The sequence below is a fragment of the Pseudomonas syringae genome (genome assembly GCF_002157375.1).
In the GTDB taxonomy this organism is placed as follows: domain Bacteria; phylum Pseudomonadota; class Gammaproteobacteria; order Pseudomonadales; family Pseudomonadaceae; genus Aquipseudomonas; species Aquipseudomonas syringae_T.
Window position 1 is genome coordinate 57,672 of sequence record NZ_MTSA01000010.1, and the last position, 115,343, is coordinate 173,014.

The window sequence follows — 115,343 nt, forward strand, 5'->3', positions numbered from 1 at the left end:
GGCGAGGCCGTTGGGCTGGATCCGGATCAATTGCGCTCTCAGGAACTGGTGTTGCCGGGTGTGCGTTTTGCCGTTGACGCCTACGTGAACTTCGCCCGCCGCGCCAACTGGCAGGAGGCCGCCAGCAGCTCGCTGACCGAGCTGTTCGCGCCGCAGATCCACCAGTCGCGACTGGACAGCTGGCCGCAGCATTACCCGTGGATTGACCCTACCGGTTACGCGTATTTCCGTACCCGCCTGGGTCAGGCCCGGCGCGATGTGGAACATGGCCTCGCGATCACGTTACAGCACTACACGACCTACGAAGGCCAGCAGCGTATGCTGGAAATCCTGCAGTTCAAACTCGACATTCTCTGGAGCATGCTCGACGCAATGTCGATGGCCTACGAGTTGAATCGCCCGCCGTACCACAGTGTGACCGACCAGAAGGTCTGGCATAAGGGGATTACGCTATGAAGCACACGTTGAAGCACGACCTGACGTTCAGGTCCAAGGTTCCCAAATGGAGTACGGGTTATCGCTTTCAGTACGAACCTGCGCAAAAAGCCCATGTGGTTCTTTATCCCGAAGGCATGATCAAACTCAATGACAGCGCGGCCCTGATTGGCGGGCTGATCGATGCAAAGCGCACCATCGCTGACATCATCGACACGCTTCATCAGCAATTCCCCAATGTTCCCGAGCTGGGCATGGACGTCGACGAGTTCATGGAAGGCGCCAGTAAGAAAAACTGGATCAATTTTGAAAAAAAACCGGATCAACGTTGACTGACACTGCACGCGCCACCAGCAGCCCCTACATACCGCCCACGCCCGAAGTCGGCCTGCCGCTGTGGCTGCTCGCCGAGCTGACCTATCGCTGCCCACTGCAATGCCCTTATTGCTCCAACCCGCTGGATTTCGCCCAACAGGGCCAGGAGTTGACCACTGAGCAATGGTTCAAGGTCATGCAGGAAGCACGCGAGATGGGGGCGGCGCAGATCGGGTTTTCCGGCGGCGAGCCATTGGTGCGTCAGGACCTTGCCGAACTGATCGCCGAGGCGCGACGACTCGGCTTTTACACCAACCTGATCACCTCGGGCATTGGTCTGACAGAAGAAAAGATCATCGCCTTCAAGGAAGCGGGCCTGGACCATATCCAGATCAGCTTCCAGGCCAGCGACGAGCAGGTAAACAACATGCTCGCCGGCTCGAAGAAAGCGTTTGCGCAAAAGCTGGAAATGGCCAAGGCGGTAAAAAAGCACGGCTACCCGATGGTGCTGAACTTCGTGACCCACCGGCACAATATCGACCGGATCGACAAGATCATCGAGCTGTGTCTGGCACTGGAAGCAGACTTTGTCGAACTGGCAACCTGTCAGTTCTACGGCTGGGCGCACCTGAACCGCATCGGTCTGCTGCCGACCAGGGATCAGCTGGTGCGTGCTGAAGCAGTCACCAACGAATACCGTGACCGGCTCGCCGCGCAAGACCATCCGTGCAAACTGATCTTCGTCACCCCCGATTATTACGAAGAGCGTCCCAAGGCCTGCATGAACGGCTGGGGCAATATCTTCCTGACCGTGACGCCGGATGGCACCGCCCTGCCGTGTCATGGCGCTCGGCAGATGCCGATACAGTTCCCGAACGTGCGCGACCACAGCATGCAGCACATCTGGTACGACTCGTTCGGTTTCAACCGTTTTCGCGGTTACGAGTGGATGCCCGAACCATGCCGCTCGTGCGACGAGAAGGAAAAGGATTTCGGCGGCTGTCGCTGCCAAGCGTTCATGCTGACCGGCGACGCCGCCAATGCCGATCCGGTGTGCAGCAAATCCTATCATCACGGGATCATCACTCAGGCTCGCGACGAGTCCGAAACCGCGACTCAAACCATTGAAGAGCTGGCCTTTCGCAATGACCGAAACTCACGACTCATCGCAAAATCCTCCTGAGCCCCTGACCGCTGCACAAGCGGTCGCGGCAGGCACCGACTTCGCCGAGCTGGACGTCAGCTCCGCCGGCCTGTTCTGGAACGAATATCGCCCTGAAGACGGCGCCAGTCGCATATGGCACTGGTACGCGAACAGCAAACGCTGCCTGACGCCGCAAGGCTTCAGCGTGCGCAGCCGGGTGTATGAATACGGTGGTGGCTCGTTCTGTCTGGCCGACGATGCCGTGGTGTTCGTCAACGAGCGCGATCAGCAGTTGTATCGACAGGCGCTGGACGCCAGCGAACCGGTTGCGCTGACCCAGGGCGACAGGCGCTACGGCGGCCTGTTCTTCAGCAATGGGCAGGTTCTGGCGGTCGAAGAAGCCCACAATACCCACCGTTTGGTTGCCATTGATCTGGCGGACGGGCAGCGTCGGCTACTGGCCGAGGGGGCTGACTTTTACGCGTCACCGCTTATCAGCGCCGATGGCCAGCGTCTGGCCTGGGTCGAGTGGCAGCGCCCTCATCAACCGTGGACGCGCACCCGGTTGATGTGTGCCGCGAAACAGGACGACGGCCAGTGGGGCACGGCCCTGTGCGTGGCGGGTGACGGTGCCGAGGAATCCTTGCAGCAGCCACGCTTTGATGCTCAGGGTCGACTGCACTGCCTGACTGACCGCGCCGGCTTCTGGCAGCCGTGGAGTGAGTCTGCTTCGGGGTTTGCGCCACTGCCTGCCGCCCCCGCCGATCACGCGTCCGCGCCTTGGCAACTGGGCAGTTGCACCTGGCTGCCCATCAACGATGGCTACCTGGCGAGTTGGGCGCAGGACGGTTCGTGGGTGCTGGGGCTGTGCCAGGCTGACGGCGCCACCGAAGACTTCAGCGTCGGTTACAGCCGCTTCCGCGGCCTGGCCGTGGACGAAGACTTTATCTACTGCATCGCGGCCTCGGCGGTCAGCACGTCTGCCGTACTGGCCATTTCGCGTGTCGATCAGAGTGTGCAGGTATTGGCTGGAGGCGGTTCTCCGCTGCCGGCCGAACAGATCAGCCTCCCGCAGCCGTTGCGCTACCCCAGCGGCGACGCTGAAGCCTACGGCTACTTCTATCCCGCCATGACCGGCGCCGAAAAGCCACCACTGGTGGTGTTCATACACGGCGGCCCGACCTCGGCCTGCTATCCGGTGCTGGACCCGCGCATTCAATACTGGACGCACCGCGGCTTCGCCGTCGCCGACCTGAATTATCGCGGCAGCAGTGGCTATGGCCGTGAGTTTCGGCAGAGCCTGTACCTGAACTGGGGCGTGGCCGATGTCGAAGACGCCTGCGCCGTCGTCACCCACCTGGCCGAACGCGGCTTGATTGATGAGCAACAGGCTTTCATACGGGGCGGCAGCGCGGGCGGCTACACCACCTTGTGTGCGCTGGCGTTCAAGGATGTGTTTCGTGCGGGGGCGAGTCTGTACGGCGTCAGCGATCCGGTTGCCCTGGCCAAGGCCACGCACAAGTTCGAGGGCGATTACCTGGACTGGCTGATCGGCGATCCGGTCAAGGACATTGAGCGCTACGAAGCCAGAACCCCGCTGCTGCACGCTGACAGCATCAATGTGCCGGTGATCTTTTTTCAGGGTGAACGGGATGCCGTCGTGGTCCCGGAGCAGACGCGCTCCATGCTCAAGGCCTTGCAGGACAGAGGCATCAAGACCGAAGCACATTTCTATCCGGACGAGCATCATGGGTTCCGCAAGGCGGCTAACCTGGCAGATGCACTGGAGAAGGAATGGAAGTTTTACCGGGATGTACTTGATGCTGCTGAGTGATGGCCACGATTGATCGTCCCGACGGTTGGAACGATCAACCCATGCGCCGGGGCGTTACTTACGCGAAACGATGATGTAGATCGCGTGGATGATGCCCGGGATGTAACCCAGCAGGGTCAGCAGGATATTCAGCCAGAAAGCGCCAGCAAAGCCGACTTGCATGAACACGCCCACAGGCGGCAGCAGAATGGCAAAAATGATACGAATGATGTCCATGGGATGCTCCTGAGTGATTGGCTCTAAATGGCCATACAGCTAATCGACCCTTGCCATCGGTGAGGGTTCAACCGGCTCTGGCAAGACGCCATTATTTTCAGGAGAGGTTTGCTGCATGCCGCTGACGACCCAGCCTGCAATTAGCGCCTGCACATGACGCAGACGTACCTGACACTTAAAACGCAGACAAAGAAAACCCCGCCGAAGCGAGGTTTTCCAGACTGTTTCCCTGATTTCCCTTTCACCCCACCGTCCTGGCAGGCTTCCCTACGTGTCCCTGTTATGTCTTGTTGCGCTTCCTGCGCTACGTCCATGAACAAAGATTAACTTTGGATCCCTTTTTTGGGAAGAGGCCAATTGGCGTCACGTTGTGTAAGCAAATGCTTACGTTACGTTTTCGGTCAGAACTGTGACGCTTCCAGCAGAAACAGGGACTCGCTGCCCGCGCGCACCGACGCATCAAGCGAATGAATACGCGGCAGCAGGCGGGCGAAGTAGAAGCGCGCGGTGCCCAGCTTGCTCGCGTAAAACGCTTCCTGCTGTTCTTTACCCAAGGCTGCCTTGGCCATCATTGCCCACATGTAGGCGTAGGCGGTGTAACCGAACAGATGCAGGTATTCAACCGAGGCTGCACCAATCTCGTTGGGGTTGTTGCGCGAGCGGTCCAGCACCCAGGCGGTCAGCTCGTCCAGCATGTTCAGCGCAGCCGTCAACGGCCGTGTGAACTCACCCAGCGAGCCATCGGCGCCCTCGATGAACTGACGCACTTCGTCCGAAAACACCTGGTAGAACGCGCCATTGGAACCGACGATCTTGCGACCGACCAGGTCCAGCGCCTGAATACCGTTGGTGCCTTCGTAGATCTGGGTAATGCGCACATCACGCACCAGTTGCTCCTGGCCCCACTCACGAATGTAACCGTGACCGCCGAACACCTGCTGGCCGTGGACCGTGGTTTCCAGCCCGATATCACTGAGGAAAGCTTTGGCGACCGGAGTCAGCAGCGCCACCAGGTCGTCGGCCCGTTTGCGCGCCACTTCGTCCGGGCTGAACTTGGCAATGTCCAGTTGCAGGGCAACGTAGCTGGAGAACGCCCGACCGCCTTCGTTGAACGCCTTCATGGTCAGCAGCATGCGACGCACGTCAGGGTGGACGATGATCGGGTCCGCGGCCTTTTCCTTGTTCTGCGCACCGGTCGGAGCACGGCTCTGCAGGCGGTCGAGGGCGTATTCGACGGCGTTCTGATAGGACTGCACGCCGGACGCCAAGCCCTGAATGCCCACACCGAGACGCTCGTAGTTCATCATGGTGAACATGGCCGCCAGCCCCTTGTTGGGCTCGCCGATCAGGTAACCGATGGCGCCATCGAAGTTCATGACACAGGTCGCGGAAGCCTGAATGCCCATCTTGTGCTCGATGGAGCCACAACTGACGGTATTGCGCGCACCGACGCTGCCATCGTCGCCGACCATGAACTTGGGCACCAGAAACAACGAGATACCTTTCGGGCCGGGCGGCGCATCAGGCAGCTTGGCAAGCACGAGATGGATGATGTTCTCGGTCAGGTCGTGTTCGCCGCCCGTAATGAAAATCTTGCTACCGGTGATCGTGTAAGTGTCATCGGCCTGCGGCTCGGCCCTGGTGCGGATCATGCCGAGGTCCGTACCGGCATGCGCCTCGGTCAGGCACATCGACCCGGCCCAGACGCCCGAATACATGTTGGGCAGGAATTTGGCCTTGAGGGCTTCGGTGGCGTGGGTATTGATGGACACGCACGCCCCGGAGGTCAGCATCGCATACAGACCAAAGGCAAGACTGGCGGAGTTGATCATCTCTTCGACCTGAGCCGAGACCACCTTGGGCATGCCCATGCCGCCGAACTCGGGATTGCCGCCAACGCCGACCCAGCCGCCTTCGGCGTAGGTCCGGTAAGCTTCCGGAAAACCCGCCGGCGTGGTCACGACGGTGTCTTTCCAGTGGCAGCCTTCCTCATCGCCATTACGGCTCAGGGGGGCAATGGTCTTGCTGGTGACTTTGCCGGCCTCTTCGAGAATGGCGTCGACCGTTTCCGCGTCGACTGTTTCAGCCAGCTCGGGCAGTTGCGCCCAGAGCCTGGAGACCTCGAACACTTCATTAAGGACGAAGCGCATATCGCGCAGTGGCGCTTTGTAGTCAGCCATGGCAAACCTCGTGTACACGGGACGAGAGACGTTGGGAACGCTGATCGATGCGAGAGAGGACGCTGATCAGCCGTCGAGTTTCACGAGTTTACCCGAACAACATTTCAGACACATAGGGTCGTGTCATGACTGGATAGTCATAGCAGGTCACGACGTTATACGGCAGGAATCAGCTCGCTGTTTCGGCCGTGCGCACGGCACCGCGCCGGTTCAGTTGCTCATAAGAAACGACACAGTTGCGCCCGGCGCCCTTGGCCGCATACAGGGCCTGATCAGCGGATTTGAGCACCTCTTCCGGTGTGCGATGTTCAGGCTGGCGTTCGGCGACGCCGATACTGACCGTTACCGAGACACTGCCTGCGTGAGCACCGCCGCGTCGCTGACGGCCTTGCTGATCGTCCTGAGGACGGCTGTCCTTGTTACGCAACTGAATCTCGTAACTGGCGATGGCTTCGCGAATCGCTTCCAGATGCGGCAGGCATTCTTCAATAGTCTTGGCCGCAAAGACAATGGCGAACTCTTCCCCGCCATAGCGATACGCCTTGCCGCCCCCATTGGTGATTTTCGACAGCTTGCTGGCCACCAGGCGCAGCACCTGATCACCAACATCATGACCGTGTGTATCGTTGAATTTCTTGAAGTGATCGACGTCACTCATCGCCAGCACATAGTTGCGACCCAGACGCTGCATGCGCTCGTTGAGTGCCCGGCGACCTGGCAGCCCGGTGAGTTCGTCGCGGAAGGCCATCTGGTAGGCCTCGTGAGCGACGGCGGCGGCGATCATCAACATGACCTGGCTGCAAAGGATATTCAGCGTGAACGGCAGAATGAACGTCTTCGGCAACGCCCAGAACAACCCCAGCAGACCGACGATCTGGGCGGCATGCAGCGGTCGGGGCTTTTCCAGGTATTGCCAGATAAGCACCGCGAACGACACCATGAACATCGCGTAGGACAACTGGATCAGGCTCATCCACGCCCCGTGCAAGGCCGGCCAGCGAATGTCGGCCAGCCAGACTTGCAATTCGACCGGGTAACTCTGCTCAAGCCCCAGCGCCACGCCGCCCACGGCCACCAACACCGCCAGCCGCGCGACCATGTCCTGAAACAGGTGAGTCCGCTCCTCCCACGCTGCATATAGACCAAACAGCACCGGTAGCAGCAGACAGACCAGATGGAAGATGACCGCAGCGTCTTCGCGGACCTTGCCGTTGTCGCGGTAGTAGTCAGTCTGGGTATCGAGCAGGTAGTAGGCGATGTACACCGTGAGCATCAGAAACAGCTCACGCTGGCGTCGGTAAACACAGCAGTAAGCGCCGCCCAACAACAGGACGAGCGTGGGCAGCACATTGAACAGGGACGTGAAGAAGACGTTCAGGTCTTTCACATACGCAGCCGCAAGCCCCGCCACCAGCAATGCCAGTGACGGCAGAAAATGACTCAAGCGTGCAGCGGACGAGCGCAACAAAAGGGGTTTCTCCTACCCTGGAACGAACCGATATCATTGTGCCTTCATCCAGCGAGCAATGCATACAGCAGGATCAATAACCGAGCTACTTTCTGTAACGGCAGGAGGCTGGAAATGTTTATTGCGCAGGTGATGATCGGATCAAGCCCGGACGCAGAGCGTGCGGAACGGGAATCCTGCAAAACGCAGGCATAAAAAAAACCGCCTGATCAGCGATCAGGCGGTTTTGACTAACGCAGGACTCAGTAAGCCAGGCCGAAGTCTTCTTCTTTCATGTCCATCAAATTGCTGGCGCCCGACAGGATGGCGGCAACGTGAGTGCGGGTACGTGGCAGGATACGCTGGAAGTAGAAACGCGCGGTCTGGATCTTGGCGCGATAGAACGCCTCGTCCGATGTACCGGCTGCGAGCTTCTCGGCAGCCAGACGCGCCATGTCGGCCCAGAAGTAAGCCAGGCAGGCATAACCGGAATACATGATGTAGTCCACCGAAGCGGCACCCACTTCTTCGCGGTCCTTCATCGCGGCCATGCCCACTTTCAGGGTCAGATCGCCCCACTCCTTGTTCAGCGCGGCCAGCGGGGTCACGAATTCCTGAACGGCTTCGTTGCCTTCATTGCCCTGGCAGAACTTGTGTACGATCTTGGTGAAACCCTTCAGCGCTTCGCCTTGGGTCATCAACACCTTGCGGCCCAGCAGGTCGAGTGCCTGGATACCGGTGGTGCCTTCGTACAGCATCGAAATGCGGCTGTCGCGAACGTTCTGCTCCATGCCCCACTCGGCGATAAAACCATGACCGCCGTAGATCTGAACACCGTGGTTGGCAGCTTCGAAACCCACTTCAGTCATGAAAGCCTTGGCAATCGGCGTCATGAACGCCAACAGTGCGTCGGCCGCTTTCTTCTGCTCCGGGTCTTCGCTGTACTTGACGATGTCGACCTGTTTGGCCGTGAAATACACCATCGCGCGGGTGCCTTCAGCGAAGGCTTTCATGGTCAGCAGCATGCGACGCACGTCGGGGTGGACGATGATCGGATCAGCGGACTTTTCCGGTGCTTTAGGGCCAGTCAGCGAACGCATCTGCAGACGGTCGCGGGCATATTTCAGGCCGCCCTGAAAGGCAACTTCAGCGTGCGCCAGACCTTGCAATGCAGTGCCCAGACGCGCGGTGTTCATGAACGTGAACATGCAGTTCAGGCCCTTGTTCGGCGGGCCGATCAGGTAGCCGGTCGCGCCGTCGAAGTTCATCACGCAGGTGGCGTTGCCGTGGATGCCCATCTTGTGCTCGATCGAGCCGCAGTTCACTGCGTTGCGCTCGCCCACGCCGCCATCGGCAGCCGATAGGAACTTGGGCACGATGAACAGCGAGATGCCTTTGGTGCCAGCCGGCGCGTCGGGCAGGCGAGCCAGCACGATGTGGACGATGTTATCGGCCATATCATGCTCGCCAGCAGAAATGAAGATCTTGGTGCCGGTCACCTTGTAGGTGCCATCCGCCTGAGGCTCGGCCTTGGTGCGCAACATGCCCAGGTCGGTGCCGCAATGCGACTCGGTCAGGCACATGGTGCCGGTCCATTCCCCGGAAACCAGCTTGGTCAGGTACGCGTCCTGCTGCTCGGGGGTACCGTGCTCGGAAATCGTGTTCATCGCGCCGTGAGACAGCCCAGGGTACATGCCCCACGACCAGTTCGCTTCGCCAACCATCTCGCTGACCGCAAGCCCCAAGGACTCAGGCAGACCCTGACCACCGTGCGCCAGGTCATGGGCCAGGCTCGGCCAGCCGCCTTCGACAAACTGCTTATACGCCTGCTTGAAACCGGACGGCGTCTTCACGCCCGACTCGCTCCAGGTGCAGCCTTCGGTGTCGCCGACACGGTTCAGCGGGGCCAGAACCTGCTCACAGAACTTGGCGCCCTCTTCGAGAATGGCGTCGACCATATCCGGAGTGGCGTCATGACAGGCGGGCAGACTCTGATAGTGCGCTTCATAACCGAGCAGCTCGTCGCGGACGAAACGAATATCACGCAAGGGGGCCTTGTAGTCAGGCATAGCGATAAACCTCTGCTGATGAATCCTGGAACGAATGACCGGGCGGTCGCCGAGAACAGAGCCTCAAGCACCAGACAATCTCGTATGCCTTGCGGTCAAACAGGTGTTTGAAACATACGTTTACGCCCAAACCTTGTCAATAGCGAACCACGCACCATTCGTCCACGGTCATGACAGGCGCACGCCAGAGGGCAGAAAACGTAAGGGGGAGTTTAGTCGGGGCGAAGAGAATGACAGGGGCTATACAGGCGGGTGATGCAGGGGAATTCAGCAGGCAACGCCGTGCGTATCGGGCACGGCGCGGATCACGGGCAGGGTGTCAGGCGTAAGTGTCGATCAACGTACCGAGCGCTTCATTGCTCGCCCTCTGGGCCGCAAGCCCGGCTTCGAACTGGCTTTTGCCAGCTTCAAGCTCGACGATATTGGCGGGCAGATCGGAGCGTTGGCTGCGATCAACCGAGCGAAGGTTTTCAAGCTGAAAGTCTGAAGACTGGCTTCGACCCGACACTTCGACATTGGAGCTGGCAATCTGGGTGGCCGCCTGATCCACACGGCTCTGCCCGACCTGCATGGCGCTGAGGCCCGGGTAGAGGGTGTTATTCATGGTGATTTGCATAAGCCGATCCTCAGTTCAAAAAACGAACACCTGCATTGAACCAGCATTTGCCCGGAAATACTCGACAAACAGACTAATGGCACTAGGCCTCACGATAGCCTGAGTCTTGGCAACCCGAAAAGTACGTTGCCTGTCAGGAACATAGCGCGCCTGTCAGCAGAGCTTGGCGACATTGAGGTATAGCGCCACATTTTCGGCGCTGGCAGTATGCAGCCGGGGCACCAGCCCGAGGCACGGGGCCGGCAAGCGCTCAACCAGCGTGACCAGGTTTTCCTCAAGCCGCGACGTCTCCGGGTCAATGAGATTGGCCACCCAGCCCGCGAGGTGCAAACCGTCCCGCGCGATGGCCTCTGCGGTCAGCAGCGCATGATTGATACAGCCCAGGCGGATCCCCACCACCAGAATCACCGGCAAACCCAGAGCGATGGCCAGATCGGAAAGGTTACTTCGCCCGGCCAGCGGTACACGCCAGCCTCCAGCACCTTCGATCAGGGTGAAGTCAGCCTGTTGATCCAGAATGTGGCGCATCGGTTTCAGCAACGAATCAACGGTCAGCTCCACCCCCGCCTCGCGTGCGGCCAGATGCGGTGCAATGGCGGGCGCCAGTGCCAGCGGATTGACCTCATCGTAACTCAGCGCAAGCGAGCACTCTGCCTGCAACGCCAGCGCGTCAGCGTTGCGCAGCCCTTGCGGGGTCATGACACAGCCGGACGCGACAGGCTTGCCCGCGGCCGTACTCAGGCCATGCAATCGAGCCGCATGCAGCAAACCGGCCGCCACTGTGGTTTTGCCAGCATCGGTGTCTGTTCCGGTAATGAAATAGGCAACACTCATCTCGGCAACCTTCTCTTCGTCACGTGAAAACATCAGTTTTTTTCAAGAACGGCATAGACCACCTGATACGTGGCAGGCAGCCCCGCTTCCAGGCGAAAGCGCTCATACGCGTTGACCATGCCCAGCATTCGCGCCCGACCGGTGAGGCCGCCGGGTCTTCCCGGATTGAGGTTGTGCGCACCGAGGGCCTTCAATTCGTGGGTCAGGCTGCGCACGTCCGGGTAGTGCAGCACGTGCGGACGAACGTCGAGGCTATGGACCCGCAGACCACTGGCGGCGCACAGCTGACGATAGTCATCCTCGCGGCGGAAGCGGTTCACATGCACCTGGCCATCTACGGCCTGCCAACTGTCGCGCAGCTCATACAGCGTACCCACGCACAGGCTGGCGAAGGCAAATACGCCGCCAGGCTGCAATACGCGACGCGCCTCACTCAGCACCGCAGCAAAATCCGCACACCACTGGACGGCGAGGCTGGAGAACATCAGCTCGCAACTCTGGTCACGCAATGGCAAGCGCTCGGCGTCACCGGCCACAAAATGCTGCGCACCGCCCAGCGGCTGCGCGTGGTGCAACATGCCTTCGGCGATGTCCAGCGCGATGCCTTCGCTTTCACTGAAGGTGCGGGCCAGCGCTCGGCTGAAATAGCCGGTGCCGCACCCAAGATCGAGCCAGCGTGAAGGAGCGAACCCTGCCGGCAACCGCGACAGTAACTCGTTGCCGACGCTGCGTTGCAGGGCCGCCACACTGTCATAGCTGCCCGCCGCCCGGGAAAACGACGCTGCAACCTGGCGCTTGTCGGGCAGCACAGAGGGCAGCTTGGGATTTGAAAGATCAGTCATCACCTGACTCATGTAAAAAGGCTTGAATCGCCGCCGCCACGCCGTGTGGGTTTTCCAGAAGAAACGCATGGCTGGCCTGTTCGATCACGCCGACCTCGACATCCGGCAACAAGGCCAGCAAATCACTCGCGGCCTCGGCCGGCACGAACGCATCAAGCCCGGCGAAGAGGTGCAATTGCGGCCCACGGTAGGTTTGCAGCGCGCTGCGGGTGTCGAGTTGCTGAAGTATTTTCAGCCCGTCGACCAGCGCGGTTTTCGAGGTGTGCGGCGCACCGGCCTTGAGCAGGCGTGCCAGACCGCGCGGGTCTTCTGCGCCCTGCGTGCATAACAGGCTGAAGCGCTTGAGCGTTGCGTCCGGATCGACAGAACAGCCTGCCAGAAACGCATCGAAATCCTGCGCGGGCATTGCATTCGGCCATGCGCCCTGGGTGACGAAGCAGGCATTACTGGCCAGGGTCAGCAAGCCGCAGCAACCGTCGCCGCGCCGCGCCGCCAGTTCGGCAGCCAGCATGCCGCCCAGCGACCACCCGCCCAGCCAGGCATCTTCCGGCAGGTTGGTGTCCAGTTCTTCGAGCCAGTCTGCAAGGTCGCAACTGTCGATGTCCGGCAACAACTCGATCTCGACTCGCAGATGCTCGTCCAGCCCCTGCAACGCGGCAGCAAGCGGTTCCAGCGGCGAAACGCCCAGGCCCCAGCCCGGCAGCAGAATCAGACGGTTACGCATAGAGGCACTCCGTGGGCTCACGTGCATCCAGCAGCGGGTAGCACTGCTCAAGCGCCTCTAATAATAGCTGCACGTCGGCTTCGCTGTGGGCGGCAGACAACGTCACACGCAGACGCGCGCTGCCCGCAGGCACGGTCGGAGGCCGAATGGCCGTGACCAGCACACCATGTTCACGAAGCCGTTGCGACAGACGCAAAGCCTGCCCGGCGTCGCCGATCAGGATTGGCTGGATGGGTGTGAAACTGTCCATCAGTTGCAGACCGAGCTGCTCGGCGCCGCGCCTGAATTGCTGGATCAGGCGCGTCAGATGCTCACGACGCCAGTGCTCGGTGCGCAGCAGTTGCAGGCTTTTCAGCGTGGCGCAGGCCAGCGCAGGCGGCTGGCTGGTGGTGTAGATGTAGGGCCGGGCGAACTGGATCAGGGTTTCGATCAGCTCTTCACTGCCGGCGACAAATGCCCCGGAGGTGCCAAACGACTTGCCCAGCGTACCGACCAGCACCGGCACATCGTCCAGCCCCAGGCCGAAATGCTCGACAATACCTGCACCGTTTGCGCCCAGCGGTCCGAAACCGTGGGCGTCATCGACCATCAACCAGGCACCTTTGGCTTTGGCAGCCTGAGCCAGCGCAGGCAAGTCAGCGATGTCGCCATCCATGCTGAACACGCCGTCAGTCACCACCAGCGTATCGCCCACGGCCTTTTCCAGACGCGCGTTCAGACTGTCGACGTCGTTATGCAGATAGCGGGAAAAACGTGCGCCGCTGAGCAAACCGGCATCCAGCAGCGAAGCATGATTGAGGCGGTCTTCCAGCACCGTGTCGCCCTGCCCGACCAACGCTGTCACCGCACCGAGGTTGGCCATATACCCGTTGGAGAACAACAACGCTCGCGGGCGTCCGGTCAGGTCGGCGAGGGCTTCTTCCAGCGCGTGATGCGGCGCGCTGTGGCCGATCACCAGATGCGATGCCCCGCCGCCCACGCCCCAACGTTCGGCACCTGCCTGCCAGGCAGCAATCACCTCGGGGTGATTGGCCAGGCCCATGTAGTCATTGTTGCAGAACGCCAGCAGCGGCTGCCCGTCGACAATGACCTTCGGACCCTGCGGGCTTTGCAGCAAGGGGCGCTGGCGGTAAAGCTGTTGGGCGCGACGGCCGTCAAGGCGCGCTCGAAGATCGAAAGACATGCAGGCCCCGCTCTGGAATGTGGCGATTCAAAACGGGCCGATGAAACCGGCCCGCTCATGGCATCAGGCAGAGGCCGCGTCGTAGAACATCGAACTGCTTTGCTGTTCGACCAGCGCCTGCTCAATGGCGGCTTGATGCACCTCGTCGGCGTGGCCTTCACCCGCTTCGGGTTTGATGCCCAGACGCGAGAACAGCAGCATGTCCTTGTCAGCTTGCGGGTTGGCGGTGGTCAGCAGCTTGTCGCCGTAGAAAATCGAGTTGGCACCGGCGAAGAACGCCAGTGCCTGCATTTGCTCGTTCATGGCTTCACGACCGGCAGACAGACGCACGTGGGATTGGGGCATCAGAATCCGCGCAACGGCCAGCATGCGGATGAAGTCGAAAGGGTCGACGTCTTCGGCGTTTTCCAGCGGCGTGCCGGCCACCTTGACCAGCATGTTGATCGGCACCGACTCGGGGTGCTCAGGCAGGTTTGCCAACTGGATCAGCAGCCCGGCGCGGTCATCGAGGGACTCGCCCATGCCCAGAATGCCGCCCGAGCAGATCTTCATCCCGGCATCGCGCACGTAGGCCAGGGTTTGCAGGCGCTCGCCGTAAGTTCGGGTGGTGATGATGCTGCCGTAAAACTCAGGCGAAGTGTCCAGGTTGTGGTTGTAGTAATCCAGGCCTGCGGTGGCCAGCGCCTCGGTCTGCTCCTGATCAAGACGGCCCAGGGTCATGCAGGTTTCCATGCCCATCGCTTTCACGCCTTTGACCATCTCCAGGACGTAAGGCATGTCTTTGGCAGAAGGGTGTTTCCAGGCCGCGCCCATGCAGAAACGGGTCGACCCAATGGCCTTTGCGCGCGCCGCCTCTTCGAGGACCTTCTGCACTTCCAGCAGCTTTTCTTTTTCGAGACCGGTGTTGTAATGCCCGGATTGCGGGCAGTACTTGCAGTCTTCAGGGCACGCGCCGGTCTTGATCGACAACAGGGTCGAGACCTGAACGCGGTTGGCGTCGAAGTGAGCGCGATGCACCGTTTGCGCCTGAAACAGCAGGTCATTGAATGGCTGTACAAACAGTGCCCTGACCTCGGCTAAAGTCCAGTCGTGACGCAAAGTGGCGGTGGTGCTGGCGCTCATGAGCGGCTCCTTGGTGTTTCTGGGCAAGGCGCGAGGGCGAAAAAGACCACAGGCGCGACACGGATGTCGGGCATATTTAAGGAAGAGCCATGCACTGTCAACCCAGACACAAGCATGAGGTTTACATCTGGTTAAAAAACAAACAACCCTGTTTGTTATGCGATGAGCGCAGTGAGGTGCCGGTCCCCATCTGCGTGCCTTGTGAAGCCGAATTACCGTGGCTGGGCGCCCAGTGCGACTGTTGCGCGCTGCCATTGCCCGGTGCCGGTCTGATTTGCGGGCCGTGCAGCAAGCGCCCTCCCGCCTTCAACCAGGTCATCGCGCCTTGGCGGTATGACTTTCCGGTGGACAGCCTGATTACGCGCTTCAAACACAACGGAAAATGGCCGATGGGGCGACTGTTGGCGGAACTGTGCGGGCACTTTCTTCAGCACCGCTTCGATGAAGGCTTGCCGCGCCCCGATTACCTGCTGCCTGTGCCTCTGGCCAACAAACGCCTGCGTGAGCGCGGTTACAATCAGGCCGCGATGCTCACTGGGTGGCTGGGCAAACAACTGAACGTGCCTGTCGATGAGCACCACCTGCTGCGCACTCGGGAAACAGCCGCGCAACAAGGTCTCGACGCCAAAGCCCGCAAGCAGAATCTGCGCGGTGCCTTCACCCTGGTTGATGCCGACTGGGTGCAGGGCAAGCACCTGGCACTGGTCGACGACGTTCTCACCACCGGCTCCACGGCAGACGTCATTGCACGTTTATTGACCAACGCCGGTGCGCGACGGGTCGACGTGTATTGCCTGGCGCGAACGCCCAAACCAGGGGACTGATTGGGCGCTGCGCCCACCGTTGATGAGGTGGCCTGGTGTTCTCATCGCTCCCACGCTCCGCGTCCGATCTTGAGCGTGCGGTGCGGCGCAGAATGGTGACGCAGAGCGTCACGAAAGGCGCGCCAACGCGGAGCATTGGCACGATGGTTATTCCAAGACGTTCATCGCTCCCACGCTCCGCGTCCGGTTTCGACGCCATGCACGAGAACGATCATACTGCCCGTTCCTCCCCAGCCTTAGCGGATCACCATGTCCCTGCCCCCATTACTCACGCAACACATGGTCCGTCGTCCGCAGCGCATTGCGCTGTTGCAACACATTGCCGAGCAAGGCTCGATCACCCGTGCCGCGAAAAGCGCCGGGCTGAGTTACAAGGCGGCCTGGGATGCCATCGATGAGCTGAACAATCTGGCGCAGAAGCCGTTGGTGGAACGCAGCGTCGGCGGGCGCGGCGGTGGCGGCGCGAAGCTGTCGGTCGAGGGCGAGCGAGTGCTGCGCCTCTATCAACGGGTGCAGGCATTACAGGCTCAGGTGCTGGAAGCCGCCGAAGACAGCAGCGATCTGGACCTGCTCAATCGCCTCACGCTGCGCACCAGTGCGCGCAACCAGCTGCTGGGCCGCATCGTCGGCATCACCCGCCACGGCCACCATGACCTGGTTCGTCTGCAATTGGCCGATGAGGTGTTTATCGAAGCGCAAGTGACCCACGACAGCACGCTGCACCTGGGGCTGGAAATCGGCACCGATGCGGTGGCACTGATCAAGGCCGGCTGGCTGGAATTGCACCCGCCAGGCACAGAAGAAACAAATGGAAACAATTGTTTGATCGGGCAGATAGAGAGCGTGATCGAGGCCGATGACGGCCCGAGCGAAGTGCGCATCAAACTCCCGAGCGGCCAGACATTATGCGCCCTGGCGACACCTGCACACCTGCAGGCGCAACAGCTGAAAACCGGCGTTGCCGTGCAGGCAAGATTCGCGGCGTCGTTTGTGCTGCTGGGTATACCGCTCTAAGCCTCGGCGCGTCATCACGGCGACACAATTTCGTCATATGTGCCCACTAAGGTGGCTGCCATATTCGAGGGAGCCGTGATGATGAAATTATTAGAAGAAAATCAAACCACCGATCTGGAAACCATTGTCGACGCCAACAGGGGCGGCCTGACACGCCGTGGCTTCATCAGTGCCGGCGCATTGTGCGGCGCAGCGATGTTCCTGGGCGGCACAATGCTGAGCCGCACTGTGCTGGCCGACAGTGTCAGCGCAGCCTCGGGCACCTTGCTGGGTTTTGAAAGCATCCCTACGGCCACCGCCGACAGCATCAGCCTGCCGAAAGGTTATACGTCATCGGTCCTGATCAGTTGGGGCCAGCCGTTACAGGCTGGCGGTCCGGCTTTCGACCCGAGCGGCAAAGGCACGGCCAAGGCTCAGGAAGAGCAGTTCGGTGACAACAACGATGGCATGTGTCTGTTCCCGATGCCGGGTCACAAAGACCGCGCGCTGATGGCCATCAACAACGAATACACCAACTACCGTTACCTCTTCGATCACGGCAAAGAGCCGCAATCGGCTGAAGAAGTGCAGAAGGCACTTGCCGCAGAAGGCGTGTCAGTCATTGAGGTCCAGCTGAAAAACGGCAAATGGCAGTTCGTCCAGGACTCGCGCTACAACCGTCGCATCCACGGCAACACGCCGATCAACCTGAGCGGGCCGGCTGCCGGTCACGACTGGCTCAAAACGGATGCCGACAAGACCGGCACCCACGCGCTGGGGACATTCCAGAACTGCTCCAGCGGCCAGACGCCGTGGGGCACGTACCTGACCTGTGAGGAAAACTTCACTGATTGCTTCGGCAGCAGCAACCCTGCACAGGCGTTCGACGCCGGCATGAAGCGCTACGGCGTCGTGGCCGCCAGCAAGGAAATCAACTGGCACCCGCACGACCCGCGCTTCGATATTGCCAAGAACCCCAACGAGTTCAATCGTCACGGCTGGGTGGTCGAAATCGATCCGTTCGATCCCAAATCAACGCCGGTCAAGCGCACTGCGCTCGGTCGCTTCAAGCATGAAAACGCCGCCTTCACGCAGACCACAGGCGGACGCGCCGTGGTGTACATGGGCGACGACGAGCGCGGCGAGTTCATCTACAAGTTCATCAGCCGTGACAAGGTCGATCACACGAATCCGAAAGCCAACCGCAACCTGCTGGACCACGGCACGCTGTACGTGGCGCAGTTCGACGGGGGCGACAACAACCCGGATCATCCAAAAGGCAAAGGTCAGTGGATCGAACTGACCCACGGCAAGAATGGCCTCGACGCTGCTGCCGGTTTCAACAATCAGGCTGAAGTGCTGATTCACGCGCGCCTCGCGGCCAGTGTCGTCAAGGCCACGCGCATGGACCGTCCAGAGTGGATCGTGGTCAGCCCCAAGAATGGCCAGGTGTATTGCACGCTGACCAACAACATCAAGCGCGGCGATGAGGGCCAGCCTGTCGGCGGACCGAATCCGCGCGCCAAGAACCAGTACGGGCAGATCCTGCGCTGGAGCGAAGAAGGCAGCAATCCTTCGGCGATGGAGTTCGAGTGGGATCTGTTCGTGGTCGCGGGCAACCCTGCAGTGCATGCCGGTACGCCGCAGGCCGGGTCGAGCAATATCAACGCGCAGAACATGTTCAACAGCCCGGACGGCTTGAGTTTTGATCAGGCCGGTCGGCTGTGGATCCAGACCGACGGCGACTCCAGCAACAAGGGCGACTTCGCGGGCATGGGCAACAACCAGATGCTTTGCGCGGACCCTGCCAGTGGCGAGATCCGTCGCTTTCTGGTCGGCCCGGTCGGTTGCGAAATCACCGGTATCAGCTTCGCGCCTGACTACAAGACGATGTTCATCGGCATTCAGCACCCCGGCGAAAACGGCGGCTCCACCTTCCCCGAGCACTTGCCCAACGGCAAGCCGCGCTCATCGGTGATGGTAATTACCCGGGAAGATGGCGGCGTTATCGGCGCCTGATCGACACTCATCGTGCCCACGCTCTGCGTGGGCATGCCGTTCTAGACGCTCTGCGTCACGTCACGAAGAGGGCGCAGGGCGTCCAGAACAGCGCTGCCACGCAGAGCGTGGGAGCGATAACCCTCCCCCAGAACCCGCGTCAATCAATCAACCCACCCTCATCATAAAACGGGTATGGCCCTTCATAGTCGCCGAACACTGCGTTATGACTCACCAGCCCCTGATCCGGCACCCAGCGATGCAGCACGTAGCCTGCCGGTTCAAGGTTGAAGTGTGCCGGGGCGGCTTCATCGAGGTCGAGCACGATCTGGTGTGAAGTACCCGGGCAGATGCTTGCCACGCTGCCACCGAAACGGCGCTGCATCGGTCGATGCAAATGGCCGCACAGCAGGCGTTCCACCTGCGGATGCTGCGCAATCACACGCTCCAGTGCAGACGCATTGCCGAAGGGTTCGCGGTCCATGTGGCCGATCCCTGTGATGAACGGCGGGTGATGCAGAATGATCAGGGTCGGCACGTAAGGCCGACGTGACAGCTGGGCGTGCAGCCAGTCCAGCTGGCAGTAATCCAGTTGCCCGCCATGCTCGCCAGGGATCGTAGTGTCCAGCCCGATCAGACGCACCGGGTACTTTTCCACCACCCAGTCGAGCGGCCCGCTGGCCGACAACGGCAGGTACACCTGATCCGCAAACGCAGCCAGCAGGTTATCCCGATCATCATGATTGCCGGGCACCAGGTAGAACGGCATTTTCAGGCGCTCCAGCTCAGGCTTCAGCACGGCATATTCATCCGCACGACCAAAGTCCACCAGATCACCGCTGACGACCACGATGTCAGGGCGCTGCTTGCTGGCATTGATGTGCGCAACGGCGCGGCGCAAGGCTTCAAGCGTATCGACCACACCATACGTCAGACGGCCGTCCGCCTTGAGGTGCAGGTCGCTGATCTGAGCAATAAGAAACGAACGATTCACAATAATCTCTCGACAGAAACGGTTTCACGAATGCAGGGCGAACAGCCGTTGCGGCTCGACACTCAGGGCGATGGCAGCGTTTGCGGCGTAAATCACGTTGTCGGTGCTGTCCACCAACAGCGGCTGCGGGCCGCCGACATCGACCAGCAAGCGACTTTGCGCCCCCTGAAAAAACTGCCCCACCAGCCGCCCTTGTAAATGCCCGCTTCCCGGCATCAGACGCAGATGTTCGGGACGGCAATACACCGTGCCCGGTGCATCGGCGCCGCTCCACGGCAATTCGCCGCCGCTCACCTTGAGCCCCGATACCGTACGCTCGACCACACTGAACGCATTCAGATTGCCGACAAACCCGGCGACAAATGCATTGGCGGGCTGTTGATAGATTTCCCTGGGCGTCGCCAATTGCGCCACGCAGCCTTTTTCCATGACCAGAATCCGGTCGCCCAAGGCCATTGCTTCGCCCTGATCGTGGGTGACGAACACCGACGTGATGCCCAGCCCGCGCAGCAATTGGTCCAGCTCACTGCGCAGGCGCTCGCGCAACTGTGCATCCAGCGCAGCAAGCGGTTCGTCGAGCAACAACACCCGAGGACGCGGCGCGAGTGCGCGGGCCAGCGCGACCCGCTGACGCTGACCGCCAGACAGCTCGTTGACGCGGCGATTGCCGTGGCCGGTCAAACCGACCAGTTCCAGCAACTCGTCGCAACGCTTGTTGCGCTCGGCAGCCGACAGCCCCCGAATCTTCAAGCCGTAAACAATGTTGCCGGCCACATCGAGATTCGGGAACAACGCATAGTTCTGAAACACCATGCCGACGTCGCGTCGCTCGATGGGCAGGCGCGTGACGTCCTGATCATCGAACAGCACCTGGCCGACATCCGGCCGCTCAAGACCGGCAATCAGGCGCAAGGTGGTGGTCTTGCCGCAACCGGACGGGCCGAGAATCGCCAGCGTCTCGCCGGGTTCGATGGTCAGGTGCAAATCCTGTACAGCAACGGTGCCGTCGGCAAATGCCTTGCGGCAGCCCTTCAGGCGAATGGTGGTTCCGCTCATCGGCTCTCTCCACGGGCAAGGCGTGCGCTGATGGCCTGCAACGCAATCAGCAGCGGCACAATCAGCAACAGAAAAAGAAGGGTGTAGGCGCTGGCGACTTCCAGTCGGGCCGAGGCATAGCTGTCGGCCAGACCGACCGGCAGGGTCTTGGTCATCGGCGTGTGAAGCATCCAGGTCAGGTTGAATTCACCCAGCGACAGGGTCACGACCATCAACACACCGGCCAGAATCCCGGCCCGGCAGTTCGGCACCACCACGCTGAAAAAGCGTTTGATCGGCCCGGCCCCCAGGCTGGCGGCGGCCTCTTCGAGCACCGGCAATTGCTGACGCTGCATGACCGCCATGACGGGACGCACCAGAAACGGCAGCGTAAACAGCACATGGCCCACCAGGATAAACAACCAGCTGCTGCGAAAGCCGCCGAACTGCCCGTAGGTCAGCAGTAACGCGAGGGCGCTGGCCAGACCGGGCATGGCCACGGGCAGCACCATGAGTTCTTCAAACGCGCGGCTGAAGCGATTGTTCATGCGCACCAGCGCATAGGCCGCCGGCACGCCAACCAGACACACGCAGATCGCGCAGGCCACCGCCAACTGCAGCGACAGCCAGACCGTCGGCGAGTAGGCCTGCCAGACCTGCACCAACCAGTCGAACGTCAAACCGCTCGACAGGCCCTGAAAATAATTGCGGGTCAGGCCAGCCAACAGCGACAGCACCACCGGGACCAGCATGAACGCGCAAACCAGCAGCGTGAACGCCAGTTGCGCCGCAAACAATGGAGAGCGTTTCACAAGGCGACTCCCGATTTCCCGACCATGCGGCGGGCCAGCAACAGCACCGCCCAGGTCACCAGCCCGAGGATCACCGACAGCGCAGCGGCCACGGTGAAGTTGGCGTAATTGGTGAACACGTTGTAGATCGCCACGGGCGTGACATTCAGCCGCGTGCCCAGCGTGAACGCCGTGCCGAAGGCACCCATTGAAGTGGCGAAGCAGATCGCACCACAGGACACCAGCGCCGGCGTCAGCCCTGGAATGATCACATCGCACACCACGCGCCAATGGCCGGCACCCAGCGAGTGCGCGGCCTCTTCAAGGCTGCGGTCCAGGCTTTCGCAGGCGGCCATGACAGTCAGGATCACCCGCGGGATCGAAAAATACAGGTAGCCGATGAACAGCCCGGTCAACGAATAGGCAAACACCCAGCGCTCACCGGCCAGTTGCAGGCCGAGCGCGGCGAAGATCCCTTGCCGACCGGCCAGCAGAATCACCAGAAAGCCGACCACCACGCCGGGAAACGCCAGCGGAAAGGTCAGCAAGGCCACCAGTGCAGAGCGTCCAAAAAAATGATTGCGGGCGAGAAATACCCCGCTGATGCCACCGACCAGTAACGCCGCAAGCGTCACCACCAGCGCCAGCAGGCAGGTTTGCGCCAGGCTGCCGAGGTACTGCGCGCTGCTCAGTACCTGCCAGTAACCGCTGCCATTACCCTCCGGACTTTGCGTACCGAGCATGATCAGGTGAGTCAACGGCAGCAGCCAAAATGCCAGCAGTACCGCCATCGCCGGGGCCAGCGCCACCGCAGCGGTCGGGCGCAGCTGCAGCCTGAAAAATCCGCCCTTGCGCAGAGTCAACGCTTGTCCCGGCGAGGCTGACATTACTTCACCTCACGCAGGTAACGGGCAGCGAAGGCTTCCTGCACAGCGGCCATGTGCTGGTAATCCACCACACCGGCACGGGCGTAGTCGCTGTCGGGCAAGAACTGCGCGGCGACGTCGGCCGGCATGTTCGAACGCACCGGGCGCAGATAGGCTTTGGCCCACAGCGCCTGACCTTCATCGGACAGCACGAAATCCAGCACCTTTTCGGCGTTGGCACGGTGCGGCGCCTTGGCAACCAGGCTCATTACGTACGGAACGCCGATGGTGCCCTCTTTCGGAATCACGAACGCGACGTTGGCCTTGTCCTTGTAGCGGGCGCGGTAGGCGTTGAAGTCATAGTCGACCAGAATCGGCAGTTCGCCGGACAGCACGCGGGCATAGGCCGTCTGCTTGGGCACGATGGGCGAGTTCTTGGCCAGCTTCTGGAAGTAATCGATGGCCGGGCCGAAGTTGTCCAGCGTGCCGCCCATTGCCTGGTTGATCGCCACGGCAGAGACATAGCCGACGAAGGCGCTGGACGGATCGAGGTAACCGACCATGCCTTTGTATTCAGGCTTGAGCAGATCCGCCCAGCTCTGCGGCACCGGCAAACCGCCCAGTGCGTCAACGTTGACCATGATGCCCAACGTGCCGGAGTGAATGGCGAACCAGTGCCCTTGCGGGTCTTTCAGACCTGCCGGAATATCGTCCCAGTGTTTGGGTTTGTAAGTGTCGACCACGCCCGCTTTCTGCGCTTGCAGGCCGAAGGTCACGCCGTAATACACCACGTCGGCCACCGGTGCGGCCTGTTCGGCAACGATCTGCGCCAGCGCCTGCCCGGAGTTCTTGTTGTCCAGCGGCACCTGCACGCCTGTGCTGTCGGCAATGGCCTTGAGCTGAGTGCCCCAATCGGCCCATTCAGGCGGGCAGTTGTAGCAGATGGCGGTTTCGGCGGCCTGGGCGAGGCTGGCCGCACCGCATAACAGCAGTGCCGCGAGGGTTTTACTGAGGCTGATCATGAAGCATCTCTTGGTAGGGCTGGGTGCTTTCGCCGGGCCGGATGTGGCACGGCAGACAATGAGAAACCGGTACTGCGCCAGCAATCCGTGCCAGTAATTGATCGATGACAATCTGTGCCAGCTCGGCAATGGGCTGAACCACGCTGCACAACGTGGGGTGCATCTGGGTGCCCAGTGCGATGCCGTCGAAGCCGATGACCGACAGCCGCTCAGGAACGCCCCAGCCGTGGCGGCGCAGTTCGGCAATCAGGCTGATGGCCAGCAGATCGTTGGAGCAGACCAGCGCGCTGGGAGCGTTCGGGCCGCGCAACAAGGGTTCGAGCGCGGCGAAGTCGGCGCTCGTGTGGGCAGGCATTTCAATCACTGCCCGGGCCTCGAGCCCACGCTCGTTCATGGCGTCGCGATAACCGTCATACCTCAGGCGAGCGCGGTCGGACTGCATGGCCGGGCCGGCCACCATCGCAACTCGCTGATGGCCGGCGTCGATCAGGTATCGAGTGGCCAGGGCCATCCCTGCGCGGTTATCCACCGACACGGCGCTGTAATCCGGGTTGTGGGTCTGGTGATAAGCCAGCACAAACGGGGTGTCTTCGCTGACCAGGCTTTGCAGCACGCGGTTGTGCTCGGCGTCGGTCACCGTCAGCACCAGCCCGTCGACTCGCTGGCGCAGCAATTCTTCAACCACGGCGCTCTCACGTTCCGACGTGTAGTCGGTAGTCGCCAGCAGCAAGTTGTAGCCCCGCGCCCGCGCTGCCCGCGCCATCGCCTGAAACTGTTCGGCAAACACCGGGTTGAGCAGGTTCGGCACCACGACGCCAATCAGATTGGTGGTTTGCAGACGCAACTGACGCCCCAGTCGATTTGGCCGAAAACCCAATGCGCGGGCGGCAGCGAACACGCGCTCACGGGTTTCGGGTTTCACCACATCGGGGCTGGCGAAGGCACGTGCAGCGGTGGCCCGGGAAACCCCGGCCAGTCGTGCAACCTCTTTCAAATCAGTCATTGTCGCTCGCTTGAGATCGATCTCATTGGCCGCGACTTTAAGCGCCAAACATGGCTGAATCGCGAACGGGCGATGACCGTTTAATGACAACGCAACCCTTGGGCACTTTATTCGGATGGGTTTGGCGAAGCGGGTCCGGTCTGCGTTACCATCACCGGTCCGACGCGGCAACCTGCTGCGCGCAGGAGTAGTCATGGCTCACCCGTTTGCAACACTTACTCCCGATCTGGTCCTGGATGCTGTCGAAAGCATCGGTTTTCTCAGCGACGCACGCATCCTGGCGCTCAACAGTTACGAAAACCGCGTGTATCAGGTCGGTATCGAAGACGGTCAGCCATTGATCGCCAAGTTCTACCGCCCGCAGCGCTGGACCAACGAAGCCATCCTCGAAGAACACAGCTTCACCGCTGAACTGGTCGACGTCGAAGTGCCGGTTGTCGCGCCAATGGTGCATAACGGCGAGACCCTGTTCGAACATGCCGGCTTTCGCTTCACACTGTTCCCGCGCCGCGGCGGACGTGCGCCGGAGCCGGGCAACCTTGATCAGCTGTACCGTCTCGGCCAGTTGCTGGGGCGTCTTCATGCCGTCGGTTCGACCAAGCCGTTCGAGCATCGTGAAGCACTGGGCGTGAAAAACTTCGGTCACGACTCGGTCAATTACCTGCTGGAAAACGACTGTATTCCACGCAGCCTGTTACCGGCCTACGAGTCGGTGGCCCGTGATCTGCTCAAGCGCGTAGAAGATGTTTACGCCGCAACACCGCACACCAACATCCGCATGCACGGCGACTGCCACCCCGGCAACATGATGTGCCGGGATGAAATGTTCCACATTGTCGACCTCGACGATTGCCGTCTTGGCCCCGCGGTGCAGGACATCTGGATGATGCTGGCGGGTGACCGTCAGGAACGCCTTGGCCAGCTCTCCGAATTGATGGACGGCTACAACGAATTCCACGATTTCGATCCCCGCGAACTGGCCCTCATCGAACCCTTGCGTGCGCTGCGTCTGATGCACTACAGCGCCTGGCTGGCCCGTCGCTGGGACGACCCGGCATTCCCCCACAGTTTCCCGTGGTTCGGCACCGAGCGTTATTGGGGCGACCACATCCTCGCGCTGCGCGAGCAAATGTCAGCGCTGAATGAAGAGCCACTGAAGCTGTTTTGATCTGATTCGACTCTCATGCCAATGCTCCGCAGTGGCACGCCGTTCTGGAGCCCGCGCTGCGGCGCAGATGTGTGACGCGGAGCGTCACAAAGGGCGTTCCCACGCAGGAGCGTGAGGAACGAGAGGTGTCTGAGCACACACGACCAACCGCATCACCCCGACAATAAACCGGAATTTCTGCATTTAAGGGACGCTCCATGCAAGCTGCCAATCCACGCCGTGGCTACATCCTGGGCCTGAGTGCTTACACCATATGGGGCCTGTTCCCTCTGTACTTCAAAGCCATCGCTGCCGTCCCGGCCATCGAGATCATCATCCATCGCGCGCTATGGTCGGCGCTTTTCGGCTCGATCGTACTGATGTTCTGGAAGCATCCCGGCTGGTGGCGCGACTTGCGCGACAACCCGCAACGGCTGGCCGTTCTGGCGCTGAGCGGCACCCTGATCGCCGCCAACTGGATCGTCTACGTCTGGGCGGTGAACAACGGGCGCATGCTTGAGGCCAGCTTGGGGTACTACATCAACCCGTTGGTCAACGTGCTGCTTGGCATGTTGCTGCTCGGCGAGCGGCTCAGGCGTCTGCAGTGGGTCGCAGTCGCTCTGGCTGCGACGGGCGTTGCGCAGCAGGTCTGGCACGTCGGCAGCTTGCCGTGGGTGTCGCTGGCGCTGGCACTGACCTTCGCGTTTTACGGCCTGATCCGCAAAAAAGCCCCGGTCGCCGCCCTGCCCGGCCTGGTGGTGGAAACCTGGATGCTGGTGCCGCTGGCGCTAATCTGGCTGGCGCTCAACCCGACGGCCGTCACCGCACAAGCAGAGTTCTGGAGCACCACTCAAGCCATCTGGCTGGCGGCGGCAGGCCCGGTAACGCTGATACCGCTGGTCTGCTTCAACGCCGCAGCGCGCCATTTGCCCTTCACGACACTCGGTTTTCTGCAATACATCGCGCCCACTCTGGTCCTGCTGCTGGCGGTGTTGCTGTATGGCGAACACCTGACCACCAGCACCATCATCACTTTTGCCTTCATTTGGGCCGGCCTGGCGATTTACAGTGTGGATATCTGGCTCAAATCCCGCGGCCGCCACTGATCAAAAAACAAACAACGTTACGCAGGCCACGCAGAACGTGGCCTGCAAGAGGTTCTCCAAGGGTTATCCACAGGCAGACTGACCTTATCTGTGTACAAGCCTTTGAAACTGCTGGTTTTTTGATCAATCGTCGCCAAGCCACGGCAGGCTTGACGCGCACGGCTCTTCCCCCAGGTTATCCACAGGCGGATGCACGGTTAATCTGGATAACCTGAACGCACTTCACTCCTCGCTGCGCAACACCAACTCCACCATCAGATCATCAGCCAGGGTTTCAAGCCCTGCCTGCAGATCGTCCAGCGACAAGCCCAACGGTACGCCGAGCACTGCATCGGCGTGGAACAGCAACTCGCTGCTCATGGGCGCCGGGGACACGTCGGTGATCAGGTGTTCGACGTTGACACCCTGCCCGGCCAGCAAGCGGGTGATGTCGCGCACAATGCCGGGGCGGTCGTTGCCGACCAGTTCCATGCTGATCGGGCGCGTGGCACCCGTGGTCTCGACCACGCTCTCGGCCAGTAGCATGCGGATGCCGTGGACCGACAAGTCGTTCAGCGCTTTGATCAGGTCGTCGTAGTGCTGTGGCTCGACACCGACCTTGAGAATCCCGGCGAACTGCCCGGCCATCCGTGACATGCGGCTTTCCAGCCAGTTGCCGCCCTGCTCGGCAATGCACTGGGCGATGCGTTCGACCTGGCCCGGTTTGTCGGGAGCAACCAGCGTTACGACGAGATGATCCACGGTCAATTCCTCTTTCTGTGCAGATGGTTTGAAAACGGCAACGGTCGCCCGAGTATAGGCCTGCTTGACGCGCAGCTCATGGATGGCAAATCGTGTGCCGTCCGGCTCGCTTTATGGAACAATCCTGAGCGCTTTCGAGCGCGCAGTGAACAGCGGTGTGATTCAATTCGCAAGCGCCGTCGTTCAGTGGCCTGTCTAGCGACGTTTTCACACGACTGCGGCTCATGTAGTATCCCGCAGCGAGCACTACATAACACCAAGATCAATGACAGAGCGCTCCCCGAGTGTGCTCGACCCTGCTGAGCAGAGTGAGGCAAGTGCAATGACTGAGTACGTTCAAGTCGGTGACCTGCAAGTCGCCAGAGTCCTGTTCGACTTCGTGCAAAACGAAGCCATCCCCGGAACCGGCGTCGATGCCGACGCGTTCTGGGCCGGTGCGGACAAGCTGATCCACGACCTCGCGCCAAAGAACAAGGCACTGCTCGTCAAACGTGATGAATTGCAGGCACAAATCGATGCCTGGCATCAGTCTCGCGCCGGACAGGCTCACGACGCCTCGGCCTACAAAGCCTTCCTTCAGGAAATCGGCTATCTGCTGCCTGAACCGGCAGGCTTTCAGATCACCACGCAAAATGTCGACGAAGAGATAGCCACGATGGCCGGCCCGCAACTGGTCGTGCCGGTGATGAACGCGCGCTTCGCGCTCAATGCATCCAACGCCCGCTGGGGCTCGCTGTATGACGCGCTGTACGGCACCGACGCCATCAGCGAAGACGGCGGCGCAGAAAAGGGCAAGGGCTACAACAAGGTACGTGGCGACAAGGTCATCGCCTTCGCCCGCGCCTTCCTGGACCAGGCCGCGCCACTGGCGGCGGGCTCCCATGTCGATTCGACGGCTTATAAAATGATCGACGGCAAACTGGTTGTCAGCCTCAAGGGCGGCAGCAACACCGGCCTGCACGATGACGCACAACTGGTCGGTTTACAGGGTGACGCCCTGGCGCCCTTCGCTGTGCTGTTCAAGCACAACGGCCTGCATTTCGAATTGCAGATCGACGCCGCAAGCCCGGTCGGCCAGACCGATCCGGCGGGCGTGAAAGACATCCTCATGGAGGCCGCACTGACCACCATCATGGATTGTGAAGACTCCATCGCGGCCGTCGACGCCGACGACAAAGTGGTGGTCTACCGCAATTGGCTGGGCCTGATGAAAGGTGATCTGGCTGAATCGGTCTCCAAGGGCGGCGACACCTTTACCCGCACCATGAACCCGGACCGGGTCTACACCACGCCGCAAGGCGGCGAAGTCACGCTGCACGGGCGCTCGTTGCTGTTCATCCGCAACGTGGGCCACTTGATGACCATCGACGCGATACTCGACAAGCAGGGCAACGAAGTGCCGGAAGGCATTCTCGACGGCCTGCTGACCAGCCTTGCCGCGATCCACAACCTCAATGGCAGCACCTCGCGCAGCAACAGCCGCAGCGGCTCGACGTACATCGTCAAACCGAAGATGCACGGGCCGGAAGAAGCCGCCTTCACTGACGAACTGTTCGGCCGTATCGAGCAAGTACTGGGCTTGCCGCGCAACACCCTGAAAGTCGGGATCATGGACGAAGAGCGCCGTACCACGGTCAACCTCAAGGCCTGCATCCAGGCGGCGAGCGAGCGCGTGGTATTCATCAACACCGGCTTCCTCGACCGCACCGGCGATGAAATCCACACCTCGATGGAAGCTGGCCCGGTGGTGCGCAAGGCGCAGATGAAAGCCGAAAAATGGATCTCGGCCTACGAGAACGCCAACGTCGATATCGGCCTGAAATGCGGCCTGCAAGGTCGCGCACAGATCGGCAAGGGCATGTGGGCCATGCCGGACCTGATGGCCGCCATGCTGGAGCAGAAAATCGCTCACCCACTGGCTGGCGCAAACACTGCATGGGTGCCCTCGCCCACCGCCGCTGCGCTGCACGCCCTGCATTATCACAAGGTCGACGTGTTCGCCCGTCAGGCCGAACTGGCCCAGCGTGAACAGGCCTCGGTGGATGACATCCTGACCATCCCGCTTGCGCCGAACACCGACTGGACGCCTGAAGAAATCCAGAACGAACTCGACAACAACGCCCAAGGCATCCTCGGCTATGTCGTGCGCTGGATCGACCAAGGCGTAGGTTGCTCGAAAGTACCGGACATCAACGACATCGGCCTGATGGAAGACCGCGCGACCTTGCGCATCTCCAGTCAGCACATGGCCAACTGGCTGCGTCACGGAGTGGTCACTGAAGCTCAAGTGCTGGAAAGCCTGAAGCGCATGGCACCGGTCGTAGACCGCCAGAACGCCAACGATCCGCTATACCGCCCACTCGCACCGGATTTCGACAGCAACATCGCCTTCCAGGCGGCCGTTGAACTGGTGATCGAAGGCACACGACAACCCAACGGCTACACCGAGCCGGTGCTGCACCGTCGTCGTCGTGAGTTCAAGGCTAAAAACGGGGTGTAACGCCCCCTGAAACAGGTGGGGTGTTTGTCCTCTCCGGACAAACACCCTTCTCCCATGGCGGCAGGCTCCGTGCGCTAACTCACCCCTAATTCCCGCTTCACCAGCTTCACCAACTGCTTGGTATTCAGCGGTTTGAGCAGGAAATCCACCACGCTCAAGTGCATGGCGTCGATGGCGTCGCGCACGTTAGCGTCGCCGGAAACGATGATGATGGGCAACTCGGCGCGATCCGACTCTCGGATCTTGCGGATCAGATGCAGTCCGTCGAAAGGGGCCATGCGCAGGTCGGTGATCAGCAAGCCGATGGACTGGCGGGTTTCGAGCATTCGCAGGGCGATGTCACCACCGGGCGCGGTCATGCAGCTGATGTCGTTGAGACTCAGGATCTCTGCCAGCAGTTCTCTCGCGTCACTGTCGTCATCAACGATCAGGACCCGCTGCGGCGCGTCGCGTTCGGGCGTGAGCATGACCTCATGGAGGGCATTGCGCTCTTCGTCGCTCAGAATATCGTGGTCAATCATTGCAGTCTCATCATTCCCTGGACTTATCCGACAACAGATTCAGATCAATCTGCGATGTATTTCGTCGGCATCCTGGCCAGGTGCTGCTCGCAATCCATTGCGTTTGTCCATCAGTTCTCCCGCGATCGTCCTGGCTGTGTCACTCGCCTGGGCGTAAGACTTACGTCCAATGGGCACCTGGTAGCAAGCGGCCGACCATGAGCACCAATAACAAGAACGCGGATCAGGCCATGAGCAAGGCAGATGCTTTCACCCAGGCAGGCAAGACAGCCGTGTTGCAGAACATACACGGCACCATGCAGTTCCTGCAAAAATTCCCGCCGTTCAACCAGATGGAAAACGCGCATCTGGCCTACCTTGTCGAGCAATGTCAGCTCAGGTTCTACGCCGCTGATGAGAGCATCATCAAGCCCGGCGATGGACCAGTAGAACATTTTTACATCGTCAAGCAGGGACGAATTGTCGGTGAACGCCCGCATTCTGCCAAAGGCGGCACTGAAACGACCTTCGAAATCACCACCGGCGAATGCTTCCCGCTGGCCGCTCTGCTGGGTGAGCGCGCCACCCGTACCGAGCATCTGGCCGCCGAGGATACGTTTTGCCTGCAACTGAACAAACAGGCGTTCATCAAGCTCTTCGCGCTGTCCACGACGTTTCGGGACTTCGCCTTGCGCGGGGTCAGCAGCCTGCTGGATCAGGTCAATCAGCAAGTCCAGCAGCGCGCCGCTGAGACCCTTGGCACCCAATACTCCCTGAACACGCGCTTGGGCGACCTGGCCATGCGTCACCCGGTGATGTGCAGCCCTGAGACGCCGATGCGCGACGCCGTGAAGCAAATGCACGAGCAACAGGTGGGCAGTATCGTGATCGTCGACGAACAGCAAGCACCGCTGGGTATCTTCACCCTGCGCGACCTGCGTGAAGCGGTTGCCGATGTGAATGCGGACTTCAGTGCGCCCGTGAGTTGCAGCATGAGCCGCTCGCCGTTTCATCTGAGCCCGGACGCCAGCGCCTTCGATGCGGCCATTGCCATGACGGAGCGCCACATTGCCCATGTGTGCCTGGTCAGAGATCGCCGATTGTGCGGAGTCGTGTCGGAGCGGGATCTGTTCTCCCTGCAGCGTGTAGACCTTGTGCATCTGGCGCGCACCATTCGCACTGCGCCACGGATCGAAGCGCTTGCGGGCATGCGTGGCGACATCGTTCAACTGGTCGACCGCATGCTGGCCCACGGCGCCTCTTCGACCCAGATCACCCAGATCATTACCCTGCTCAACGACCACACCGTCTGCCGGGTGATTGAACTGACACTGGCTGAAAAAGGCGACCCCGGCGTTGCATTCAGCTGGCTGTGTTTCGGCAGCGAAGGCCGACGCGAACAGACGCTGCACACCGATCAGGACAACGGCATTCTGTTCGAGGCCAACGATGCAGCCGAGGCCGAACATATCCGGACGCTGCTGCTGCCGATTGCCGAACGCATCAATCAGAGCCTGGCGCAGTGCGGCTTCACGCTGTGCAAAGGCAACATCATGGCGGGCAACCCTGACCTGTGCCTGTCACGACAAGAATGGTCACGCCGTTTTGCGGCGTTCATCCGCGAGGCCACGCCGGAAAACCTGCTGGCGTCGAGTATCTACTTTGACCTGCGCGTGGTCTGGGGCGATGAAAGCGGCGGCGAGCAATTGCGGCGCGGCATTCTTGATCAGGTCGCCGATAACCGGCTGTTCCAGCGCATGATGGCTGATAACGCCCTGCGTCAGCGTCCGCCGGTGGGCCGTTTCAAGGATTTCGTTCTGGCTCGCAAGGGCAATGAAAAAGACACCCTGGACCTCAAGACCGAAGGTTTGACGCCTTTTGTAGACGGCGCGAGGCTGCTGGCGCTGGCTAACGGCATTGCCGTCAACAACACTCAGGAACGACTGCGGCAACTGGTCGAACGCGAGGTCATCGATCCGCTGGATGGCGCCGCGTACCAAGAGGCTTACCACTTCATCCAGCAAACCCGCATGCAGCAGCATCAGTTGCAGAGTCGCCAGAACCTGGCGTACTCCAACCGCATCGACCCGGACACGCTCAACCATCTGGACCGCCGCATTCTGCGCGAATCGTTTCGTCAGGCGCAGCGGCTGCAAACCAGTCTCACGCTGCGCTACCAATTATGAATCTGTTCGAATGGCTGAAACCACGTCCGAAGACGACACACCTGGACGCCGGCCAACTGGCTCGGCTCAGGCGGTTGCCGACGTGTGCAACGCTCAGTGACAAGCCGTTGCGCCAACAGCGTTGGGTGGTGCTGGACCTTGAAACCAGCGGCCTGAACATGAGCCGCGATCAGGTGCTGTCCATCGGCGCGGTGGTTATTGCAGACGGCGCCATCGACCTGGGCCAACAGTTCGAGCGCACGCTGTTGCGCGTCGATCACAAGGTCAGCCCTGCCGTGTTGATTCACGGGCTGGCACCTAGCGCCATTGCGGCAGGCAGCGAACCTGTCGAAGCGTTACTGGATTTGATGGCGTTTGTCGGGGACAGCCCTGTTCTTGGTTTTCACGCGCCGTTTGATCAGCACATGCTGTCGCGCGCTTTGAAAGAAAGCCTGGGCTATCGGTTGCAGCATCCTTTTTTCGACGTGGCCGAAATCGCGCCGATGCTGTGCGAACAGGCTAACCTGCGTCACGCCGGGCTGGACGACTGGACCCGATTCTTCGGGCTGCATGCCGAGGAGCGCCACCACGCCAGCGCCGATGCTTTGGTGACTGCAGAGCTGGCGCTGATTCTGTTCAGCCATGCTCGCAAGCAGCGGATCGACAGCCCGCTGCTGCTTGACGAACGTCTGGGGCAGTGGCGCAGACGCAGGCAATCGCATTCGTTCTGATGGCTACTCGCATCATTGCGTCAAATCAGTTGCCCACGCTACCCCTTCCGCGTTTCAGGGTCGCTTCGCAGCCCATCGCGGACAAGTCCGCTCCCACAAAAGCCGCGCTTTTCGGACTGTTCAGGACTTGCGTTTAACGACCTGCACTCAACCCTGAGAAATAGTCTTGGCGATCACATCCACCGTCGCATCGACCTTTTCCCGGTAACGCTTCAGCTCGACCTTGTGCAGTTGCTCAAGCTCGATCTGTTGCGAACAGAGGTTCAGGGCGGCCAGGACCAGCAAGCGGTCCCCGATCAGGGTCGGGTATTTGCGCTTGGTGTCGGCCAGCGACGCATTGAGCATCGCGGCGGCCTTCATGAGCGTCAGGTCTTCGCCAGCCGGCGCTTTGACCGAGTACTCATTACCCAGAATCGAAAGAACGGTTACACCGCTGCCGTCGACGTTCATGCGCCGACAGCGCTTGCGCTGGTCGCGCGGTCAACCAGTGCCTGGATACGGGCGGCGGTGCTGCCCTGTTTTTCTTCCTGCTCCATCAGGCTCAGTTGCAAGTTCTCGTTCTCGTCCTTGGCTTTTGCCAGCTCGGCGCCGAGCTGTGCATTTGTGTCCTGAAGGGCCTGATTCTGTTGCACCAGATCACCGACAAGCTGTTCCAATTGGCTAAGGGAGGCTTCCAACATTTTGATTTCTCGAGCAAATTTCAACGGGCGCACACGATAAAGAAAAGTCACTGCGCATGCCAGCGCTCAGGGTTTGAATACTGACCTGCCACGGCATGGACACGTCGATAACGCAAACGCATAGGGGGCTTGTGACTGCGTATTCGGATTCCGGTTCCCGCTGTTCGTCAGACCGTCTCGGACTGCGACAAATGCGCACAGTCTCTGGGCAAACTGACATCACCCAAAAACCGCACACCCCAGCCTTTTCAACGGCTTGCGCCTGCCAATCACCTGACGACCTGAAAAGCGCCACCAACAGGTCATGCGTATTAAGTGCCTGCGGGCTCAAGACTTTAGTCGTATGACCGATAGGCAGCCATTCACTGCAATCACTGCACCCCTTCATCGTTAAATCGCATGGAATGCGTACCTGACCCCGGAAGCTTTCTATGTCCCTGCGAAATATGAACATCGCGCCCCGAGCCTTTCTTGGATTCGCCATGATCGGCGCACTCATGCTGATTCTCGGTGTCTTCGCCCTTTCACAGATGAGCAAGATCCGCAGCGCCACCGAAGTACTGGCCGACAACAATGTGCCCAGCATCAAGAGCCTGGATCGCTTCGCAGAAGTCAGCATTCGCCTGCGGGTTCTGTCTTACCGATTGCTGGTCAACCGCGATCCGGAAACCCAGCAGAAGACCATCGACCTGCTGGCAATGCGTAACAAACAGATCACCGACGCTCAGGCGATTTACGAAAAACTCATCAGCGATCCGAACGAGCGCAATCTTTACGGCCAATACGTTCAACTGCTGGGACAGTATCGCCAGCTGGAAGAACGTCTGAAGACGCTGACGCGCGCTAACAAGCTTGATGAGCTGCAGAACCTGCTCAACAACGAAATGGTCAGCAACTCCGACCAGATGAACGCCGTGCTCAGCAAACTGGTAGAGATCAATACGGTTCAGTTGAACCAGGTCAAAAAAGACGCCGCCAGCGAGTACGACTCGGCCTTGCATATGGTCATCGGGCTGCTGATCGCGGCGACCCTGCTGACCCTCGTGTTTGCCTGGATGCTGATCAAGAGCATCACTGCACCGATTGCCACCGCCCTTCACGCGGCGGAAACCATCGCCAAAGGCAACCTGACCCAGCCGATCCAGATTGACGGCACCGACGAAGCCGGTCGCTTGCTGCTGGCCATGAAAACCATGCAGGAAAAGCTGCGCGACACGCTGCAGGGTATTTCCGGCTCAGCCACGCAACTGGCCTCGGCCGCTGAAGAACTGAACGCCGTCACCGATGAAAGCGCACGCGGGCTGGTGCAGCAGAACAACGAAATCGAACAGGCGGCCACCGCGGTCAACGAAATGACCAGCGCCGTCGAAGAAGTGGCGCGCAATGCCGTCAGCACGTCGCAAGCGTCCCGCAATGCGGCAACGTCTGCTGGCGATGGTCGTGATCTGGTTCAGGAAACCGTTGGCGCCATCGAGCGCATGAGCGGCGATGTGAAAGGCACCGCCGAGCTGATCATCAACCTGGCCAACGAGTCCCGCGACATCGGCAAAGTGCTGGACGTGATTCGCGGCCTGGCCGACCAGACCAACTTGCTGGCGCTCAATGCGGCCATCGAAGCTGCACGCGCCGGTGAAGCCGGGCGAGGCTTTGCTGTGGTCGCCGACGAAGTCCGCGCCCTGGCGCACCGCACGCAGCAATCGACCAGCGAAATCGAACGCATGATCGGCAGCATTCAGAGTGGCACCGAACTGGCCGTCACCTCGATGCGCAGCAGCACCGAGCGCGCTGAATCGACGTTGAGCATCGCCAAAGGTGCGGGCCTGGCGCTGAACACCATCAATGTCGCTGTCGAAGAAATCAACGAGCGCAATATGGTCATCGCCAGCGCCGCCGAAGAGCAGGCTCAGGTCGCCCGCGAAGTGGACCGTAATCTGGTGAACATCCGCGACCTGTCGGCACAATCCACCACCGGCGCCAACCAGACCAGCGCCGCCAGCACCGAACTGTCACGCCTGGCTGTGGACCTCAACAGCATGGTGTCGCGCTTCGCGCTTTGATCACGCGAAAAAGCCAACTGGCGTACCGCCGCTGTGCGTCGGTACGCGCAACGATCAGTCGAACTACAGCCTCACACTCGCAAACGTCGACTCGTTGCGCGCCTGGCTCAGTGCCGACAGTGGGCCGGACATCGGGGCGAGTACCAGCGCCTGGGGGATTGGCATCATGGCAACCTGTTGCGCAGTGTTGGACCCCACGCGCTCATCGCGCGGCGGAATGCCGAAGTATTCGCGGTAGCACTTGGAGAAGTGCGGCGTCGACACGAAGCCGCACACCGCCGCCACTTCGATAATCGACATCGGCGTCTGCTTGAGCAATTGCCGGGCGCGGATCAGGCGCAGTTTCAGGTAATAGCGCGAGGGCGAGCAGTGCAGGTATTTCTGGAACAGTCGCTCCAGTTGCCTGCGTGACACGGCGACATACACCGCCAGTTCATCGAGGTCGATCGGCTCTTCGAGGTTGGCTTCCATCAGCGCCACAATCTCTTGCAGCTTGGGCTGATTGGTGCCGAGCATGTGCTTGAGCGGGACGCGTTGGTGGTCCTGCTCGTTGCGAATGCGCTCGTAGACGAACATCTCGGAAATCGCCGCCGACAATTCACGACCGTGGTCACGACTGATCAGGTGCAGCATCATGTCCAGCGGAGCCGTGCCACCAGAGCTGGTGAAGCGGTTGCGGTCCAGCGTGAACAGCCGAGTGCTCATCGACACCCGCGGGAAGGCTTCCTGCATCGACGCCAGGCATTCCCAATGCACGCTGCAGTCAAAACCGTCCAGCAACCCGGCGCACGCCAGTGCCCAACTGCCCGTGCAAACTGCGCCGAGGCGACGCGACTGACGCGCCTGGCTCTGTAGCCAGCTCACATGCTCACGCGTCACGGCACGCTGGATACCCACGCCGCCACAGACAATGACGGTATCGAGCGCCGGTGCCTTGTTCATGGCGGCATCCGGTGTGATCTGCAGGCCGTCACTGGCCCAGACCTGCGCACCGTCCAGGCTCAATGTGGTCCAGCGATACAGCTCACGACCCGAAAGCTGATTGGCCATGCGGAGGGGTTCTACCGCCGATGCGAGGGAGATCAGGGTGAAGTTATCCAGCAGCAGAAAACCGATGGATTGTGGCGCGCGGTTCTGGGATTGAGTCCCAGGATTGAACGATGTCATCACACTATCTCCTCACACGTGGCTGTGGTTGGCCTCAGGACGGGCTCTTCTTATAGCCCTTTCCATTACAGGGCCTGATGAGGACATCGCAAATCTCATGCCGCAAATTGACCACGTGTTCAATAACACCTGAAAACGACGTCGCAAGCGCCTGACCAGCAGCGACCCCAATGCCTGTTTGCGACGCCAGCGCCCATCGACAGCGGTATCCGGTGAGCAATTCGGTAGCACTTCAAAGAAACACCGAGGGCACGGGCACACCCCGAGTGCTACTCAAAGCACGCCCGAAATGCCAGGTGGCCGATAGCGTCACGCGCTAAAAGGTGGCGGCCGAAAAGGCCTGTGTTCGAAAATCGCGCAGTGGCCGCAAATCCCCTCTGTCACGTCGATCAGGCGGCAAAAGTCCCCCCGACAGTGAACTTGTCGGCGTAACCTCCCTCCAAAGCACCGCGTTCGCGCAGGCACCGACCTGCCAACCGACGCTGCCAAAACGCGCAGCGATTGCGTAACGTACTGGCCGCTTTTCAGCAGTTCCAACACTGCAATCAGGCGCGCGTACGGTGCAATGAATCTGTAAGCGACCTTGCGCGCACTGGATACGACGCCTCCTGCACTGGATACGACGCCCCCTGTAGGCGTTTGATTTTCCCTGTTACATGATCGGATCCGACTCGATCGCCCGGCGCAGTGATGGAGCTTCGCGAAGAGCCTCGCCGACCCATAAGCCGCGTCAGCGTTCACCTGCTGATGACCACAAGAAACTCACAGGAGTCCACCCCATGAAAGGTTCCAAATCGCTGCTCTTGGCCGCTACGCTCTGTATGCCGGTGCTTGCACAGGCAGCCGAGCCAGAGGCCTGTCATACGGTCAACTTCTCCGACGTCGGCTGGACCGACATTACCGTCACCACTGCGGTGACCAGCGCGGTACTCGAGTCGCTGGGCTACACCACCAAGACCACCATGATTTCCGTACCGGTGACCTACAAGTCGCTGGCAGACGGCAAGAACATGGACGTTTTCCTCGGCAACTGGATGCCAACCATGGAAAACGACATCAAGCCTTATCGCGAAGCCGGGACCGTCGAAACCGTGCGTGCCAACCTGGAGAACGCCAAATACACCCTGGCTGTTCCACAGGCGCTGTACGACAAAGGCCTGCATGATTTCGCCGACATCGCCAAATTCAAGAAAGAACTGGGCGGCAAGATTTACGGCATCGAGCCTGGCAACGACGGCAACCGCCTGATCCAGAGCATGATCGACAAGAACGCGTTCGGCCTGAAAGACGCGGGCTTCAAGGTTGTGGAATCGAGCGAGGCAGCCATGCTCTCGCAGGTCGACCGCGCCGTTAAACGCAAAAACGATGTGGTGTTCCTGGGCTGGGAGCCGCACCCGATGAACACGCGCTTCAAGATGAAATATCTTACCGGCGGTGATGACTTCTTCGGCCCCAACTATGGCCAGGCGACTATCTACACCAACACCCGCAAAGGCTACAGTCAGGAATGCAGCAACGTAGGTCAGTTGCTCAAGAACCTGTCCTTCACACTGGACATGGAAAGCACCCTGATGGGCAACGTGCTGGATGACAAAATGAAGCCTGATGCCGCCGCCAAGGCGTGGATCAAAAAGAACCCGCAAGTGCTGGATACCTGGCTCGCAGGCGTGACCACGGTTGATGGCAAACCCGGGCTGGAGGCAGCCAAAGCCAAGCTGACCCAGTAAGCCGACAGCAGGCGGGTCTGCCCCGCCTGCTGCCCTCTTCACCCTCCGCAAGCGGATACCCGATACCATGCTGACTGATCAAAAAATCCCTCTGGGCGAGTACATCGCCGCATTTGTCGACTGGTTGACGGCCAACGGCGCCGACTACTTCGACGCGATTGCCTCGACACTGGAAATGATGATCCACGGGTTCACCTTCGCGTTGACCTGGTTCAACCCACTGGTATTGATCGCCCTGATCGCCGGCCTCGCGCACTTCATCCAGCGCAAGTGGGGCCTTACGGTCTTCGTCATTCTTTCGTTTCTGTTGATCCTGAACCTGCACTACTGGCAGGAAACCATGGAAACCCTGGCCCAGGTCCTGTTCGCGACCCTTGTCTGTGTCGTCATTGGCGTGCCGCTGGGCATTATTGCCGCGCACAAGCCGCTGTTCTACACCATCATCCGGCCGATACTCGACCTGATGCAGACCGTGCCCACCTTCGTTTATCTGATCCCGACGCTCACGCTGTTCGGCCTCGGCGTAGTACCCGGCCTTATCTCGACGGTGGTGTTCGCCATTGCCGCACCGATACGCCTGACGTACCTGGGCATCCGCGACGTGCCTCAGGAACTGCTCGACGCTGGCAAGGCCTTCGGCTCGTCCCACCGCCAGTTGCTGACCCGTATCGAGCTGCCCTATGCCATGCCCAGCATCGCAGCCGGTATTACCCAGTGCATCATGCTGTCACTGTCGATGGTGGTGATTGCCGCACTGGTCGGTGCCGACGGTCTGGGCAAGCCCGTGGTCAACGCACTCAACACAGCCGACATCGCCCTCGGTTTCGAAGCCGGTCTGGCAATCGTATTGCTGGCAATCATGCTCGACCGCATCTGCAAACAACCCGAAGCCAAAAAAGGGTCCGACGCATGAGTATCATCAAATTCGACAAGGTAGACGTCATCTTCGCCAAGGACCCGCGTGAAGCCCTCAAGCTGCTGGACGAAGGCCTCACGCGTGATCAGATTCTCAAGAAAACCGGGCAGATCGTCGGCGTTGAAAACGCCAGCCTGGATATCGAGAAAGGTGAAATCTGTGTCCTCATGGGCCTTTCCGGCTCGGGAAAATCCAGCCTGTTGCGCTGCATCAACGGCCTTAACACGGTCAGCCGTGGCTCGTTGTTCGTGGAGCATGAAGGCTCGCAGATCAACATTGCCAATTGCAGCGCAGCCGAGCTGAAAATGATGCGCACCAAACGCATCGCGATGGTGTTCCAGAAATTCGCCCTGATGCCCTGGCTGACAGTGCGCGAAAACATCAGTTTCGGCTTGGAAATGCAGGGTCGCCCTGAAAAAGAGCGGCGCAAACTGGTGGACGAGAAGCTCGAGCTGGTGGGGCTGACCCAATGGCGCAACAAGAAGCCGGACGAACTCTCTGGCGGCATGCAACAGCGCGTGGGTCTGGCCCGTGCGCTGGCGATGGATGCCGATATCTTGCTGATGGACGAACCGTTCTCGGCGCTTGATCCGCTCATCCGCCAAGGGCTGCAAGACGAGCTGCTCACGCTGCAAAGCAAACTGAGCAAGACCATTGTCTTCGTCAGCCACGACCTGGATGAGGCGCTGAAACTCGGCAGCCGCATCGCAATCATGAAAGACGGCCGCATCGTTCAGTACAGCGTGCCGGAGCAGATCGTCCTCAACCCTGCCGATGAGTACGTGCGCACGTTCGTTGCGCACACCAACCCGTTGAACGTCCTGTGCGGTCGCAGCCTGATGCGCACGGTCGATGAATGCACCCACGTCAACGGTTCGGTGTGCCTCGACCCGAGTGGCGATTCGTGGCTCGATCTGGCCGAAGGCAATGTGATCAAAGGCGCGCGACAAGGCGCCGCTCCGCTTGATCTGCAGAACTGGACGCCCGGCCAGGACGTCGGCTCTCTGGACCGACGCCCTACCCTCGTGCATTCCAACATCGGCATGCGCGACGCGTTACAGATCCGCTACCAGACCGGCAACAAACTGGTCTTGCAGGACGGCAATAAAGTGGTCGGCATTCTGGGTGATACCGAGCTGTACCACGCGTTGCTGGGCAAAAACCACGGCTAAGGCCTGAAACAGACAAGCTCACTCCCCTGCGCGGGCATTGCACCCGCCGGGAGCGGGCTTGTGTTCATCAAACGCAGCTCCCCTCCGCATCCCCGCTTTCGTCTATTTTCACTCCCCCGTCTCCCATGTCGTAAACGCACCTTTGTGTGGCGTCCATAGGCATTTGACGACTTCGGTCCGGCCCTACCATCGCTCTCAGAGGGCTCCTTAGGCCCTAACGACAAGTCAGGCGCCGCGCCGCCGCTGGGAGATCCGCGATGTTCAGCAAGCAAGACCAGATCCAGGGTTATGACGACGCACTGATGTCGGCGATGAACGCCGAAGAGCAGCGTCAGGAAGACCATATCGAGCTGATCGCCTCGGAGAACTACACCAGCAAACGCGTGATGCAGGCCCAGGGCAGCGGCCTGACCAACAAGTACGCCGAGGGCTATCCGGGCAAGCGTTATTACGGCGGCTGCGAGCATGTCGACAAGGTCGAGCAACTGGCCATCGAACGTGCCAAACAGTTGTTCGGTGCCGACTACGCCAACGTCCAGCCACACTCCGGCAGCCAGGCCAACGCCGCTGTCTATCTGGCGCTGCTTCAGGCTGGCGATACCGTGCTGGGCATGAGCCTGGCCCACGGCGGCCATCTGACACACGGTGCCAAGGTCAGCTTTTCCGGCAAGCTGTACAACGCTGTGCAGTACGGTATCGACACCACCACCGGGCTGATCGATTACGACGAGGTCGAGCGTATCGCCGTCGAATGTCAGCCGAAAATGATCATTGCCGGGTTTTCGGCCTATTCCAAGACCCTGGACTTCCCGCGCTTTCGGGAAATCGCCGACAAGGTAGGGGCTTACCTGTTCGTCGACATGGCCCACGTCGCGGGGTTGGTTGCGGCTGGCCTTTACCCGAACCCGCTGCCCTACGCCGACGTGGTCACCACCACCACGCACAAGACCCTGCGCGGCCCACGCGGCGGCCTGATTCTGGCCAAAGCCAACGAAGAGCTTGAAAAGAAATTCAACTCCGCCGTTTTCCCCGGCGGTCAGGGCGGCCCGCTGATGCACGTCATCGCCGCCAAGGCGGTGTGCTTCAAGGAAGCGATGGAGCCTGGCTTCAAAGCCTACCAACAACAAGTGATCGACAACGCGCAAGCAATGGCGCAGGTGTTTATCGACCGTGGCTTCGACGTGGTCTCCGGTGGCACCGACAACCACCTGTTTCTGGTCAGCCTGATCCGCCAGGGCCTGACCGGCAAGGACGCCGACGCCGCGCTGGGCCGTGCGCACATCACCGTCAACAAGAATTCGGTGCCTAATGATCCGCAATCACCGTTCGTGACATCCGGCCTGCGTATCGGCACACCGGCCGTGACCACGCGCGGTTTCAAGGAGACCCAGTGCATCGCGCTGGCAGGCTGGATTTGCGACATTCTCGACAGTCTCGGCGATGCCGATGTCGAGGCCAACGTCGCCAGTCATGTCGCCACCCTGTGCGCCGATTTCCCGGTCTATCGCTGAGTCAGGAGTAGCCTCACATGCAGCATTACTCAGGCTTCGGCCTTCTCAAGCATTCCCTCAGCCATCACGAAAACTGGCAGCGCATGTGGCGCACGCCAACGCCGAAGAAGGTCTATGACGTCGTGATCGTCGGCGGTGGGGGCCACGGGCTGGCGACCGCTTATTACCTGGCCAAGGAACACGGCATCACCAATGTGGCGGTGGTCGAAAAAGGCTGGCTGGGCGGCGGCAACACCGCTCGCAACACGACCATCGTGCGCTCCAATTACCTGTGGGACGAGTCTGCGCACCTTTACGAACACGCCATGAAACTGTGGGAAGGCCTGTCTCAGGACCTGAATTACAACGTCATGTTTTCCCAGCGCGGCGTGTACAACCTGTGCCACACCCTGCAGGACATGCGTGACTCGGAACGCCGTGTCAGCGCCAACCGTCTGAATGGCGTGGACGGCGAGTTGCTCAATGGCAAGCAGGTCGCGGACGAAATCCCGTACCTGGATTGCTCGAAAAACACCCGCTATCCGATTATCGGCGCGACCGTTCAACGGCGTGGCGGCGTGGCCCGTCACGACGCCGTGGCCTGGGGCTTCGCACGTGCTGCCGACGCCTTGGGCGTCGACCTGATCCAGCAGACCGAAGTCATCGGTTTTCGCAAGGAAAACGGCGTGTGCATCGGCGTCGAAACCAACAAGGGTTTCATTGGTGCCAAACGGGTTGGCGTTGTAACAGCCGGTAATTCCGGGCACATGGCCAAACTCGCCGGCTTTCGTCTGCCGATTGAATCACACCCCTTGCAGGCGCTGGTCTCCGAGCCGATCAAGCCGATTATCGACAGCGTCATCATGTCCAACGCCGTACACGGCTACATCAGCCAGTCCGACAAGGGCGACCTGGTGATCGGGGCCGGTATCGACAGCTGGGTCGGTTACGGCCAGCGCGGCTCGTACCCGGTGATCGAACACACCATTCAGGCCATCGTCGAGATGTTCCCGGTGCTGTCCCGCGTGCGCATGAACCGCCAATGGGGCGGCATCGTCGACACCACGCCGGATGCCTGCCCGATCATCTCCAAGACACCGGTGCCGAACATGTTTTTCAACTGCGGCTGGGGCACCGGTGGCTTCAAGGCCACGCCTGGCTCGGGCAACGTGTTTGCCGCCAGCCTCGCCAAAGGCGAAATGCACCCGCTGGCCAAGCCATTCTCCATCGACCGTTTCCATAACGGCGCGCTCATCGACGAACACGGCGCTGCGGCCGTGGCCCACTAACAGGAGAACCCGACCATGCTGTATATCTTCTGTCCTCACTGTGGCGAACTGCGCTCCGAAGAGGAATTCCACCCGTCCGGCCAGGCGCACATTCCGCGCCCGCTGGACCCCACTGCGTGTACCGATGAGCAATGGGGCGACTACATGTTCTTCCGCGACAACCCGCGTGGTTTGCACCATGAACTGTGGATTCACGCCGCCGGTTGCCGGCAGTACTTCAACATGACGCGTAACACTGTGACCTACGAGATTCTCGAAACCTATCCGATTGGTGCGAAGCCGCAGTTCACGGACCAGGGAGACAAGGCATGAGCCAGACCCATCGTTTGCCCAACGGCGGCCGCATCAACCGCAGCAAGGTGATCAATTTCACTTTCAACGGCCAGACCTATCAGGGCTTTGAAGGCGACTCGCTGGCGTCCGCGCTGCTGGCCAATGGCGTCGCCATCATTGGTCGCAGTTTCAAGTACTCCCGGCCACGCGGCATTTTTGCGGCAGGCTCGGAAGAGCCGAATGCCGTGTTGCAGATCGGCGCGACCGAAGCGACGCAGATCCCCAACGTGCGTGCCACCCAGCAAGCGCTGTATTCCGGACTGGTAGCGACCAGCACCAATGGCTGGCCGAGTGTGAACACCGACCTGATGGGCATTCTGGGCAAGGTCGGCGGCAAGCTGATGCCGCCGGGTTTCTACTACAAAACCTTCATGTACCCGCAATCGTTCTGGATGACTTACGAGAAGTACATCCGCAAGGCCGCGGGCCTCGGCCGCTCTCCGACCGAGAACGATCCGGACAGCTACGACGCGATGAATCAGCACTGTGACGTGCTGATTGTCGGCGCGGGTCCTGCCGGTCTGGCCGCCGCGCTGGCTGCGGGCCGCAGCGGTGCCCGAGTGATCGTCGCCGACGAACAGGAAGAATTCGGCGGCAGTCTGCTCGACAGCCGTGAAAGCCTGGATGGCAAACCCGCGGCTGAATGGGTCACCAGCGTGGTGGCCGAACTGAAAAGCCTGCGCAACGTAACCTTGCTGCCTCGCGCGACAGTCAACGGCTACCACGACCACAATTTCCTGACCATTCACGAGCGCCTGACCGATCACCTCGGCGACCGCGCGCCCATCGGCATGGTTCGCCAGCGCATGCATCGCGTGCGCGCCAAACGTGTGGTGCTGGCCGCCGGTACTCACGAGCGTCCGCTGGTCTACGGCAACAACGATGTGCCGGGCAACATGCTGGCCGGTGCAGTGTCGACGTACGTGCGTCGTTACGGTGTCGCGCCGGGCAAAAAACTCGTGTTGTCCACCAACAACGACCACGCCTACCGCGTCGCACTGGACTGGCTCGACGCCAGCCTGCACGTGGTCGCCATTGCCGATGCACGACACAACCCGCGCGGTCCGCTGGTGGAAGAAGCTCGCGCCAAAGGCATTCGCATCTTGACCGGCAGCGCGGTCATCGAGGCGCGTGGCAGTAAACACGTAACCGCTGCGCGCGTTGCCGCCATCGACGTCAAGGCACACAGCGTCACCAGCCCGGGCGAGTGGCTCGAGTGCGGCCTGGTTGCCAGCTCCGGCGGTTACAGCCCGATTGTGCATCTGGCCTCGCACCTGGGCGGCAAACCCGTCTGGCGTGAAGACATCCTCGGTTTCGTGCCGGGCGAAGCGCCGCAGAAACGTATCTGTGTCGGTGGCGTGAACGGCGTCTACAGTCTGGCCGACAGCCTGGCCGATGGCTTCGAAGGTGGCGTACGTGCTGCCAGTGAAGCCGGCTTCAAGATTGTCGAAGGCGTGATGCCCAAAGCCCTCAGCCGTGCGGAAGAACCGACCCTGGCGCTGTTCCAGGTGCCGCATGAAAAAGGCACTGCACGCGCGCCCAAGCAATTCGTCGATTTCCAGAACGACGTGACCGCCGCGGCCATCGAACTCGCGACCCGTGAGGGCTTCGAGTCGGTCGAACACGTCAAGCGCTACACCGCGCTGGGCTTTGGCACCGATCAGGGCAAGCTGGGCAACGTCAACGGTCTGGCCATTGCCGCCCGCTCGCTGAACGTGTCGATCCCGGACATGGGCACCACCATGTTCCGCCCCAACTACACGCCAGTGACTTTCGGCGCGATTGCCGGGCGGCACTGCAAACACATTTTCGAGCCGGTGCGCTTCACCGCCCTGCACGCTTGGCACATCAAGAACGGTGCCGAGTTCGAAGACGTCGGCCAGTGGAAGCGGCCGTGGTACTTCCCGAAAAACGGCGAGGACCTGCCTGCCGCCGTAGCCCGTGAATGCAAGGCAGTCCGCGACAGTGTCGGCCTGCTGGACGCCTCGACCCTGGGCAAGATCGACATTCAGGGCCCGGACGCGCGTGAGTTCCTCAACCGGATCTACACCAACGCCTGGACCAAGCTGGACGTGGGCAAGGCGCGCTATGGCCTGATGTGCAAGGAAGACGGCATGGTCTTCGATGACGGCGTAACGGCCTGCCTCGCCGACAATCACTTCCTGATGACCACCACCACGGGCGGCGCTGCGCGGGTCCTGCAATGGCTGGAAATCTATCAGCAGACCGAATGGCCTGACCTGAAAGTGTACTTCACATCAGTGACCGATCACTGGGCGACCCTGACGCTGTCCGGCCCCAACAGCCGCAAGCTGCTCAGCGAAGTGACCGATATCGACCTGGGCCGCGAGGCCTTTCCGTTCATGACCTGGAAAGAGGGTCTGGTCGCCGGCGTGCCTGCTCGGGTGTTCCGTATCTCGTTTACCGGCGAGCTGTCCTACGAGGTCAACATTCAGGCCGATTACGCGATGGGCGTCCTGGAAAAGATCGCCGAGGCTGGCAAGCCGTACAACCTGACGCCTTACGGCACCGAAACCATGCACGTATTGCGCGCCGAAAAGGGCTTCATCATCGTCGGTCAGGACACCGACGGCTCGATGACTCCGGACGATCTGAACATGGGCTGGTGTGTCGGGCGGACCAAGCCATTCTCGTGGATCGGCTGGCGCGGCATGAACCGCGAAGATTGCGTCAGGGAACAGCGCAAGCAACTGGTCGGCCTCAAACCCGTGAACCCGACCCAGTGGCTGCCGGAAGGTGCGCAACTGGTGTTCGACACCCAACAGGCCATCCCGATGAACATGGTCGGCCACGTGACTTCCAGCTACGCGCACAACTCGCTGGGCTATTCGTTCGCGATGGGTGTGGTCAAAGGCGGCCTGAATCGTATGGGCGAGCGGGTGTTCGCGCCCTTGGCAGACGGCAGCGTGATCGAAGCCGAGATCGTCTCGTCGGTGTTCTTCGACCCGAAAGGCGAGCAGCAGAATGTCGAGTAAAACACGGTGCGCCGATCAGCAGCAGCAAACAGCATTCAAGGCAGGTGACTCATGACCACAGCGAACGTTTACCAGCAGCGCCCGACTACCGATGTCAAAGCCGAGTCGCCGCTGTTTCATGCACGCCTCGACAGCCTGATCGGCAAAGGCCGCGCCAGCCCGGGTGTGTTCCTGCGCGAGAAGAAACTGCTGGGCCATCTCACGATTCGGGGCGATGCCCACGACCAGGGCTTCGCCACTGGCGTACACAAGGCGCTCGGCATGGAACTGCCAGCAGCGCTGACGCTGGTCAGCAGCGGCGACAGTTCGCTGCAATGGCTTGGCCCGGACGAGTGGTTACTGATCGTGCCGAGCGGCGAAGAGCTTGCGGCAGAACAGAAGCTGCGCGAAGCGTTGGCCGGGCTGCACATTTCCATTGTCAATGTCAGCGGTGGCCAGTCGATCCTTGAGCTGACCGGCCCCAAGGTACGTCAGGTACTGATGAAGTCCACCAGCTACGACGTACACCCGGACAATTTTCCGGTGGGCAAGGCGGTCGGTACGGTGTTCGCCAAATCCCAACTGGTGATCCGCCGGACCGGTGAAGAAACCTGGGAGCTGCTGATCCGCCGCAGCTTTGCTGATTACTGGTGGCTGTGGCTGCAGGACGCGAGCGCCGAGTACGGACTGAGCATTCAGGCGTGAGGAGCCCGGAACCGGGGCTGAAACCACAGCGTCAGTCCCAATGAAAACTCTTGTGGAGGTGAGTTTACTCACGAAATGGCCTGTACCGCCGCCAAAAATGGGGCGTCTGGACCAGCGTCTTCGTGAGCAAGCTCACTCCCACAGAATACTGCGCACCCACAAGATTTGTGTGTAACGCGAAGCACTGGCACAAGAGTCAGCCGGATCTGTGGATAACGAACATCAAGGCGTGAAGAGCCCGGAACTGGGGCTGAAACCACAGCGTCAGTTCCAATGAAGACTCTTGTGGGAGTGAGCTTGCTCACGAAATGGCCAGTACCGCCGCCAAAAATGGGGCGTCTGGACCAGCGTCTTCGTGAGCAAGCTCACTCCCACAGAATACTGCGCACCCACAAGATTTGTGTGTAACGCGAAGCGCTGGCACAAGAGTCAGCCGGATCTGTGGATAACGAACATTCAGGCGTGAGGAGCCCGGAACCGGGGCGGAGACCACAGCGTCAGTCCCAATGAAGACTCTTGTGGGAGTGAGCTTGCTCACGAAATGGCCAGTACCGCCCGCGAAAATGGGGCGTCTGGACCAGCGTCTTCGTGAGCAAGCTCACTCCCACAGAATACTGCGCACCCACAAGATTTGTGTGTAACGCGAAGCACTGGCACAAGAATCAGCCGGATCTGTGGATAACGAACATTCAGGAGCAATGATTTAATGAGCCCCGCGCCCGACACATGGATTTTGACCGCCGACTGCCCCAGCGTGGCTGCAGGACGCGAGCGCCGAATACGGACTGAGCATTCAGGCGTGAGGAGCCCGGAACTGGGGCTGAAACCACAGCGTCAGTCCCAATGAAGACTCTTGTGGGAGTGAGCTTGCTCACGAAATGGCCAGTACCGCCCGCGAAAATGGGGCGTCTGGACCATCGTCTTCGTGAGCAAGCTCACTCCCACAGGATTTGTGGGTAACGCGGAGCACTGGCACAAGAGTCAGCCGGATCTGTGGATAACGAACATTCAGGAGCACTGATTTAATGAGCCGCGCGCCCGACACATGGATTTTGACCGCCGACTGCCCCAGCGTGCTGGGCACGGTAGATGCGGTGACCCGCTTTCTGTTCGAGCAGGGCTGCTACGTCACAGAGCATCACTCGTTCGATGATCGCCTGTCAGGCCGTTTTTTCATTCGCGTGGAATTTCGTCAGCCGGAGGCGTTTGACGAACAGGCATTCAAGGCCGGATTAAGCGAACGGGGCGAAGCGTTCGGCATGATCTTCGAGCTGACAGCGCCCAACTACCGGCCAAAAGTGGTGATCATGGTGTCGAAGGCCGATCACTGCCTCAACGACCTGCTCTATCGTCAGCGCATCAATCAGCTGTCGATGGACGTGGTCGCCGTCGTGTCCAATCACCCCGACCTCGAGCCGCTGGCTGGCTGGCACGGCATTCCGTACTACCATTTCCCCCTGAACCCGGCCGACAAGCCTGCGCAGGAAGCCAAGGTCTGGCAAGTGATCGAAGAGTCCGGTGCAGAACTGGTGATTCTCGCCCGCTACATGCAGGTGCTGTCGCCGGCGCTGTGCCGCAAGCTGGATGGCAAGGCGATCAATATCCATCACTCCTTGCTGCCCGGTTTCAAAGGCGCCAAACCGTACCATCAGGCGTACGACAAAGGCGTGAAACTGGTGGGTGCCACCGCGCATTACATCAACAACGATCTGGACGAAGGTCCGATCATCGCCCAAGGCGTGGAAGTGGTCGATCACAGCCATTACCCCGAAGACCTGATTGCCAAGGGTCGAGACATCGAGGGGCTGACGCTGGCCCGCGCGGTGGGCTATCACATCGAACGACGGGTGTTTCTCAACGCCAACAGGACGGTGGTGCTATAGGCGCAAGCTGCAAGCGACGCGTTTTTCTTGCCGCTCGGAGCGTGCAACTGTTTCTCTTTCTACAACACAATAAAAGCGAGGCGACATGTATGTCTGGTAATCGCGGTGTAGTTTATCTCGGCGCTGGCAAGGTCGAAGTACAATCCATTCCATTCCCCAAAATGGAAGACCCACGCGGCAAGCGCATCGAACACGGTGTCATCCTGCGCGTGGTCTCCACCAATATCTGCGGCTCTGATCAGCACATGGTGCGCGGCCGTACGACAGCACAAACCGGGCTGGTACTGGGTCATGAAATCACCGGCGAAGTACTGGAAGCCGGTCGCGACGTGGAACACCTCAAAGTAGGTGATCTGGTATCGGTGCCATTCAACGTGGCGTGCGGCCGATGCCGCAGTTGCAAGGAGCAAAACACCGGCGTCTGCCTGACGGTCAACCCTGCCCGCCCCGGCGGCGCTTACGGTTATGTCGACATGGGCGACTGGGTCGGCGGCCAGGCCGAATACGTGCTGGTGCCCTACGCGGACTTCAACCTGCTCAAACTGCCTGACCGCGACGCGGCAATGGAGAAGATACGCGACCTGACTTGCCTGTCCGACATTCTGCCCACCGGCTATCACGGTGCGGTGACGGCAGGCGTTGGTCCTGGCAGCACGGTCTACGTTGCGGGTGCAGGTCCGGTCGGCCTCGCCGCGGCGGCTTCGGCACGCTTGCTGGGTGCAGCGGTGGTGATCGTCGGCGACGTCAACCCGACGCGTCTGGTTCACGCCAAGGCCCAAGGCTTCGAAATTGCCGACCTGTCCCAGGACACGCCACTGCATGAACAGATCGCTGCGCTGCTCGGCGAACCGGAAGTGGATTGCGCCATCGACGCGGTAGGCTTTGAGGCTCGCGGTCACGGCCATGCCGGTGCGCAGGCCGAAGCACCCGCCACCGTTCTCAACTCGTTGATGGGCGTAGTGCGCGTCGCAGGCAAGATCGGCATCCCCGGCCTGTACGTCACCGAAGACCCGGGCGCCGTGGACGCCGCGGCAAAAATGGGCAGCCTGAGCATTCGCTTCGGCTTGGGCTGGGCCAAATCCCACAGCTTCCACACCGGCCAGACCCCGGTCATGAAATACAACCGCCAGCTGATGCAGGCGATCATGTGGGACCGCATCAAGATCGCCGACATAGTGGGTGTCGAGGTGATCAGCCTGGATGAGGCTCCGCGGGGTTATGGCGAGTTTGATTCGGGCGTGCCGAAAAAGTTTGTGATTGATCCGCATGGGTTGTTTGGCGAGGTTTAGATTCATCCAACCGATCAACCTTATACTTAATTATTAAGTTCTATCGATATCACGCCAAGAACCGATTAAATGGTTCTCGGCGGATATTGCGAACTTGGGCTACCGAATTAGAAGTGGACGGAAATGACAATGATTCAGCAAGGTGATAGCTAGGCGGCGGGGAGCTCTCTGAAAATATAGCACCTTCAACATCATCGAAAATCTTATTAAGTTTATCTCGCTTCTCTATAAGAGAATAAGAAGGTAGCTCGCCTCGAGCCAGCTGGTCACTGACCTTCATATCTGCCAACTCCACGTTACGCTTAAGACGCTCATAGTTTTTATACGCGTGATCATAAGCCTCAGAGTACTCAGTGTCTTTTGTGTGATAAATATTCTTATTATACTGAGCCTGCTGCGAAGCTTGATAGGTCGGCGGCTCACTTATAGCTATCACACTTACGGTAGGCTCCCGAGATCGCAAGCCATTTGAAGCTGTTGTTTGCCGCTCCCTCGGCGCGATACGCCTAAAAAAATTAGATAGATTAAACATATGTCCAGTCAAATCGATCCGATTAACCGGATCCCCCTCACAATACGCATACGCATTCAACCCACCCTCGCCAAACGGGCTCAAACTGTCTGGGCTATTGAACCGCATCAACACCGGGTTAAACGCCCGATAACCATTGCCCAGCAAATAGTGCCCTGTCACCGGGTCAAGCCGCTGGCCGGTGTAGCCCGGCAGGTTCATCGGCCCCGCTGAAGGATGACGATGGCCGTAAGGCGTATAAACAAATGCCACATCCTGCGCCGTGATCACTGACTGCTGTTGATCCGTCGCCAGCAACAGGCAGTCGCTCGTGTTGTTTTCCACACTCAGGTGCGCCAGCAAATGCTCGTCCGTGCGCAAAAGCGTGTGCTGTATTTGCCCCTGGATTTGCGTCGCCAAGAGGTTCTTCTGATAAAAGAACCGGGTGCCGCCCTGCCCCGCAGGCGAGCAGTCGGCCAAGCGGTCAGTGGGGTCGTAACGGTACGTGCAGAGCACGGCGCGAGTGTCAGAAGACATGAAAGTCACCTACAAAGATCAACGATAGCGCCATGATTCTGGGCGGGTGATCTTGTGCTGCACAGCTATCAGAAATAATGGGTACGCCGCCTGCCAAGGCTGATTCCACCCGAATAACCGCCTGTCTTCAGGGCGCCGGGAACAAGCCTCGGTTCCTCCAGTCAAACCGTCTGCCTTGCCGCCTACTCACGGGCGGGTCAGGTTTGATAAGGGTGACGCAATGAACACTGCACGCGGTATGGCTTTGGTAACGTTGATGGCGCTGGCGGCAAGCCCGGCGTTCGCTTTCAATCTGAATGACGCCGCGAATGCGGTCGCCAATGCCACGAATGGCGATCAGAAAGCCACGGCCGCACCTGAAGTCGCCGGACTGCTCAATACCCTTGGTACGCAGCTCAACGTCACCCCTGAACAGGCGGTCGGTGGAACGGGCGCCTTGTTGGGGCTGGCCAGGAACAAACTGAGCAGCACCGATTACTCGCAGCTGGCCAAATCGGTACCCGGCCTGGAGCAGATGTCCGGGACGTCTGCTCTGGAGAGTCTGGGTGGCGCAAACGGGCTGGGCAGTCTGCTGGGCGGCAAGTCCGGCAATAACTCGATGCTCAACAGCGCGCTGGGCAATGTGCAGAACATGGGCGACGTGAACACGGCGTTCAAGGCACTGGGCATGGACAGCAGCATGGTCAGCCAGTTTGCCCCGCTGATCCTGCAATACCTCGGTCAGCAAGGTGCAAGCGGTTCGGCGTTGCAGAGTTTGAGCGGGCTATGGGGTGCGGGTAGTTGATCTGATCGCTTTCGCTTGTTGCACAGGCTTCATAAGCGCTGCTCCGGTTTTATATTTGGCTATTTGCGCTGGCCCTGAAAACAACGTGCCCCCTGAATTTAGCACCATACCCACAAACGCCACGGGGCCTTGTCTGGGTAAATTTTTCGCCCAACTTATTGCGGCGCGCATGAAAGCCGTCGGGTCGCTTATTTCCCCTGACGCTGCCTGCTTCGCCAGTTTGGCGTAATGGAAGGCTTGTTTCAGAGTCAGATTCTGGTCGTTGTTCGAACCGAAGGTATTATTGACCTGACGTAGCGCACGGACAAAAAGAGAAGAGCTGTCACCCAATGGCTCAAGCGCTTTGTCGAGCTGTGCTCTTGGCCCTTTCAGAGCCAATGAAACGTCACCGGGCACTAAACCTTTGTAAGCCACTTCAAAAAAGCCTTCGCCGGCGTCGCGAGACAGACCAAATGTTTTCCTCATGGCGCTCCCCAACAATGAGATGGGGATTATCACCGCCCGGATGTTTTGACCCGACGGATCACTGTAATTAACAGGGTCCCCCTCACAATACGCATAAGCATTCAGCCCACCCTCGCCAAACGGGCTCAGGGCATCGGGGCTGTTAAAGCGCATCAGCGTCGGGTTGAACGCGCGAACGCCGTTCCCCAGTAAATAATGGCCGGTGACCGGATCAATGGTCTGCCCCGTAAAACCAGGTATGCCAACAGCAGCGGTTTGCGGAGACCGCAGGCCATAAGGGCTATAGGCAAAAGCCTGACTCCACATGGCTTCAACGCTGTGCAGCACCGAGTTGGCCTGATCGGTGGCGAGCAAACCGGTCAGGGTCTGATCAGGCCCTACACGCTGCGCTGCCAGTAAAAGATCATCTGCCTGAATAACAGAATGGCGGGTGTTTCCCTGTACCGCAGTGGCCAGCCGGTTCAGTTGATAGAACCGGCGGATGGATGTCTGATCCGCGGGCTGACACGTTGCCAGCCGATCCACTGCGTCGTAGCGGTATAAGCCCAGTGGAGAAACATCAGGCGATGACATGAGAGTGGCCTCTCGCTGAATCAGAGGCCAGTCTCATTCGCCAGTGGAGCGTGGTCTAGCTGTCAGAACTGTCAGTGCCCCGACAGCTCCAGCCGCAACGCCGCAATACGTGCATCTTTCTCGGCCCAGAGCTGGTTGACCCAACCCTGTACGTTCTCACGAAACGCCGGATCGTTTTCATAGTCGCCCTGCCACAGCGCCGGGTCCAGCTCGCGGGTCTTGATATCAACGATCACTTTGGAGACCCGCCCGCACAGCATGTCCCAGAAACCCGGAATATGCTTGCCCGGATACACCACGGTGACATCCAGGATGGCATCCAGTTGTTCACCCATCGCTGCCAGCACAAACGCCACGCCACCGGCCTTGGGCTTGAGCAGGTGGGTATACGGCGACGCTTGCGCAGCATGTTTGCCGGGCGTGAAGCGCGTGCCTTCAAGGTAGTTGACGATGGTCACCGGTTGCCGTTTGAACAGTTCGCAGGCGGCCTTGGTGATCTCCAGGTCCTTGCCCTTGAGCTCAGGGTGTTTCGCCAGAAAAGCCTTGCTGTAGCGCTTCATGAACGGATAGTCCAGCCCCCACCACGCCAGGCCCAGCAGCGGCACCCAGATCAGTTCCTTTTTCAGGAAGAACTTGAAAAAGGGGGTACGCCGGTTAAGCGCCTGGATCAGTGCGGGAATGTCCACCCAGGACTGATGATTGCTGATAACCAGATAGGACGTGTCACTGCGCAGGCCTTGATCGCCGCGTATGTCCCACTGTGTGGGGATAAAGGACGCGAAAATGAGCTTGTCGATTTCGGCCCAGGTCTCGGCGATCCACATGACCGCTTTTGAACAGCGATCGCGCATACGGCCTCGGCACAGCAGCTTGAGCAGCGCAAAAACCAGAAGCGGGCCGATCAGCACCAGCGTGTTGATCAGCAGCAGAGCGGTAACGAAACAGCCGGTGAGCAGACGGCGCATAGCAGACTCTTGAGGGTTCAGGGGCGGCAATAATAAAGACCCTCGCGTTTTACGCCAATCCGGCAGGTACTTACAAATGTTTCACGCGCACATCGGTAAGCTGGCGCTCTGTTTATTCTGCCGAACCAAACAGCCGTTCGCTGTCTAAAACCGGGTGCCACTCTGGCGCCGCCCATTGCGAGGAACCTTTTACGTGAAACCGATCCTGGCGCTGTTGTCGCTGCTGGCTTTGCCAGTCATGGCTGCTGAACCCACGCTGTACGGCCGTTACGAAAACATCAAGGTTCTGGACGTCGGCCAGACCTTCAAGGCCAAGATGGACACGGGCGCGCTCACCGCGTCGCTGTCGGCCAAGGACATCGAACTGTTCAAGCGCGATGGCGATGACTGGGTGCGATTCCGTCTGGCAACCAAAGGCGCCGATGACAAGGTGTACGAGCACAAAGTGTCCCGGATCAGCAAGATCAAGGGTCGTGCCGAGGGTGATGACGAGGAAGATGACGTCGCCAGTGCCGCCAAGCGCCCGGTTGTCGATATGGAACTGTGCCTGGGTAACAAGAAACGCACCGTCGAAGTCAATCTGGTGGATCGCAGCCATTTCAACTTCCCGCTGCTGATCGGCGCCAAGGCGTTGCGCGAGTTCGACGCAGCCATCAACCCGGCCCGTCGCTACACCGCTGACGAGCCTGATTGCTGAGGCCGTTATCGTCGCTACGCGAGCAAGGGAACGATAAGCGTACGCACAGGCGACGCTCGTTCCTGAAGCTTCGCGCTGGCAGAGCGGTCGTCAGTCAAACCGCTGGCTGTGTCGCCTGCATCGAGGGCCGCTGACTGATTTCGGCGTACCAGTCGGCCAATCCCGGACACGTGTCACGCCAGTTCAGATGCGACTGGCGGAAATCCAGATACCCCAATGCAGCGGCCACGCTGATCGACGCCACATCAAACGATGAGCTGAGTTCTGTGACCGCATTGCTTTCGAAGTAACTCAGCGAGCGTTCTATCTTTTGCTGCTGGTTGTCCAGCCACTGATCCCAGTGTTTTTCCTGTGGGCGCAAGGCCGTTTCGTAACGGATCATGACTGCAGCATCCAGAATCGCATCCGCCAGCGACGCCAGCGTCAGGCGCCTCCAGCGTGACGAACCTTCACGGGGGATCAAAGGGAGGCCGACATGCTGATGATCCAGATAATCGAGAATGACACGGCTGTCGTGAATGACGTTGCCATCGGCCAGACGCAATGCTGGGAGCTTGCCTGCAGGGTTGTCATCATTGAGTTCCGCAGACGGGTTCACTGGCGTCAACGCAGTGGACTGCAATTGCACACGGTCGAGCTGTCCGGTTTCGTGAAGCATCACCACCACTTTGCGAGCAAAGGGCGAAGCGGCGTTGAAGTACAACGTCATCGTGGGCGCTGACATAGGTGTTCCTCGAATGAGACAGGCTTCTAGACTAGTCAGCGCGCAGCAGCTCCGCAATCCGCATGACGCTCGACCTGAATGCGCTAACTTTGCCGCGTCAGCAGACCTCGGGCGCTGAACGCTGCGGCGCTGCCCATCCCGAGCCAGGCCAGCGTGTCCCACCAGCCGTCGCCCAGCAACGCGGCGAACAGACCTGCTGCGGTGAGCAATGCGATCACACCCGGTATGGCGAAGGTTTTCCAGAACCGCGATGGCCTCGTGCTCACTGCGCCACCTGCGCACCCACAGCGCTCGCCGAGCGGGCTGCGCGACGTCTGACCCACCACAGGTACACCCCGCTGCCCAGCACGATGATGGTCAGCACATCCAGCACCGCCCAGAGAATCTTCATCGGCATGCCGCCGTAGTCACCGAAATGCAACGGTTGCGACATGCCCAGCGCGTCCATGTACCAGGGCCGCCCGACCACGGCGGTGACTTGCAGGGTCTGCGCGTCGATCAGCACCGGCGTGGCCAGGTGCGCCGTCAGGTGGGTATTGCCTTTGAGGAATACCGCGTAATGGTGCTCGCTGGAAAAGCGCGTGCCGGGGAAGGCGATGAAATCGGCTTGCATGCCGGGCGCAGTCGATTCGGCGATCTCCAGCAACCGCGTCGCCGGGGCGCGCCACGACAATGGCGGCGCGTCTTTGTAGGGGGCAATCATCGTCGCCAGCGCATCGTTGCGCCATGAAGCGATCAGAAGATCGGCGCAGGCGCTGATCACGCCCGTCACCCCCACTACCAGCGCCCAGGTCAGGGTCACAACGCCGATCAGGTTGTGCAGGTCGAGCCAGCGAGTGCGGGTGGACTTGTTGGCACGCACCTGGCCGAAGTCCAGTTTGCGCATGAACGGTGAATACAACACGGTCCCGGAAACGATGGCCACCACGAACATCAGCCCCATGAACGCCAGCAACAGTTTGCCGGGCAGTCCGGCGTACATGTCCACGTGCAGACGCAGCATCACCATCATGAACCCGCCATTGGCCGACGGCATTTCCAGCGCTTCGCCCGTACGCGCATCCAGCGCAAAGGTGTGGGATGAATTGGGCTCGGTGCCGGCCGTTGCGGCGGTGATTGCCATCACGCCATCGGGGTCCTCGTCATCCCAGCCAAAATACTGCATCACCTCACCAGGCCGGTGCGCTTCGGCGGCACGCGCCAGTTGCTCCAGATCCAGACGCGGCGTGTCGTCGGGCATTTCCCTGTAATGCGGTGCATCGCCGAGCATGTGATCGATTTCATGATGAAAGATCAGCGGCAGGCCGGTGACAGCGAGCATCAGCAAGAACACGGTGCAGGCCAGGCTGCTCCAGGTATGGACGACGGACCAGCGGCGCACGGTTTGACTTTTCATGATTTATCCACGGCAAAGCAGCGACCCGGCAGGCGAGGAAGTGTCCTGACTCAGGTCTTGCGCACGCTGTAACAACGATCTTGCTATGAGCGTCTGGGGCTGACGACAAGAAGGAACGCGATGAGAAATATCTAACTAAAGAGAATCATTCGCGATTGTGACAGAGCGCCGGGAGGGAGGCAATTGCGTCTGTCGGGAGAGGGAGCCAGATTGTAGCGGTGACATGCTGTTCATGACGCTTTGCGTCGCTCTTTTGCGGCGCAAAGCGTCATGAACGGCACTGACACACTGGAGCGCAAGGAACGAGAAGTGCCCGGGTGGGCACGTGAATCGTTCCCGCTCAGATCAACCCTGGTGGCTGATCTCGCGCAGTGGCTTGCCGCGCGCCGGCTTGTCGCCTGCGACGAAGTAGTCGGCGGTGCTGCGTGGCAGAGGCTGACGGCCACGGATCTTGTCGGCGATTTTCTCGGCGATCATGATCGTCGGCGCGTTCAGGTTGCCGGTAGTGATGAGCGGCATGATCGAGGCGTCCACAACGCGCAGGCTTTGCAGGCCATGTACACGGCCCTGATTGTCGACAACGGCCATCTCGTCGGTGCCCATTTTGCACGAGCAGGACGGGTGATAAGCCGTTTCGGCGTGATCACGCACGAACTGGTCCAGCGCCTCATCCGACTGCACGTCAATGCCGGGGCTGATTTCGCGGCCACGGTAAGGATCAAGCGCCGGTTGCTGCATGATCTCGCGGGTCAGGCGAATGCCGTCGCGGAATTCCTGCCAGTCCTGCTCGGACGCCATGTAGTTGAACAGGATGCTCGGGTACTCGCGCGGGTCCTTGGACTTGACGTGTACGCGACCACGGCTTGGCGAACGCATCGAGCCGACGTGCGCCTGGAAACCGTGTTCCTGAACACCCTTGGTGCCGTTGTAGTTAATCGCGACCGGCAGGAAGTGATACTGAATGTTCGGCCATTCGAACGCTTCGCTGGAACGGATGAAACCGCCCGCTTCGAACTGGTTGCTCGCGCCGATCCCGGTGCCGAGGAACATCCACTCTGCACCAATGGCAGGTTGATTCCACCACTTCAGCGAAGGGTAAAGCGACACGGGCTGGGTGCAGGCATATTGCAGGTACATTTCCAGATGGTCCTGAAGGTTCTGACCCACGCCCGGCAGGTCATGAACCACCGGAATATCCAGCTTGTTCAACAGTTCGGCAGGACCGACACCGGAGCGTTGCAGGATCTGCGGTGAGGCAATCGCGCCGCCGCACAGCAGCACTTCCTTGCGCGCACGGGCTTCAATGCGCGTGTCGCTGTCGCCGACCAGATACGCCACGCCGACGGCACGCTTGCCTTCGAACAGGATGCGGTCGGTCAGCGCGTGAGTGACGATGCTCAGGGTCGAACGCTTTTTCGCTTCGTCCAGATAACCGCGCGCGGTGCTGGCACGACGGCCATTCGGCGTCACGGTGCGGTCCATCGGACCAAAGCCTTCCTGCTGATAACCGTTGAGGTCGTCAGTGCGCGGGAAGCCGGCTTGTACGCCCGCTTCGACCATCGCGTGGAACAATGGGTTGTTGCCGGCCTTGGGCGTGGTCACGCTGACCGGACCGTCGCCGCCGTGGTAATCATTCGGGCCGATGTCGCGGGTTTCGGCCTTGCGAAAGTACGGCAGGCAGTCGAGGTAGCTCCAGTCTTCAAGGCCCGGCTCTTTCGCCCAGCCGTCGTAGTCCATCGCGTTGCCACGGATGTAGCACATGCCGTTGATCAGCGAAGAGCCGCCCAGGCCCTTGCCGCGACCGCATTCCATGCGGCGGTTGTTCATGTGCGGCTCTGGCTCGGTCTCGTAGGCCCAGTTGTAGCGACGGCCTTGCAGCGGGAACGCCAGAGCGGCGGGCATCTGGGTACGGAAGTCCAGACGATAGTCCGGGCCACCGGCTTCCAGCAGCAGAACAGTGACGCCTGCGTCTTCGGTAAGACGGGCTGCCAAGGTGTTACCGGCAGAGCCGGCACCAATAATGATGTAGTCGTATTCGGATTGAGTCGTCATAGAGGCTCCCTCATAGAGCTGCAAGTCTCAAGCCTCGGCTGCAAGCAGAAGCAGCGAGGCGATACTTGTGAAAATGGGGTGCGGCAAGCCGCTTTTGATTGCGTCTGCTTGCGGATTGCCACGTGCCACTTGGAACGGTGTTTAGAAAACCGAGGCGTAGTCGCCCAGTTCGATCTGTACCGACTTGATTCGCGTGTACTGGGCCAGCGAGCTGATGCCGTTCTCGCGACCGACGCCCGACTGCTTGTAACCGCCGACCGGCATCTGCGCTGCCGACTCGCCCCAGGCGTTGATCCAGCAGATGCCCGCTTCCAACAGATGGATCACGCGGTGCGCACGGTTCAGGTCGCGGGTCACGATGCCGGCCGCCAGACCGAAATCGGTGTCGTTGGCGCGGCGAACCACTTCGTCTTCGGTGTCATAGCCGAGGATGCTCATCACCGGGCCGAAGATCTCTTCGCGCACAATGGTCATCTCGTCGGTGCAGTCGGAGAACACGGTCGGCGCAACGAACGCGCCCTTGTCGAATACGCCCCCGGTCAGACGGTCGCCGCCGCACAACAGGCGTGCGCCCTGCTCTTTGCCCTTGGCGATATAGCCCAACACACTTTCCATGTGTTCGAAGCTGACCAGCGGGCCGAAGTTGATGTTTTCGTCTTCAGGGTTGCCGGGACGAATACGCCTCACACGCTCAAGGATTTTGGCTTCGAATTCGGCTTTCAGCGCGTTCGGTACGAACACACGGGTGCCGTTGGTGCAAACCTGGCCGGAGCTGTAGAAGTTGGCCATCATTGCGATGTCGGCGGCGCGATCCAGATCAGCGTCGTCGAACACGATCAGCGGCGACTTGCCGCCCAGCTCCATAGTCACTTCCTTGAGCGACGAACTCGATGCACTGGCCATGACTTTCTTGCCGGTGTCGGTGCCGCCAGTGAAGGAGACTTTCTCGATGCGCGGATGCTCGGTGATCCAGGTGCCGACTTCACGGCCGCTGCCGGTCAACACGTTGAACACGCCGTTCGGCACGCCGGCTTCGGTGTAGATTTCTGCCAGCTTCAAGGTGGTCAGCGAGGTGACTTCACTTGGCTTGAAGATCATCGCGTTGCCCGCCGCCAGCGCTGGCGCGGATTTCCACAGGGCGATCTGGATCGGGTAGTTCCAGGCGCCGATGCCTGCAACCACGCCCAGCGGCTCGCGACGGGTGTAAACGAACGAGGAATCACGCAGCGGGATCTGTTCGCCTTCGATGGCGGGCACCAGACCTGCGTAGTACTCCAGCACGTCAGCGCCTGTCACCACATCGACATAACGGGTTTCGGAGATGGCCTTGCCGGTGTCCAGCGTCTCCAGCGCCGCCAGCTCATCGTTGCGTTCGCGCAGGATGTCGACGGCACGACGCAGGATGCGCGAACGCTCGACTGCGGTCATGGCGGCCCAGATCTTCTGGCCCTTTTCAGCGGCGACGACAGCGCGCTCGACGTCTTCTTTGCCCGCGCGCTGGATCTGCGCCAGCACTTCGCCGTTGGCAGGGTTGATCGAGTCGAAGGTTTCAGTGTTGCTGGCGTCGACATAACCGCCGTCGATGTAGAGTTTCTGCAATTCAAAACGGGCCATAAAGTCCTCGCAAATTCAGTGGGGGAGGCGATGACTGATTTCAGTGTGCCGGAAACATTGGGCAACACGCGCATCCAGTCGTTCGGTGAGCAGGCTTCGAAAGCGCTTAGCTCGCCGATTTCGCCAGTTGGAAATCCATGTATTCGTAAGCGATCCGTTGCGCTTGCTCGGTGTCGAATGCATCGCCTGACAACGCGCCTCGCAGCCACAGCCCGTCTATCAGGGCTGCCAGCCCGCGGGCGGCGTTGCGTGCCTGTTCCAGTGGCAAGGTGCGACGGAACTGGCAGCACAGGTTCGAATACAGACGGTGGTCGTTGATGCGCTGCAATCGGTGCAGCGACGGGTGATGCATGCTGGTTGCCCAGAAGGCCAGCCAGGTTTTCATGGCCGGACCGTTGACCTGACTGGCGTCGAAGTTGCCTTCGATGATCACCTGCAGATGCGCCCTGGGACTGTCATCGGTCAACGCCTTCCGGCGCTCGCGGACGTTCTGGATCAGGGCGTTCATCAGATGCCGCATCGTGGCTGCGATCAGGCCGTTCTTGTCCTGAAAGTAGTGACTGATGATGCCGTTGGAGACGCCTGCCAGGCGTGCGATCAGCGCAATGCTGGCATCGCCCATACCCACCTGATCGACCGCCGTCAGCGTGGCCTGAATCAGTTGTTGGCGGCGGATGGGTTGCATACCGACCTTGGGCATTGGCGCGAATCCTCCCGGTTGTCTGCAGTGATCGTTGTATCGAATTGACGGACCCAGTCTAAAGATTTTTTATTGAACGATCAATCAATAAAAAATCAGCGGCAAGGTTTCAGCTGCAAGCGGCAAGCTGAAAAATGCTGATAGCACCAGGCTGACATGACTCTGTGGGAGTGAGCTTGCTCACGAAAGCAGTGGTTCAAACGCCCCATTTCCGAGGGATGTACCGGCCCCTTCGTGAGCAAGCTCACTCCCACAAGTGTGTGCGTGTGGGTAACTGGCGCTACATTCCTCAATCCTGCAACACCACATTCGCCAGTTCATCAATCGCTTCCTGCCTTTCGCCCTGATTCGGCTTGGGGTTCGGATTGAGCATCGACCACTGCGGGTGGGCACGGGCACGCGAAAGCGGTTCGGGGATCTTGCCCTTGCGCCAGGCTGTGTCCTGCGGCGTGGTCAGTTCGATGCTGTGCATGGCCGCATGGCCTCTCACGCCCAGCGCCAGCAGCAAATGCCGTTGACGCAGCGCCAGCAGGCGCAGCACCGCATCATCCACGGTCAGTTCCCGGCGACCCTTGAACTTGCCCAGCAAACGACCTCCGTAGCTGCGCGCCGTTGATAACGCACCGCCCGCAATGGCCCCGACCAGCGCCGCTGCGCCGAGGGTCACGCCGCCCACCATCAGGTCCACCCCTGCCCCGGCTGCCGCACCCGCCGCGACGCCACCGCCGACCCGCACGCCCATCAGCTTGAGGGTTTCCGGGTTGAACAGGTCATCGCCCCAACGTCCGTCCATCAACGGCAAATCGCCGGTCGACACATCGTCCTTGCGAAACGCATGCAGTTTGAGCAGCGCCTCGACACAGTGTTGCTCGCGCTGACGAACCGCTTTGCGCAACCCGTCCACCGCTTGCTGCTCCTGATCGGCGGTGGTCTCGACGCTGCGCCGACAAGCCGCACAATCGATCAGCATTTCCGCGATCAGACGTGCTGCGCTGTGGCGCTTGGCTACACGTTGCTTTTCCTGATCGGCAATCAGGCGTTCCAGCCGGGGGCGCGCGCTTTCCAGCAGCAACGCCAGGCTTTCGTAGAGACGGCGGCCTCCGTCTTCCGGCGGTGCCACGCTGTCAAACCGCACCAGTGCGTGCAGGCCCAGACGCGAAAGGGCTTCGCGCCACTCGGGTTCGCGGTGCTGCTGGGCGCTCACGAAATTCAGCACGGGCAGCAACGGCTTGCCGCAACTCGCCAGTACCGCCAGTTCGTCCCGGTATTTGGCCAGCACCGGCTCACGCGCATCAATGACGTACAGCCCCGCGTCCGAGCCGAGCAACTGGCGCAGCACCTTGGCCTCCTGCTCGAAACGCTGCCGTGCTTCGCTGCCTTCCAGAAAGCGCGCCAATCGCGCCGGGCCATCCAGTCGTTCGCCGGGACGATCCAGGCGCTCCAGATAATCGAGCAGCGCAATGGCGTCTTCCAGCCCGGGCGTGTCGTACAGCTCGACCAATGCCTGACCGTCCACCGACAGGCGTGCGCCTTCTACATGGCGCGTGGTGCTGGGCCGGTGTGACACTTCACCGAAGCTGACATCACCGGTCAACGTGCGCAGCAGCGAGGTCTTGCCGACGTTGGTGTGTCCGACCACAGCCAGTTTGATGGCGCGAGCGCTGTCTGCTTCAGTCATGGCCTGTCTCCAGCCAGCTCAGCGGCGCGTGGTCCGCATGTGGCAATTGAAGTTGATCCAGTGCGACATGCCAGTCGTCCAGGCGCTCCGGGTCGAGCGTCTGCCCGGCAGGCGCAGGCAGCAGCCAGAGGCGAGTCGCCCCGGCGCAACGTGCCAGCTCTGCAATCAGCGCCAGGCTGCCACGGTCCGGCGAGCGGCGTGGGTCGCAGGCGATCAACAGACGGGCGGGTGGATAATGGGCCAACTGCTCCAGCAGCTTGTGGCGCGACTCGCGACTGTCGAGAACGCCGGCGTTGGCGACCCCGGAAGGCAATTGAGGCGGCCAGACCTGCTGATCATCCAGCTCGACTGCAACCAGCAGGGCACCGTCGCTCTCAACCGCTCCCAGGCCGGATTGCACCTGATGCAGTGCAGCAGGCTCGGCGTCACTGACGCCCAACCGCTCGCTGCTCGGCATCAGGTGCTCACGCAATTCGAGGTAGCGCGGCAGCTCGAGATCGAGGCGCAGCGCTGCACGCCCACGCTTCCAGCGCCACAGGCAGAACGCCGCCAGCAACAGGCGCGGCACTATGCCGTACACCAGCAGCACGCCCACCAGCCATGCCGCCCAGGCCTGTCGCGCATTCTCGATACTCAGCGCGCCACGGCCACTGGCGCGAATCATGGTGTCGTCCGGCACACTGAATCCCAGCCAGGCCGGAAGACTGCCGAGTGCCTGAGTCAGGCTGACGAAGGTGTCGCTGCTCAGAATGGTGGTTTCCCAGACAAAACCGTAGCGCCGGGTTGCCATCAGCATCAACAGCAACACCAGCGCACTGACCAGCGCCAGCAGCCACAGGCTGTGAACCACCAGCCCCAGCACCCAGCGATTGAGTCGCTTGCGTTGCAGCAGCAAAACCAGCGCCGGGGCAAGTTGCGCAGCCTGAGCGTCACGGGCGAGCTTTTCGCTCAGCCACAGCCACAAACGGCCCAGCCCGGTATTGCTGCGCCCGGCAAAGAGCAAACTCAGTGCCCAACTGAGCAACATTAAAAGATTCAACCCAAGCAGACTGCCCAGCGCCCAGAACACGTTGACCGGCGCCTGTCCGTCTCCCATCGCGGCGAAGGCCAGACCTGCCCCGCTGATGACGGCCAGCACGGCCAGCGCCATCAACGCCAGCCGCGCGCCTTGCTTCCAGCGATGCAGTGCCGCAAGCATGCCGTCGCGTTCCGCCAGCCCGAGGGCGCGGTGCGTGATGCGTACAGTCAGGTCGCCACCGGCAGCGCGGGCACGACGATTGGCTTCCTGATCATCCAGCGCGCCAGCCTGTTGTTCACGCAGGCGCACCGCTTCGGTCAGCCAGAGGGTATCGAGTGGGGTCAGTGCAGTCACACAGTGTCTCTTCATTGAATTCTGCGGTGAGCATAACCGCTGTCATGGGACTGAGCACGGCGCGTATCAGTTCAGTCGCCCGGCCCGCGACCTCCTGATATCCTCGCGCTCATGAAAACTCATCTGCCTCTCAGCCTGATTGCCGCCCTTGGTGAAAACCGAGTGATCGGCGTCGACAATTCCATGCCCTGGCATTTGCCGGGGGACTTCAAGTATTTCAAGGCGACGACCCTCGGCAAGCCGATCATCATGGGTCGCAAGACCTGGGATTCCCTGGGCCGCCCCCTGCCCGGCCGCCTGAATCTGGTGGTCAGCCGCCAGCCCGACCTGCAACTCGATGGCGCGGAAGTGTTCCCTTCGCTGGAGGCCGCCGTGGTGCGGGCCGAGCAATGGGCGCAGGCACAGGGCGTCGATGAAGTGATGCTGATTGGCGGCGCACAGCTTTATGCGCAGGGCCTTGCGCAGGCGGACCGCCTGTACCTGACTCGCGTTGCCTTGAGCCCTGAGGGCGATGCGTGGTTTCCGGAGTTTGATACGGCGCAATGGGCATTGGTGTCCAACACCGGGAACGCCGCCGAGGATGACAAGCCCGCTTACCATTTTGAGGTGTGGGAGCGCGTCTGACCGCGTCTTTCAACCCGATCACGGCCACCGGATAAAAACGGTAGCAAAAGTGTCGTTTTTGGTTTTGGCGTCGCAAATAAAGGGGCAAACGGCGTCTTTCGGCCTTTTTCGGGTCGCTGATGTACTTTTGCCTTCACAATAATTTGTTACGGTCTGCCCCTTCGTTTTTTGACAAGGGGTAATTGCTTATGAAATTCGTGCCAAAACTGTTGGCTGCCGCCGTCTGCCTCGGGCTTGCCGGCCAGGTGATCGCGGCCACCGAATTGAAGCATTGGCCCGAGCCTGCGGCCAAGGCGCTCGACGCGATGATCGCGGCGAATGCCAAAAAGGGCAATTACGCAGTCTTCGACATGGACAACACCAGCTACCGCTTCGACCTTGAAGAATCGCTGCTGCCGTACATGGAAAACAAAGGCCTGATCACCCGCGAAACGCTAGACCCTTCGTTGAAACTCATCCCCTTCAAAGACACCGCCGAGCACAAGGAAAGCCTGTTCAGTTACTACTATCGCCTGTGCGAAATAGACGACATGGTCTGCTACCCGTGGGTCGCCCAAGTGTTTTCCGGCTTCACGCTCCAAGAGCTGAAAGGCTATGTCGATGAGCTGATGGCCCTCAAAAAACCGATCCCGGCGACGTATTACGAGGGCGACACCGTCAAGCAGCTTAATGTCGAGCCGCCACGCGTGTTCACCGGCCAGACCGAGCTGTACAACAAGCTGATGGAAAACGGCATCGAGGTCTACGTGATGACCGCTGCGTCCGAAGAGCTGGTGCGCATGGTCGCCGCCGACCCCAAGTACGGTTACAACGTCAAACCACAGAACGTGATTGGCGTGACCACGCTGCTCAAGGACCGCAAGACCGGTGAACTGACCACAGCACGCAAGCAGATCACCGCAGGCAACTATGACCCGAAAAGCAACATGGGCCTGGAGCTGACGCCGTACCTGTGGACCCCGGCAACCTGGATGGCCGGCAAGCAGGCGGCGATTCTGACGTACATCGATCAATGGAAAAAACCGGTCCTGGTGGGTGGCGATACCCCGACCAGCGATGGCTACATGCTGTTTCACAGCGTCGACGTGAGCAAGGGCGGCGTACACCTGTGGATCAACCGCAAGGACAAGTACATGACCCAGCTCAACGGCATGATCAAGGCCAATGCCGAGGCTCAGGCCAAGGAAAAGCTGCCAGTCACGGCAGACAAGAACTGGGTGATCGTCAAGCCGGACGAGATTCAGTAAGCGGCGGGAAACGCTTCAAGCGGCAAGGTCGTGCCCGGGTGACCGGGCACGATCAGCCCATTCAATCGACCTTTTCGAACTTCAGGTCCCAGACCCCGTGGCCGAGTTTCTCGCCACGGCGTTCGAACTTGGTGATCGGACGCTCTGCAGGACGTGGCACGTACTGGTTGTCCTCGGCCAGATTGCGATAGCCAGGCGCTACGCTCATCACTTCCAGCATGTATTCCGCGTAAGGCCCCCAATCGGTGGCCATGTGGAACACCCCGCCCACCTTCAGCTTGCTGCGCACCAGTGCGACGAACTCGGGTTGTACGATGCGGCGTTTATGGTGGCGACTCTTGTGCCAAGGGTCCGGGAAGAAGAGCATCAGCCGATCAAGGCTGTTATCGGCAATGCAGCGGTTCAGCACTTCAATGGCGTCACAATCGTAGACGCGCACGTTGGTCAGCCCTTGGGTCAACACACCATTGAGCAACGCGCCCACGCCCGGCGAATGCACTTCGACACCGATGAAATCCTGCTCGGGAGCAGCCGCAGCCATTTCCAGCAACGATTGACCCATGCCGAAGCCGATCTCCAGCGTGCGCGGTGCAGAGCGGCCGAACACGTGGTCGAAATTCACCGGCGCGTCGGTCAGCGACAGGCCGAACAGCGGGCGGCCCTGATCCAGACCACGTTGCTGGCCTTCGGTCATGCGACCGGCACGCATCACGAAACTCTTGATGCGGCGGTGCGGGCGCTCTTCGCCTTCTTCGGTAGCAGGCAACTCTGGGTGCGGAACGTGCGAATCAGTCATCAACGGGCTCTTACTTGATCAGGCCATCCAGCGGCGAGGACGCGCTGGCATAGAGTTTTCGTGGCATGCGCCCGGCGAGGTACGCCAGACGACCGGCAATTACAGCGTGCTTCATGGCTTCAGCCATCATGACCGGCTGCTGAGCGTGGGCGATGGCCGAGTTCATCAACACGGCTTCGCAACCCAGCTCCATCGCGATGGTGGCATCGGACGCCGTGCCGACACCGGCATCGACCAGCACCGGCACCCTGGTTTCCTCAAGGATGATCTGCAGGTTGTACGGATTGCAGATGCCCAGACCGCTGCCGATCAGACCGGCCAGCGGCATGATCGCAATGCAGCCGATTTCCGCCAGCTGACGGGCAATGATCGGGTCATCGCTGGTGTAGACCATGACATCAAAGCCGTCCTTGACCAGTATTTCAGCGGCCTTGAGGGTTTCGATGACATTGGGGAACAGGGTTTTCTGATCCGCCAGTACTTCGAGCTTGACCAGGTTACGGCCGTCGAGCAGTTCGCGGGACAGGCGGCAGGTGCGCACCGCCTCGACCGCATCGAAGCAGCCGGCGGTGTTCGGCAGAATGGTGTAGCGGTCCGGTGGCAGCACGTCGAGCAGGTTCGGCTCGCCCGGGTTCTGACCCAGGTTGGTGCGGCGCACGGCAACGGTCACGATTTCGGCACCCGAGGCTTCGATGGCCAGACGGGTCTGTTCCATATCGATGTATTTGCCGGTGCCTACCAGCAGCCGCGACTCGAACGTCCGGCCAGCCAGGACGAAAGGCTTGTCGCTGCGAACATTGCTCATCGGAAATCCTCTTTGAAGTGCATGGGGAGTCGGTGCAGCGGGTAAGAACTAGCCACCGCCGATGGCATGGACCACTTCGACCTGATTGCCTTCGCTCAGAACCGTGGACGCATGTTGACTGCGCGGCACGATATCCAGATTCAGCTCAACTGCCACCCGGCGTCCGGCAAGGTCCAGACGGGTCAGCAGCGCCGCGACGGTTTCGCCATCGGGCAATTCAAAGGGTTCGCCGTTCAACTGAATGCGCATGCGACAGCAGCCATCATTTTAGGGGGCGAGCATTCTAGCCCGATCAAACGGTATGACCAAGGCAAAGCCACGCCATTCGTCTCAAGCGTGACCTGTCGTTCAGAAAGCCCTCAAGGCGCAGAGCCCAGCCTCCAGGCCGCCAGCCCCAGCATCGACCAGCCAAACAGAAACGCCAGGCCGCCAAACGGGGTGATGATGCCCAGCTTGCTGATGCCGGTCAGCGTCAGCGCGTACAGGCTGCCGGAGAACAGCAGAATGCCGAGTGCGAACGAGAACCCGGCCCAGGTGACAAGGCGTCCGGGGACCTGAGTTGCCAGGACAGCCACGCCGAGCAGAGCCAGCGCGTGAACGAGTTGATAAAGCACACCGGTATGAAAAACCGCCAGGTACTCGGCGCTCAGGCGCTCTTTCAGGCCGTGCGCCGCAAACGCACCCAGCGCCACGCCGGTAAAACCGAAGAAAGCAGCCAGCATCAAAAAGCTACGAAGCATCAGGAACTCCAGTGAAAAATCGTCGTAAGGCCCACGGTCTGTATAATGGCCCGCTCAACGGGTTCGGCCAAGCCATCTCTATGCTGCAAACTATTCTTCATCGTGTCGTCAAAGCCCTGCTGTGTTTCGCTGCGGGCAGCATTCTTGTGGTCATGGTCCTGCGCTGGGTACCGCCACCAGGCACGGCGCTGATGGCCGAGCGCAAGGTCGAATCGTGGTTTGATGGCGAACCCATCGACCTGCAACGCGACTGGGAACCCTTCGACAAGATCTCCGACAACCTGAAAATCGCCGTCATTGCCGGCGAAGACCAGAAATTTGCCGAGCACTGGGGCTTCGACGTCGATGCCATCCAGGCCGCCCTTCTGCATAACGAGCAAGGCGGCTCGATCCGCGGTGCCAGCACGCTGAGCCAGCAGGTGTCTAAAAACCTGTTCCTGTGGTCGGGCCGCAGCTACCTGCGCAAGGGGCTTGAAGCGTGGTTCACCCTGCTCATCGAACTGCTGTGGTCCAAAGAACGCATCCTTGAGGTGTACCTCAACAGCGTCGAATGGGACGAAGGGGTATTCGGCGCGCAGGCGGCCGCACAACACCACTTCCGCACCAACGCCAGCGCCCTCTCCGTGCAACAGGCCAGCTACCTCGCTGCTGTCCTGCCCAACCCGCGCCAGTGGAGCGCCAGCCACCCGAGCGGCTACGTCTCGCGCCGCGCCGGCTGGATTCGTCAGCAGATGCGTCAGCTGGGTGGGGATGAGTACTTGCAAGGGCTGAACAGCAGCCGTCGCTGGTGATCGCACCACAGAAGAGGACGCGGTGCGTCGCACGATAGTTGATTGATACACACAAAAACGCCCCGATCATCTCGGGGCGTTTTGCATTGCTGGCCAGCCTTACGCAGCGATCGACGTCTTGAGCTTGTTCATCGCGCTTTTTTCCAGCTGACGAATACGCTCGGCGGAGACGTTGTACTTCTGCGCCAGGTCGTGCAGCGTGGCTTTCTCTTCTGCCAGCCAGCGCTGGTAGAGGATGTCGCGGCTGCGTTCGTCCAGTACGTCCAGCGCCTGATGCAGGTTGGCGGTGGAGTTGTCGGTCCAGTCGGAGTCTTCCAGTTGACGCGCCGGGTCGTAGCGGTGGTCTTCCAGGTAGTTGGCTGGCGACTGGAACGCGCTGTCATCGTCAGCTTCGGCAGCCGGGTCGAACGCCATGTCGTGACCGGTCAGACGGCTTTCCATTTCGCGGACTTCACGCGGCTCGACACCCAGGCTTTCCGCGACGCGATGCACTTCGTCGTTGTTCAGCCAGGCCAGACGCTTCTTCTGGCTGCGCAGGTTGAAAAACAGCTTGCGCTGCGCCTTGGTCGTGGCGACCTTGACGATGCGCCAGTTACGCAGGATGAACTCGTGAATCTCGGCCTTGATCCAATGCACGGCAAAGGAAACCAGACGCACGCCCATTTCAGGGTTGAAACGCTTCACGGCTTTCATCAAGCCGACATTGCCTTCCTGGATCAGATCAGCCTGAGCCAGACCGTAACCCGAATAACTGCGAGCGATATGCACGACAAAACGCAGGTGCGCGAGAACCATTTGTCGGGCCGCGTCCAGATCCTGCTCGTAGTAGAGACTCTCAGCCAGTTCACGCTCCCGCTCGGGCGTCAGCAGTGGAATGCTGTTGACCGTCTGCACATAGGCCTCAAGGTTCGCACCCGGGACTAAAGCATAAGCAGGTTGCAAAGAAGTGGTCATACGAAAAAACCTCCAGCGCACATGTGATGTGCAGTTCAGCACTAGCCAGATTGACCCGGAACCGCTAACCAAGTTCCTTGATATTCATAAGCCAATCGGGTGAACAAAAATTTGCCTCTACCGGGGCGCCAGCTCACGCAAGTGACGAGCGACCGCAATCCAGGCACCGATATACCCTAACAGAACCGCTCCAAGCAAGAGCGAAAGACCATCGCCCATTGGAACGCCCGCCAACGCGAAGTCACTTCCGTAAAGACCCGCCAGCCCGACAACAGCACCGTTCAACCAGTTGAGGCCATAGGCCAGAACGCCCCAGGACAGGACGCCTGCCCCTAGACCGTACAGCGCGCCCATATAGAGGAAGGGTCTGCGCACGTAGCTGTCGGTACCGCCTACCAGCTTGATGACTTCAATTTCAGTGCGACGGTTTTCGATGTGTAGACGTATTGTGTTACCAATGACCAGCAGCAAAGCCGAGACCAGCAGAACCGTCAAGCCGAAAACGAACCGATCTCCCAGTTTGAGGATCGCTGCCAGTCTTTCGACCCAGACCAGATCCAGCTGGGCCTGCTCGACTTTCGGCAGTTCGGCGAGCCGGGTGCGCAAGGCCTCCAGCGCAGGCTTGTCCACTTCATCCGGCGTGACCAGAACCACGCCCGGCAGCGGGTTATCCGGCAATTCCTTGAGCGCTTCCCCCAAACCGGATTGTTGCTTGAACTCGCCCAATGCCTGTTCGCTGCTGATGTACTCGGCATCCGCCACACCGGGCATGGCCTTGATTTCATCGCGCATGCGGGTGCCATCAGCGGTGCTGGCATCCATATTCAGGTAGATGGAAATCTGCGCGGCGCGCTGCCACGAACCGCCAAGCCGCTCGACATTGCCGAGCAGCAACGACAGGCCCATTGGCAGGCTCAGGGCAATGGCCATGACCAGACAGGTAAAGAAGCTGCCGATCGGCTGTTTGGCCAGGCGGCGCAGGCTGTCGACCAGACTGGAGCGATGGCTTTCCAGCCAGGCGGACAGCAACGCGTTGAAGTCCGGGCCGTCGTCATCATGGTCATGACGCTGCTTTTTCTGCTTCGGCGGTAGCGGGTCGGCGGCTTTGGGCGCGACGCGCTCCGACACCTTGGGGCTGCGTGTGGCACTCATACTCCAGCCTCCCCGTCACCGATCAGACGACCGCGCTGCAAGGTCAGCATGCGATGGCGCATGCGAGCGATCAATGCCAGGTCGTGACTGGCGATCAGTACGCTGGTCCCCAGTCGATTGATGTCTTCAAACACACCCATGATTTCCGCTGCGAGACGTGGATCGAGGTTACCGGTCGGTTCGTCCGCCAGCAGCAATGCCGGGCGATGAACGATAGCGCGGGCAATGCCGACGCGCTGTTGCTGACCGGTGGACAGGTCGCCAGGGTACAGCTCGGCCTTATCGGACAACGCTACGCGCTCCAGTGCCGAATCGACCCGTTTGGCAATCTCGGGCTTGGACAGACCGAGTATCTGCAAAGGCAATGCGATGTTGTTGAACACCGTTCGATCAAACAGCAACTGGTGATTCTGGAACACCACGCCGATCTGACGACGCAAAAACGGAATCTGCGCGTTGCTGATCTGCCCAAGGTCCTGACCGGCCAGCATCAGTTTGCCGGTTGTCGGGCGCTCCATGGCAAGCAACAGGCGCAGCAGCGTGCTTTTGCCTGCACCGGAGTGGCCGGTGACAAACAGAAACTCGCCGCGACGTACTCGAAAGCTCAGTTCATGCAACCCGACGTGTCCATTCGGGTAGCGTTTACCGACCTGCTCGAATCGAATCATGAACGCTCCCGCTCCGCAAACAGAGCCTGAACAAAGGGTTCGGCTTCAAAGGTGCGCAGATCGTCGATCCCTTCACCGACACCGATATAACGAATAGGCAGGCCGAACTGCTTGGCCAGCGCAAAAATGACGCCGCCCTTGGCAGTGCCGTCCAGCTTGGTGAGCGCCAGCCCCGTCAATGTGACCGTCTGGTTGAATTGTTTGGCCTGATTGATGGCGTTCTGCCCGGTGCCTGCATCGAGTACCAGCAGGACTTCGTGAGGCGCATCGGCGTCCAGTTTGCCGATCACACGGCGCACCTTCTTCAGTTCCTCCATCAGGTTGTCCTTGGTGTGCAGCCGGCCCGCCGTGTCGGCGATCAATACATCGATACCGCGAGCCTTGGCAGCCTGTACGGCATCGAAGATAACGGACGCAGAGTCGGCACCGGTGTGCTGAGCGATGACCGGTATGTGGTTGCGTTCGCCCCAGACCTGCAACTGCTCGACAGCGGCGGCACGGAACGTATCACCCGCTGCCAGCATGACTTTCTTGCCTTCCAGTTGCAGCTTCTTGGCCAGCTTGCCAATGGTCGTGGTCTTGCCGGCGCCATTGACGCCCACTACCAGAATCACGAACGGCTTGTGCTCGGCTTTGATCACCAGCGGCTGCTCGACAGGCTTGAGCATCGCGGCCAGCTCACCCTGCAACGAGGTGTACAACGCCTGAGCGTCAGTCAACTGCTTGCGGGCGACTTTCTGGGTCAGGCTCTTGATGATGACCGAAGTGGCCTCGACACCGACATCTGCCGTCAGCAAACGGGTCTCGATCTCTTCCAGCAGGTCATCATCGATGGCCTTCTTGCCCAGAAACAGGCTGGCCATACCCTCGCCGATGCTGGCGCTGGTTTTCGACAAACCTTGCTTGAGGCGAGCGAAGAAGCCGACCTTGCCAGCCTCTGAATCCTGCACAGGCGCTGGAACCGGCGCTGCCTCCTGAACAGGCACCAGAGGCTGCGCAACCGCTGGAGTCGGAACGGCTTCGGCTGCCGGCTCACGCAGAGACGGCACGAATACCGGTTCGGGAACGCTGAGCGGCGTACGCTCGGCCACCGGTTCAAGCACCGGTGGCGCGGGCACGACCGGCTCAGGCACTGCCTGCGGATGGCCATGCTCGGGGATCAGCGGCGTGACGTGCGGCTCGCGCTCGTCGCTCAATGCCACAGGCTCCTCGGTCACCGGCAACGTCAGCCAGGGCTGCGGCGACGGTGCGCCAGGCTCGACCAGGGCTTGCGGCGCAGGTACGGTGGCTTCAGGCTGAATGTCGGGCGCGGATTGCGAGGCAACAGGAGGCTCGACCTGCGGCGGCGTGTCGATCACCTGATCGGGCACCGGACCGGATTGGGCCGGGGATGATTCTGGCGGCGTTGGCTCGGTGTGCTGCGGCTTCTTGCGCAGCCATCCGAACAGGCCTTTCTTCTCTCCAGCCGCAGCTGGGGTCTTCTTGTCGTCGTTGGAACCAAACATGGAGGACGGCTATCTCAAGGTTGCGGGACGCCAGAGGGCGGCCCGGAAAAATTCTGACATGCAAAACAGACTGCGTTTAGGACTTCTTGTTCACTCAACGGCCGCTTGTCCAGCTACCTTTACCTGCGTTTCAAACAGGTTTCACTCGCAATCGGCCAGTGAAGGCTGTCTCTGAAGCAAACGGATCAGTATCCTAACACCCCCGTGCCCGCTGACGCTAAGTTCACGCGGCCCGTCCTACAGGTTCAAACAACGAATGAATGCTTTAGCCCGCCGCGCCGCAGGCCTGCTGCTCAGCACAATTTGTCTGCCTCTGACAGCATTGGCTGCCGATCCGCAACCGACCCATGAATTCACCCTCGACAATGGCCTCAAGGTCATCGTCCGCGAAGATCACCGCGCCCCTGTGGTGGTTTCCCAGATCTGGTACAAGGTGGGCTCCAGCTACGAGACACCAGGCCAGACCGGCCTGTCCCATGCACTTGAACACATGATGTTCAAGGGCAGCAGCAAGACCGGGCCGGGAGAATCCTCACTGATCCTGCGTGACCTGGGCGCTGAAGAGAATGCGTTCACCAGCGATGACTACACCGCTTACTACCAAGTCATGGCCCGTGATCGCCTGAGCGTCGCACTGGAGCTGGAAGCCGATCGCATGGCCACGCTCAAACTGCCGCCTGACGAGTTCAGCCGCGAGATCGAAGTCATCAAGGAAGAGCGTCGTCTGCGCACCGATGACAAACCGATGGGCAAGGCTTTCGAACGTTTCAAGGCAATGGCCTACCCTGCCAGTGGCTATCACACGCCAACTATCGGCTGGATGGCTGACCTTGAGCGCATGAAGGTTGAAGAACTGCGCCACTGGTACGAATCCTGGTACACGCCGAACAACGCCACACTGGTGGTGGTCGGTGACGTGCAGCCCGACGAGGTCAAGGCACTGGCAGAACGCTTCTTCGGCCCGATCCCGCGCCGTGACGTGCCGCCCTCGAAAAAGCCGCTCGAGCTGGCCGAGCCCGGTGAGCGCAAGATCACCCTGCACGTCAAAACCCAGCTGCCCAACCTGATTTACGGCTTCAACGTGCCCAGCGTTGCAACGGCCGAAGACCCACGTTCAGCCAACGCGCTGCGCCTGATCGCCGCGCTGCTGGATGGCGGCTACAGCGCGCGTATTCCGGCACGTCTGGAGCGCGGTGAAGAACTGGTGTCCGGCGCCTCGTCGCGCTATGACGCCTTCGCCCGTGGCGACAGCCTGTTCATGATCAGTGCCATACCGAATACGCAAAAGAAGAAGACCCTGGCCGATGTCGAAGCCGGCATCTGGCGTCTGCTCAATGACCTGAAAACCAAGGCACCGTCCGCCGAAGAACTTGACCGCGTCCGCGCGCAGGTCATTGCCGGCGTGGTGTACGAGCGTGACTCGATCACCAGCCAGGCGACCATGATCGGCGAGCTGGAAACCGTCGGCCTGTCCTGGAAATTGATGGACAAAGAACTGGAAGACCTGCAAAGCGTCACGCCACAGGACATTCAGAAAGCTGCCAATACCTATTTCACCCGCGAGCGCCTTAGCATTGCGCACGTTCTGCCTGAGGAGAAAGCCAAATGATCAAGCGCCATGCTCCACGTCATGCGCTGCTCGGCCTGATCCTGGCGGGTTCGCTCGGTGTCTTTGTCGCTCAGCCGGTGCTGGCCGATGACGCCCCTGCTGCCGAGCCAGCCCAGACCACACCGGCATTGGGCAGTAACCTGCAAACCCTGAAAGAGCTGGACGGCAAGGCGCCAGCACGTCGCGCCCTGAACATCCAGACCTGGAACACCGCCGAAGGCGCCAAGGTCCTGTTTGTCGAGTCCCGCGAACTGCCGATGTTCGACATGCGCCTGATCTTTGCTGCCGGCAGCAGCCAGGATCAGAAATCACCGGGTATCGCCCTGCTGACCAACGCCATGCTTAACGAAGGCGTCAAAGGCAAGGACGTCAGCGCCATCGCCCAGGGTTTCGAAGGGCTGGGCGCAGACTTCGGCAACGGTTCCTATCGCGACATGGCCGTTGCATCGCTGCGCAGCCTGAGTGCGGTCGACAAACGCGATCCGGCCTTGAAGCTGTTCGGCGAAGTCGTGGGCAAGCCGACGTTCCCGGCTGACTCGCTGGCGCGTATCAAGAACCAGTTGATCGACAGCCTGGAAAGCCAGAAACAGAGCCCGGCCGCGTTGGGCACCAATGAACTGTTCAACCGCCTGTATGGCGATCACCCCTACGCCCACCCGAGCGAAGGGAACATCAAAAGCATCAACGCCATTACCCTTGCTCAGCTCAAGGCTTTTCATGCCAAGGCCTATGCGGCGGGCAATGCCGTGATTGCGCTGGTGGGCGATCTGTCTCGTGACGAGGCGCAAGCCATCGCGGCGCAGGTCTCCGCCTCACTGCCAAAAGGTCCGGCACTGGCCAAGGTCGCCGAGCCGGTCGAGCCCAAGGCCGCTCCGACCCACATCGAGTTTGCGTCCAACCAGACCCACCTGATGCTCGCGCAACTGGGCATCGACCGAAATGACCCGGATTACGCGGCGCTGACGGTAGGCAACTCGGTACTGGGCGGCGGCGGTTTCGGCAGCCGGCTGATGACCGAGGTGCGTGAAAAACGCGGATTGACCTACGGCGTCTCTTCCGGCTTCACGGCCATGCAGGTGGCCGGGCCGTTCATGATCGGTTTGCAGACCCGTGCGGAAATGAGCGAAAACACCCTCAAACTGGTGCAGGACATCGTTCGTGATTTCCTGGCAAACGGCCCGACCCAGAAAGAAATCGACGACGTAAAGCGCGAGCTGACCGGGAGCTTCCCGCTCACCGCAGCCAGTAACTCGGCGATTGTCGGCCAACTGGGTGCCATCGGCTTCTATGATCTGCCGTTGACCTATCTTGAGGACTACATGGCCGCCGCCCAGAGCGTGACGGTCGAACAGGTCAAGGCTGCGATGAGCAAGCACTTGAGCGCCGACAAAATGGTCATCGTGACCGTCGGCCCGACGGTGGAGCAAAAGCCCTTGCCCGCGCCGACCGACAAACCCGCCCGCCAACCTGTAGGGGTCCCGGAACACTGATGGCCAATCCACGTCCGAAGGGCCATAACGGCCTGGGTCAGCTTCGTATCATCGGGGGAGAATGGGGCAGCCGCCGCCTGACGTTCCCGGACGCCCCCGGCCTGCGTCCGACGCCGGATCGCGTGCGCGAAACCTTGTTCAACTGGCTCGCGCCCTCCATCGCGGGCGCCAGGGTGCTGGACGTTTTCACGGGCAGCGGCGCGCTGTTTTTCGAGGCCCTGTCCCGTGGCGCCAGCATGGGCCTTGCCCTGGACAGCAACGCCGCAGCCATTGCCAGCCTGCGCCAGAACCTCAACGCCTTGAACTGCACCAGCGGCCAGGTTTCCCAGAACGACGCCCTGCGCCACCTGGAAACCGCCGTCGCAGCCCCCTTCGACGTGGTCTTCCTCGACCCGCCCTTCCATCAAGGCCTGCTTGCCTCGGCCTGCAACCTGCTGGAAACCCGCGGCTGGCTGGCCGACACCGCCTGGATCTACACCGAAAGCGAAACCCCACCGTCAACCACCGGCCTGCCCGGCAGCTGGCGCCTGCACCGCGAGAAAAAGGCAGGGCAGGTGTATTACGCGTTGTGGCAGCGGGGCCAAGGCTGACAGCTCACGTACACATGCTCCGCGTTTGGCATGCAGCGCTTGACGACGCAGAGCGTCGTGAAAGGCATTCCCACGCTGGAGCGTGCGGAACGAGACTTTTGTGACTATCGTGCCGACGCTCTGCGTCGGCATGCAGTTCTGGACGCTCCGCGTCCTCTTGACGACGCAGAGCGTCGTGAAAGGCATTCCCACGCTGGAGCGTGCGGAACGAGACTTTTGTGACTATCGTGCCGATGCTCTGCGTCGGCATGCAGTTCTGGACGCTCCGCGTCCTCTCGTCCCCGCAGAGTTTCATGAACACATTCCGGCTCGCATAACGATCAGCCCCCCTTACATCCCGGACTGCTTAGTGGCAACGTATAGCCTGTCACCCCTGAACTGATCGTTGAGCAAGCACGTGCCCACACGCCCTACCTTTCTGTCCCATGCCAATCCATTCGTCCCGGCCGTCGGCCTGCGTAATCCGCACCTGCAGACGCTGTGGGGGCCGTTGTTGCGCAAGCCGACGCTGCTGGCGCGGACTCGCGAGCGGCTGTGGCTGAAGGACGGAGATTTTCTGGACATGGACTGGCATGGGCCGGATGAGGACGATGCGCCGCTGGTGCTGGTTCTGCATGGCCTGACCGGGTCGTCCAACTCGCCTTATGTCGCGGGGCTGCAGAAGGCGCTGGCTGCGCGAGGCTGGGCCAGTGTGGCGCTGAACTGGCGTGGCTGTTCGGGAGAGCCGAATCTGCTGTCGCGCAGTTATCACTCGGGGGCCAGCGATGATCTGGCTGAGGTCATTGCGCACCTGAAGGCAAAACGTCCTCGGGGTGCGCTTTACGCTGCCGGGTATTCGCTGGGCGGCAATGTGCTGCTCAAGTACCTGGGCGAGTCGGGCAAGAACAGCGATTTGCTGGGCGCCGTGGCCGTGTCAGTGCCCTTTCGCCTGGACGAATGCGCCAACCGTATCGGCCAGGGATTCTCCAAGGTATATCAGCGGCACTTCATGCGCGCGATGCTCGCCTATGTTCGCGACAAACAGCAGCGCTTCCAGCATGAAGGGCTTACCGAGGGGCTTGCTGAACTGGCGGCCCTCGGCTCGCTAGAGAACATGCGCACGTTTTGGGACTTCGATGGGCGGGTGACTGCGCCGTTGCACGGCTATGCCGATGCCACCGATTATTACCGCAGGGCCTCCAGTCGTTATTACCTGGGCCAGATTCAGACCCCGACGCTGATCATTCAGGCCAGCGACGATCCGTTCGTCTTCCCTCACAGCCTGCCCGAGCCGAGCGAGCTGTCGTCCTGCACCGAATTTGAGCTGCACGCCGCAGGCGGCCATGTCGGATTCGTCGACGGCTCGCTGCGCAACCCGGGTTACTACCTCGAGCGCCGCATCCCGCTGTGGCTGAGCGCTGCCCATGAGCACAGCGCCCGCCCGGACTGACCGCCGGTCAGACGGCGCCGGTGGCCACCTCGCGGGCCGGATCGGTAATCCATTCACTCCAGGACCCGGCATACAAGGTACCCAGCGGATACCCGGCCAGGCACAGGGCGAACAGGTTAAGGCAGGCAGTGACGCCTGAACCGCAGTACGAAACCAGGCTTTCCGGTGGGCGACCTTGCAGCGTTTCGGCGAAGCGTTGCTTGAGTTGCCCGGGTGACAGAAACCGCCCGTCTGGCCCGAGGTTCTCGCTGCACGGTACACACTGCGCGCCGGGAATATGGCCAGCGACCGGGTCGAGGGGTTCGACGTCGCCGCGAAAACGGGCTTCGGCACGGGCATCGATCAGGGTCATTTCCGGACGCCCGAGACGGCCCTGCAAGCGGTTGCCACTGAGCAGCATCGACATGTCCGGCTCGCCCTGAAAGCTTCCGGGCTGATGATCCGGTGCATTCAGGCTCAATGGCAGGCCTGCTGCATGCCAGGCTTTCAGCCCGCCATCCAGCAGGTAAACGCCTTCGCGCTTGCCCATCCATATCAGCAGCCACCACGCACGCGCGGCGTACATGCCGGGGCCGTCGTCATACAGCACGACATCGCTGTCGGCATGAATGCCCCACGACTGAAGACAGCGCAACAAGGCGGCCGGATCCGGCAGCGGGTGGCGTCCGGTCTTGCCCTTGACCGCCGGCCCGCTGAGGTCGCGCTTCAGGTCGGCGAAGGACGCACCTTCGATATGGCCCTGAGCGTAACTGCGCTGGCCGTAATCGGCATCTTCCAGTGAAAAACGGCAATCGAGAATCACCAGACCGGGCGTTTTCTGGCGTGCAGCCAGTTGTTCAGGGCTGATCAGTTGCGCGATGGACATGACACACTCCTGTAACAGTAAACCGAATGACCAGGCCGCTCACCGGCACCGAACTTCACGCCAGTACCTCGGGCAGCGGCGAATGAAACGCTTCGCACAAGGCGTCGAAGGCTTCGCGGGCCTGAGGCGCGACAAAGCCTGATTCGAGCATAAGCACTTGATAGACACCACGTCGAATGGCTGAGTCGTTCACTTCCGTGGAGTTTTCACGGTTGGTACACAAAAAACGTACCCATGACGTCAGGACAATCCAGGTATTGAGGCTGGTCCATTCGATCTGCGATTCATCCATTTTCAAAATGCCCGCTCTGATGAACCCTCGATAGATGGTCACGGCCTGCATCAGACAGCGGTAGGAAAAGCGCCGATAGCGCAGGGCTAGCTCCGCATCCGACGTCAGCAGATGCTCAAGGTCGCGATGCAGAAAACGGTAGCGCCACATGGCGTCGATGATCGCCAGGAAATAATCGCGTTTGTCTTCGATCGTCGGCGGACGGTCGACAGGCAACGTCAGGAAACTGCCCACCAGCTTTTCATAAGCGCCAAACAACTCGGCGATGATGACCTGCTTGTTGGCGAAGTGGTAATAAAGGTTGCCGGGCGATATGCCCATGTGCGCTGCAATATGATTGGTGGTAACACTACGCTCGCCTTGCTGGTTGAACAGCTCCAGGCTGGTTTGCACAATCCGTTCACGGGTTTTGGTACGGGGCGCCATGCTGGATCAGGCCACTCGGTTGCTGATGAGATAGTGGCGATATTAACGCAAGCGTCTGCCCAGCGGGATACGCCAACCATCTGATTCAAGCGTGTTTTATGCCTGGACGCCTTGTTCGCCAGCAAAACGGCTCGGTGCCTGATCAACAAACTTTTCGTGCGCTGATCGCTCCGTCCCCTGCCGACAAATAGGCCCACAATCAGGGCATTTCCTGCAGAACATGGCCGATAATCGGCGCAATACGATCTTTGGAGTGTCCACAGCAGCTTGGCCCATCGGGATGGCTGCGATACCATCCGAGTCCCACAACGGACTCCGACCAGGACGACGCGATGAACCGAGTGTTGTACCCAGGCACCTTCGACCCGATTACCAAGGGCCATGGAGATCTGGTCGAGCGCGCCTCGCGCCTGTTCGACCAAGTGGTCATTGCGGTTGCCGCCAGCCCGAAGAAAAACCCGCTGTTCCCGCTGGAGCAACGCGTCGAGCTGGCCCGCGAGGTCACCAGGCACTTGCCCAACGTGGAGGTCGTCGGTTTTTCGACGCTGCTCGCGCATTTCGCCAAGGAACAGAACACTAACGTCTTTCTGCGCGGCCTTCGCGCCGTGTCGGACTTCGAGTACGAATTCCAGCTGGCTAACATGAACCGGCAGCTGGCACCGGACGTCGAAAGTCTGTTTCTGACACCGTCAGAGCGCTACTCGTTTATTTCCTCGACGTTAGTACGCGAAATCGCGGCGTTGGGCGGCGATATCACCAAGTTCGTCCACCCGGCTGTCGCCGAAGCGCTCACCGAACGCTTCAAGCGCTGACTGCGCTGCATGTGAAGGTGCATCCCGGAGCCTAATGCGGCACAATTCGCCGCATTGGTTTTCATGTGCCCCGGCGTCGGCCGCGGCAGGAGCAATTCATGTCCCTTATCATCACTGACGATTGCATCAACTGCGACGTCTGCGAACCCGAGTGCCCGAACGAGGCGATTTCACAAGGTGAAGAGATCTACGTGATCAATCCGAACCTGTGTACCGAATGCGTGGGCCATTACGACGAACCGCAATGCCAGCAAGTCTGCCCGGTGGACTGCATTCCGCTTGACGAAAATCACGTCGAAAGCAAAGAGCAACTGATGGACAAGTACCGGATCATCACCAGCAAGGTCTGATCCTTACTGCTGCCTGCCGTAACCGTCGCCGGTGCAACCCAGGCAGCGCACAAAGGCGGCCTTGCCCGGATCAACCACCAGCGCCTTGCCCGTCGCCCCGAGATTGCCGCCTGCTGCGGCGAACGGCGAAGCGATTACGAACAGACCTGCGCCGATAACAGTGGCCACGATCAAAAGAGGTCGGGCGATCAGCAGATCACCGATCATCGCGAACGCCGGCGGGTTTTGAATGGTGTAGACCGGATCGCCGCTGCCTTCCGCGGTATCGGCGGCAGCGGGCATTGCCTGCAAGCCGATGAACAACGCCAGCGTGGCAGCGAGAATACGAAACGGGCTCATGGCGTGGTCCTTGAGGCGGTGCAGATTAAGGTGCCATCACTATAAACGCGGATGGGTGTTAAGCAAGTGCCCCCAGCCGGGTGATCACCGGTTATTTCAGCGCTGGCACTTCGGGCAATAGACACTGGCACGCTGGCCCAGCTTGATCTCGCGTAACGTTGTGCCGCAGACCTTGCAGGGCTGGCCACCGCGTCCATAGGCAAACAGCTCTTGCTGAAAATACCCTGGCTTGCCGTCACCGCCGATGAAGTCACGCAGCGTCGTGCCACCGCGCTCGATGGCGTACGCCAGGATCCGCTTGATCTCGATCGCCAGTTTCAGATACCGCGCTCGAGAGATGCCCTTGGCCTCACGGCGCGGATCGATGCCCGCTGCGAACAGCGCTTCGGTCGCGTAAATATTGCCCACCCCCACCACGACGGCGTTGTCCATGATGAACGGTTTGACCGCAATCGACTTGCCCCGCGAGCGCTCGTAAAGCCGCTCGCCGTCGAACAGATCGGTCAAGGGTTCCGGACCGAGACGAATCAGCAGTTCGTGGTTGTGGGGATCGTGGCTCCAGAGCATCGCCCCAAAGCGACGCGGGTCGGTATAGCGCAGGGCCAGCCCGGACTCCAGCTCAATATCGACATGTTCGTGCTTGAGCGCCGGTAGCCCGGCCTCGACCAGACGCAGATTGCCCGACATGCCCAAATGGCTGATCAGGGTGCCGACTTCAGCCTGAATCAGAAGGTACTTGGCGCGGCGGTTCACTTGAACAATGCGCTGACCGGACAGGCGAACATCAAGGTCTTCCGGGATGGGCCAGCGTAAACGGCTGTCACGCACGATGACGCGGCTGACGCGCTGACCTTCGAGATGCGGCGCGATGCCACGACGGGTTGTTTCGACTTCTGGTAACTCAGGCATGGATAACTCGGTCGTGCGGGAAGGAAAGTGCGGCAGCGCGCAGGATCAGCGCGCGCCCAGCTCGCGAATGCTTTCCCTCAGGTATTCAAAGTCGTACTCGGACAAACCAACGTAATCCAGCACCAGCGCCCCAATGCTTTCCCATTCATGGTCCACATCCTGGTTGCCCAGCACATGGTAGGACTGGCAAATGTGCTCGGCCATTTTCAGGGGTGCCAGCAGGTTCTTCAAGGTAGCGTTACGGCTGGTATCGTCTTGAAAAATCGATAATGCGTTGTGATGATTGGCGATCGCGTCGGTAACGTGCGCAGGCAGACGCCAGGACTTGGCGGTGTAATAGCCCACCACCGAATGGTTGGTGTCGAAGACACTGTTCTCGGTATCGACGATGCGGCAATCGGGCCCGGCACTGGCGTAGGCGTCTTCCAGCACGCGCATGTAATTGGGGAATCGCTTGAGCATCAACGGAATGCCGCAATCATGAAAAAGGCCCAGCGCGTAGGATTCGTCCACGGTCTGCGAGCCGATGCGCTTGGCCAGCGTCAGGCTGGTCATCGCCACGTCCTGCGCCGTATCCCAGAAGCGGTTGAGCGCGACGATGGTTTCATCCGTCATTTCGCCCCTGATCGACTGCGCATTGATCAGGTTGATGACCGTACGGCTGCCCAGCAGATTCACCGCCTTCTCGATGGAGGCGATCTTGTTCGAAAGCCCGTAATGCGCAGAGTTGACGATTTTCAACAGCGCTCCGGACAACCCCGGGTCCTGCGCAATCAGATGAGCAATCGCACGCAGGTCCGGATCGGGCATGTACTGCTCCATCTGCAGATCCACCATGATCTGCGGCTGCGGAGGCACACTGATGCCTTGCAGCTCCCGCTGGATCTGTTCTGGAGTTAGCTCTTGAGACAGCTCTTGGGGCATAGGTACGCACTCGAAGTCAGGACTTGATTCTGCCCCCTTGGCAGGGAACGGTCCATCACCATCGCCGGAGATTTTCCTGGAACTTTGATCGGCACACAGATTCGGACTCTGTGTTGACGGCGTAACGGACCGCTCTGGAAGCGGCAATACGCCATCCCGAAAGCCTGACACTGGAGGATCCCATGTCCAAAGCACTGACCGGCAAGCGCATCGCAATTCTTGTAACCGACGGTTTCGAACAGGTCGAATTGACCGGACCGAAAGAAGCCCTGGAGCAAGCAGGTGCCACCGTGGAGATTCTTTCCACCGAAGAAGGCAAGGTCAAAGGCTGGAATCACGACAAGCCTGCGGACGATTTCAAGGTCGACCGCACATTCAAGGCTGCCAACGCCGCCGACTATCACGGCGTGGTATTGCCGGGCGGCGTGCAGAACTCCGACACCATCCGCGTGGACAGCGACGCGCAACAACTCGTCAAGGACATCGACGCCTCCGGCAAACCGCTGGCCGTCATCTGTCATGGCGGCTGGTTGCTGATCTCCGCAGGCCTGGTCAAGGGCAAGACGCTGACCAGCTTCAACACCCTGAAAGATGATCTGGTCAATGCGGGCGCCAAATGGGTCGATCAGGAAGTCGTGACCGATGGCACGCTGATCAGCAGCCGCCAGCCTGACGACATTCCGGCCTTCAACAGCAAACTGATCGACGCGCTGTCGGCGTAATCGGCTGCGATAAATCGCGTCATCCCGGCGCATGACCGGGATGACGCGCTATAATCCCGCTCTTTTTTCAGGAGCGACGTCATGTCCCTGCCTAGCTTGCGCCTCAAAGCCAACGCCGACCGCCGCCTGCGCGCCGGCCATCTGTGGGTCTACAGCAACGAGATCGACGTGGCTGCCACGCCGCTGCACGGTTTTGCAGCCGGTGATCAGGCACTGCTCGAAGCTGCAGGCGGCAAGCCGCTGGGCATCGTTGCCATGAGCCCCAACAACCTGATCTGCGCACGCCTGCTGTCCCGCGACATCAAGCTGCCGCTCGACAAGTCCCTGCTCGTTCACCGCATCAACGTGGCGCTTTCGCTGCGCGAGCGCCTGTTCGACAAGCCTTTCTATCGCCTGGTCTACGGCGACTCAGACCTGCTGCCAGGCCTGGTGGTCGATCGTTTTGGTGACATTCTGGTTGTTCAGCTGGCGTCGGCCACCATGGAACACCACAAGGAAGACATCATCGCGGCGCTGGTTCAGGTCATCAAGCCCAGCGGCATCCTGTTCAAGAACGACTCGGCGGCCCGCGATGCGGAAGGCCTGAACCGTTACGTCGAAACCGTGTTCGGCCTGGTGCCGGAATGGGTCTCACTGGAAGAGAACGGCGTGAAGTTCGAAGCACCGGTCATGGCCGGGCAGAAAACCGGCTGGTTCTACGACCACCGCATGAACCGCGCGCGCATCGCCCCGTATGTCAAAGGCAAGCGCGTACTGGACTTGTACAGCTACATCGGCGGCTGGGGTATTCAGGCCGCGGCCTTCGGTGCCACTGACGTAACGTGCGTCGATGCCTCCTCCTTTGCCCTGGATGGCGTGGAGCGCAACGCAGCGCTGAACGGTTTTGCGGAAAAACTGACCTGCATCGAAGGCGACGTGTTCGAAGCATTGAAAGAACTGAAAGCCGGTGAAGAGCGTTTCGACGTCATCGTGGCCGACCCGCCTGCGTTCATCAAACGCAAGAAAGACATGAAGAACGGTGAAGGTGCCTACCGCCGCCTGAACGAACAGGCCATGCGCCTGCTCAGCAAGGACGGCATTCTGGTCAGCGCCTCCTGCTCGATGCACCTGCCGGAAGACGACCTGCAAAACATCCTTCTGACCAGCGCCCGCCACCTGGATCGCAACATCCAGCTGCTGGAACGCGGCGGCCAAGGCCCCGACCACCCGGTCCACCCGGCCATCGCCGAAACGCGCTACATCAAGAGCATCACCTGCCGGTTGCTGCCCAATAGCTGATGACTGAAGGGCCGCTCTGCGTCGAACGATAGCCGAGGTTATCGTTCCGCACGCTCAGCGTGGGAATGCAGTTCGCGACGCTCTGTGTTGCAAGAGGACGCGGAGCATCCTGAACGGCATGCCGACGCGGAGCGTTGCACGATAGTCGAGAGATGATTGGCACGAGCCTCATTATTCTCAGACCCGCTCCAACACCGCCCGCAACCCCAGCAACACCATAAAATGCAGCGGATAGATCGCGTATGCCCAGCGGCGCATCGGGATCACTGCGAAATCAGGCTTGCTGCGCAACAACACCATGCCCAGCACGGGCGCCAGTAAGCACGCGACTATCGAACCCACGGAAATCGGATCGCCCCAACTGGCGCCCGCGAACATCTGTGGCCAGGCGTTGCCTGCCAGGCACAAAGCAGCCGGAAACAGCGAATACCAGAGCGGCCTTCTCAGTACCAGCACAAAGGCCAGCGGCAGCAGCACGCCAGCAAAGCCAAACATAAGCTGTTGCTGACATACCGCCGCCAGCAGTAACGCCACAATTGCCATGATCCGGGTGGTGACATTGCGATGCTGCCAGCCTTGGGCGATCAGCAGCCCCAACAACAGCGTCGGCATCACATTCAGCACCGTCGCGTCGGTCATGAACAGCCGGTACGGAATTTCCGATAATGCCGCGAAAATCAGCAACCAGCCCAGGTAGCGCCATTGCACACGCGGGGCCACAATGGATGCGCTGCGCCGAGAGAGGTTGACGGCAATCGCCAGACAGAACCAAGGGAACGCAAAACGCCCCGGCACATACAGCACGTCAATTGACCAGCCCACATAGCGCAGATGATCGAGCACCATGCTCAACATCGCCAGCCACTTGAGCAGGTCCAGCGCCTTGTTGCGTCCCGGCAGAAAAGGCGGGTTGGATAGATCCATATCACTCCAGATCGGGTAAGTCAGTCGTGCAGCCAACACATGACCGCGTCCGCTATTGTCGCTACAGTGCGCACCATAATCGCCCATAAGGAATCGGCCATGACAGACCAAAGCCAACAGTTCGCCAGCGACAACTATTCCGGTATCTGCCCCGAAGCCTGGGCAGCGATGGAGCAGGCGAACAAAGGGCATCAACGTGCCTATGGAGACGATCAATGGACTGCGCGCGCGTCGGATGATTTCCGCCGTCTGTTCGAAACCGACTGCGAAGTGTTCTTTGCCTTCAACGGCACGGCAGCCAACTCCCTGGCGCTGTCGTCGTTGTGCCAGAGTTACCACAGTGTCATCTGTTCGGAAACGGCCCACGTCGAAACCGACGAATGCGGGGCACCGGAGTTTTTCTCCAACGGCTCCAAATTGCTGACCGCCCGCAGCCCTGGCGGCAAGCTGACCCCTGAATCGATTCGTGAAGTGGCGCTCAAGCGTCAGGACATTCATTACCCCAAGCCACGGGTCGTGACCTTGACCCAGGCCACTGAAGTGGGCGGTGTCTATCAGCCTGAGGAGCTAAAAGCGATCAGCACGACCTGCAAGGAACTGGGCCTGCACCTGCATATGGACGGCGCGCGGTTCTCAAACGCTTGCGCCTTTCTGGACGCATCACCCGCCGAGCTGACCTGGAAGTCCGGCGTCGACGTGCTGTGCTTCGGCGGCACCAAGAACGGTATGGCGGTAGGCGAAGCCATTCTGTTCTTCAACCATGACCTGGCCGAAGACTTCGATTACCGCTGCAAGCAGGCCGGGCAACTGGCGTCGAAAATGCGCTTCCTGTCAGCGCCGTGGGTCGGCCTGCTGGAAAACGACGCGTGGCTCAAACACGCGCGCCATGCCAACCGTTGCGCCCAGTTGCTGGCTGAGCTGGTCAAGGACATTGCGGGCGTGGAGCTGATGTTTCCAGTACAGGCCAATGGCGTGTTTCTGCAATTGTCAGAACCGGCCATTGCCGCCCTGACGGCAAGGGGCTGGCGCTTCTATACCTTCATCGGCAACGGTGGCGCACGCTTCATGTGTTCGTGGGACACCGAAGAAGACCGGGTACGCGAACTGGCCGCCGACATCAGGCTGGTCATGCAGGGCTGACGCGTCTATTCAGAGCCTGTAGGTGCAGACTGGCGATCTACGGGGTAATCTCCTTCTCAAAGGCAATCGGCTCAAAATGCCGTCCGGACTTCACCGACCGCCCTCAAGAAGGAGCTTGTCTGCATGTTCGATTTCTCCGCCCGGCTCAAGCAGCACTTCGCTGCTTTGCAGAGTGAAGCGCAATTCTTTTCCGTACGTTACGTGCGTCGCACCGGCCAACAGCTATGCGTGCGCAAAAATGTGGCCGAGCCGCCCTCGCTGAGCAGCGACGAAGGCGCCATGCTGACCGTGCGCCTGAACGGCGTCGAAGCGTACGCAGCCACTAACGACATTTCCCGCCAAGGGCTGCAAGCGGCCCTGCAACAGGCCGAGACGCTGGCTCGCCGTCTGGCGCCGCATGCGCTGCTGGATCTGAGTACGCAAGCAGTGTCGACAGCCCGGGCCGACTACCTGTCGCCCAACATGGACCAGGCCTTCCCGCCGCTGAGCGACTGCATCGGCCTGCTGATGGCCGAGTCCAATGCAGTCCCGAAAGACGAGCGCCTGGTCAACTGGCAGGCCATTCTGGGGCTGGAAACGGTCGAGCAGCTCTATCTGAACAACGCGGGCGCCGAGGTTCGTCAGGCACAGCGTTTCGTTTTCCCGGGCATGAGCGTGACGGCCTACGACGGTCACGACAGCCAGACCCGCACCCTGGGCGGCCATAATTTCGGTCAGCAGGGCGGTCTTGAAGTGTTGAGCAACTGCGGGCTGATCGGCTCTGCGGCCAACGTGGCCGATCAGGCGTTGCAACTGATCCTGGCGCCCAACACGCCATCCGGCCCGCGAGACTTGCTGTTGATGCCGGACCAGATGGTGTTGCAGATTCATGAGGCCATCGGCCATCCGCTGGAACTGGACCGGATTCTCGGCGACGAGCGCAATTACGCGGGCACCAGCTTCGTCAAGACGTCGGATTTCGGCACGCTGCAATACGGTTCCAGCCTGTTGAACGTGACGTTCGACCCGGACATTCCCGAACAGCTTGCCAGTTACGCGCACGATGACGACGCCACCCCGGCGAGCAAGCAGTTTCTGATACGCGACGGCGTGCTGCAACGCCCGCTCGGTGGCGCGCTGTCGCAATACCGCAGCGGCATGGAAGGCGTAGCCAACAGCCGCGCCTGCAACTGGAATCGCGCACCTATCGACCGCATGGCCAACCTGAACATCGAGCCGGGCGACCGGTCCATGAATGACCTGATCGGCGATATCGAGCACGGCATTCTGATGTCGAGCAACCGCTCGTGGTCCATCGACGATGCCCGCAACAAGTTCCAGTTCGGCTGTGAATGGGGCCAGTTGATCGAGAACGGTGAGCTGAAAGGCGTGGTGAAGAACCCTAATTATCGGGCGATCTCTGCGCAGTTCTGGAAAAGCCTCAGTGCGGTCGGCGACGCCAGTACCTTCAAAGTGCTGGGCACGCCCAACTGTGGCAAGGGCGAACCCAATCAGGCGATCTGTGTCGGCCATGCCTCTCCGGCCTGTGTATTTGCCAATATCGACGTATTTGGAGGGGCTGCCTGATGCCGCACCAACAGCAATTCGAGGCGCTGGCCGCCACGCTCAAGGCTGCCATCAGCCCGACCGAACAGTTCACCCTGGCTTACGATGCCGAGGTGTCGGACTTTATTCGCTTCAATCACGGTCAGGTTCGCCAGGCCGGGCGCGTGCAGCAGGCGGTCGCCACCTTCAAGCTGATCGACAATGGACGCCACGCCAATCTGCAAGTGACGCTGTCCGGCGATACCGACATCGACACCCAGCGCCTGAGCGATGCCCTGCAACAGTTGCGCGACACCCTGCCGTCGTTGTCCGAGGATCCGTATCTGCTGCCCAATACAGAGGCCTGGCAAAGCAGCAACGTGCAGAACGTCCCACTGCCGGACAGCGCGGAAGTGGTCGGGCAGATCAGCGAATTGTCGCGTGACCTGGACCTGGTGGGTTTCTACGCTGCCGGCCCGCTGTACCGCGGGTTCGCCAGTTCCTGGGGGGCGCTGGGCTGGCATCAGGCCAACAGCTTCAATTTCGACTGGAGCCTGTTTCATGAGAACGGGCAGGCGGTGAAAGCCGGCTACGCCGGTCACGACTGGAACAGTGAGGCCTTTGTACGGCGCTTCGAGCAGGCACGCGAACAACTGGAGTTCCTTGGTCGCCCGCTGCACACCCTCGAACCTGGCCAGTATCGCGCCTACCTGGCTCCGGCGGCCGTGAATGAGGTCATTGATATGCTCACCTGGGGCGGGTTTTCCGCGCAAGCGCTGGCCAGCAAACGCAGCCCGCTGCAACGCTTGTACGACGGTGACGCCCGGTTCAGCCCGCTGATCAGCATTGACGAGCACGTCAGCGGTTCGTTCTCCCCTGCTTTTTCGCGGGAAGGTTATCCGCGCAAGGACCTGGCACTGGTGGTCAACGGTCAGGCTCGCGAGCGACTGGTGGACTCAAGCAGCGCCGCCGAATATGACCTGCCCGCCAATGGCGCGGATTACGGTGAAGGGCCTAACGCGCTGGACATGGCCGGGGGTTCGCTGGAGCTGGATCAGGTGCTTGAAAAACTCGGGACCGGCCTTTACATCAGCAACCTGTGGTACTTGAACTTCTCGGACCGGCCGGCAGCACGCCTGACCGGCATGACACGTTTCGCAACGTTCTGGGTCGAAGACGGCAAGATCGTCGCGCCGGTCAGCACCATGCGTTTCGATGACAGTGCCTACAGCCTTTTAGGCAGCGCACTGGAAGACCTCACCCGAGAGCGGGAACTGATCCTGCAATCGAGTACCTACAGTCAGCGCCAGACCGGCTCCATCCATTTGCCCGGTGCGCTGATCAGTCAACTCACTCTCACGTTGTAGCAGGAGCCTATGCCGAACTCAGCAGCGCCGATCATGGACGAAAAGACCCTGCGCTGGATGCCCTGGGTCATTGCCATCGCGTTCTTCATGCAAAGCCTGGACGGCACGATCCTCAATACGGCACTGCCGTCGATGGCGCGTTCGCTGGCAGAAGATCCACTGCGCATGCAGTCCGTGGTCATTGCCTACATGCTGACCATCGCGCTACTGATTCCGGCTTCAGGCTGGATCGCTGACCGGTTCGGCATCAAGCGCATCTTTTTCAGCGCCATTTTGCTGTTCAGCTTCGGTTCGCTGTTGTGCGCGCTGTCCTGGTCGCTGGATGTACTCGTGGCCGCGCGGGTGATTCAGGGGCTGGGAGGCGCGTTGATGGTGCCCATCGGGCGTCTGATCGTCTTGCGCGCTTACCCCCGGTCGGAACTGGTGAGGATCCTGGGTTTCATCACCGTCCCCGGTCTGCTCGGCCCGTTGCTGGGTCCGACACTGGGCGGCTGGATGGTCGAATACCTGAGCTGGCACTGGATCTTCCTGATCAATATCCCGGTCGGGCTGCTGGGGTGTTACGCGGTCAAACACTTCATTCCCGACCTGCCTGGCGGTGGCCGGACGCACTTCGACGGCATCGGATTCATCCTGTTCGGCACGGCGATGGTGCTGATCACCATTGCCCTTGAAGGCCTGGGCGAATTGCACCTGCCACACATGCGCGTGGTGCTGCTGCTGTTTGCCGGGATGGGTTGCCTGGCAGCGTACTGGCTACGCGCGGGGCACATCGAGTCGCCGTTGTTCGCCCCTTCGTTGTTCCGTACCCGGACGTTTGCGGTCGGCATCATGGGTAACCTGTTCGCTCGGCTGGGCAGCGGCGCCCTGCCGTTTCTGGTGCCATTGCTGTTGCAAGTGGCGCTTGGCTATTCGCCCTCTCAGGCCGGCATGAGCATGCTGCCACTGGCCGCCGCCGGTATGTTCGCCAAGACGGTGGCGCGCTGGCTGATCGAACATTTGGGCTATCGCCGCATTCTCACCGGCAATACATTGTTGCTGGGCATCCTGCTGGCAAGCCTGGCGCTGGTGGATATGCAGACACCGTACTGGGTCTTGCTGATACAACTGGGGCTGCTCGGCGCTGTGAATTCGTTGCAGTTCACGGCAATGAACACCGTGACCCTGATCGATCTGGACGACGCCAGCGCCGCGAGCGGCAACAGTTTGCTCTCGGTCGTGGCACAGTTGTCCCTGAGCCTGGGGGTTGCCAGCGCGGCGGCATTGTTGGGCGGCTTCAGCGAAGAAGTCGCCACCGGTGAAGTCAGCAGCATGCTGGGTGCGTTTCAGATGACGTTCCTGAGCGTCGGGGTGCTGGCGATGTTCGCGGCAGGGATTTTCCTGCAGTTGCCTGCCAAGGACGCAGAAACGCGCTCCGCACAGGCAGGCGTTCTCAAGAATGACGTGGAAGAAAGCTGATTCAAATGGCTGAAAACAGGGCTTTCAGGCCCGAAAACAGAGTATTTTAAGTAACCGACCAGATACATTGCAGAACCAGGACAATCGGCCGACACATTTATAGCACTAAGCCACCGTGGTCTCTTGTAAGCATGGGCCGCATGATGCAACCTTGCCGTACGCGAAAGCGGGTTTCTGCCCGTCGCGACTAGTATTCTGGAAGCGAGTTTGTTCATGAAAAGCCAAACCGATGCTGCCGGTAGATCCGCAGCCGAGGTAGTGACGCAATTGCCAGTGCCTTCGCGCCTGGGCATGCTGCGTTTCGAGCGGCTGAATGAAGCCAATTGGGCGCTGTTGTTTCTTGATCCAAACTGCGAAAAGCAGTTGGGGCTGCCCGCGGTTGACCTTTGCGCTCTGATTGGATCCCCTTATGCCAGTCTCATGGAGCCGGAAGTACGCTATCAACTGCACGATGACATCCAGCTGCAACTGGCGTCCTCTCCGAATTACCTGATTCGCTACACCCTGCACAGCCCGAAGGGGCCGCTTGGCCTGCTGGAAATCGGCGAAGGCTACCGGCAGCACAACCGGCATCTTCTGCGCGGTTATTTTCTGATCGTCGAGGGGCTCGTTGTCGAAAACGAGTCAGCCGCAGACTCCGATCTCGAAACCCGCAACCTCAGGCTGCAGATTGCGCTGGAGCTCAACCAGCGCGCCCAGCGTGACCAGTTTCCACCTGGAGCGCGTGCGCGCCCAGCAAGACCTGATCCTGCGCCTGACACGCCACCGTTACACCACCGCCAACACCCTGCTGGAAGCGGCGGAACTGATCACCCGAAGCGCCTGTGACATCTACGATGTCGATCACGCCAGCATCTGGAACCTCAACGACAAGCGTCTGGAGCCGATCACCGATTATCACCGGGAAAGCGGCCATTATCAGACCCTGTCGCCGATCGACATCAGCCCTTATCCGACTTATCTGCAGGCCCTGAACACCAGTCGCGCCATCGATGCCAGCAATATCCAGAAAGACCCGCGCACCCGTGAAATGGCAGAAGGCCTGAGGCCGGGTGAAACACGGGCCGTTCTGGATGCCAGTATTCGTATCGACGGCCAGGTCGTCGGCGTGCTCTGTCTTGAACAGTCCGGCGCGACACGCGACTGGCAGTCCGACGAGATTGCCTTCGCCGGCGAGCTGGCGGACCAGTTCGCTCAGGTCATCAACAATCACAACCGGCGTGCCGCCACCATTGCGTTGCACCTGTTCCAGCGCGCCGTCGAACAAAGCGCCAATGCCTTTCTGCTGGTCAACTGCAACGGCGTGGTGGAGTACGTCAACCCGAGCTTCACGGCGATCACCCAGTACAGCTCCGATGAAGTCTCCGGGCGCAAGCTCTCGGAGCTGCCGGCCCTGGAAAACCTCAACCAGTTGCTGCTGGAAGCCAACTCCAGCCTGACCAACAGCAACAGTTGGCAGGGCGAGTTCAAAAGCCGACGCAAGAACCTCGAACCCTACTGGGGCCAATTGTCGATTTCCAAGGTGTATGGCGACAATCGCGAGCTAACGCATTACATCGGCATTTACGAGGACATCACCCAGAGCAAGCTGGCCCAGCAGCGCATCGAGCGCCTGGCCTACACCGATAACCTGACCAATCTGGGCAACCGTCCGGCGTTCATCCGCAATCTGGACGAGCGCTTTGCCCGTGACACTGATACACCGATGAGCCTGTTGCTGGTCGACATCGACAATTTCAAGCGCATCAACGACAGCCTCGGCCATCAGACTGGCGACAAATTGCTGATCAGCCTGGCGCGTCGCCTGCGCAACACGCTCAGCCCGTCGGACGTCCTGGCGCGCTTCGCCAGTAATGAATTCGCGGTGCTGCTGGACAACACCGGGCAGGAAGCCGGGCAGGCCATTGCCAGCCAGGTTCTTGCCACGCTGGACAAACCGATGTTCGTCGACAACCAGTTGATCAGCGTGACCGGTTCGGTCGGCCTGGCCTGCGCGCCATTGCATGGCCGTGATCCACAGACCCTTATGAAGAATGCCGGCCTGGCCCTGCACAAGGCCAAAGCCAATGGCAAGCATCAGGTTCAGGTGTTCACTGAAGCGTTGAACGCCGAGGCCAGCTACAAGCTGTTCGTCGAGAACAACCTGCGCCGCGCGCTGACCCAGAACGAGCTGGAAGTCTTCTATCAACCCAAGCTGTGCCTGCTGACTGGCCGCCTGTTGGGCATGGAGGCGTTGCTGCGCTGGAATCACCCTGAAAAAGGCATGATTCGCCCAGACCAGTTCATCAGCGTGGCAGAAGAAACCGGCCTGATCATTCCCATCGGCAAATGGGTTGCCCGCCAGTCCTGCCGCATGAGCAAAGACCTCACCGCAGCGGGCTTCGGTCATCTTCAGGTGGCGATCAACGTGTCGCCCAAGCAGTTTTCCGATCCCGAGCTGGTGTCATCGATTGCCTCTATTCTCAAAGAGGAAGAACTTGACCCTTCGTTGCTGGAGCTGGAACTGACCGAGGGCCTGTTGCTGGAAGCCACTGAAGACACTCGCCAGCAACTCGACTCGCTGAAGAAACTCGGCCTGTCACTGGCCATGGATGACTTTGGCACCGGTTATTCTTCGTTCAGCTACCTGAAAAAATTCCCCATCGATGTGATCAAGATCGATCGCAGCTTCATTCGCGATATTCCGGATGATGAAGACGACATGGAGATCACCTCCGCGGTCATCGCCATGGCTCACAACCTCAAGCTCAAAGTGGTCGCCGAAGGCATTGAAACTGCCGCCCAACTGGCGTTTCTGCGCCGTCATCGGTGTGACGTAGGCCAGGGTTATCTGTTCGACAGGCCTATCCCCGGCGAAGAGCTGATCGAGAAACTGAAGCGCTACACCCGTCGCCCTCTGGCCTGACCACCTTCCCTGCACCCTGCTCTCTCGGGCACACTGTGGGTCTGTTATTACACGGCAGCCCTTGTTTCTGCCTGTAACGGGACCTATCTCTTTGTATCAACCCGTCCTGTTACCTGCTGCCCGTCTCACAACGAGAGGATATGGTTCATGACTCTGCGCTCGGAAATTCTTGTGAACAAAAACGTACTGCCTACCGCCGAACAAGCCATCCCGGGTCGTGAAACACCTATGGCGCTTCCGGAAACTCACTTCGTCAACGGCAATCCGTTGCTGGGGCCATTCTCGAGCAACGTGGAATTCGCCATCTTCGGCATGGGCTGCTTCTGGGGCGCAGAACGTCGCCTGTGGCAACAGGAAGGTGTTGTCAGCACCGTGGCGGGTTACGCCGGCGGGTTCACACCGAACCCGACCTACGAAGAAGTCTGCTCCGGCCTGACCGGCCACACCGAAGTGGTGCTGGTCGTCTACGAGCCTGAAAAGATCAGCTACGAATCGCTGCTCAAAGTGTTCTGGGAAGCACATAACCCGACTCAGGGCATGCGTCAGGGCAACGACATCGGCACTCAGTACCGCTCGGTCATCTACTGCACGACGCCTGAACAGCTCGCCACCGCCAAAGCCAGCGCTGACGTGTTCCAGGCCGAACTGAACAAAGCCGGCCTGGGCGGGATTACCACCGAAATCGAAGAAGCCCCGACGGTCTATTTCGCCGAGGCGTATCACCAGCAATACCTGGCCAAGAACCCGCAGGGCTACTGCGGCCTGGGCGGCACCGGGGTTTGCCTGCCGGCTTGAGCTGGCTGACTGGCAGGAAAAGGCAACTATGCCTTGTTAGCAGGATAAGTGGGAGCGAGCTTGCTCGCGAAGGCAATGGTTCAAACGCCCTGTTTTCGGGGACTGCACTGGCCCTTTCGCGAGCAAGCTCGCTCCCACAAAAGCTCATTCTACTTCGCCGAAACCTACCATCAGCAATACCTGGCCAAAAACCCGCAGGGCTACTGCGGCCTGGGCGGCACTGGGGTATGTCTGCCGGCTTGAGCTGGCTGACTGGCAGGAAAAGGCAACTATGCCTTGTTAGCAGGATAAGTGGGAGCGAGCTTGCTCGCGAAGGCAATGGTTCAAACGCCCTGTTTTCGGGGACTGCACTGGCCCTTTCGCGAGCAAGCTCGCTCCCACAAAAGCTCATTCATTGCTGCGCCTGGGAATACAGAACCTCTCGCACCCTTCGGGCTTCAGAGTGGTCACGGCTGGCTCAATTACTCGGCGATCAACCAGTCCATCTTCCAGCCGCCTTGGGTCTGGCCCAGCTTGTCGGCCAGGTACGGCATAAATTCGCGTAGTTCTTCTTCAAGCCCCCACGGCGGATTGGCGATAGCCAGGCCGGAGCCGTTCAGGCTCGCTGGCTTGTCCAGCGGATGGACATACAGCTCGACGCGTAGCAGCTTGGGTGCGCCGGTTTCTGCCAAGTCCTGATAGAAACGCCGCAGCAGGCGCGGGTCCTTGATCGGGTACCAGATCGCGGCCACCGTCTGGCGCATGCGCCCGATGGTTTCCTTGAGCGCTACAGCGCAGCGTTTCATTTCATCGAGTTGCTCGAACGGCGGGTCGATCAGCATGACGGCACGCTTTTCAGCGACAGGCAGCAAGGCGCGTGGCACGTGCCAGCCCTCCCCCAGATGCACCGCAACGCGGCGGTCGCCTTTCATGTTCTCCTTGAGCAGACGCCCGTCTTCAGGGTGCTTTTCGTTAAGCAACACACGCTCGCGCTCGCGAGTCAGGCGACGGGCCAGCTCAGGCGAACCGGGGTAGTAGCGCAGTTCGCCATCGGGGTTCATGTCGTGCAGCACTTGCAGGTAATCAGCCGCCAGCGCAGGCAGGTCGGGGGTGTTCCACAGACGACCGATGCCTTCCAGCCACTCGCCGGTGCGGGTGGCCTGATCGCCTTTGAGGTCGTACAGCCCGAGACCGGCGTGGGTGTCGAGGTAGGCGAACGGCTGATCCTTGCGCGCCATCAGGGCGATCAAGCGAGTCAGGGTCAGGTGTTTGAACACGTCGGCGTGGTTGCCGGCATGGTAGGCGTGACGGTAATTCATGGCAGCTCCTGGCAGGCTGCGCAGTTTAGCAAACCTGAGCAATGAACAAGAATTTGTAACGAATTTGCGGGACTCGTCTGTATCGCTTGAAGGAAATTTCCGAGAAACTCCCACGCCCTTGTGCCTGTCCGTTTCGATCTCTACTCTGCGCCCGTCGCTGCATATCCAGCGATGAGGATTAGTAGCCCTCGATGTGATTAGGCGCAATGCGCCACCTTATGCAAGGCGCTTTTATACGGCCTGCATCTTTATGGTGGCCGTGCGTGGGGCGTCTTCGGATGCACCGGTTCCTAATCACCGGGCTACTACCTGCGTGCGGCCGCCACCTTCGATTAGTAGCCGAAGTGACGACCTACTGATTATCGATTAGGAGTCTCACATGCTGAAAATCGTACCCGATCCACCCCTCTTCACGGCCAACCCGGACATCAACCATGAAGACGCACTCATGCACGCCAGTGACCTGCTGCGTTGCGCCATCACCAGCGCCGCGGAGTTCAGCGACAGCATGACAGGCACGCAGCGGGACATGACACTGTCGATCATGCACCTGACCGAGATGGCAAAGGTGATGGTCGACAGGACCATCGATAACCTTCAATCCAGCTGACCTCGCCGTGAACTGAAAACGACGCACCTGTAGTCAATTCTGCCATCCGCCCCTTTCAGGGGTTGCCCGTGGCCGGCTGTCCTACCAGAATCGGAAAAAGCCCGATCAAAGGAACAGACGCCATGATGCACGCAGACCTGATTGACCAGGAAGACCTGCTCGGCCAGCTCAGAGCACTGGGATTCGAAACACCGAGCGGCGCAACGGCTGAACAAGCCTGCGCACACGCCGTCTGCGGCCTCAACGCCGAACGCGCGACAGCCCTGCGACGCCTGATCGAGCAACTCCTGACCGGCAGCGCCACTCTACTCCCCGCCGTGCGCCAGGCCATCGACCAGCAACTGCTGCCCGCGCTGGCGGTTTACAGGCAGACTCAGAATGGGTCATGAGGTCGCAGCCAACTGCTGACTATGCGTCGCGGCGCATAAGGTGACGCAAAGCGCCAACCAAGGCATTACTGCGCTGGAGCGTGAGGAGCGATGATATCAACTGTCGTGTGGTGTTCCGCGTCCGATCCTGAACGTGCAGCGCGGTGCAATCTTGCGACTGGAGCGAGAGCGAAACGGGTTTGATGCCAACACGGAGGGTCGGTTCGAGATTTCAAGCATCGACAGCCCAGCTGCATTGGCTGCCGATGAAGGCTACAGGCGGGTAATGACTTGAACTGCAATCAATGTGGCGAGCGCAGCAAGGGCTCCAATAGCAAATGGCAAAAGCCCTATACGAGAGGCAAATGATTCTTTGGCACTCATGCGTGCATCCAGGTCGGCTATTTCACGACTGACGGATGAACTCACCTTGGGCGTTAAAGTATCCATGATTCGTCCTGTAGAAATATGGCACAGGCTATAGCGAGCCTCGTGAGAGCAATTTGAACCTTTCACCCGCAAATTTCAAGGATGGCATAGGTCCTTCGAACCCCGTCGATCAGTTCGGTGCGAGCAACTTGAGAATTGCGCTGCCTGCGGTTATGAGGCCTGCACCTACCAGAAACGGGTACCAAAACGCCTCTCGTTTCAATTTTCTGTCTTCTGACAGCAGCTTTCGTGTTTCTGCAACAAGCTTCCGACATTCCAATTGAAGCTTCTCAAGCTCCAGGTTGTGACGATCGTTTTGTAACATCACACGTCCTGTAGGTTGTCGGCACGGCTGCCCGCAATGCCCGAACAGATAATTATCTTTCAAGGCTAATCGTGTAAACCCTCTTTATGATACAGAACCAGACGGGTTCAAAGCGTACGAAAAAATCGCCTTAATACTCAATCCGCACATCGCCCTGCGGCACGCTGCAGCAGGACAGAATGTAGCCCTCTGCAACATCCTCATCCGTAATGCCGCCGTTGTGTTCCATTTCCACTTCGCCACTCAATTTCATGACCTTGCACGTTCCGCAGATGCCCATACCGCAGGCTTTGGGGATCATCAGGCCGAGTTTGGCGGCGGCGGCGTGGACGGTTTCGCCCGGGGCCACGCGGATGCTCTTGCCGGTGTCGGTGAACTCCACTTGATGCAGGTCGGCGATATCGACGTCCGGCGCGTCGGCAGCAATTTCGGCCTGCTCGACCGCATCGGCGCGGGCTTCGGCGGGTGTCGCGCCAAATGATTCTTCATGGTACTGAGCCATGTTGAAGCCGTTTTCCTGCAACAGACGCTTGACCGCTGTCATGTAAGGCGTCGGCCCGCAACAGAAGACTTCGCGCTCCATGAAGTCCGGGGCCATCAGCTCGAGCATTTTCTGATTCAGGTAACCTCGATAACCCGCCCAGGGTTCGCCCAGCCCGTGTTTTTCACAGACCAGGTGCAGGCTGAAGTTGTCGATCCGCGAGGCCATATGCTCCAGCTCGCGGTGGTAGATGATGTCCTTGGGCGAGCGCGCGCTGTGGACGAACACCATATCGACGTTGGCGTTGGTGTCGTAGAACCAGCGCGCCATCGACATCACCGGCGTGATGCCCACGCCGCCACTGAGGTAGAGGATTTTCGGGTTCGGGAAATCGATGGCGTTGAACAACCCGACCGGGCCATGCACCGCCAGCTCCTGCCCTTCGCTCAGGGTGTCATGCAGATAATTGGAGACCTTGCCGCCCGGCACACGCTTGACGGTGATCGAGAAACTGTACGGCACCGAGGGCGAACTCGAGATGGTGTATGAGCGCATGATCGGCAGACCGTCAATCTCCAGCTCCAGGGTCACAAATTGCCCGGGCTTGAAAAAGAACATGATCGGCTGGTCGGCCATGAAGCAAAAGGTGCGAACGTCCCAGGTTTCCTGAATGACTTTGACGACTCGTACCAGATGGCGCCCGTTAGCCCATGTCTGGGTCGTGACCGGGCTCAGGAAACTTTGGGACATACTCGATCTCCACGGCCGACTGTCGGCCTCTCATGCTGCGGATTCTGCGTAACGCGCGAGACGACCATTTACCTGCCAACGACATTCACGTACTTACCGCGACCAGCCCCGAGGAACAAGGCCTGTCGCGTCGGGAACGGATTCGGCCATGTCGCCCATGGATAAGGTTCGCCGCACGCCCGGCTCCACACTCGCCGACAGGGATTATCCGCATGAACGACTGATCTACTGTCTTGCGTGCAACGCGCCCCCCAACCGTATCAGCCACATTCGCAGGCCGCCCATGACGCGGTCATGAGGGATTTAACGATGGACGTCACCGCAACTTTGAGCCTGGGCGATCCGCTGGAACCTGCACGCAAGGCCACTGCAGACATGCTGCAGAATCGCGAGCGCACCTACTCGCTGCCGCAGCCGTTCTACAGTGATGAACGGCTGTTTGAAATCGACATGCAGGAAATCTTTCATAAAGAGTGGCTGATCGCCGGGATGACTTGCGAGATCCCGACCAAGGGCAACTACCTGACGTTGCAGATCGGCAAGAATCCGATCCTGGTGGTCCGCGGCCCGGACGGCGCAGTCAATGCGTTCCATAACGTATGTCGCCATCGTGGCTCGCGTCTGTGTACAGCCGAGAAAGGCAAGGTCGCCAAGCTCGTCTGCCATTACCACCAGTGGACCTACGAACTCGACGGGCGCCTGCTGTATGCAGGCACCGAGATGGGCGACGACTTCGACATGAAGCAGTTCGGCCTCAAGCCGGTCCACGTCAAGACCGCAGGCGGTTACATTTTCATCAGCCTGGCGGAGAACCCGCCGGCCATCGATGAGTTCCTGTCGACCCTTCGGCACTACATGGAACCCTATGACATGGAAAACACCAAGGTGGCGGTGCAGACCACCTTGATGGAAAAAGCCAACTGGAAGCTGGTGCTGGAAAACAACCGTGAGTGCTACCACTGCGGCGGTTCGCACCCGGAACTGCTCAAGACCCTGCTGGAATGGGACGACGTCACCGACCCGCGTGCCGATCAGGCATTCAAGGATCATGTGGCCGCATCCGCCGCAGCTTGGGACGCGGAGAAAATCCCCTACGCCCACGCCAGTTTCGGGCTGCGCAACCGCATCGTGCGCATGCCGTTGCTCAAGGGCACGGTCTCGATGACCCTGGACGGCAAGGTCGGCTGCAAGAAACTGATGGGCCGCATCCAGAACCCGGACTTGGGTTCGATGCGCATCCTGCATTTGCCGCACTCATGGAACCACTGCATGGGCGATCACATCATCGTGTTCACCGTCTGGCCCATCAGCGCGCAGGAAACCATGGTGACCACCAAGTGGATTGTCCACAAAGATGCAGTAGAAGGCGTGGACTACGACGTTGAGCGCATGCGACAGGTCTGGGATGCCACCAATGACCAGGACCGTCGCCTGGCCGAAGAAAACCAGCGCGGCATCAACTCCACCGCCTATCAGCCCGGCCCTTACTCGAAAACCTATGAGTTCGGCGTGGTCAACTTCGTTGACTGGTACAGCTCGCGCATGCTGGAAAACCTTGGGGCAGAGCCTGCGCCTTATTTGAAGGGTGTGGCGGTGAATCACGAGTAAGGATTGCCCCTACCTTTTTACTCTTGCTCGGGACGTTCGCGTTTCTTGTCGATACCGGCATTTCTGACAGTTACGCGAAACTCCTTCCCATGCTCAACTTGAGTCGCGGTGAATCGAATGCCTCAGGCACGATGGCCGGCGATTATCAGAGCTGTAGGACTGCTGAAATAACCAGACCCAAGGATCGGGCTGGACCGCGTGCCTGAAAACACTGTGTACATCCAACGGACGGAGACACGAACCATGCTCAACCCTAACGTCATAAAGCAATATAAAAACAAGAAAATCGATGCAGCCTCTGACATGCCGGACATCAGAGGCAAGAAGATACTGATGGGCTTCTGGCATAACTGGGGTTCTGAACCGGGCCAGGGTTACCAGCAGGGTCTGTTCAAGGAAATGGCGCTGACTGACATTCCAAAAGAATATAACGTTGTGGCCGTGGCGTTCATGAAAGGCGCTGGCATCCCCACCTTCAAGCCCTATAACCTGAGCGACGCTGACTTTCGCGACCAGGTGGCGCAACTGAATGCGCAAGGCCGTGCGGTGCTGATTTCCCTCGGCGGGGCTGATGCGCATATCGAGCTATGCACTGGCCAGGAAGAAGCGCTGGCGTATGAAATCATTCGTTTGGTTGAAGTCTATGGCTTTGACGGTCTGGACATCGACCTTGAGCAAGCCGCCATTACGTTTGCCGATAACCAGACCGTATTGCCAGCGGCACTGAGAATGGTACGCGAGCATTACGAAACCGAAGGGAAGCATTTCATCATCAGCATGGCACCGGAGTTCCCCTACCTGAGAGCCCCTCAAAAACTGGCGATCTTTAACGAGATCAGGAAGTACTTTCCCTTCCTGAACCCGCTGGTGTCGTTTCTTGAATCGCTTAGAACCCAAGGTGCGTACATCAAATATATCGAAGCGCTGGAGGACATTTACGACTTCATCGCACCCCAGTATTACAACCAGGGGGGTGACGGTGTCTGGGTCGATGAGCTGAACATGTGGGTCACTCAAAGCAACGATGCCCTGAAGAAAGAGTTTCTTTACTACCTGACCGATAGTTTGATCCACGGTACACGTACCTACACAAAAATCCCGGCCGACAGGCTGGCTATCGGTCTACCCACCAACAGAGACGCCGCCGCTTCCGGTTACGTGATTGATATTAATCACGTCAAAAATGCACTGAAAGAGCTGGAGGACGCTGGTAATCCTATTCGCGGTCTGATGACCTGGTCAGTCAACTGGGATGCCGGAAAAAACAAGGCAGGTGAGGAATACAACTGGGAATTCAAGAATCGTTATGGCTACTTGACCGGAGGTGAGACGCCTGTGCCTGACACACCGTCAGTGCCTGCCGGCCTCAAATCAACCGAACAGACTCCGACATCGGTGACACTGAGCTGGTCGCCCTCGACAGGCGCGCACCCGATCCGGCAATACGAGTTGCGCCGCAACAACAGCGACGCCCTGTTCTCGGACAGCCCAGCTTACACTGATACCGGCCTTCAGCCTGGCACCACTTACAGCTACCAGGTGCGTGCGATAGATGTCATGGGCAACACCTCTGCATTTTCCGCAGCGCTCAGCGTACTGACGCAGGGGCAAGGCGGAGGTAATACAAAACCGACCGCGCCCGTTTTGAGCCTTGAAGAGGTCACAGAAAACAGCGTAACGCTGACATGGACGGAGTCCACCAGTAACAGCGAAATCAAAACGTATGTCGTTGAACGGGATGGCTGGCCTTTAGAAATAACCTGGAGTATCGAGACTCGCTACGTCGATAACAACCTCATTCCCAGTACCAACTATGAATACCGCGTCTTTGCGCAGGATGCCGAATCTGAGTATTCACCGCCCGGTAATTTGCTGAAGGTCCGGACCGGTGACGGCCCGCCTGTACCCCTCAACCCCCCAGAGCCTGATGACTTGAGATCAACCGTACAGACCACATCGTCGGTGACGCTGGAGTGGAGCCTTGTCGAACACCCTCATGGTCCGGTTGTCTATGAACTGGTCAGGGATAAGGTCCCGCTGGGTACAGTCGAAAAGCCTCCTTTTACCGACACAGGGCTCTCGCAAAGCCACCTGTATGGTTATCAGATCAAGGCAACGGACAGTCTGGGGAACAGTTCCATACTGTCTGAAGAAATCCTGGCGACAACCAAGAGTGTGCCATCTCCTGATCGGCCTAACCCTCCTGAAAACCTGCGTCAGACAGGCGCAACGGCGACCAGTGTTTCATTACAGTGGGACAAGCCTCAAAGCCCCTCGAAAAATGGGAACACGCTCTCAAGCCCTACTGAAGTAGCGTCTTACCATGTTTACTACATCGGCGGTAAAACAGTGAATCTTGATTCAACGACGTTCACGTACACCGCTGAAGGGCTGACCGCTGGCAAGATGTACCAGTTTTTGATAGGCGCGCGGAATATAGACTCAGACCTATCTGGCCCCAGCAATGTTGTGCAGGCGTTCACCAGCGCGGCATTGGACGAGTGGGCACAGAATGTTGAATACGTGAAAGGCGATAAGGTGACGTATAACGGCGCTACTTATATCTGCATCAATCCTCACCGCTCACAATCAGACTGGGCGCCAGGCAGTGCGCCGACCTTATGGGAGCTCTGGGTAGAGAAGGTGTATCGCGACCTCCCAAAAGAATGGCAGTGATCCCGGTACTGACACATGCCTGCCGTAATCGCTCATGAAAAGGGCGCGGTAGCGCAATGATGAAGCGACTTATCCACAGAGCCTCAGGGTATTCATGGATAAGTCGTTTTTTTAAGGGCCAGATAGCTCGGAGATCAATGGTTTATCCGAGCTACTTTTCAGGCAAGCCGCTGTCTATTTTTTGCTCAAACGGCTGCAACCGGCGTTTTTAGTGGCGTACAGAAGAACGCAAACACCTTATCCACAGAGACACCAACAGGCTTTGGGCATAACTTTATAAACGCAAGCGCTGCTGTGGACAACGTTCAGAATGGCTGGAAAGAATGCGACTGAATGAATACGACACCCTCAGCGCCAAGCCCTGATCACTTTTTGAACGATTCTTTAGAAGCCTCTGTTTAAAAGGCTTCCAGACGACCATGAACAACTTATCAACAGGCAGGCCAACAGGGATTGTGGGCAAGTCAGACGTACTTTTTGTACAGCCTCCGAAAAAAACCAATAAAAATAATGGCTTAAGCTGATCGTTTTTTGAACAGCATGACACAGACCACGTTTTACAAGGGCTTCAGGCTTTCACAAACATATTATCCACAGCCGCACGCACAGAGATTGTGCGTAAGTGCAGCGAAGCAACCGCGCCTCACCTCAAAACCCCCTCATCGACCAACAGTTTCAGGATGGCAGCCGCTCCTTCATCAGGGTGTACGCCCTTCAACACCTGCCCACCGCCCCCACTTGCCTTGGCGGTGGCCGCTTTCATACGATCAGCACCGCTCTTGGCCTTGATGACTTTCAGACGTTTCGGCCGTGGCCTGGCGGCTTGCAGCGCGTGGTCAGTGAATAACTCATCGACCACCCTTTGAGTCTCACTGACGTCCAGCGCGCCGCGCTGCGCAGGGCCGAACGCACTTTGTCGGGGTTTGGGAGCTGCGTTATCCACAGTTGCCACAAACGGCAAGCGAACCTTGAGGCGGCGACGTTGACCACGCGGCAGGGCTTGCAGCACCAGCGCAGTGCCGTTATCCAGTGACTCGACCTCTGCCAGCCCTGTCACCACTGGCCAGCCGAGGCCCTCGGCCAGCAGAAATGGCAGCATGCCAGAGCCTTCACCGGTTTCAGCCTGGCTGCCGGCCAACACCAACTGCGCACCCGAGTCGCGTATGTACTCCGTCAACGCGAACAGTGCATCGTCACCGTCTGCCTGCTCAAGCACATGCAGCTCGCTCAAGCCCATTCCCAGGTAGGCGCGCAAGGCGGGTTCTTCAGGATTGCCGGCATGCAACACTTGCAAGTTATCCCCAGCCAGCTGCAAGCCAAGCTCTACTGCGCGTGCGTCCTGTTCAGCGCGTCGCGCCCGACCGGATGTCGGGTGCGCGCCCACAGAAACAAGGCCGATGACGGACACCGCCGGTTTATCCACAGACGAATCATTCAGTTCAGGCTGCATCACGCGTCTCCCCGTTACGCCATGCGTCGACCGCTGCGATCAAGGCCCTCAGGATGTCGGCACTGTCACCAATCACTGACAAGTCAGCACGCTTGATCATGTCGCAGCCTGGGTCCAGATTGATCGCAATGACCTTGTCGCAGGCACCGATACCTTGCAGGTGCTGGATGGCCCCGGAAATACCCACAGCCAGATAAACCCGTGCCGTGACCCACGTGCCGCTCGCGCCCACCTGACGCTCACGTCCCATGTAACCGTCGTCCACCGCCACCCTAGAGGCACCCTCAGTTGCGCCGAGCGCCATCGCTGTGCGGTGAAAAAGATCCCAGTCCTTGACGCCATTACCGCCCGACAGAATGAACTCTGCTTCAGCCATGGGGATAACGGCAGGATCGACAGCAACCGCGCCAAGGTCCTCGATACGCGGCAGGCTACGCGCCACGTCTGTGGATAACTCGACGGGCAATGCTTCATGCCGGGTTTCGCTGACAGGCTCGGCGCACTCGACAGCGGCCAGAATGAGACGTGCCAATGGCCGAACCAGGTCTTCACGCCCTGCCCCGGCGCGACTGATGCACTGTTGGTCTTTGATCTGCCAGACGCGCGTCGCGGGGCGCTCGCCGAGGCTGGCTGCAAAACGTCTTCCCAGTTCGCCACCGCCAGTGCGGCTGTCAGGAAGTAACCAGTGCCGCGGGCTGAACTGGTTATCCACAGCACACAGCCCTTGCACACGTTGCTCAGGTGAATAACCGCTGAACGCATTGCCGTCGAGCAGCAACAGGCGATCCACCCCCGACGTATCGAACGCGGTCTCTTTATGTTCGCCGAACACAACCGCCAGCACTGCGCCGTCGGCACCCGCCAACTGGCGCGCCAGGCCCAGCAGGTCGCGGTCATGGCTGGTCAATCGACCGCCGACCATGTCGGGAACAACGCTGATGTAGAACGCTGGCTCGGCCACCGCGAACAGCGGCAGCTGGACCTCGGCTGCGACCGAGCGCCTGACGGTGCCGCCCTGTTGCGCGCCACTGCGGTCGATGCGCTTGATACCGTTCGGCCCCATGAAGCCCAGGCCATGCACGTTCTTGCGCATCAACCCGTTTGGCCCCATCCAGCTGCTTTGCGCAGGTTGCATCGCCGCGTGCAGCGGGTGCAGACGATTGCGGGTAATCCATTCGGCCCGCGGATCGCGGCGGATAATATCGCTCATCAGAGCACCTCCGCAGGTTCACGTTTTGCAGAGGCCGGGCTGGGGATAACGTCATCGATCAGCGCGTCAGCCACCAGTTCGGCAATGTCCTTGATGGGCGGACGCGGTTCGACAACACCTTCGAGCATGGCCGTGCATTGTGGACAACCCACTGCCACCAGCTCGGCGGCGGTCTCGCGAATGTCTTCCATGCGCATGTCGGGAACTCGCTGTCTGCCGGGGATATCAGTAATGGGCGCGCCGCCACCGCCACCACAGCAACGAGAGCGAAAGCCCGAGCGCTGCATTTCCTGGAGGTCGATCCCGAGCGCACGCAGCACATCGCGTGGCGCTTCATATTCGCCGTTGTAACGGCCCAGGTAACACGGGTCGTGATAGGTCACGCGGGTGCCTTTGTGCTGACTCAGGTTCAGTGCGCCGCTCTTGATCAACTCAGCCATGAACGTGCTGTGGTGCTGCACCTGATAGTCGCCTCCCAGCGCGCCGTATTCGTTTTTCAGCACATGAAAGCTGTGCGGGTCGCAGGTGACGATGCGCTTGAAGCGGTAGTGAGCCAGGGTCTGGATGTTGCGGCGGGCGAGCATCTGAAACGTCGCTTCATCGCCCAGACGTCGTGCCACGTCGCCACTGTCCCGCTCTTCGAGGCCCAGCACGGCGAAATCGACCTTGGCCGCTTTGAGGACTTTGACGAAGGCACGCAGGGTGCGTTGATTGCGCATATCGAAGGCGCCATCGCCGACCCAGAACAGCACGTCAGCGGTCTTGCATTCGCTGAGCAGCTTCAGGTTCAGATCCGCCGCCCAGTTCATCCGCCCGCCCGGTGCGAAACCGCCGGGGTTGTCGGTGGCGATCAGGTTATCCAGTACTTCGGCGCCCTTGTTCGGCGTCGCGCCTTTTTCCAGGGTCAGGTAACGGCGCATGTCGACGATGGCATCAACATGCTCGATCATCATCGGGCACTCTTCGACACACGCACGGCACGTGGTGCAGGACCACAACGTCTCGGCGTCCACCAGACCGTTGACGATAGGCTGATGCGGATGGCCGCCATGCTCGCCCAGCGGCTTGCCTTTGCCGTCCAGCGATGGATACGGGCTGCCGGCGAATTTCGCGTCGGTGCCACCGGCCAGACCGACGACCATGTCCTGAATCAGCTTCTTGGGGTTCAGCGGCTGACCTGCCGCAAACGCCGGGCACGCGGCTTCACATTTGCCGCACTGTACGCAGGCGTCGAAGCCCAGCAGTTGATTCCAGGTGAAGTCTTGAGGTTTCTCCACACCCAACGGAGCAGTCCGGTCGTTCAGGTCCAGCGGTTTCAAGCCGGTGGAGCGTCCGCCGCCAAAGCGCTCGGCGCGCCGGTGCCAGGCCAGGTGCAAGGCACCGGCAAAGGCGTGCTTCATCGGCCCGCCCCAGGTCATGCCGAAAAACAGTTCGCTCACGCCCCACAGCACGCCCAACCCAAGGACGACCACCAGCACCCAGCCGCCGAAATGCTCTGGGAGAATGCCGGCAACCGGCAACGTGACCAGAAAAAAGCTCGCGGAAAACGCCATCAGGCTTTTCGGCAGGCGCATCCACGGGCCTTTCGACAGGCGCGCAGGCGGGTTGAGACGACGACGGTAGACAAACACCGCGCCGACGAACATGACCGCCGTCATCAGCAGCAGCGCGTAGCCAAGCACGCGGTTATGCAGACCGAAACCATGCACCAGAATCGCCAGCACTATCGAGGCGACGGCTCCGCCCGCGGTGGCTACGTGGGTGTTGGCGATATATTTGTCGCGTGCGACCACATGATGGAGATCGACCATGTAACGCTTGGGCATGGCCAGCAGACCGCCGAGCAGATCGACTTTCGCAGGCCGGCCGTTACGCCACATGTTTACCCGCCGCCATGCGCCCAGCGCCGCGAGGGCCAGGGCGCTGAACAGCAGGATGGGAAGAAGGGTGTCTAGCATCTGAAGCTCCAAAGACGAAGCGATCCTGTAGGCCAACTTATCTGGACGCCTTGCGGGAACGAGCCATATGACGCCTCGCTTGCTCGTGAAAGCAGCGGATCAACCGGTGTGCTGGCGGATCCACTGCATTCGCGGACACGTCCGCTCCCACGGCCTGCGGCCAGAATCAAAAGCAGGCGAGACTCAAAAATCCTTGCACAGCCGCAAGCCGTCATAGATCGCCGCATGGGTATTGCGTTGCGCCACACAGTCGCCGATACGAAACAGCAGGTAACCGTCACCGGGCTGGCTCAACGAAGGCTGTGGCTGAATGGCGAACAATGCGTCGATATCAATCTGACCCTTGTTGCGTGAGCCTTCCTTGAGCGCGTAATAAATCGCTTCGTCCGGGCGCACGCCGTTTTCCACCACCACCTGATCCACCACACGTTCTTCCTTGGCGCCGGTGTATTCGTTTTCCAGTACGGCGACCAGCTTGTCGCCCTCGCGATAGACCTTTTCCAGCATCATGTCGCCGGTCATGATTACTTCTTTGGGGTACATGCTGCGGTAGTAGGTCGGGAACGAGGTGCCGCCAATGGCGACACCCGGCTTGATGTCATCGGTAACAATTTCGACCTGGCTGCCCTTGTCGGCCAGGAAGTCGGCCACCGACATGCCGGTGAACTCGCAGATGGTGTCGTAGACCAGCACGTTCTTGCCCGGCGCGACCTTGCCGTCCAGCACGTCCCAACTGCTGACCACCAGCCCCTCTGCCGCGCCCCAGTGTTCGTTCTGCTCCAGAAACGGATGACCGCCCACCGCCAGCACCACGATGTCCGGGCGCAAGTCGAGGATGGTGGCCGCATCGGCCGCAGTGCCCAGCCGCAGATCGACGTTCAGGCGCGCCAGTTCCAGCTGGAACCAGCGCGTGATGCCGGCGATCTGGTCACGCTGCGGTGCCTTCGACGCGGTAGTGATCTGCCCGCCGATAAACGCCTTCTTTTCGAACAGCGTCACGTCGTGGCCTCGCTCGGCAGACACCCGCGCCGCTTCCATCCCGGCAGGGCCGGCACCGACCACCACCACCTTGCGTTTCGGCCCGGCGGATTTTTCGATGATGTGCGGCACGCCCATGTATTCGCGGGACGTGGCGGCGTTCTGGATGCACAGCACATCCAGCCCTTGATACTGACGGTCGATGCAGTAGTTGGCGCCGACGCACTGTTTGATCTGATCGATCTGACCCATCTTGATCTTGGCGATCAGGTGCGGGTCGGCGATGTGTGCGCGGGTCATGCCGACCATGTCGACGTAGCCGCCTTCCAGAATCCGCGTTGCCTGGTTCGGGTCCTTGATGTTCTGCGCATGCAGGACCGGCGACTTGACCACTTCCTTGATGCCGGCCGCCAGATGCAGAAACGGCTCCGGTGGATAACTCATGTTCGGGATGACGTTGGCCAGGGTGTTGTGGGTGTCACAGCCCGAACCCACCACACCGAGGAAGTCGATCATGCCGGTGTCGTCGTAATACTTGGCAATCTGCTTCATGTCCTCGTGGCTCAGGCCGTCGGGATGAAACTCGTCACCGCAGATGCGCAGCCCCACACAAAAGTCAGGTCCGACTTCCTTGCGCACCGCCTTGATGACCTCCAGACCGAAGCGCATGCGGTTTTCGAAACTGCCGCCCCACTCATCGGTACGCTTGTTGACCCGCGGGCTCCAGAACTGGTCGATCATGTGCTGATGCACCGCCGACAGCTCGACCCCGTCCAGCCCGCCGGCCTTGGCGCGCGCCGCCGCGCTGGCGTAGTTACCGATCACACGCCAGATTTCCTCTGGCTCGATGGTCTTGCAGGTCGCCCGGTGGACCGGTTCGCGAATGCCCGACGGCGACATCAGCGTCGGCCAGTGATCACCGTCCCAGCGCGAGCGTCGGCCCATGTGGGTAATCTGGATCATGATCTTGGCGCCGTGCTTGTGCATGGCGTCGGCGAGGTTCTGAAAGTGCGGGATAATCCGGTCGGTCGCCAGGTTGACCGACTTCCACCAGCCTTGCGGGCTGTCGATGGCCACACTGGACGAGCCGCCGCAGATGGCCAGACCGATGCCGCCCTTGGCCTTCTCTTCGTAATACTTCACGTAACGGTCAGTGGTCATGCCGCCGTCGGTGGCATACACCTCGGCGTGCGCGGTGCTGAGCACGCGGTTGCGGATCGTCAGTTTGCCAATCTGGATCGGCTGGAACATCGCTTCAAAAGCCATAACGCGATCCTCGACTTACAGCGGCTTGACGACAAACAGTCCGTCGTCGTGACCTTCTTCGGAGCCGCCGTAAACCTGCTCGGCGACGGTACGGATCGAGCTGCCGCTGGCGGCGAGTATCTGGTCCATCGCACCGGCAAACCAGCCGGTGAACATGTAGTCGACCTTGCGCCCGACCTTGCCGTAGACGTACACGAAGCAGGAATGCTCAAGCTTGATGCTGGCGGTGCCTTTTTCGATATCGATGTCCTGAATCTTGAACAGCCCCCACCCACGCTGGGACAGACGCTTCATGTAGTGTTCGAACACCGCAACGCCCTCCAGGCCGTGGCATTCGGCTTCTTTTTCACACCAGTGCCAAGCGGATTTGTAACCCGCCTTGTAGAGAATGTCGGCGTAGGCGTCAGCGCCCAGCACTTCCTCGATCCCCATGTGGTTGTTGACGAAAAAGTGCCGAGGCACGTAGAGCATCGGCAACGCATCGGAGGTCCAGACGCCAGTTTCGCTGTCGACTTCGATGGGCAGTTGCGGGGCGATTTTAGCCATGGGGGTCAAACTCCAGATGATTCGGGTTACGCCCACCGCTGTCAGGGCTGCGGGCGTTCAATTCGATAAGGTAGGGCTGGCGGGCTACTCGCCCCAGACATCAGCCAGAACGTTGACCCAGTTCTCACCCATGATCTTGCGCACCACGCGCTCGGAATGGCCGCGCTTGAGCAAGGTTTCGGTCAGGTTGGGAAACTCGCCCACGGTACGGATACCCAGTGGGTTGATGATCTTGCCAAAGTTGGTCAGCCGGCGGGCGTAACCCTTGTCGTGGGTCAGGTATTCGAAGAAGTCCTGACCGTGGCCTTGGGTAAAATCGGTGCCGATACCGATGGCGTCTTCGCCGACGATGTTCATCACGTATTCGATGGCTTCGGCGTAGTCGTCGATGGTCGACTCGATGCCCTTGGCCAGAAACGGCGCGAACATGGTCACACCCACGAAGCCGCCGTGATCGGCAATGAACTTCAGTTCTGCGTCGGATTTGTTGCGCGGGTGTTCTTTGAGGCCGGACGGCAGGCAGTGGGAATAGCAGACCGGCTTTTTCGATTCGAGAATGACTTCTTCCGAGGTTTTCGACCCCACGTGAGACAGGTCGCACATCACCCCGACACGGTTCATTTCAGTGACGATTTCACGCCCGAAACCCGACAGCCCGCCGTCGCGTTCGTAACAGCCGGTGCCGACCAGGTTCTGGGTGTTGTAGCACATCTGCACGATGCCGACGCCGAGCTTCTTGAAGACCTCGACGTAACCGATCTGGTCTTCGTAGGCATGCGCGTTCTGAAAGCCGAACAGGATGCCGGTCTTGCCCAGCTCCTTGGCCTTGCGGATATCGGCGGTGGTCTGCACCGGCATGACCAGATCGCTGTTCTCGCGCATCAGTTTCTGGCTGGTGCAGATGCTGTTGATGGTGGCCTGAAAGCCTTCCCATACTGACACGGTGCAGTTGGCCATGGTCAGGCCGCCCTTGCGCATGTCTTCAAACAACTCGCGATTCCACTTGGCGATGATCAGCCCGTCAATAACGATGCTGTCGGCGTGCAGTTCGGCTGGGCTCATCAGGCTGTCCCCTTTTTTGGTTCCGGCGCACCGAATCGGCTGTCGGCGCTAATGAGGTCAGCATATGCCGGAGGGTCCTCTGAACCGGGTGCAAAAACGACAGGGGGTTTGCCGAAAGCGTCAAGAGGCGACATCACTTCATCGGGGGCTGTCGTAAACCTGTTCATTGTCTCGCGCTTGAGACAGAATCAGGCGTATCAATGGATCGGAGCGACTCGATGAAAACGTTTTTGCTGACCCTGGCCCTGACGGCGACGGCTGTGACAGGCGTACAGGCGGCTCAGAACCCTGATGCCTCGCCGTGCGACGGTGTTGAAGACGACAAGCAGACGCGGGATTGCTCGTTTTATAGCCGCACCACCGCTGAACAGTTGCTCAAGGAAAACTTCAACAACCTGCTCAAGCGCGTTCAATCCCAGTTTGTCGCCAACAAGACGCAGTTCAACGATTTTACGAGCAAACTCAAGACCGCTCAGCAAGCGTGGGAAAAGCTGCGTGACGCCGATTGCGCGGTTGAGGTATTCCCTTCTGCAGCAGGCAGCGAGGCGTTCACTATCAGTGAAAACGACTGCATCGCGCGCATGAGCGACGAGCGTTCGGAGTACCTGGAGTCGATTGCGCAGGAATAACGGCTACGATGAGATAACCTGTTTCTTTATATGAACAAGCTCATCAGGTTTTCTCATGATTATTTGCGGTGTAGAAATCAAAGGCAGTGAAGCCATCTTCGCCCTCGCCACCCGACAGGCCGGCGATACCGGGCATTTGCCGCTCGCCACGAAGAAGCTTGCGCTGGAGGACGATGACGAAGCCGGTAACGTCAAAGCCTTCGCCTCGCAGCTCGCCAGTTTCGTGCGCGAAAACGGCGTCAGCCATGTCGTCATCAAGAAACGCAGTAAAAAAGGTGAATTTGCGGGTGGCCCGACCACGTTCAAGATCGAAACCATCTTTCAGATGATGTCCGATTGCGAAGTGCTGCTGATCTCGCCGCAGACCATCAACGCGCAGAACAAGAAACACAACTTCGCCCTGCCCGACACGCTGAACAAATATCAGCACGAAGCGTACAAGGCGGCGTGTGCGGGGCTGATGAAAAGCGTTTAAACACCCCAAGAGCGAACGCAGAGCGTCGCAGGATAGCCGGGATTATCGTTCCGCACGCCCCAGCGCTTAGCGTTACACAAGTCTGCTTTTGATTCTGGCCGAAGGCCGTGGGAGCGAACTTGTTCGCGAAAGGGCTTGTAGAATCGCCGAAAATGCATCGACTGAAACATTGTCTTCGCGAACAAGTTCGCTCCCACGCCGAGTCGGGATTATCGTTCCGCTCGCCCCAGCGCTTAGCGTTACACAAGTCTGCTTTTGATTCTGGCCGAAGGCCGTGGGAGCGAACTTGTTCGCGAAAGGGCTCGTATAATCGCCGAAAATGCATCGACTGAAACATCGTCTTCGCGAACAAGTTCGCTCCCACGCCGGATGCAGAGCGTCGCAGGATAGCCGGGATTATCGCTCCGCACGCCCCAGCCCTTAACGTTACACAAGCCTGCTTTTGATTCTGGCCAAAGGCCCTTGGAGCGAACTTGTTCGCTCCCACGCCGGACGCAGAGCATCGCAGGATAGCCGGGGTTATCGTTCCGCACGCCACAGCGCTTAGCGTTACACAAGTCTGCTTTTGATTCTGGCCGAAGGCCGTGGGAGCGAACTTGTTCGCGAAAGGGCTCGTATAATCGCCGAAAATGCATCGACTGAAACATCGTCTTCGCGAACAAGTTC

103 protein-coding genes and 3 pseudogenes (1 of these 106 only partly in view) are annotated in these 115,343 nt (G+C 60.1%); 50 read left to right on the forward strand and 56 right to left on the reverse strand.

Annotated elements, in window-relative coordinates; all coding sequences use genetic code 11:
• The 4 genes in view from pqqC to BW686_RS14170 are tightly spaced (each overlapping or abutting the next) and all read left to right on the forward strand, a layout consistent with a single transcriptional unit that may run on beyond the window.
• A protein-coding gene (gene pqqC / locus BW686_RS14155; RefSeq protein ID WP_084917774.1) for a pyrroloquinoline-quinone synthase PqqC crosses the window boundary here: on the forward strand, window positions 1-456 show its 3' portion. Its footprint begins 300 nt before the window's first position; 456 of the gene's 756 nt are visible here — the last part of the coding sequence; its start codon lies beyond the left edge, outside the window; the stop codon is at window positions 454-456.
• Window positions 453-767: a pyrroloquinoline quinone biosynthesis peptide chaperone PqqD gene (pqqD, locus tag BW686_RS14160; protein ID WP_179149269.1), complete on the forward strand. Its 315-nt coding sequence runs from the start codon at window positions 453-455 to the stop codon at window positions 765-767. The genes pqqC and pqqD overlap by 4 nt, the downstream gene beginning before the upstream one ends.
• Window positions 764-1,933 carry a pyrroloquinoline quinone biosynthesis protein PqqE gene (gene pqqE, locus BW686_RS14165; RefSeq protein WP_084917776.1) on the forward strand — a complete coding sequence of 390 codons (1,170 nt, stop codon included), beginning with the start codon at window positions 764-766 and terminating at the stop codon, window positions 1,931-1,933. The genes pqqD and pqqE overlap by 4 nt, the downstream gene beginning before the upstream one ends.
• A complete protein-coding gene (locus BW686_RS14170) occupies window positions 1,896-3,728 on the forward strand; it encodes a S9 family peptidase (RefSeq protein ID WP_084917779.1) in 1,833 nt (610 codons plus the stop codon). The genes pqqE and BW686_RS14170 overlap by 38 nt, the downstream gene beginning before the upstream one ends.
• A gap of 54 nt (window positions 3,729-3,782) precedes the next feature.
• Here the strand turns inward: BW686_RS14170 and BW686_RS14175 are convergent, their stop codons facing one another.
• The 10 genes from BW686_RS14175 to bioB all read right to left on the reverse strand — a co-directional run bounded on the left by BW686_RS14175 (window position 3,783) and on the right by bioB (window position 14,961).
• Window positions 3,783-3,944 carry a YqaE/Pmp3 family membrane protein gene (locus BW686_RS14175; protein WP_002555565.1) on the reverse strand — a complete coding sequence of 54 codons (162 nt, stop codon included), beginning with the start codon at window positions 3,942-3,944 and terminating at the stop codon, window positions 3,783-3,785.
• A gap of 401 nt (window positions 3,945-4,345) precedes the next feature.
• Complete coding sequence (locus BW686_RS14180; RefSeq protein WP_084917782.1) at window positions 4,346-6,124, reverse strand: acyl-CoA dehydrogenase C-terminal domain-containing protein; 1,779 nt, start codon at window positions 6,122-6,124, stop codon at window positions 4,346-4,348.
• 169 nt (window positions 6,125-6,293) lie between these two features.
• Window positions 6,294-7,592 (reverse strand): GGDEF domain-containing protein, encoded by a 1,299-nt coding sequence (locus tag BW686_RS14185; RefSeq protein WP_084917784.1) that lies wholly within the window; start codon window positions 7,590-7,592, stop codon window positions 6,294-6,296.
• A gap of 242 nt (window positions 7,593-7,834) precedes the next feature.
• Complete coding sequence (locus tag BW686_RS14190) at window positions 7,835-9,640, reverse strand: phenylacyl-CoA dehydrogenase (RefSeq protein WP_084917787.1); 1,806 nt, start codon at window positions 9,638-9,640, stop codon at window positions 7,835-7,837.
• 319 nt (window positions 9,641-9,959) lie between these two features.
• Entirely contained in the window at window positions 9,960-10,256 is a 297-nt protein-coding gene (locus BW686_RS14195) for a pyrroloquinoline quinone biosynthesis protein PqqE (RefSeq protein ID WP_084917790.1), read from the reverse strand.
• A 153-nt stretch (window positions 10,257-10,409) separates the two neighbouring features.
• Window positions 10,410-11,090 carry a dethiobiotin synthase gene (bioD, locus tag BW686_RS14200; RefSeq protein WP_084918074.1) on the reverse strand — a complete coding sequence of 227 codons (681 nt, stop codon included), beginning with the start codon at window positions 11,088-11,090 and terminating at the stop codon, window positions 10,410-10,412.
• Between the two features lie 32 nt (window positions 11,091-11,122).
• Entirely contained in the window at window positions 11,123-11,932 is an 810-nt protein-coding gene (gene bioC / locus BW686_RS14205) for a malonyl-ACP O-methyltransferase BioC (RefSeq protein WP_084917793.1), read from the reverse strand.
• Window positions 11,925-12,656: an alpha/beta fold hydrolase gene (locus tag BW686_RS14210; protein ID WP_084917795.1), complete on the reverse strand. Its 732-nt coding sequence runs from the start codon at window positions 12,654-12,656 to the stop codon at window positions 11,925-11,927. The genes bioC and BW686_RS14210 overlap by 8 nt, the downstream gene beginning before the upstream one ends.
• Entirely contained in the window at window positions 12,649-13,839 is a 1,191-nt protein-coding gene (gene bioF / locus BW686_RS14215; protein WP_084917797.1) for an 8-amino-7-oxononanoate synthase, read from the reverse strand. The genes BW686_RS14210 and bioF overlap by 8 nt, the downstream gene beginning before the upstream one ends.
• Window positions 13,840-13,902: 63 nt before the next feature.
• Window positions 13,903-14,961: a biotin synthase BioB gene (gene bioB / locus BW686_RS14220; RefSeq protein ID WP_084917799.1), complete on the reverse strand. Its 1,059-nt coding sequence runs from the start codon at window positions 14,959-14,961 to the stop codon at window positions 13,903-13,905.
• An 89-nt stretch (window positions 14,962-15,050) separates the two neighbouring features.
• Between bioB and BW686_RS14225 the strand changes: the two genes are divergently transcribed.
• From BW686_RS14225 to BW686_RS14240, 3 genes are all read left to right on the forward strand, one after another.
• Window positions 15,051-15,785, forward strand: coding sequence for a ComF family protein (locus BW686_RS14225; protein ID WP_084917802.1), 735 nt, complete (start codon window positions 15,051-15,053; stop codon window positions 15,783-15,785).
• Window positions 15,786-16,034: 249 nt separating this feature from the next.
• Window positions 16,035-16,799 carry a TOBE domain-containing protein gene (locus BW686_RS14235; RefSeq protein WP_084917806.1) on the forward strand — a complete coding sequence of 255 codons (765 nt, stop codon included), beginning with the start codon at window positions 16,035-16,037 and terminating at the stop codon, window positions 16,797-16,799.
• An 81-nt stretch (window positions 16,800-16,880) separates the two neighbouring features.
• Entirely contained in the window at window positions 16,881-18,797 is a 1,917-nt protein-coding gene (locus BW686_RS14240; RefSeq protein WP_084918076.1) for a PhoX family protein, read from the forward strand.
• 139 nt (window positions 18,798-18,936) lie between these two features.
• On the opposite strand, the gene BW686_RS14245 is transcribed toward BW686_RS14240, so the two are convergent.
• The 6 genes from BW686_RS14245 to BW686_RS14270 are packed head-to-tail and all read right to left on the reverse strand — an operon-like array spanning window position 18,937 to window position 24,487.
• Entirely contained in the window at window positions 18,937-19,770 is an 834-nt protein-coding gene (locus tag BW686_RS14245) for a phosphodiesterase (protein ID WP_084917808.1), read from the reverse strand.
• 24 nt (window positions 19,771-19,794) lie between these two features.
• On the reverse strand, window positions 19,795-20,826 hold the full coding sequence (locus BW686_RS14250) for an ABC transporter ATP-binding protein (RefSeq protein ID WP_084917810.1): 1,032 nt from the start codon (window positions 20,824-20,826) through the stop codon (window positions 19,795-19,797).
• Window positions 20,823-21,617 carry an ABC transporter permease gene (locus BW686_RS14255; RefSeq protein ID WP_084917812.1) on the reverse strand — a complete coding sequence of 265 codons (795 nt, stop codon included), beginning with the start codon at window positions 21,615-21,617 and terminating at the stop codon, window positions 20,823-20,825. Before BW686_RS14255 ends, BW686_RS14250 begins: the two co-directional genes overlap by 4 nt.
• The gene (locus BW686_RS14260) at window positions 21,614-22,483 is read right to left on the reverse strand and encodes an ABC transporter permease (protein WP_084917815.1); all 870 of its coding nucleotides are present in this window, start codon (window positions 22,481-22,483) and stop codon (window positions 21,614-21,616) included. The genes BW686_RS14255 and BW686_RS14260 overlap by 4 nt, the downstream gene beginning before the upstream one ends.
• Window positions 22,483-23,484 (reverse strand): ABC transporter substrate-binding protein, encoded by a 1,002-nt coding sequence (locus BW686_RS14265; protein WP_084917818.1) that lies wholly within the window; start codon window positions 23,482-23,484, stop codon window positions 22,483-22,485. The genes BW686_RS14260 and BW686_RS14265 overlap by 1 nt, the downstream gene beginning before the upstream one ends.
• Entirely contained in the window at window positions 23,468-24,487 is a 1,020-nt protein-coding gene (locus BW686_RS14270) for a LacI family DNA-binding transcriptional regulator (protein ID WP_084917821.1), read from the reverse strand. Before BW686_RS14270 ends, BW686_RS14265 begins: the two co-directional genes overlap by 17 nt.
• Window positions 24,488-24,680: 193 nt before the next feature.
• Between BW686_RS14270 and BW686_RS14275 the strand changes: the two genes are divergently transcribed.
• Window positions 24,681-25,655, forward strand: coding sequence for a serine/threonine protein kinase (locus BW686_RS14275; RefSeq protein ID WP_084917824.1), 975 nt, complete (start codon window positions 24,681-24,683; stop codon window positions 25,653-25,655).
• Between the two features lie 197 nt (window positions 25,656-25,852).
• The gene (gene rarD / locus BW686_RS14280; protein WP_084917825.1) at window positions 25,853-26,740 is read left to right on the forward strand and encodes an EamA family transporter RarD; all 888 of its coding nucleotides are present in this window, start codon (window positions 25,853-25,855) and stop codon (window positions 26,738-26,740) included.
• A gap of 222 nt (window positions 26,741-26,962) precedes the next feature.
• On the opposite strand, the gene BW686_RS14285 is transcribed toward rarD, so the two are convergent.
• Window positions 26,963-27,481 carry a glycine cleavage system protein R gene (locus BW686_RS14285; RefSeq protein ID WP_084917827.1) on the reverse strand — a complete coding sequence of 173 codons (519 nt, stop codon included), beginning with the start codon at window positions 27,479-27,481 and terminating at the stop codon, window positions 26,963-26,965.
• Window positions 27,482-27,803: 322 nt separating this feature from the next.
• Here BW686_RS14285 and BW686_RS14290 point away from each other — a divergent pair, with 322 nt between their 5' ends.
• The gene (locus tag BW686_RS14290) at window positions 27,804-29,981 is read left to right on the forward strand and encodes a malate synthase G (protein WP_084917829.1); all 2,178 of its coding nucleotides are present in this window, start codon (window positions 27,804-27,806) and stop codon (window positions 29,979-29,981) included.
• 74 nt (window positions 29,982-30,055) lie between these two features.
• Here the strand turns inward: BW686_RS14290 and BW686_RS14295 are convergent, their stop codons facing one another.
• On the reverse strand, window positions 30,056-30,502 hold the full coding sequence (locus BW686_RS14295; protein WP_084917831.1) for a response regulator: 447 nt from the start codon (window positions 30,500-30,502) through the stop codon (window positions 30,056-30,058).
• 230 nt (window positions 30,503-30,732) lie between these two features.
• Between BW686_RS14295 and BW686_RS14300 the strand changes: the two genes are divergently transcribed.
• Window positions 30,733-32,667: a DUF294 nucleotidyltransferase-like domain-containing protein gene (locus tag BW686_RS14300; protein WP_084918078.1), complete on the forward strand. Its 1,935-nt coding sequence runs from the start codon at window positions 30,733-30,735 to the stop codon at window positions 32,665-32,667.
• Complete coding sequence (locus BW686_RS14305) at window positions 32,664-33,377, forward strand: 3'-5' exonuclease (RefSeq protein WP_084917833.1); 714 nt, start codon at window positions 32,664-32,666, stop codon at window positions 33,375-33,377. The genes BW686_RS14300 and BW686_RS14305 overlap by 4 nt, the downstream gene beginning before the upstream one ends.
• Before the next feature lie 147 nt (window positions 33,378-33,524).
• Here the strand turns inward: BW686_RS14305 and BW686_RS14310 are convergent, their stop codons facing one another.
• The gene (locus tag BW686_RS14310) at window positions 33,525-33,827 is read right to left on the reverse strand and encodes a cell division protein ZapA (protein WP_005896439.1); all 303 of its coding nucleotides are present in this window, start codon (window positions 33,825-33,827) and stop codon (window positions 33,525-33,527) included.
• A complete protein-coding gene (locus BW686_RS14315) occupies window positions 33,824-34,057 on the reverse strand; it encodes a hypothetical protein (RefSeq protein ID WP_002555595.1) in 234 nt (77 codons plus the stop codon). Before BW686_RS14315 ends, BW686_RS14310 begins: the two co-directional genes overlap by 4 nt.
• A gap of 446 nt (window positions 34,058-34,503) precedes the next feature.
• Here BW686_RS14315 and BW686_RS27690 point away from each other — a divergent pair.
• Together BW686_RS27690 and BW686_RS27695 are read left to right on the forward strand one after the other, a co-directional pair.
• Window positions 34,504-35,259, forward strand: a pseudogene (locus tag BW686_RS27690) (MCP four helix bundle domain-containing protein); the annotation flags it as partial.
• Window positions 35,251-36,114 carry a methyl-accepting chemotaxis protein gene (locus tag BW686_RS27695; RefSeq protein ID WP_444860436.1) on the forward strand — a complete coding sequence of 288 codons (864 nt, stop codon included), beginning with the start codon at window positions 35,251-35,253 and terminating at the stop codon, window positions 36,112-36,114. The pseudogene BW686_RS27690 and the gene BW686_RS27695, both read left to right, overlap by 9 nt.
• A gap of 63 nt (window positions 36,115-36,177) precedes the next feature.
• On the opposite strand, the gene BW686_RS14325 is transcribed toward BW686_RS27695, so the two are convergent.
• Window positions 36,178-37,281: a GlxA family transcriptional regulator gene (locus BW686_RS14325; RefSeq protein ID WP_084917837.1), complete on the reverse strand. Its 1,104-nt coding sequence runs from the start codon at window positions 37,279-37,281 to the stop codon at window positions 36,178-36,180.
• Between the two features lie 779 nt (window positions 37,282-38,060).
• Here BW686_RS14325 and BW686_RS14335 point away from each other — a divergent pair.
• The 10 genes from BW686_RS14335 to fdhA all read left to right on the forward strand — a co-directional run bounded on the left by BW686_RS14335 (window position 38,061) and on the right by fdhA (window position 51,060).
• The gene (locus tag BW686_RS14335) at window positions 38,061-39,008 is read left to right on the forward strand and encodes a choline ABC transporter substrate-binding protein (RefSeq protein ID WP_002555598.1); all 948 of its coding nucleotides are present in this window, start codon (window positions 38,061-38,063) and stop codon (window positions 39,006-39,008) included.
• A gap of 67 nt (window positions 39,009-39,075) precedes the next feature.
• A complete protein-coding gene (gene choW / locus BW686_RS14340; protein ID WP_084917839.1) occupies window positions 39,076-39,921 on the forward strand; it encodes a choline ABC transporter permease subunit in 846 nt (281 codons plus the stop codon).
• Entirely contained in the window at window positions 39,918-41,096 is a 1,179-nt protein-coding gene (gene choV / locus BW686_RS14345; protein ID WP_084917842.1) for a choline ABC transporter ATP-binding protein, read from the forward strand. Before choW ends, choV begins: the two co-directional genes overlap by 4 nt.
• Window positions 41,097-41,353: 257 nt before the next feature.
• Window positions 41,354-42,607, forward strand: coding sequence for a serine hydroxymethyltransferase (gene glyA / locus BW686_RS14350; protein ID WP_084917844.1), 1,254 nt, complete (start codon window positions 41,354-41,356; stop codon window positions 42,605-42,607).
• A gap of 17 nt (window positions 42,608-42,624) precedes the next feature.
• Complete coding sequence (locus tag BW686_RS14355; protein ID WP_084917846.1) at window positions 42,625-43,875, forward strand: sarcosine oxidase subunit beta family protein; 1,251 nt, start codon at window positions 42,625-42,627, stop codon at window positions 43,873-43,875.
• Window positions 43,876-43,890: 15 nt separating this feature from the next.
• Entirely contained in the window at window positions 43,891-44,187 is a 297-nt protein-coding gene (locus BW686_RS14360) for a sarcosine oxidase subunit delta (protein WP_084917848.1), read from the forward strand.
• Window positions 44,184-47,204: a sarcosine oxidase subunit alpha gene (locus BW686_RS14365; protein WP_084917850.1), complete on the forward strand. Its 3,021-nt coding sequence runs from the start codon at window positions 44,184-44,186 to the stop codon at window positions 47,202-47,204. Before BW686_RS14360 ends, BW686_RS14365 begins: the two co-directional genes overlap by 4 nt.
• A 51-nt stretch (window positions 47,205-47,255) precedes the next feature.
• On the forward strand, window positions 47,256-47,888 hold the full coding sequence (locus BW686_RS14370) for a sarcosine oxidase subunit gamma (protein WP_084917852.1): 633 nt from the start codon (window positions 47,256-47,258) through the stop codon (window positions 47,886-47,888).
• A gap of 1,025 nt (window positions 47,889-48,913) precedes the next feature.
• Window positions 48,914-49,771, forward strand: coding sequence for a formyltetrahydrofolate deformylase (gene purU, locus BW686_RS14375; RefSeq protein ID WP_084917854.1), 858 nt, complete (start codon window positions 48,914-48,916; stop codon window positions 49,769-49,771).
• A gap of 89 nt (window positions 49,772-49,860) precedes the next feature.
• On the forward strand, window positions 49,861-51,060 hold the full coding sequence (gene fdhA, locus BW686_RS14380; protein WP_084917856.1) for a formaldehyde dehydrogenase, glutathione-independent: 1,200 nt from the start codon (window positions 49,861-49,863) through the stop codon (window positions 51,058-51,060).
• Between the two features lie 49 nt (window positions 51,061-51,109).
• Here the strand turns inward: fdhA and BW686_RS14385 are convergent, their stop codons facing one another.
• Window positions 51,110-52,108, reverse strand: coding sequence for an RHS repeat-associated core domain-containing protein (locus tag BW686_RS14385; protein WP_084917858.1), 999 nt, complete (start codon window positions 52,106-52,108; stop codon window positions 51,110-51,112).
• 220 nt (window positions 52,109-52,328) lie between these two features.
• Here BW686_RS14385 and BW686_RS14390 point away from each other — a divergent pair, with 220 nt between their 5' ends.
• Window positions 52,329-52,892, forward strand: coding sequence for a DUF2780 domain-containing protein (locus tag BW686_RS14390; RefSeq protein ID WP_084917861.1), 564 nt, complete (start codon window positions 52,329-52,331; stop codon window positions 52,890-52,892).
• On the opposite strand, the gene BW686_RS14395 is transcribed toward BW686_RS14390, so the two are convergent.
• Together BW686_RS14395 and BW686_RS14400 are read right to left on the reverse strand one after the other, a co-directional pair.
• Entirely contained in the window at window positions 52,872-53,930 is a 1,059-nt protein-coding gene (locus BW686_RS14395) for an RHS repeat-associated core domain-containing protein (RefSeq protein WP_084917863.1), read from the reverse strand. The two genes, BW686_RS14390 and BW686_RS14395, sit on opposite strands and share 21 nt — an antisense overlap.
• Window positions 53,931-54,001: 71 nt before the next feature.
• Window positions 54,002-54,895 carry an acyltransferase gene (locus BW686_RS14400; RefSeq protein WP_084917865.1) on the reverse strand — a complete coding sequence of 298 codons (894 nt, stop codon included), beginning with the start codon at window positions 54,893-54,895 and terminating at the stop codon, window positions 54,002-54,004.
• Between the two features lie 193 nt (window positions 54,896-55,088).
• On the opposite strand from BW686_RS14400, the gene rloA2 reads away from it, so the two are divergent.
• On the forward strand, window positions 55,089-55,592 hold the full coding sequence (gene rloA2 / locus BW686_RS14405; RefSeq protein WP_084917866.1) for a retropepsin-like aspartic peptidase RloA2: 504 nt from the start codon (window positions 55,089-55,091) through the stop codon (window positions 55,590-55,592).
• Between the two features lie 94 nt (window positions 55,593-55,686).
• Here the strand turns inward: rloA2 and BW686_RS14410 are convergent, their stop codons facing one another.
• From BW686_RS14410 to BW686_RS14450, 8 genes are all read right to left on the reverse strand, one after another.
• On the reverse strand, window positions 55,687-56,316 hold the full coding sequence (locus BW686_RS14410; RefSeq protein WP_084917868.1) for a glutathione S-transferase family protein: 630 nt from the start codon (window positions 56,314-56,316) through the stop codon (window positions 55,687-55,689).
• Window positions 56,317-56,399: 83 nt separating this feature from the next.
• Window positions 56,400-56,582 (reverse strand): hypothetical protein, encoded by a 183-nt coding sequence (locus tag BW686_RS14415; protein WP_084917871.1) that lies wholly within the window; start codon window positions 56,580-56,582, stop codon window positions 56,400-56,402.
• Window positions 56,579-57,712, reverse strand: a complete 1,134-nt coding sequence (locus BW686_RS14420; protein ID WP_084917873.1) for a PepSY-associated TM helix domain-containing protein — start codon at window positions 57,710-57,712, stop codon at window positions 56,579-56,581. The genes BW686_RS14415 and BW686_RS14420 overlap by 4 nt, the downstream gene beginning before the upstream one ends.
• Before the next feature lie 345 nt (window positions 57,713-58,057).
• Complete coding sequence (betA, locus tag BW686_RS14425) at window positions 58,058-59,764, reverse strand: choline dehydrogenase (RefSeq protein ID WP_084917876.1); 1,707 nt, start codon at window positions 59,762-59,764, stop codon at window positions 58,058-58,060.
• Window positions 59,765-59,905: 141 nt separating this feature from the next.
• Window positions 59,906-61,378 (reverse strand): betaine-aldehyde dehydrogenase, encoded by a 1,473-nt coding sequence (gene betB / locus BW686_RS14435; RefSeq protein ID WP_084917881.1) that lies wholly within the window; start codon window positions 61,376-61,378, stop codon window positions 59,906-59,908.
• A gap of 106 nt (window positions 61,379-61,484) precedes the next feature.
• Entirely contained in the window at window positions 61,485-62,078 is a 594-nt protein-coding gene (gene betI / locus BW686_RS14440; protein ID WP_084917883.1) for a transcriptional regulator BetI, read from the reverse strand.
• A gap of 289 nt (window positions 62,079-62,367) precedes the next feature.
• Window positions 62,368-63,756, reverse strand: a complete 1,389-nt coding sequence (locus BW686_RS14445) for a GTPase/DUF3482 domain-containing protein (RefSeq protein ID WP_084917885.1) — start codon at window positions 63,754-63,756, stop codon at window positions 62,368-62,370.
• Complete coding sequence (locus BW686_RS14450; protein WP_084917888.1) at window positions 63,749-65,128, reverse strand: DUF2868 domain-containing protein; 1,380 nt, start codon at window positions 65,126-65,128, stop codon at window positions 63,749-63,751. Before BW686_RS14450 ends, BW686_RS14445 begins: the two co-directional genes overlap by 8 nt.
• A gap of 111 nt (window positions 65,129-65,239) precedes the next feature.
• On the opposite strand from BW686_RS14450, the gene BW686_RS14455 reads away from it, so the two are divergent.
• Complete coding sequence (locus BW686_RS14455; protein ID WP_084917890.1) at window positions 65,240-65,752, forward strand: dihydrofolate reductase; 513 nt, start codon at window positions 65,240-65,242, stop codon at window positions 65,750-65,752.
• A gap of 188 nt (window positions 65,753-65,940) precedes the next feature.
• Complete coding sequence (locus BW686_RS14460; protein ID WP_084917893.1) at window positions 65,941-66,999, forward strand: phosphorylcholine phosphatase; 1,059 nt, start codon at window positions 65,941-65,943, stop codon at window positions 66,997-66,999.
• A 61-nt stretch (window positions 67,000-67,060) separates the two neighbouring features.
• Here BW686_RS14460 and trmB read toward each other — a convergent pair whose 3' ends face one another.
• The 4 genes from trmB to BW686_RS14480 form a co-directional block, all read right to left on the reverse strand.
• On the reverse strand, window positions 67,061-67,708 hold the full coding sequence (gene trmB, locus BW686_RS14465; protein WP_218775752.1) for a tRNA (guanosine(46)-N7)-methyltransferase TrmB: 648 nt from the start codon (window positions 67,706-67,708) through the stop codon (window positions 67,061-67,063).
• Window positions 67,709-67,805: 97 nt separating this feature from the next.
• Entirely contained in the window at window positions 67,806-68,600 is a 795-nt protein-coding gene (locus BW686_RS14470) for a thiazole synthase (RefSeq protein WP_084917898.1), read from the reverse strand.
• 48 nt (window positions 68,601-68,648) lie between these two features.
• Window positions 68,649-68,849, reverse strand: a complete 201-nt coding sequence (thiS, locus tag BW686_RS14475; RefSeq protein WP_084917901.1) for a sulfur carrier protein ThiS — start codon at window positions 68,847-68,849, stop codon at window positions 68,649-68,651.
• A gap of 110 nt (window positions 68,850-68,959) precedes the next feature.
• Entirely contained in the window at window positions 68,960-69,340 is a 381-nt protein-coding gene (locus BW686_RS14480; RefSeq protein WP_084917904.1) for a DUF423 domain-containing protein, read from the reverse strand.
• Between the two features lie 80 nt (window positions 69,341-69,420).
• On the opposite strand from BW686_RS14480, the gene mtgA reads away from it, so the two are divergent.
• Window positions 69,421-70,131, forward strand: coding sequence for a monofunctional biosynthetic peptidoglycan transglycosylase (gene mtgA / locus BW686_RS14485; protein WP_084918080.1), 711 nt, complete (start codon window positions 69,421-69,423; stop codon window positions 70,129-70,131).
• A 99-nt stretch (window positions 70,132-70,230) separates the two neighbouring features.
• Here mtgA and rpoH read toward each other — a convergent pair whose 3' ends face one another.
• The 4 genes from rpoH to ftsY all read right to left on the reverse strand — a co-directional run bounded on the left by rpoH (window position 70,231) and on the right by ftsY (window position 74,410).
• Window positions 70,231-71,085 carry an RNA polymerase sigma factor RpoH gene (gene rpoH, locus BW686_RS14490; RefSeq protein ID WP_003402233.1) on the reverse strand — a complete coding sequence of 285 codons (855 nt, stop codon included), beginning with the start codon at window positions 71,083-71,085 and terminating at the stop codon, window positions 70,231-70,233.
• Window positions 71,086-71,202: 117 nt separating this feature from the next.
• Window positions 71,203-72,237: a permease-like cell division protein FtsX gene (ftsX, locus tag BW686_RS14495; protein ID WP_084917907.1), complete on the reverse strand. Its 1,035-nt coding sequence runs from the start codon at window positions 72,235-72,237 to the stop codon at window positions 71,203-71,205.
• Window positions 72,234-72,905, reverse strand: coding sequence for a cell division ATP-binding protein FtsE (gene ftsE / locus BW686_RS14500; protein WP_002555631.1), 672 nt, complete (start codon window positions 72,903-72,905; stop codon window positions 72,234-72,236). Before ftsE ends, ftsX begins: the two co-directional genes overlap by 4 nt.
• Window positions 72,902-74,410 carry a signal recognition particle-docking protein FtsY gene (ftsY, locus tag BW686_RS14505; protein ID WP_084917909.1) on the reverse strand — a complete coding sequence of 503 codons (1,509 nt, stop codon included), beginning with the start codon at window positions 74,408-74,410 and terminating at the stop codon, window positions 72,902-72,904. The genes ftsE and ftsY overlap by 4 nt, the downstream gene beginning before the upstream one ends.
• Window positions 74,411-74,666: 256 nt before the next feature.
• On the opposite strand from ftsY, the gene BW686_RS14510 reads away from it, so the two are divergent.
• The 4 genes from BW686_RS14510 (at window position 74,667) to BW686_RS14530 (ending at window position 79,528) form a co-directional block, all read left to right on the forward strand.
• On the forward strand, window positions 74,667-76,019 hold the full coding sequence (locus BW686_RS14510) for a M16 family metallopeptidase (RefSeq protein WP_084917911.1): 1,353 nt from the start codon (window positions 74,667-74,669) through the stop codon (window positions 76,017-76,019).
• Window positions 76,016-77,509 carry a M16 family metallopeptidase gene (locus tag BW686_RS14515; protein WP_084917914.1) on the forward strand — a complete coding sequence of 498 codons (1,494 nt, stop codon included), beginning with the start codon at window positions 76,016-76,018 and terminating at the stop codon, window positions 77,507-77,509. Before BW686_RS14510 ends, BW686_RS14515 begins: the two co-directional genes overlap by 4 nt.
• Window positions 77,509-78,099 carry a 16S rRNA (guanine(966)-N(2))-methyltransferase RsmD gene (rsmD, locus tag BW686_RS14520; protein WP_084917916.1) on the forward strand — a complete coding sequence of 197 codons (591 nt, stop codon included), beginning with the start codon at window positions 77,509-77,511 and terminating at the stop codon, window positions 78,097-78,099. The genes BW686_RS14515 and rsmD overlap by 1 nt, the downstream gene beginning before the upstream one ends.
• A gap of 397 nt (window positions 78,100-78,496) precedes the next feature.
• Window positions 78,497-79,528, forward strand: coding sequence for a hydrolase (locus BW686_RS14530; protein ID WP_084918082.1), 1,032 nt, complete (start codon window positions 78,497-78,499; stop codon window positions 79,526-79,528).
• A gap of 7 nt (window positions 79,529-79,535) precedes the next feature.
• Here the strand turns inward: BW686_RS14530 and BW686_RS14535 are convergent, their stop codons facing one another.
• Window positions 79,536-80,393 carry a sulfurtransferase gene (locus BW686_RS14535; protein ID WP_084917918.1) on the reverse strand — a complete coding sequence of 286 codons (858 nt, stop codon included), beginning with the start codon at window positions 80,391-80,393 and terminating at the stop codon, window positions 79,536-79,538.
• A gap of 55 nt (window positions 80,394-80,448) precedes the next feature.
• Window positions 80,449-81,111: a TetR/AcrR family transcriptional regulator gene (locus BW686_RS14540; protein ID WP_084917920.1), complete on the reverse strand. Its 663-nt coding sequence runs from the start codon at window positions 81,109-81,111 to the stop codon at window positions 80,449-80,451.
• A 332-nt stretch (window positions 81,112-81,443) separates the two neighbouring features.
• Here BW686_RS14540 and coaD point away from each other — a divergent pair, with 332 nt between their 5' ends.
• Both coaD and BW686_RS14550 read left to right on the forward strand, forming a co-directional pair.
• Entirely contained in the window at window positions 81,444-81,923 is a 480-nt protein-coding gene (gene coaD, locus BW686_RS14545) for a pantetheine-phosphate adenylyltransferase (protein ID WP_084917922.1), read from the forward strand.
• A gap of 98 nt (window positions 81,924-82,021) precedes the next feature.
• The gene (locus tag BW686_RS14550) at window positions 82,022-82,273 is read left to right on the forward strand and encodes a YfhL family 4Fe-4S dicluster ferredoxin (RefSeq protein WP_002555640.1); all 252 of its coding nucleotides are present in this window, start codon (window positions 82,022-82,024) and stop codon (window positions 82,271-82,273) included.
• A 3-nt stretch (window positions 82,274-82,276) separates the two neighbouring features.
• Here the strand turns inward: BW686_RS14550 and BW686_RS14555 are convergent, their stop codons facing one another.
• The 3 genes from BW686_RS14555 to BW686_RS14565 form a co-directional block, all read right to left on the reverse strand.
• Window positions 82,277-82,612 carry a multidrug transporter gene (locus BW686_RS14555; RefSeq protein ID WP_084917924.1) on the reverse strand — a complete coding sequence of 112 codons (336 nt, stop codon included), beginning with the start codon at window positions 82,610-82,612 and terminating at the stop codon, window positions 82,277-82,279.
• 96 nt (window positions 82,613-82,708) lie between these two features.
• Window positions 82,709-83,521 carry a bifunctional DNA-formamidopyrimidine glycosylase/DNA-(apurinic or apyrimidinic site) lyase gene (mutM, locus tag BW686_RS14560; RefSeq protein ID WP_084917927.1) on the reverse strand — a complete coding sequence of 271 codons (813 nt, stop codon included), beginning with the start codon at window positions 83,519-83,521 and terminating at the stop codon, window positions 82,709-82,711.
• A gap of 45 nt (window positions 83,522-83,566) precedes the next feature.
• Window positions 83,567-84,379, reverse strand: a complete 813-nt coding sequence (locus tag BW686_RS14565; RefSeq protein WP_179149274.1) for an HDOD domain-containing protein — start codon at window positions 84,377-84,379, stop codon at window positions 83,567-83,569.
• Window positions 84,380-84,627: 248 nt separating this feature from the next.
• Between BW686_RS14565 and BW686_RS14570 the strand changes: the two genes are divergently transcribed.
• Window positions 84,628-85,167, forward strand: a complete 540-nt coding sequence (locus BW686_RS14570) for a type 1 glutamine amidotransferase domain-containing protein (RefSeq protein WP_084917929.1) — start codon at window positions 84,628-84,630, stop codon at window positions 85,165-85,167.
• A gap of 81 nt (window positions 85,168-85,248) precedes the next feature.
• On the forward strand, window positions 85,249-86,445 hold the full coding sequence (locus tag BW686_RS14575; protein WP_084917931.1) for a class I SAM-dependent rRNA methyltransferase: 1,197 nt from the start codon (window positions 85,249-85,251) through the stop codon (window positions 86,443-86,445).
• Between the two features lie 177 nt (window positions 86,446-86,622).
• On the opposite strand, the gene BW686_RS14580 is transcribed toward BW686_RS14575, so the two are convergent.
• Window positions 86,623-87,369: a TraX family protein gene (locus BW686_RS14580; protein ID WP_084917933.1), complete on the reverse strand. Its 747-nt coding sequence runs from the start codon at window positions 87,367-87,369 to the stop codon at window positions 86,623-86,625.
• 99 nt (window positions 87,370-87,468) lie between these two features.
• Here BW686_RS14580 and BW686_RS14585 point away from each other — a divergent pair, with 99 nt between their 5' ends.
• The 7 genes and pseudogenes from BW686_RS14585 to BW686_RS27140 form a co-directional block, all read left to right on the forward strand.
• The gene (locus BW686_RS14585; protein WP_084917935.1) at window positions 87,469-88,509 is read left to right on the forward strand and encodes a threonine aldolase family protein; all 1,041 of its coding nucleotides are present in this window, start codon (window positions 87,469-87,471) and stop codon (window positions 88,507-88,509) included.
• Between the two features lie 123 nt (window positions 88,510-88,632).
• Window positions 88,633-90,075 (forward strand): TldD/PmbA family protein, encoded by a 1,443-nt coding sequence (locus BW686_RS14590; RefSeq protein WP_084917937.1) that lies wholly within the window; start codon window positions 88,633-88,635, stop codon window positions 90,073-90,075.
• Complete coding sequence (locus BW686_RS14595; protein WP_084917939.1) at window positions 90,075-91,400, forward strand: TldD/PmbA family protein; 1,326 nt, start codon at window positions 90,075-90,077, stop codon at window positions 91,398-91,400. The genes BW686_RS14590 and BW686_RS14595 overlap by 1 nt, the downstream gene beginning before the upstream one ends.
• A 9-nt stretch (window positions 91,401-91,409) precedes the next feature.
• Entirely contained in the window at window positions 91,410-92,858 is a 1,449-nt protein-coding gene (gene mdtD / locus BW686_RS14600; protein WP_084917941.1) for a multidrug transporter subunit MdtD, read from the forward strand.
• A 213-nt stretch (window positions 92,859-93,071) separates the two neighbouring features.
• Window positions 93,072-95,763: pseudogene (locus BW686_RS14605) on the forward strand (sensor domain-containing phosphodiesterase).
• Between the two features lie 147 nt (window positions 95,764-95,910).
• Window positions 95,911-96,558: a peptide-methionine (S)-S-oxide reductase MsrA gene (gene msrA, locus BW686_RS14610; protein ID WP_084917943.1), complete on the forward strand. Its 648-nt coding sequence runs from the start codon at window positions 95,911-95,913 to the stop codon at window positions 96,556-96,558.
• Window positions 96,559-96,705: 147 nt separating this feature from the next.
• Window positions 96,706-96,801 (forward strand): annotated as a pseudogene (locus tag BW686_RS27140) (peptide-methionine (S)-S-oxide reductase); the annotation flags it as partial.
• 218 nt (window positions 96,802-97,019) lie between these two features.
• Here the strand turns inward: BW686_RS27140 and BW686_RS14620 are convergent.
• Window positions 97,020-97,856 carry a 23S rRNA (adenine(2030)-N(6))-methyltransferase RlmJ gene (locus tag BW686_RS14620; RefSeq protein WP_084917947.1) on the reverse strand — a complete coding sequence of 279 codons (837 nt, stop codon included), beginning with the start codon at window positions 97,854-97,856 and terminating at the stop codon, window positions 97,020-97,022.
• A gap of 379 nt (window positions 97,857-98,235) precedes the next feature.
• On the opposite strand from BW686_RS14620, the gene BW686_RS14625 reads away from it, so the two are divergent.
• On the forward strand, window positions 98,236-98,466 hold the full coding sequence (locus BW686_RS14625) for a DUF6124 family protein (RefSeq protein ID WP_084917949.1): 231 nt from the start codon (window positions 98,236-98,238) through the stop codon (window positions 98,464-98,466).
• A gap of 122 nt (window positions 98,467-98,588) precedes the next feature.
• Window positions 98,589-98,855, forward strand: a complete 267-nt coding sequence (locus tag BW686_RS14630; RefSeq protein ID WP_084917951.1) for a hypothetical protein — start codon at window positions 98,589-98,591, stop codon at window positions 98,853-98,855.
• Between the two features lie 252 nt (window positions 98,856-99,107).
• Here BW686_RS14630 and BW686_RS26845 read toward each other — a convergent pair whose 3' ends face one another.
• From BW686_RS26845 to gbcB, 3 genes are all read right to left on the reverse strand, one after another.
• Window positions 99,108-99,284, reverse strand: coding sequence for a hypothetical protein (locus BW686_RS26845; RefSeq protein ID WP_179149270.1), 177 nt, complete (start codon window positions 99,282-99,284; stop codon window positions 99,108-99,110).
• A 109-nt stretch (window positions 99,285-99,393) separates the two neighbouring features.
• Window positions 99,394-99,588, reverse strand: a complete 195-nt coding sequence (locus tag BW686_RS27145) for a hypothetical protein (RefSeq protein ID WP_084917953.1) — start codon at window positions 99,586-99,588, stop codon at window positions 99,394-99,396.
• 130 nt (window positions 99,589-99,718) lie between these two features.
• Window positions 99,719-100,819, reverse strand: coding sequence for a glycine-betaine demethylase subunit GbcB (gene gbcB, locus BW686_RS14640; RefSeq protein WP_084917956.1), 1,101 nt, complete (start codon window positions 100,817-100,819; stop codon window positions 99,719-99,721).
• A gap of 309 nt (window positions 100,820-101,128) precedes the next feature.
• On the opposite strand from gbcB, the gene gbcA reads away from it, so the two are divergent.
• Together gbcA and BW686_RS14655 are read left to right on the forward strand one after the other, a co-directional pair.
• Entirely contained in the window at window positions 101,129-102,427 is a 1,299-nt protein-coding gene (gene gbcA, locus BW686_RS14650; RefSeq protein WP_084917958.1) for a glycine-betaine demethylase subunit GbcA, read from the forward strand.
• A gap of 243 nt (window positions 102,428-102,670) precedes the next feature.
• Window positions 102,671-105,103 (forward strand): fibronectin type III domain-containing protein, encoded by a 2,433-nt coding sequence (locus tag BW686_RS14655; protein WP_084917960.1) that lies wholly within the window; start codon window positions 102,671-102,673, stop codon window positions 105,101-105,103.
• Window positions 105,104-105,746: 643 nt separating this feature from the next.
• Here the strand turns inward: BW686_RS14655 and etfB are convergent.
• The 6 genes from etfB to BW686_RS14685 form a co-directional block, all read right to left on the reverse strand.
• The gene (etfB, locus tag BW686_RS14660; RefSeq protein WP_084917962.1) at window positions 105,747-106,553 is read right to left on the reverse strand and encodes an electron transfer flavoprotein subunit beta; all 807 of its coding nucleotides are present in this window, start codon (window positions 106,551-106,553) and stop codon (window positions 105,747-105,749) included.
• Window positions 106,543-107,763 (reverse strand): electron transfer flavoprotein subunit alpha, encoded by a 1,221-nt coding sequence (etfA, locus tag BW686_RS14665; protein WP_084917964.1) that lies wholly within the window; start codon window positions 107,761-107,763, stop codon window positions 106,543-106,545. The genes etfB and etfA overlap by 11 nt, the downstream gene beginning before the upstream one ends.
• Window positions 107,763-109,721 carry a dimethylglycine demethylation protein DgcB gene (dgcB, locus tag BW686_RS14670; protein ID WP_084918089.1) on the reverse strand — a complete coding sequence of 653 codons (1,959 nt, stop codon included), beginning with the start codon at window positions 109,719-109,721 and terminating at the stop codon, window positions 107,763-107,765. Before dgcB ends, etfA begins: the two co-directional genes overlap by 1 nt.
• A 183-nt stretch (window positions 109,722-109,904) precedes the next feature.
• Window positions 109,905-111,965, reverse strand: coding sequence for a dimethylglycine demethylation protein DgcA (gene dgcA, locus BW686_RS14675; protein ID WP_084917967.1), 2,061 nt, complete (start codon window positions 111,963-111,965; stop codon window positions 109,905-109,907).
• Window positions 111,966-111,980: 15 nt separating this feature from the next.
• Window positions 111,981-112,511 carry a DUF5943 domain-containing protein gene (locus BW686_RS14680; RefSeq protein ID WP_084917969.1) on the reverse strand — a complete coding sequence of 177 codons (531 nt, stop codon included), beginning with the start codon at window positions 112,509-112,511 and terminating at the stop codon, window positions 111,981-111,983.
• A gap of 84 nt (window positions 112,512-112,595) precedes the next feature.
• A complete protein-coding gene (locus BW686_RS14685) occupies window positions 112,596-113,573 on the reverse strand; it encodes a dipeptidase (RefSeq protein WP_084917971.1) in 978 nt (325 codons plus the stop codon).
• A gap of 218 nt (window positions 113,574-113,791) precedes the next feature.
• Between BW686_RS14685 and BW686_RS14690 the strand changes: the two genes are divergently transcribed.
• Window positions 113,792-114,202 carry a lysozyme inhibitor LprI family protein gene (locus BW686_RS14690; protein ID WP_084918090.1) on the forward strand — a complete coding sequence of 137 codons (411 nt, stop codon included), beginning with the start codon at window positions 113,792-113,794 and terminating at the stop codon, window positions 114,200-114,202.
• Between the two features lie 55 nt (window positions 114,203-114,257).
• Window positions 114,258-114,677: a DUF3010 family protein gene (locus tag BW686_RS14695; protein ID WP_084917974.1), complete on the forward strand. Its 420-nt coding sequence runs from the start codon at window positions 114,258-114,260 to the stop codon at window positions 114,675-114,677.
• Window positions 114,678-115,343 lie beyond the last annotated feature (666 nt).

Coding starts and splice junctions, on each gene's coding strand:
- betB (WP_084917881.1), bottom strand. CDS start 61,378: ATGGCCCGTTTTGAATTGCAGAAACTCTACATCGACGGCGGTTATGTC.
- purU (WP_084917854.1), top strand. CDS start 48,914: ATGAGCCGCGCGCCCGACACATGGATTTTGACCGCCGACTGCCCCAGC.
- BW686_RS14290 (WP_084917829.1), top strand. CDS start 27,804: ATGACTGAGTACGTTCAAGTCGGTGACCTGCAAGTCGCCAGAGTCCTG.
- BW686_RS14360 (WP_084917848.1), top strand. CDS start 43,891: ATGCTGTATATCTTCTGTCCTCACTGTGGCGAACTGCGCTCCGAAGAG.
- BW686_RS14540 (WP_084917920.1), bottom strand. CDS start 81,111: ATGGCGCCCCGTACCAAAACCCGTGAACGGATTGTGCAAACCAGCCTG.
- BW686_RS14630 (WP_084917951.1), top strand. CDS start 98,589: ATGATGCACGCAGACCTGATTGACCAGGAAGACCTGCTCGGCCAGCTC.
- bioB (WP_084917799.1), bottom strand. CDS start 14,961: ATGAGCGCCAGCACCACCGCCACTTTGCGTCACGACTGGACTTTAGCC.
- BW686_RS14275 (WP_084917824.1), top strand. CDS start 24,681: ATGGCTCACCCGTTTGCAACACTTACTCCCGATCTGGTCCTGGATGCT.
- BW686_RS14460 (WP_084917893.1), top strand. CDS start 65,941: ATGAAATTCGTGCCAAAACTGTTGGCTGCCGCCGTCTGCCTCGGGCTT.
- ftsE (WP_002555631.1), bottom strand. CDS start 72,905: ATGATTCGATTCGAGCAGGTCGGTAAACGCTACCCGAATGGACACGTC.
- BW686_RS26845 (WP_179149270.1), bottom strand. CDS start 99,284: ATGGATACTTTAACGCCCAAGGTGAGTTCATCCGTCAGTCGTGAAATA.
- ftsY (WP_084917909.1), bottom strand. CDS start 74,410: ATGTTTGGTTCCAACGACGACAAGAAGACCCCAGCTGCGGCTGGAGAG.
- BW686_RS14550 (WP_002555640.1), top strand. CDS start 82,022: ATGTCCCTTATCATCACTGACGATTGCATCAACTGCGACGTCTGCGAA.
- choW (WP_084917839.1), top strand. CDS start 39,076: ATGCTGACTGATCAAAAAATCCCTCTGGGCGAGTACATCGCCGCATTT.
- BW686_RS14170 (WP_084917779.1), top strand. CDS start 1,896: ATGACCGAAACTCACGACTCATCGCAAAATCCTCCTGAGCCCCTGACC.
- BW686_RS14355 (WP_084917846.1), top strand. CDS start 42,625: ATGCAGCATTACTCAGGCTTCGGCCTTCTCAAGCATTCCCTCAGCCAT.
- BW686_RS14235 (WP_084917806.1), top strand. CDS start 16,035: ATGTCCCTGCCCCCATTACTCACGCAACACATGGTCCGTCGTCCGCAG.
- BW686_RS14395 (WP_084917863.1), bottom strand. CDS start 53,930: ATGTCATCGCCTGATGTTTCTCCACTGGGCTTATACCGCTACGACGCA.
- BW686_RS14680 (WP_084917969.1), bottom strand. CDS start 112,511: ATGGCTAAAATCGCCCCGCAACTGCCCATCGAAGTCGACAGCGAAACT.
- bioD (WP_084918074.1), bottom strand. CDS start 11,090: ATGAGTGTTGCCTATTTCATTACCGGAACAGACACCGATGCTGGCAAA.
- BW686_RS14555 (WP_084917924.1), bottom strand. CDS start 82,612: ATGAGCCCGTTTCGTATTCTCGCTGCCACGCTGGCGTTGTTCATCGGC.
- BW686_RS14390 (WP_084917861.1), top strand. CDS start 52,329: ATGAACACTGCACGCGGTATGGCTTTGGTAACGTTGATGGCGCTGGCG.
- gbcB (WP_084917956.1), bottom strand. CDS start 100,819: ATGTCCCAAAGTTTCCTGAGCCCGGTCACGACCCAGACATGGGCTAAC.
- BW686_RS14515 (WP_084917914.1), top strand. CDS start 76,016: ATGATCAAGCGCCATGCTCCACGTCATGCGCTGCTCGGCCTGATCCTG.
- BW686_RS14620 (WP_084917947.1), bottom strand. CDS start 97,856: ATGAATTACCGTCACGCCTACCATGCCGGCAACCACGCCGACGTGTTC.
- BW686_RS14325 (WP_084917837.1), bottom strand. CDS start 37,281: ATGACATCGTTCAATCCTGGGACTCAATCCCAGAACCGCGCGCCACAA.
- BW686_RS14595 (WP_084917939.1), top strand. CDS start 90,075: ATGCCGCACCAACAGCAATTCGAGGCGCTGGCCGCCACGCTCAAGGCT.
- BW686_RS14175 (WP_002555565.1), bottom strand. CDS start 3,944: ATGGACATCATTCGTATCATTTTTGCCATTCTGCTGCCGCCTGTGGGC.
- dgcA (WP_084917967.1), bottom strand. CDS start 111,965: ATGGCTTTTGAAGCGATGTTCCAGCCGATCCAGATTGGCAAACTGACG.
- BW686_RS14210 (WP_084917795.1), bottom strand. CDS start 12,656: ATGCGTAACCGTCTGATTCTGCTGCCGGGCTGGGGCCTGGGCGTTTCG.
- BW686_RS14265 (WP_084917818.1), bottom strand. CDS start 23,484: ATGATCAGCCTCAGTAAAACCCTCGCGGCACTGCTGTTATGCGGTGCG.
- trmB (WP_218775752.1), bottom strand. CDS start 67,708: ATGCGTGCCGGTCGCATGACCGAAGGCCAGCAACGTGGTCTGGATCAG.
- BW686_RS14400 (WP_084917865.1), bottom strand. CDS start 54,895: ATGCGCCGTCTGCTCACCGGCTGTTTCGTTACCGCTCTGCTGCTGATC.
- BW686_RS14310 (WP_005896439.1), bottom strand. CDS start 33,827: ATGAACGTCGACGGCAGCGGTGTAACCGTTCTTTCGATTCTGGGTAAT.
- BW686_RS27695 (WP_444860436.1), top strand. CDS start 35,251: ATGCAGGAAAAGCTGCGCGACACGCTGCAGGGTATTTCCGGCTCAGCC.
- BW686_RS14365 (WP_084917850.1), top strand. CDS start 44,184: ATGAGCCAGACCCATCGTTTGCCCAACGGCGGCCGCATCAACCGCAGC.
- gbcA (WP_084917958.1), top strand. CDS start 101,129: ATGGACGTCACCGCAACTTTGAGCCTGGGCGATCCGCTGGAACCTGCA.
- BW686_RS14685 (WP_084917971.1), bottom strand. CDS start 113,573: ATGAGCCCAGCCGAACTGCACGCCGACAGCATCGTTATTGACGGGCTG.
- betI (WP_084917883.1), bottom strand. CDS start 62,078: ATGCCCAAGGTCGGTATGCAACCCATCCGCCGCCAACAACTGATTCAG.
- ftsX (WP_084917907.1), bottom strand. CDS start 72,237: ATGAGTGCCACACGCAGCCCCAAGGTGTCGGAGCGCGTCGCGCCCAAA.
- BW686_RS14370 (WP_084917852.1), top strand. CDS start 47,256: ATGACCACAGCGAACGTTTACCAGCAGCGCCCGACTACCGATGTCAAA.
- BW686_RS14590 (WP_084917937.1), top strand. CDS start 88,633: ATGTTCGATTTCTCCGCCCGGCTCAAGCAGCACTTCGCTGCTTTGCAG.
- BW686_RS14445 (WP_084917885.1), bottom strand. CDS start 63,756: ATGACTGAAGCAGACAGCGCTCGCGCCATCAAACTGGCTGTGGTCGGA.
- msrA (WP_084917943.1), top strand. CDS start 95,911: ATGACTCTGCGCTCGGAAATTCTTGTGAACAAAAACGTACTGCCTACC.
- BW686_RS14315 (WP_002555595.1), bottom strand. CDS start 34,057: ATGTTGGAAGCCTCCCTTAGCCAATTGGAACAGCTTGTCGGTGATCTG.
- BW686_RS14455 (WP_084917890.1), top strand. CDS start 65,240: ATGAAAACTCATCTGCCTCTCAGCCTGATTGCCGCCCTTGGTGAAAAC.
- rsmD (WP_084917916.1), top strand. CDS start 77,509: ATGGCCAATCCACGTCCGAAGGGCCATAACGGCCTGGGTCAGCTTCGT.
- BW686_RS14240 (WP_084918076.1), top strand. CDS start 16,881: ATGAAATTATTAGAAGAAAATCAAACCACCGATCTGGAAACCATTGTC.
- BW686_RS14420 (WP_084917873.1), bottom strand. CDS start 57,712: ATGAAAAGTCAAACCGTGCGCCGCTGGTCCGTCGTCCATACCTGGAGC.
- betA (WP_084917876.1), bottom strand. CDS start 59,764: ATGACGACTCAATCCGAATACGACTACATCATTATTGGTGCCGGCTCT.
- dgcB (WP_084918089.1), bottom strand. CDS start 109,721: ATGCTAGACACCCTTCTTCCCATCCTGCTGTTCAGCGCCCTGGCCCTC.
- etfA (WP_084917964.1), bottom strand. CDS start 107,763: ATGAGCGATATTATCCGCCGCGATCCGCGGGCCGAATGGATTACCCGC.
- BW686_RS14295 (WP_084917831.1), bottom strand. CDS start 30,502: ATGATTGACCACGATATTCTGAGCGACGAAGAGCGCAATGCCCTCCAT.
- BW686_RS14535 (WP_084917918.1), bottom strand. CDS start 80,393: ATGTCCATCGCGCAACTGATCAGCCCTGAACAACTGGCTGCACGCCAG.
- mdtD (WP_084917941.1), top strand. CDS start 91,410: ATGCCGAACTCAGCAGCGCCGATCATGGACGAAAAGACCCTGCGCTGG.
- BW686_RS14570 (WP_084917929.1), top strand. CDS start 84,628: ATGTCCAAAGCACTGACCGGCAAGCGCATCGCAATTCTTGTAACCGAC.
- BW686_RS14270 (WP_084917821.1), bottom strand. CDS start 24,487: ATGACTGATTTGAAAGAGGTTGCACGACTGGCCGGGGTTTCCCGGGCC.
- BW686_RS14655 (WP_084917960.1), top strand. CDS start 102,671: ATGCTCAACCCTAACGTCATAAAGCAATATAAAAACAAGAAAATCGAT.
- BW686_RS14510 (WP_084917911.1), top strand. CDS start 74,667: ATGAATGCTTTAGCCCGCCGCGCCGCAGGCCTGCTGCTCAGCACAATT.
- BW686_RS14260 (WP_084917815.1), bottom strand. CDS start 22,483: ATGTCAGCCTCGCCGGGACAAGCGTTGACTCTGCGCAAGGGCGGATTT.
- rarD (WP_084917825.1), top strand. CDS start 25,853: ATGCAAGCTGCCAATCCACGCCGTGGCTACATCCTGGGCCTGAGTGCT.
- BW686_RS14580 (WP_084917933.1), bottom strand. CDS start 87,369: ATGGATCTATCCAACCCGCCTTTTCTGCCGGGACGCAACAAGGCGCTG.
- mutM (WP_084917927.1), bottom strand. CDS start 83,521: ATGCCTGAGTTACCAGAAGTCGAAACAACCCGTCGTGGCATCGCGCCG.
- BW686_RS14385 (WP_084917858.1), bottom strand. CDS start 52,108: ATGTCTTCTGACACTCGCGCCGTGCTCTGCACGTACCGTTACGACCCC.
- thiS (WP_084917901.1), bottom strand. CDS start 68,849: ATGCGCATTCAGTTGAACGGCGAACCCTTTGAATTGCCCGATGGCGAA.
- BW686_RS14410 (WP_084917868.1), bottom strand. CDS start 56,316: ATGTCAGCGCCCACGATGACGTTGTACTTCAACGCCGCTTCGCCCTTT.
- BW686_RS14225 (WP_084917802.1), top strand. CDS start 15,051: ATGCACTGTCAACCCAGACACAAGCATGAGGTTTACATCTGGTTAAAA.
- BW686_RS14690 (WP_084918090.1), top strand. CDS start 113,792: ATGAAAACGTTTTTGCTGACCCTGGCCCTGACGGCGACGGCTGTGACA.
- BW686_RS14195 (WP_084917790.1), bottom strand. CDS start 10,256: ATGCAAATCACCATGAATAACACCCTCTACCCGGGCCTCAGCGCCATG.
- rpoH (WP_003402233.1), bottom strand. CDS start 71,085: ATGACCACTTCTTTGCAACCTGCTTATGCTTTAGTCCCGGGTGCGAAC.
- BW686_RS14470 (WP_084917898.1), bottom strand. CDS start 68,600: ATGAGCAATGTTCGCAGCGACAAGCCTTTCGTCCTGGCTGGCCGGACG.
- BW686_RS14250 (WP_084917810.1), bottom strand. CDS start 20,826: ATGAGCGGAACCACCATTCGCCTGAAGGGCTGCCGCAAGGCATTTGCC.
- BW686_RS14575 (WP_084917931.1), top strand. CDS start 85,249: ATGTCCCTGCCTAGCTTGCGCCTCAAAGCCAACGCCGACCGCCGCCTG.
- BW686_RS14180 (WP_084917782.1), bottom strand. CDS start 6,124: ATGGCTGACTACAAAGCGCCACTGCGCGATATGCGCTTCGTCCTTAAT.
- bioF (WP_084917797.1), bottom strand. CDS start 13,839: ATGTCTTTCGATCTTCGAGCGCGCCTTGACGGCCGTCGCGCCCAACAG.
- BW686_RS14625 (WP_084917949.1), top strand. CDS start 98,236: ATGCTGAAAATCGTACCCGATCCACCCCTCTTCACGGCCAACCCGGAC.
- BW686_RS14335 (WP_002555598.1), top strand. CDS start 38,061: ATGAAAGGTTCCAAATCGCTGCTCTTGGCCGCTACGCTCTGTATGCCG.
- bioC (WP_084917793.1), bottom strand. CDS start 11,932: ATGACTGATCTTTCAAATCCCAAGCTGCCCTCTGTGCTGCCCGACAAG.
- BW686_RS14695 (WP_084917974.1), top strand. CDS start 114,258: ATGATTATTTGCGGTGTAGAAATCAAAGGCAGTGAAGCCATCTTCGCC.
- etfB (WP_084917962.1), bottom strand. CDS start 106,553: ATGCAGCCTGAACTGAATGATTCGTCTGTGGATAAACCGGCGGTGTCC.
- mtgA (WP_084918080.1), top strand. CDS start 69,421: ATGCTGCAAACTATTCTTCATCGTGTCGTCAAAGCCCTGCTGTGTTTC.
- BW686_RS27145 (WP_084917953.1), bottom strand. CDS start 99,588: ATGTTACAAAACGATCGTCACAACCTGGAGCTTGAGAAGCTTCAATTG.
- pqqD (WP_179149269.1), top strand. CDS start 453: ATGAAGCACACGTTGAAGCACGACCTGACGTTCAGGTCCAAGGTTCCC.
- BW686_RS14305 (WP_084917833.1), top strand. CDS start 32,664: ATGAATCTGTTCGAATGGCTGAAACCACGTCCGAAGACGACACACCTG.
- BW686_RS14300 (WP_084918078.1), top strand. CDS start 30,733: ATGAGCAAGGCAGATGCTTTCACCCAGGCAGGCAAGACAGCCGTGTTG.
- coaD (WP_084917922.1), top strand. CDS start 81,444: ATGAACCGAGTGTTGTACCCAGGCACCTTCGACCCGATTACCAAGGGC.
- fdhA (WP_084917856.1), top strand. CDS start 49,861: ATGTCTGGTAATCGCGGTGTAGTTTATCTCGGCGCTGGCAAGGTCGAA.
- BW686_RS14480 (WP_084917904.1), bottom strand. CDS start 69,340: ATGCTTCGTAGCTTTTTGATGCTGGCTGCTTTCTTCGGTTTTACCGGC.
- glyA (WP_084917844.1), top strand. CDS start 41,354: ATGTTCAGCAAGCAAGACCAGATCCAGGGTTATGACGACGCACTGATG.
- BW686_RS14190 (WP_084917787.1), bottom strand. CDS start 9,640: ATGCCTGACTACAAGGCCCCCTTGCGTGATATTCGTTTCGTCCGCGAC.
- choV (WP_084917842.1), top strand. CDS start 39,918: ATGAGTATCATCAAATTCGACAAGGTAGACGTCATCTTCGCCAAGGAC.
- BW686_RS14585 (WP_084917935.1), top strand. CDS start 87,469: ATGACAGACCAAAGCCAACAGTTCGCCAGCGACAACTATTCCGGTATC.